This is a genomic window from Priestia megaterium (assembly GCF_046599315.1).
Taxonomy (GTDB): Bacteria; Bacillota; Bacilli; order Bacillales; family Bacillaceae_H; genus Priestia; species Priestia megaterium_F.
In genome coordinates, this window is sequence record NZ_JBKIKC010000008.1 from 56,852 (window position 1) to 172,194 (window position 115,343).

General features: G+C 38.9%; 108 protein-coding genes, 9 pseudogenes and 2 other annotated features (1 of these 119 cut by a window edge). Of the genes and pseudogenes, 20 read left to right on the forward strand and 97 right to left on the reverse strand.

Going from position 1 to position 115,343, the window contains the following annotated elements; genetic code table 11:
* The 4 genes from ACLHDF_RS20810 to ACLHDF_RS20825 all read right to left on the reverse strand — a co-directional run.
* On the reverse strand, window positions 1-459 hold the 5' portion of the coding sequence (locus tag ACLHDF_RS20810) for an efflux RND transporter periplasmic adaptor subunit (RefSeq protein ID WP_413920541.1). Its footprint begins 174 nt before the window's first position; 459 of the gene's 633 nt are visible here — the first part of the coding sequence; its start codon is at window positions 457-459; the stop codon falls past the left edge of the window.
* Between the two features lie 29 nt (window positions 460-488).
* A complete protein-coding gene (locus ACLHDF_RS20815; RefSeq protein WP_413920542.1) occupies window positions 489-2,144 on the reverse strand; it encodes an MFS transporter in 1,656 nt (551 codons plus the stop codon).
* Between the two features lie 193 nt (window positions 2,145-2,337).
* A complete protein-coding gene (locus tag ACLHDF_RS20820; protein ID WP_413920543.1) occupies window positions 2,338-2,775 on the reverse strand; it encodes a MarR family winged helix-turn-helix transcriptional regulator in 438 nt (145 codons plus the stop codon).
* A 116-nt stretch (window positions 2,776-2,891) separates the two neighbouring features.
* Window positions 2,892-3,653, reverse strand: a complete 762-nt coding sequence (locus tag ACLHDF_RS20825) for an exodeoxyribonuclease III (protein ID WP_413920544.1) — start codon at window positions 3,651-3,653, stop codon at window positions 2,892-2,894.
* Between the two features lie 171 nt (window positions 3,654-3,824).
* On the opposite strand from ACLHDF_RS20825, the gene ACLHDF_RS20830 reads away from it, so the two are divergent.
* A complete protein-coding gene (locus ACLHDF_RS20830) occupies window positions 3,825-3,983 on the forward strand; it encodes a hypothetical protein (protein ID WP_413920545.1) in 159 nt (52 codons plus the stop codon).
* 86 nt (window positions 3,984-4,069) lie between these two features.
* Window positions 4,070-5,329 (forward strand): erythromycin esterase family protein, encoded by a 1,260-nt coding sequence (locus tag ACLHDF_RS20835; protein ID WP_413920546.1) that lies wholly within the window; start codon window positions 4,070-4,072, stop codon window positions 5,327-5,329.
* Window positions 5,330-5,365: 36 nt separating this feature from the next.
* Here ACLHDF_RS20835 and ACLHDF_RS20840 read toward each other — a convergent pair whose 3' ends face one another.
* The 15 genes and pseudogenes from ACLHDF_RS20840 to ACLHDF_RS20910 all read right to left on the reverse strand — a co-directional run bounded on the left by ACLHDF_RS20840 (window position 5,366) and on the right by ACLHDF_RS20910 (window position 21,756).
* Window positions 5,366-5,839 (reverse strand): heme-degrading domain-containing protein, encoded by a 474-nt coding sequence (locus tag ACLHDF_RS20840; RefSeq protein ID WP_413920547.1) that lies wholly within the window; start codon window positions 5,837-5,839, stop codon window positions 5,366-5,368.
* Window positions 5,840-5,852: 13 nt separating this feature from the next.
* Window positions 5,853-6,887, reverse strand: a complete 1,035-nt coding sequence (locus tag ACLHDF_RS20845) for an oxidoreductase (protein ID WP_413920548.1) — start codon at window positions 6,885-6,887, stop codon at window positions 5,853-5,855.
* Complete coding sequence (locus ACLHDF_RS20850; RefSeq protein WP_413920549.1) at window positions 6,875-7,654, reverse strand: DeoR/GlpR family DNA-binding transcription regulator; 780 nt, start codon at window positions 7,652-7,654, stop codon at window positions 6,875-6,877. The genes ACLHDF_RS20845 and ACLHDF_RS20850 overlap by 13 nt, the downstream gene beginning before the upstream one ends.
* Window positions 7,655-7,965: 311 nt before the next feature.
* On the reverse strand, window positions 7,966-9,057 hold the full coding sequence (locus ACLHDF_RS20855; RefSeq protein WP_413920550.1) for a toxic anion resistance protein: 1,092 nt from the start codon (window positions 9,055-9,057) through the stop codon (window positions 7,966-7,968).
* 18 nt (window positions 9,058-9,075) lie between these two features.
* Window positions 9,076-10,692: a YceG family protein gene (locus ACLHDF_RS20860; protein ID WP_413920551.1), complete on the reverse strand. Its 1,617-nt coding sequence runs from the start codon at window positions 10,690-10,692 to the stop codon at window positions 9,076-9,078.
* A 94-nt stretch (window positions 10,693-10,786) separates the two neighbouring features.
* Window positions 10,787-11,364, reverse strand: a pseudogene (locus ACLHDF_RS20865) (TerD family protein).
* A 37-nt stretch (window positions 11,365-11,401) separates the two neighbouring features.
* On the reverse strand, window positions 11,402-11,980 hold the full coding sequence (locus tag ACLHDF_RS20870; protein WP_413920552.1) for a TerD family protein: 579 nt from the start codon (window positions 11,978-11,980) through the stop codon (window positions 11,402-11,404).
* Between the two features lie 23 nt (window positions 11,981-12,003).
* The gene (locus tag ACLHDF_RS20875) at window positions 12,004-12,600 is read right to left on the reverse strand and encodes a TerD family protein (protein ID WP_413920553.1); all 597 of its coding nucleotides are present in this window, start codon (window positions 12,598-12,600) and stop codon (window positions 12,004-12,006) included.
* A 287-nt stretch (window positions 12,601-12,887) separates the two neighbouring features.
* Window positions 12,888-16,523 carry a multifunctional 2',3'-cyclic-nucleotide 2'-phosphodiesterase/3'-nucleotidase/5'-nucleotidase gene (locus tag ACLHDF_RS20880; protein ID WP_413920554.1) on the reverse strand — a complete coding sequence of 1,212 codons (3,636 nt, stop codon included), beginning with the start codon at window positions 16,521-16,523 and terminating at the stop codon, window positions 12,888-12,890.
* 477 nt (window positions 16,524-17,000) lie between these two features.
* The gene (locus ACLHDF_RS20885; RefSeq protein WP_413920555.1) at window positions 17,001-17,180 is read right to left on the reverse strand and encodes a hypothetical protein; all 180 of its coding nucleotides are present in this window, start codon (window positions 17,178-17,180) and stop codon (window positions 17,001-17,003) included.
* Between the two features lie 142 nt (window positions 17,181-17,322).
* Window positions 17,323-17,769, reverse strand: coding sequence for a DUF6376 family protein (locus ACLHDF_RS20890; protein WP_413920556.1), 447 nt, complete (start codon window positions 17,767-17,769; stop codon window positions 17,323-17,325).
* Window positions 17,770-18,161: 392 nt separating this feature from the next.
* A complete protein-coding gene (locus tag ACLHDF_RS20895; RefSeq protein WP_413920557.1) occupies window positions 18,162-19,142 on the reverse strand; it encodes an ABC transporter permease subunit in 981 nt (326 codons plus the stop codon).
* Complete coding sequence (locus ACLHDF_RS20900; protein WP_413920558.1) at window positions 19,135-20,046, reverse strand: ABC transporter ATP-binding protein; 912 nt, start codon at window positions 20,044-20,046, stop codon at window positions 19,135-19,137. Before ACLHDF_RS20900 ends, ACLHDF_RS20895 begins: the two co-directional genes overlap by 8 nt.
* Before the next feature lie 13 nt (window positions 20,047-20,059).
* A complete protein-coding gene (locus ACLHDF_RS20905; RefSeq protein WP_413920559.1) occupies window positions 20,060-20,854 on the reverse strand; it encodes a GDSL-type esterase/lipase family protein in 795 nt (264 codons plus the stop codon).
* Window positions 20,855-20,877: 23 nt separating this feature from the next.
* Entirely contained in the window at window positions 20,878-21,756 is an 879-nt protein-coding gene (locus tag ACLHDF_RS20910; protein ID WP_413920560.1) for an NAD(P)-dependent oxidoreductase, read from the reverse strand.
* A 344-nt stretch (window positions 21,757-22,100) separates the two neighbouring features.
* On the opposite strand from ACLHDF_RS20910, the gene ACLHDF_RS20915 reads away from it, so the two are divergent.
* Entirely contained in the window at window positions 22,101-22,301 is a 201-nt protein-coding gene (locus tag ACLHDF_RS20915) for a cold-shock protein (protein ID WP_013057405.1), read from the forward strand.
* A 204-nt stretch (window positions 22,302-22,505) separates the two neighbouring features.
* Here the strand turns inward: ACLHDF_RS20915 and ACLHDF_RS20920 are convergent, their stop codons facing one another.
* Together ACLHDF_RS20920 and ACLHDF_RS20925 are read right to left on the reverse strand one after the other, a co-directional pair.
* Complete coding sequence (locus ACLHDF_RS20920) at window positions 22,506-23,939, reverse strand: PLP-dependent aminotransferase family protein (RefSeq protein WP_413920561.1); 1,434 nt, start codon at window positions 23,937-23,939, stop codon at window positions 22,506-22,508.
* Window positions 23,940-24,450: 511 nt separating this feature from the next.
* Window positions 24,451-26,151 (reverse strand): pyruvate oxidase, encoded by a 1,701-nt coding sequence (locus ACLHDF_RS20925; protein ID WP_413920562.1) that lies wholly within the window; start codon window positions 26,149-26,151, stop codon window positions 24,451-24,453.
* 282 nt (window positions 26,152-26,433) lie between these two features.
* Between ACLHDF_RS20925 and ACLHDF_RS20930 the strand changes: the two genes are divergently transcribed.
* Entirely contained in the window at window positions 26,434-26,634 is a 201-nt protein-coding gene (locus tag ACLHDF_RS20930; protein WP_413920563.1) for a cold-shock protein, read from the forward strand.
* A gap of 188 nt (window positions 26,635-26,822) precedes the next feature.
* On the opposite strand, the gene ACLHDF_RS20935 is transcribed toward ACLHDF_RS20930, so the two are convergent.
* Window positions 26,823-26,960: a YjcZ family sporulation protein gene (locus tag ACLHDF_RS20935; RefSeq protein ID WP_098113090.1), complete on the reverse strand. Its 138-nt coding sequence runs from the start codon at window positions 26,958-26,960 to the stop codon at window positions 26,823-26,825.
* A 266-nt stretch (window positions 26,961-27,226) separates the two neighbouring features.
* Between ACLHDF_RS20935 and ACLHDF_RS20940 the strand changes: the two genes are divergently transcribed.
* A complete protein-coding gene (locus ACLHDF_RS20940) occupies window positions 27,227-27,463 on the forward strand; it encodes a hypothetical protein (protein WP_413920564.1) in 237 nt (78 codons plus the stop codon).
* Window positions 27,464-27,492: 29 nt separating this feature from the next.
* On the opposite strand, the gene ACLHDF_RS20945 is transcribed toward ACLHDF_RS20940, so the two are convergent.
* Window positions 27,493-27,765 (reverse strand): hypothetical protein, encoded by a 273-nt coding sequence (locus ACLHDF_RS20945; protein ID WP_413920565.1) that lies wholly within the window; start codon window positions 27,763-27,765, stop codon window positions 27,493-27,495.
* A 142-nt stretch (window positions 27,766-27,907) separates the two neighbouring features.
* On the reverse strand, window positions 27,908-28,105 hold the full coding sequence (locus ACLHDF_RS20950; RefSeq protein WP_014459743.1) for a hypothetical protein: 198 nt from the start codon (window positions 28,103-28,105) through the stop codon (window positions 27,908-27,910).
* 309 nt (window positions 28,106-28,414) lie between these two features.
* On the opposite strand from ACLHDF_RS20950, the gene ACLHDF_RS20955 reads away from it, so the two are divergent.
* Complete coding sequence (locus ACLHDF_RS20955) at window positions 28,415-29,197, forward strand: SDR family oxidoreductase (RefSeq protein WP_413920566.1); 783 nt, start codon at window positions 28,415-28,417, stop codon at window positions 29,195-29,197.
* Between the two features lie 23 nt (window positions 29,198-29,220).
* On the opposite strand, the pseudogene ACLHDF_RS20960 reads toward ACLHDF_RS20955, so the two are convergent.
* The 4 genes and pseudogenes from ACLHDF_RS20960 to ACLHDF_RS20975 form a co-directional block, all read right to left on the reverse strand.
* Window positions 29,221-29,991: pseudogene (locus tag ACLHDF_RS20960) on the reverse strand (SDR family oxidoreductase).
* A 103-nt stretch (window positions 29,992-30,094) separates the two neighbouring features.
* Window positions 30,095-31,057 (reverse strand): quinone oxidoreductase family protein, encoded by a 963-nt coding sequence (locus ACLHDF_RS20965; protein ID WP_413920567.1) that lies wholly within the window; start codon window positions 31,055-31,057, stop codon window positions 30,095-30,097.
* A gap of 120 nt (window positions 31,058-31,177) precedes the next feature.
* Window positions 31,178-32,692, reverse strand: coding sequence for an acetyl-CoA hydrolase/transferase family protein (locus ACLHDF_RS20970; RefSeq protein ID WP_413920568.1), 1,515 nt, complete (start codon window positions 32,690-32,692; stop codon window positions 31,178-31,180).
* Between the two features lie 131 nt (window positions 32,693-32,823).
* A complete protein-coding gene (locus ACLHDF_RS20975) occupies window positions 32,824-33,468 on the reverse strand; it encodes a LytTR family DNA-binding domain-containing protein (RefSeq protein WP_413920569.1) in 645 nt (214 codons plus the stop codon).
* Between the two features lie 158 nt (window positions 33,469-33,626).
* Here ACLHDF_RS20975 and ACLHDF_RS20980 point away from each other — a divergent pair, with 158 nt between their 5' ends.
* Window positions 33,627-34,325: a YetF domain-containing protein gene (locus tag ACLHDF_RS20980; RefSeq protein WP_413920570.1), complete on the forward strand. Its 699-nt coding sequence runs from the start codon at window positions 33,627-33,629 to the stop codon at window positions 34,323-34,325.
* Between the two features lie 15 nt (window positions 34,326-34,340).
* Here the strand turns inward: ACLHDF_RS20980 and ACLHDF_RS20985 are convergent, their stop codons facing one another.
* The 4 genes from ACLHDF_RS20985 to ACLHDF_RS21000 all read right to left on the reverse strand — a co-directional run bounded on the left by ACLHDF_RS20985 (window position 34,341) and on the right by ACLHDF_RS21000 (window position 39,147).
* Complete coding sequence (locus tag ACLHDF_RS20985; protein WP_413920571.1) at window positions 34,341-35,828, reverse strand: DHA2 family efflux MFS transporter permease subunit; 1,488 nt, start codon at window positions 35,826-35,828, stop codon at window positions 34,341-34,343.
* 280 nt (window positions 35,829-36,108) lie between these two features.
* On the reverse strand, window positions 36,109-36,666 hold the full coding sequence (locus ACLHDF_RS20990; RefSeq protein WP_413920572.1) for a 3D domain-containing protein: 558 nt from the start codon (window positions 36,664-36,666) through the stop codon (window positions 36,109-36,111).
* A 626-nt stretch (window positions 36,667-37,292) separates the two neighbouring features.
* Window positions 37,293-38,177 (reverse strand): superoxide dismutase, encoded by an 885-nt coding sequence (locus ACLHDF_RS20995; protein ID WP_413920573.1) that lies wholly within the window; start codon window positions 38,175-38,177, stop codon window positions 37,293-37,295.
* A 139-nt stretch (window positions 38,178-38,316) separates the two neighbouring features.
* On the reverse strand, window positions 38,317-39,147 hold the full coding sequence (locus ACLHDF_RS21000; protein ID WP_413920574.1) for a glycosyl transferase family 2: 831 nt from the start codon (window positions 39,145-39,147) through the stop codon (window positions 38,317-38,319).
* Window positions 39,148-39,391: 244 nt separating this feature from the next.
* Here ACLHDF_RS21000 and ACLHDF_RS21005 point away from each other — a divergent pair, with 244 nt between their 5' ends.
* The gene (locus ACLHDF_RS21005; protein ID WP_413920675.1) at window positions 39,392-40,042 is read left to right on the forward strand and encodes a cupin domain-containing protein; all 651 of its coding nucleotides are present in this window, start codon (window positions 39,392-39,394) and stop codon (window positions 40,040-40,042) included.
* Window positions 40,043-40,095: 53 nt separating this feature from the next.
* Here ACLHDF_RS21005 and ACLHDF_RS21010 read toward each other — a convergent pair whose 3' ends face one another.
* The 3 genes and pseudogenes from ACLHDF_RS21010 to ACLHDF_RS21020 all read right to left on the reverse strand — a co-directional run bounded on the left by ACLHDF_RS21010 (window position 40,096) and on the right by ACLHDF_RS21020 (window position 41,770).
* The gene (locus tag ACLHDF_RS21010; RefSeq protein ID WP_413920575.1) at window positions 40,096-40,338 is read right to left on the reverse strand and encodes a hypothetical protein; all 243 of its coding nucleotides are present in this window, start codon (window positions 40,336-40,338) and stop codon (window positions 40,096-40,098) included.
* 55 nt (window positions 40,339-40,393) lie between these two features.
* The gene (locus ACLHDF_RS21015) at window positions 40,394-40,978 is read right to left on the reverse strand and encodes a hypothetical protein (protein ID WP_413920576.1); all 585 of its coding nucleotides are present in this window, start codon (window positions 40,976-40,978) and stop codon (window positions 40,394-40,396) included.
* Between the two features lie 84 nt (window positions 40,979-41,062).
* Window positions 41,063-41,770, reverse strand: a pseudogene (locus ACLHDF_RS21020) (Type 1 glutamine amidotransferase-like domain-containing protein).
* Between the two features lie 108 nt (window positions 41,771-41,878).
* On the opposite strand from ACLHDF_RS21020, the gene ACLHDF_RS21025 reads away from it, so the two are divergent.
* A complete protein-coding gene (locus tag ACLHDF_RS21025) occupies window positions 41,879-42,382 on the forward strand; it encodes an immunoglobulin-like domain-containing protein (protein WP_413920577.1) in 504 nt (167 codons plus the stop codon).
* Window positions 42,383-42,724: 342 nt separating this feature from the next.
* Here the strand turns inward: ACLHDF_RS21025 and ileS are convergent, their stop codons facing one another.
* Both ileS and ACLHDF_RS21035 read right to left on the reverse strand, forming a co-directional pair.
* On the reverse strand, window positions 42,725-45,823 hold the full coding sequence (gene ileS, locus ACLHDF_RS21030; protein ID WP_413920578.1) for an isoleucine--tRNA ligase: 3,099 nt from the start codon (window positions 45,821-45,823) through the stop codon (window positions 42,725-42,727).
* A gap of 52 nt (window positions 45,824-45,875) precedes the next feature.
* Window positions 45,876-46,118: a binding site (T-box leader), on the reverse strand.
* Window positions 46,119-46,383: 265 nt separating this feature from the next.
* Window positions 46,384-47,733, reverse strand: coding sequence for an FAD-binding oxidoreductase (locus ACLHDF_RS21035; RefSeq protein ID WP_413920579.1), 1,350 nt, complete (start codon window positions 47,731-47,733; stop codon window positions 46,384-46,386).
* Window positions 47,734-48,272: 539 nt separating this feature from the next.
* On the opposite strand from ACLHDF_RS21035, the gene ACLHDF_RS21040 reads away from it, so the two are divergent.
* Window positions 48,273-49,229, forward strand: coding sequence for a patatin-like phospholipase family protein (locus tag ACLHDF_RS21040; protein WP_413920580.1), 957 nt, complete (start codon window positions 48,273-48,275; stop codon window positions 49,227-49,229).
* Between the two features lie 174 nt (window positions 49,230-49,403).
* Here the strand turns inward: ACLHDF_RS21040 and ACLHDF_RS21045 are convergent, their stop codons facing one another.
* The 7 genes from ACLHDF_RS21045 to ACLHDF_RS21075 form a co-directional block, all read right to left on the reverse strand.
* Complete coding sequence (locus tag ACLHDF_RS21045; RefSeq protein WP_413920581.1) at window positions 49,404-51,119, reverse strand: TcaA NTF2-like domain-containing protein; 1,716 nt, start codon at window positions 51,117-51,119, stop codon at window positions 49,404-49,406.
* A gap of 76 nt (window positions 51,120-51,195) precedes the next feature.
* Entirely contained in the window at window positions 51,196-52,104 is a 909-nt protein-coding gene (locus tag ACLHDF_RS21050) for a phosphotransferase (protein ID WP_413920582.1), read from the reverse strand.
* A 99-nt stretch (window positions 52,105-52,203) separates the two neighbouring features.
* Window positions 52,204-53,532 (reverse strand): 6-phospho-beta-glucosidase, encoded by a 1,329-nt coding sequence (locus tag ACLHDF_RS21055; protein ID WP_413920583.1) that lies wholly within the window; start codon window positions 53,530-53,532, stop codon window positions 52,204-52,206.
* A gap of 39 nt (window positions 53,533-53,571) precedes the next feature.
* Entirely contained in the window at window positions 53,572-54,918 is a 1,347-nt protein-coding gene (gene celB, locus ACLHDF_RS21060) for a PTS cellobiose transporter subunit IIC (RefSeq protein WP_413920584.1), read from the reverse strand.
* Window positions 54,919-54,929: 11 nt separating this feature from the next.
* Window positions 54,930-55,235, reverse strand: a complete 306-nt coding sequence (locus ACLHDF_RS21065; RefSeq protein WP_116071691.1) for a PTS sugar transporter subunit IIB — start codon at window positions 55,233-55,235, stop codon at window positions 54,930-54,932.
* Between the two features lie 262 nt (window positions 55,236-55,497).
* On the reverse strand, window positions 55,498-55,980 hold the full coding sequence (locus tag ACLHDF_RS21070) for a hypothetical protein (protein ID WP_413920585.1): 483 nt from the start codon (window positions 55,978-55,980) through the stop codon (window positions 55,498-55,500).
* A 57-nt stretch (window positions 55,981-56,037) separates the two neighbouring features.
* Window positions 56,038-56,970 (reverse strand): ADP-ribosylglycohydrolase family protein, encoded by a 933-nt coding sequence (locus ACLHDF_RS21075; RefSeq protein WP_413920586.1) that lies wholly within the window; start codon window positions 56,968-56,970, stop codon window positions 56,038-56,040.
* Between the two features lie 150 nt (window positions 56,971-57,120).
* Between ACLHDF_RS21075 and ACLHDF_RS21080 the strand changes: the two genes are divergently transcribed.
* On the forward strand, window positions 57,121-57,609 hold the full coding sequence (locus ACLHDF_RS21080) for a DinB family protein (RefSeq protein ID WP_413920587.1): 489 nt from the start codon (window positions 57,121-57,123) through the stop codon (window positions 57,607-57,609).
* Between the two features lie 55 nt (window positions 57,610-57,664).
* Window positions 57,665-58,230: pseudogene (locus ACLHDF_RS21085) on the forward strand (DUF6434 domain-containing protein).
* A 124-nt stretch (window positions 58,231-58,354) separates the two neighbouring features.
* Here ACLHDF_RS21085 and mqo read toward each other — a convergent pair.
* The 7 genes and pseudogenes from mqo to ACLHDF_RS21120 form a co-directional block, all read right to left on the reverse strand.
* Window positions 58,355-59,854, reverse strand: a complete 1,500-nt coding sequence (gene mqo / locus ACLHDF_RS21090) for a malate dehydrogenase (quinone) (RefSeq protein ID WP_413920588.1) — start codon at window positions 59,852-59,854, stop codon at window positions 58,355-58,357.
* Between the two features lie 1,038 nt (window positions 59,855-60,892).
* Window positions 60,893-61,195 (reverse strand): contact-dependent growth inhibition system immunity protein, encoded by a 303-nt coding sequence (locus ACLHDF_RS21095; RefSeq protein WP_413920589.1) that lies wholly within the window; start codon window positions 61,193-61,195, stop codon window positions 60,893-60,895.
* Window positions 61,196-61,214: 19 nt separating this feature from the next.
* Window positions 61,215-61,340 (reverse strand): annotated as a pseudogene (locus ACLHDF_RS21100) (RNase A-like domain-containing protein); the annotation flags it as partial.
* Between the two features lie 69 nt (window positions 61,341-61,409).
* On the reverse strand, window positions 61,410-61,871 hold the full coding sequence (locus tag ACLHDF_RS21105) for a YrhA family protein (RefSeq protein WP_413920590.1): 462 nt from the start codon (window positions 61,869-61,871) through the stop codon (window positions 61,410-61,412).
* A gap of 129 nt (window positions 61,872-62,000) precedes the next feature.
* The gene (locus ACLHDF_RS21110; protein WP_413920591.1) at window positions 62,001-62,468 is read right to left on the reverse strand and encodes an HNH endonuclease; all 468 of its coding nucleotides are present in this window, start codon (window positions 62,466-62,468) and stop codon (window positions 62,001-62,003) included.
* 780 nt (window positions 62,469-63,248) lie between these two features.
* Complete coding sequence (imm48, locus tag ACLHDF_RS21115; RefSeq protein ID WP_413920592.1) at window positions 63,249-63,617, reverse strand: Imm48 family immunity protein; 369 nt, start codon at window positions 63,615-63,617, stop codon at window positions 63,249-63,251.
* Between the two features lie 48 nt (window positions 63,618-63,665).
* Window positions 63,666-63,959 (reverse strand): YwqH-like family protein, encoded by a 294-nt coding sequence (locus ACLHDF_RS21120; RefSeq protein ID WP_413920593.1) that lies wholly within the window; start codon window positions 63,957-63,959, stop codon window positions 63,666-63,668.
* A 353-nt stretch (window positions 63,960-64,312) separates the two neighbouring features.
* Here ACLHDF_RS21120 and ACLHDF_RS21125 point away from each other — a divergent pair, with 353 nt between their 5' ends.
* Window positions 64,313-66,445 carry a GDYXXLXY domain-containing protein gene (locus tag ACLHDF_RS21125; RefSeq protein ID WP_413920594.1) on the forward strand — a complete coding sequence of 711 codons (2,133 nt, stop codon included), beginning with the start codon at window positions 64,313-64,315 and terminating at the stop codon, window positions 66,443-66,445.
* 221 nt (window positions 66,446-66,666) lie between these two features.
* On the opposite strand, the gene abc-f is transcribed toward ACLHDF_RS21125, so the two are convergent.
* The 7 genes from abc-f to ACLHDF_RS21160 form a co-directional block, all read right to left on the reverse strand.
* Window positions 66,667-68,295 (reverse strand): ribosomal protection-like ABC-F family protein, encoded by a 1,629-nt coding sequence (abc-f, locus tag ACLHDF_RS21130; RefSeq protein WP_413920595.1) that lies wholly within the window; start codon window positions 68,293-68,295, stop codon window positions 66,667-66,669.
* Between the two features lie 372 nt (window positions 68,296-68,667).
* Window positions 68,668-69,990, reverse strand: a complete 1,323-nt coding sequence (locus tag ACLHDF_RS21135) for an alpha-glucosidase/alpha-galactosidase (RefSeq protein ID WP_413920596.1) — start codon at window positions 69,988-69,990, stop codon at window positions 68,668-68,670.
* A gap of 34 nt (window positions 69,991-70,024) precedes the next feature.
* Window positions 70,025-70,855 carry a carbohydrate ABC transporter permease gene (locus ACLHDF_RS21140; RefSeq protein ID WP_413920676.1) on the reverse strand — a complete coding sequence of 277 codons (831 nt, stop codon included), beginning with the start codon at window positions 70,853-70,855 and terminating at the stop codon, window positions 70,025-70,027.
* Window positions 70,855-71,787 (reverse strand): carbohydrate ABC transporter permease, encoded by a 933-nt coding sequence (locus ACLHDF_RS21145; RefSeq protein ID WP_413920597.1) that lies wholly within the window; start codon window positions 71,785-71,787, stop codon window positions 70,855-70,857. Before ACLHDF_RS21145 ends, ACLHDF_RS21140 begins: the two co-directional genes overlap by 1 nt.
* A gap of 89 nt (window positions 71,788-71,876) precedes the next feature.
* On the reverse strand, window positions 71,877-73,136 hold the full coding sequence (locus ACLHDF_RS21150) for an ABC transporter substrate-binding protein (protein ID WP_413920598.1): 1,260 nt from the start codon (window positions 73,134-73,136) through the stop codon (window positions 71,877-71,879).
* Window positions 73,137-73,470: 334 nt separating this feature from the next.
* On the reverse strand, window positions 73,471-74,505 hold the full coding sequence (locus tag ACLHDF_RS21155; protein WP_413920599.1) for a LacI family DNA-binding transcriptional regulator: 1,035 nt from the start codon (window positions 74,503-74,505) through the stop codon (window positions 73,471-73,473).
* Window positions 74,493-74,648, reverse strand: coding sequence for a hypothetical protein (locus ACLHDF_RS21160; RefSeq protein WP_413920600.1), 156 nt, complete (start codon window positions 74,646-74,648; stop codon window positions 74,493-74,495). The genes ACLHDF_RS21155 and ACLHDF_RS21160 overlap by 13 nt, the downstream gene beginning before the upstream one ends.
* Before the next feature lie 196 nt (window positions 74,649-74,844).
* On the opposite strand from ACLHDF_RS21160, the gene ACLHDF_RS21165 reads away from it, so the two are divergent.
* Window positions 74,845-75,603 carry a uracil-DNA glycosylase family protein gene (locus tag ACLHDF_RS21165; RefSeq protein WP_413920601.1) on the forward strand — a complete coding sequence of 253 codons (759 nt, stop codon included), beginning with the start codon at window positions 74,845-74,847 and terminating at the stop codon, window positions 75,601-75,603.
* Window positions 75,604-75,612: 9 nt separating this feature from the next.
* On the opposite strand, the gene ACLHDF_RS21170 is transcribed toward ACLHDF_RS21165, so the two are convergent.
* The 6 genes from ACLHDF_RS21170 to ACLHDF_RS21195 form a co-directional block, all read right to left on the reverse strand.
* Window positions 75,613-75,828 (reverse strand): DUF3951 domain-containing protein, encoded by a 216-nt coding sequence (locus tag ACLHDF_RS21170; RefSeq protein ID WP_413920602.1) that lies wholly within the window; start codon window positions 75,826-75,828, stop codon window positions 75,613-75,615.
* A gap of 99 nt (window positions 75,829-75,927) precedes the next feature.
* Window positions 75,928-76,080 carry a hypothetical protein gene (locus tag ACLHDF_RS21175; RefSeq protein WP_413920603.1) on the reverse strand — a complete coding sequence of 51 codons (153 nt, stop codon included), beginning with the start codon at window positions 76,078-76,080 and terminating at the stop codon, window positions 75,928-75,930.
* A 246-nt stretch (window positions 76,081-76,326) separates the two neighbouring features.
* The gene (locus ACLHDF_RS21180) at window positions 76,327-76,890 is read right to left on the reverse strand and encodes an alpha/beta fold hydrolase (RefSeq protein ID WP_413920604.1); all 564 of its coding nucleotides are present in this window, start codon (window positions 76,888-76,890) and stop codon (window positions 76,327-76,329) included.
* A gap of 233 nt (window positions 76,891-77,123) precedes the next feature.
* On the reverse strand, window positions 77,124-78,260 hold the full coding sequence (locus tag ACLHDF_RS21185; RefSeq protein ID WP_413920605.1) for a glycerate kinase: 1,137 nt from the start codon (window positions 78,258-78,260) through the stop codon (window positions 77,124-77,126).
* A gap of 22 nt (window positions 78,261-78,282) precedes the next feature.
* The gene (locus tag ACLHDF_RS21190; protein WP_413920606.1) at window positions 78,283-79,551 is read right to left on the reverse strand and encodes a GntP family permease; all 1,269 of its coding nucleotides are present in this window, start codon (window positions 79,549-79,551) and stop codon (window positions 78,283-78,285) included.
* 126 nt (window positions 79,552-79,677) lie between these two features.
* The gene (locus ACLHDF_RS21195) at window positions 79,678-80,778 is read right to left on the reverse strand and encodes a sugar diacid recognition domain-containing protein (protein ID WP_413920607.1); all 1,101 of its coding nucleotides are present in this window, start codon (window positions 80,776-80,778) and stop codon (window positions 79,678-79,680) included.
* 158 nt (window positions 80,779-80,936) lie between these two features.
* Between ACLHDF_RS21195 and ACLHDF_RS21200 the strand changes: the two genes are divergently transcribed.
* A complete protein-coding gene (locus ACLHDF_RS21200) occupies window positions 80,937-82,121 on the forward strand; it encodes an iron-containing alcohol dehydrogenase (protein ID WP_413920608.1) in 1,185 nt (394 codons plus the stop codon).
* Between the two features lie 242 nt (window positions 82,122-82,363).
* Here ACLHDF_RS21200 and ACLHDF_RS21205 read toward each other — a convergent pair.
* The 5 genes and pseudogenes from ACLHDF_RS21205 to ACLHDF_RS21225 form a co-directional block, all read right to left on the reverse strand.
* Window positions 82,364-83,347, reverse strand: a pseudogene (locus ACLHDF_RS21205) (DUF3231 family protein).
* A 255-nt stretch (window positions 83,348-83,602) separates the two neighbouring features.
* A complete protein-coding gene (locus ACLHDF_RS21210) occupies window positions 83,603-83,881 on the reverse strand; it encodes a hypothetical protein (protein WP_413920609.1) in 279 nt (92 codons plus the stop codon).
* 92 nt (window positions 83,882-83,973) lie between these two features.
* A complete protein-coding gene (locus tag ACLHDF_RS21215; RefSeq protein ID WP_413920610.1) occupies window positions 83,974-84,903 on the reverse strand; it encodes an NAD(P)/FAD-dependent oxidoreductase in 930 nt (309 codons plus the stop codon).
* 186 nt (window positions 84,904-85,089) lie between these two features.
* Entirely contained in the window at window positions 85,090-85,899 is an 810-nt protein-coding gene (locus ACLHDF_RS21220) for an HNH endonuclease (RefSeq protein WP_413920611.1), read from the reverse strand.
* Between the two features lie 151 nt (window positions 85,900-86,050).
* Window positions 86,051-86,863: a transporter substrate-binding domain-containing protein gene (locus tag ACLHDF_RS21225; protein WP_413920612.1), complete on the reverse strand. Its 813-nt coding sequence runs from the start codon at window positions 86,861-86,863 to the stop codon at window positions 86,051-86,053.
* Between the two features lie 318 nt (window positions 86,864-87,181).
* On the opposite strand from ACLHDF_RS21225, the gene ACLHDF_RS21230 reads away from it, so the two are divergent.
* Window positions 87,182-88,240 (forward strand): LLM class flavin-dependent oxidoreductase, encoded by a 1,059-nt coding sequence (locus ACLHDF_RS21230; RefSeq protein WP_413920613.1) that lies wholly within the window; start codon window positions 87,182-87,184, stop codon window positions 88,238-88,240.
* Between the two features lie 75 nt (window positions 88,241-88,315).
* Here the strand turns inward: ACLHDF_RS21230 and ACLHDF_RS21235 are convergent, their stop codons facing one another.
* The 16 genes and pseudogenes from ACLHDF_RS21235 to ACLHDF_RS21310 all read right to left on the reverse strand — a co-directional run bounded on the left by ACLHDF_RS21235 (window position 88,316) and on the right by ACLHDF_RS21310 (window position 100,288).
* Complete coding sequence (locus ACLHDF_RS21235) at window positions 88,316-88,468, reverse strand: DUF805 domain-containing protein (RefSeq protein ID WP_413920614.1); 153 nt, start codon at window positions 88,466-88,468, stop codon at window positions 88,316-88,318.
* A 50-nt stretch (window positions 88,469-88,518) separates the two neighbouring features.
* A pseudogene (locus ACLHDF_RS21240) lies at window positions 88,519-88,864 on the reverse strand (DUF805 domain-containing protein).
* A 274-nt stretch (window positions 88,865-89,138) separates the two neighbouring features.
* Window positions 89,139-89,555 carry a DUF4275 family protein gene (locus ACLHDF_RS21245; protein ID WP_413920677.1) on the reverse strand — a complete coding sequence of 139 codons (417 nt, stop codon included), beginning with the start codon at window positions 89,553-89,555 and terminating at the stop codon, window positions 89,139-89,141.
* 84 nt (window positions 89,556-89,639) lie between these two features.
* The gene (locus tag ACLHDF_RS21250) at window positions 89,640-90,869 is read right to left on the reverse strand and encodes an MFS transporter (RefSeq protein ID WP_413920615.1); all 1,230 of its coding nucleotides are present in this window, start codon (window positions 90,867-90,869) and stop codon (window positions 89,640-89,642) included.
* A 67-nt stretch (window positions 90,870-90,936) separates the two neighbouring features.
* Window positions 90,937-91,181: a binding site (T-box leader), on the reverse strand.
* 42 nt (window positions 91,182-91,223) lie between these two features.
* Entirely contained in the window at window positions 91,224-91,838 is a 615-nt protein-coding gene (locus tag ACLHDF_RS21255; RefSeq protein ID WP_413920616.1) for an AmiS/UreI family transporter, read from the reverse strand.
* A 147-nt stretch (window positions 91,839-91,985) separates the two neighbouring features.
* Entirely contained in the window at window positions 91,986-93,167 is a 1,182-nt protein-coding gene (locus tag ACLHDF_RS21260; protein WP_413920617.1) for a NupC/NupG family nucleoside CNT transporter, read from the reverse strand.
* Between the two features lie 19 nt (window positions 93,168-93,186).
* Window positions 93,187-93,585 carry a cytidine deaminase gene (locus ACLHDF_RS21265; RefSeq protein ID WP_413920618.1) on the reverse strand — a complete coding sequence of 133 codons (399 nt, stop codon included), beginning with the start codon at window positions 93,583-93,585 and terminating at the stop codon, window positions 93,187-93,189.
* A gap of 59 nt (window positions 93,586-93,644) precedes the next feature.
* A complete protein-coding gene (gene deoC / locus ACLHDF_RS21270) occupies window positions 93,645-94,319 on the reverse strand; it encodes a deoxyribose-phosphate aldolase (RefSeq protein WP_413920619.1) in 675 nt (224 codons plus the stop codon).
* Between the two features lie 21 nt (window positions 94,320-94,340).
* Window positions 94,341-95,642 (reverse strand): pyrimidine-nucleoside phosphorylase, encoded by a 1,302-nt coding sequence (locus ACLHDF_RS21275; protein ID WP_221813205.1) that lies wholly within the window; start codon window positions 95,640-95,642, stop codon window positions 94,341-94,343.
* Window positions 95,643-96,133: 491 nt separating this feature from the next.
* Complete coding sequence (locus ACLHDF_RS21280) at window positions 96,134-97,078, reverse strand: sugar-binding transcriptional regulator (RefSeq protein WP_413920678.1); 945 nt, start codon at window positions 97,076-97,078, stop codon at window positions 96,134-96,136.
* 138 nt (window positions 97,079-97,216) lie between these two features.
* The gene (locus ACLHDF_RS21285) at window positions 97,217-97,501 is read right to left on the reverse strand and encodes an HNH endonuclease domain-containing protein (protein WP_413920679.1); all 285 of its coding nucleotides are present in this window, start codon (window positions 97,499-97,501) and stop codon (window positions 97,217-97,219) included.
* The gene (locus ACLHDF_RS21290) at window positions 97,502-97,888 is read right to left on the reverse strand and encodes a hypothetical protein (protein WP_413920620.1); all 387 of its coding nucleotides are present in this window, start codon (window positions 97,886-97,888) and stop codon (window positions 97,502-97,504) included.
* A 342-nt stretch (window positions 97,889-98,230) separates the two neighbouring features.
* Window positions 98,231-98,557, reverse strand: a complete 327-nt coding sequence (locus ACLHDF_RS21295; RefSeq protein ID WP_413920680.1) for a phosphoribosyl-ATP pyrophosphohydrolase — start codon at window positions 98,555-98,557, stop codon at window positions 98,231-98,233.
* A gap of 34 nt (window positions 98,558-98,591) precedes the next feature.
* Window positions 98,592-99,259: pseudogene (locus ACLHDF_RS21300) on the reverse strand (GH25 family lysozyme).
* Window positions 99,260-99,460: 201 nt separating this feature from the next.
* On the reverse strand, window positions 99,461-99,772 hold the full coding sequence (locus ACLHDF_RS21305) for a hypothetical protein (protein ID WP_413920621.1): 312 nt from the start codon (window positions 99,770-99,772) through the stop codon (window positions 99,461-99,463).
* Window positions 99,773-100,099: 327 nt separating this feature from the next.
* Entirely contained in the window at window positions 100,100-100,288 is a 189-nt protein-coding gene (locus ACLHDF_RS21310) for a hypothetical protein (protein WP_413920622.1), read from the reverse strand.
* Window positions 100,289-100,948: 660 nt separating this feature from the next.
* Here ACLHDF_RS21310 and plsY point away from each other — a divergent pair.
* Both plsY and htpX read left to right on the forward strand, forming a co-directional pair.
* A complete protein-coding gene (gene plsY / locus ACLHDF_RS21315) occupies window positions 100,949-101,536 on the forward strand; it encodes a glycerol-3-phosphate 1-O-acyltransferase PlsY (RefSeq protein ID WP_413920623.1) in 588 nt (195 codons plus the stop codon).
* A gap of 321 nt (window positions 101,537-101,857) precedes the next feature.
* Window positions 101,858-102,730: a protease HtpX gene (gene htpX, locus ACLHDF_RS21320; RefSeq protein WP_413920624.1), complete on the forward strand. Its 873-nt coding sequence runs from the start codon at window positions 101,858-101,860 to the stop codon at window positions 102,728-102,730.
* A gap of 41 nt (window positions 102,731-102,771) precedes the next feature.
* Here htpX and ACLHDF_RS21325 read toward each other — a convergent pair whose 3' ends face one another.
* A complete protein-coding gene (locus ACLHDF_RS21325) occupies window positions 102,772-103,758 on the reverse strand; it encodes an MBL fold metallo-hydrolase (protein ID WP_413920625.1) in 987 nt (328 codons plus the stop codon).
* A gap of 311 nt (window positions 103,759-104,069) precedes the next feature.
* On the opposite strand from ACLHDF_RS21325, the gene ACLHDF_RS21330 reads away from it, so the two are divergent.
* On the forward strand, window positions 104,070-104,393 hold the full coding sequence (locus ACLHDF_RS21330; RefSeq protein ID WP_116071612.1) for a YnfA family protein: 324 nt from the start codon (window positions 104,070-104,072) through the stop codon (window positions 104,391-104,393).
* A gap of 122 nt (window positions 104,394-104,515) precedes the next feature.
* Here the strand turns inward: ACLHDF_RS21330 and ACLHDF_RS21335 are convergent, their stop codons facing one another.
* The 3 genes from ACLHDF_RS21335 to ACLHDF_RS21345 all read right to left on the reverse strand — a co-directional run bounded on the left by ACLHDF_RS21335 (window position 104,516) and on the right by ACLHDF_RS21345 (window position 107,659).
* Window positions 104,516-105,799 (reverse strand): ABC transporter substrate-binding protein, encoded by a 1,284-nt coding sequence (locus ACLHDF_RS21335; protein WP_413920626.1) that lies wholly within the window; start codon window positions 105,797-105,799, stop codon window positions 104,516-104,518.
* Window positions 105,800-105,869: 70 nt separating this feature from the next.
* Window positions 105,870-106,697, reverse strand: coding sequence for a carbohydrate ABC transporter permease (locus ACLHDF_RS21340; RefSeq protein ID WP_013057493.1), 828 nt, complete (start codon window positions 106,695-106,697; stop codon window positions 105,870-105,872).
* On the reverse strand, window positions 106,697-107,659 hold the full coding sequence (locus ACLHDF_RS21345) for a carbohydrate ABC transporter permease (protein WP_413920627.1): 963 nt from the start codon (window positions 107,657-107,659) through the stop codon (window positions 106,697-106,699). The genes ACLHDF_RS21340 and ACLHDF_RS21345 overlap by 1 nt, the downstream gene beginning before the upstream one ends.
* Before the next feature lie 229 nt (window positions 107,660-107,888).
* Between ACLHDF_RS21345 and ACLHDF_RS21350 the strand changes: the two are divergent.
* Window positions 107,889-108,728: pseudogene (locus ACLHDF_RS21350) on the forward strand (SDR family oxidoreductase).
* Window positions 108,729-108,811: 83 nt separating this feature from the next.
* Here ACLHDF_RS21350 and ACLHDF_RS21355 read toward each other — a convergent pair.
* From ACLHDF_RS21355 to ACLHDF_RS21390, 8 genes are all read right to left on the reverse strand, one after another.
* Window positions 108,812-110,143 (reverse strand): TIGR00366 family protein, encoded by a 1,332-nt coding sequence (locus ACLHDF_RS21355; protein ID WP_413920628.1) that lies wholly within the window; start codon window positions 110,141-110,143, stop codon window positions 108,812-108,814.
* 124 nt (window positions 110,144-110,267) lie between these two features.
* Window positions 110,268-110,753 carry a GNAT family N-acetyltransferase gene (locus ACLHDF_RS21360; RefSeq protein ID WP_413920629.1) on the reverse strand — a complete coding sequence of 162 codons (486 nt, stop codon included), beginning with the start codon at window positions 110,751-110,753 and terminating at the stop codon, window positions 110,268-110,270.
* 119 nt (window positions 110,754-110,872) lie between these two features.
* A complete protein-coding gene (locus ACLHDF_RS21365; RefSeq protein ID WP_413920630.1) occupies window positions 110,873-111,091 on the reverse strand; it encodes a hypothetical protein in 219 nt (72 codons plus the stop codon).
* 100 nt (window positions 111,092-111,191) lie between these two features.
* Window positions 111,192-111,377 carry a DUF4083 family protein gene (locus ACLHDF_RS21370; protein ID WP_413920631.1) on the reverse strand — a complete coding sequence of 62 codons (186 nt, stop codon included), beginning with the start codon at window positions 111,375-111,377 and terminating at the stop codon, window positions 111,192-111,194.
* 90 nt (window positions 111,378-111,467) lie between these two features.
* On the reverse strand, window positions 111,468-112,574 hold the full coding sequence (locus tag ACLHDF_RS21375) for a CapA family protein (protein ID WP_413920632.1): 1,107 nt from the start codon (window positions 112,572-112,574) through the stop codon (window positions 111,468-111,470).
* 312 nt (window positions 112,575-112,886) lie between these two features.
* Window positions 112,887-114,131 carry a YeeE/YedE family protein gene (locus ACLHDF_RS21380; protein ID WP_413920633.1) on the reverse strand — a complete coding sequence of 415 codons (1,245 nt, stop codon included), beginning with the start codon at window positions 114,129-114,131 and terminating at the stop codon, window positions 112,887-112,889.
* Between the two features lie 167 nt (window positions 114,132-114,298).
* Window positions 114,299-114,691, reverse strand: a complete 393-nt coding sequence (locus ACLHDF_RS21385) for an EAL domain-containing protein (RefSeq protein WP_413920634.1) — start codon at window positions 114,689-114,691, stop codon at window positions 114,299-114,301.
* Window positions 114,684-115,202, reverse strand: a complete 519-nt coding sequence (locus ACLHDF_RS21390; protein WP_413920635.1) for an EAL domain-containing protein — start codon at window positions 115,200-115,202, stop codon at window positions 114,684-114,686. The genes ACLHDF_RS21385 and ACLHDF_RS21390 overlap by 8 nt, the downstream gene beginning before the upstream one ends.
* Between the last annotated feature and the right edge of the window lie 141 nt (window positions 115,203-115,343).

Here is a 115,343-nt window from a genome sequence, read left to right on the forward strand (position 1 = left end):
TTTAAAGACTTTGCCTGAATCTCCGTCCACTGTAATATCGACGCTGTCTCCTTCTTCTAAGTCACCTAAGTCTGTTTCTTTAATATTTGCCGTGATATAGATTTTAGATAAATCAGCTGTTTGTGCTAATACATCGCCAGCTTTTACTAATTGATTTTGAGAAGCATTGTTTTTAATGATTGTTCCGTCAATCATAGACGTCACGTCTGTTGATTTTTCGCCTTCTTTTAAGCTTCCAACAGAATCACCTTGAGAAACGCTATCTCCTTCTTTTACATTCCATTCGCTTAACTGACCGTTAGCTGAAACAATGACTTGTGAAAGCGGTGCTTCTACCTGCGCTTCATCAGTTTTAACATAATTTGCTTTTTCGTAGAAATAATATCCACCAAAACCTACTAGTAATAAAATCACAATGATTCCAACAATGTTAGTAACCAATAAACGACTTTTACTCATCGGAATTCCTTCTTTCTATAGTTAATATATTATACAGATGTTTCTTCTGTTTGAGGTGCCGGCAGCATTTTTCTTTCTTCTTGCGGCTCAGCTTTTTGTTGAACCTCTTCTTTTTGAACAAGAATTCTATTTTTACCGCTCCACGCTTTACTTAGTGAAGCAATGAGCATAATTACGCCTAAAATACCAAGCATGAAAAATAAGTTGTGATACGCATGTAAAATCGACGCTTTTTTAGCGCTTGCTACAACAGCTGTCACGGCCGATGATTTTGCGTCTGCTTGACTCATTCCCATACCCATATAGCGTTTAATCATTTCAGACAGCTGCAGCTTCACTTGAGGATCTGCTGAGCTAATTTGACCTCGAAGGTCTTCGTAATAAATCGCGTTTTGTCGAACAACGAACCATCCTATTACAGGTGCTATAATTGCTCCTAGTAAATTTCGAATAGAGTGCAGAGAAATTGAACGCATAGAAGCTTGATGTAAATCTCCGGCTAGTGCCGCTCCTAGCGCGCCGGATACAAGTGCCATACTAACACCCATACCAAAGAACATGATATGAAGATACAAGCTCACTAGTGATGTATCGGCTGATACGTTTACCCAGCTAAATCCTACAATAACAATTAGAAGTGATCCAATCGCTCCAAGGTAGCCTGGGCCAAATTTGTCATACAAGAAGGTCGTAGCAAATGCTGAAATCAGTACCCCAATAAAAAAGTACAAATAAAAATAAGAAAGCGTGGTGTACGATGCATTTTGCACATTTTGCATGACGCCATTAATGCCTGCGATTGCTAGAATATATGCCATATGACCGCCAATTGCCATAATTGTACCTGCAACTGGTTTTACGGCTAGCAGTGACTTTAATGGTACTAACGGATTTTCAGCCGCTAAATCAACTAAGACAAAAATGACAGCTAATCCTGCTGCAGCTAATAAGAACGGCCACACTTGAATAGAAGCGAATCCTTCATATCTTAGTTCATAAAGTGGATACACTAATAAAATCATAATAAGACTAAGGATAATGATACTTTTCTTATCTACTGGACGCTCTTCTTGCTGACTTGGATCATGCGCTGGCAATACCTTATATCCGATAAATAGACATACAAGAGAAGCAAGTATTCCTAAAACAAAAACCCAGCGCCAATTATCCATGCTAAGAGATACAGCTCCTAAAAAGGCTCCAATCGCCGTTGAACCGAACAGTCCGCCGATCGCTAACACTAAAAAGAAGTTTCGGATTTTATTCGGAAACGAGATTAGCGCAGCTGGAATAATGGTTAAAAACAGCATTCCTGAGCTTAAGCCTTGAATCAGACGACCAATGGATAAAAACGCAACGTTTTCAGAAAAAACGTTAATAATCGAACCTACTAAAAAGACTAAGACGAACGTTAAGTATGCTTTACGCACGCCATATTTTTTCGTCAGCATTGGACCAATAGGTACTCCAAGTCCAAATGCCAAGTTAGAAATAATAGATGGCAATAGTAAACTTTGTGTACTCGTATCAAATCGATTTTGAATTAATACTTGATTGACCGTGTAAGATAAATTCAAAAAATACTGAGGGCCAATCGAAAATAGCGTTAAAATCGCCATAATTAAGTATTTAGGTACGCTTAAACCTTGTTTGTCGGAGGCTACTGCTGGATTATTCTGACTCATATTTATTCCTCCTTTTATTAAATTCTTTTTATAAGACTAACAATTCCTTGCATATTTTATCATACAAGTTGTATGACACAAGTTATAGCAGCACTACATATTATACATCTTTTAAAGAAGAAATCAACTTCTTTGTTTCAACTTAAAAAGACTATTTTTCAATAGCCTTTTTGTTTATCTATATGTATTCGCTTTAACATCCATTACTGCGCCATTTTTTAAAATCGTGATTCAAGCGGGATAAACTTTTTTCCAGTGCTAAAATCTCTTCTTCCGACCAATCTTCTAATACTTCGGCATAGGCTTGTTTACGCTTGCTTTGTACATGCTGCAAAATATCTTTTCCTGAATCCGTCATTTCAATTAAACTAATCCGCCCGTTTTCCGGACTCGGAAAGCGGCGAACAAACTGTTTAGTCTCAAGCGCAGATACTTGCCGGCTAGCTGTAGATAAGCTCAGTTTTAAATTTTCAGCTAATGCATTAATCCCGAGCGGACTGCGCTGATCTAGCTCGCTTAAAAGTAAATATTCAGAACGGTCCAAGCTTCCAAGCTTCGGACTGTGTGTTGTTGTTAGACGAACAAGCAGCGCAATTTCGTGCTCAATGGTTTGCAGCGATTCTCGCTTCACCTCTGTCTCCCCCTTTATCTCATAGAACATTCTGTAATTTTTGATATGTTTACTATACCGCAACCGTTCGCGTGAACCAACTTTTTTCCGTTTTTCTTCTATTATATAGATAGAAATCATAGATGGGGTACATTTAATTCCAGCATCACAGGACAGTGGTCGCTTCCCATTACATGCGGATGAATAGTCGCTTCCTGAATAATGTCCTTTATCGTCTCTGATACGATAAAATAATCAATGCGCCATCCAATATTTCGTTCTCGCACTTTGTTCATATACGACCACCATGTATATGCTCCTTCTTGATGCGGGTATAAATAGCGGAATGTATCAAGAAATCCGCTAGTAAGAAGCGTCGTCATCTTTCCTCGCTCTTCTACTGTAAAACCGGAATTTCCTCGGTTTGGCTTTGGATTGCGCAAGTCAATTTCTGCGTGTGCTACGTTTAAGTCTCCGCATAAAATCACTGCTTTATGACTATTTAATTTTTTTAAGTACACGAGCAAATCGTCTTCCCATTGAAGCCTTTCTTCAAGCCTCGCTAAATCTCTTTTAGAATTTGGTGTATACACATTTACTACATAGCATTGGTCAAACTCAAGCTTAATGATACGCCCTTCATCTTCTGATTCTTTATCAACACCGTATGACACGGATAAAGGCTTCTGCTTTGTAAAAACAGCTGTTCCGGAATAGCCTTTTTTCACGGCGTAATTCCAGTACTGATAGTACCCTTCTAACTGCAAATCAATCTGGCCTTCCTGCAGCTTCGTCTCTTGAATACAAAATACATCCGCATCCATTTCTTGAAAATAATCTAAAAATCCTTTTCGCACACACGCGCGAATGCCATTTACATTCCACGAAATCAACTTCATAAACTGTACACGTTCTCCTCACTTGATTTATGTATCAGTATTTAGTGTAGACAATTTTTTGCATGAGTTCAAATAATTTAAAACGTACACTTTTCTTTTTAAGGTATTCCTTATATTTCTTCTTATTTTATTTTCCGTACCTCAAACACTAGATATAAGAGGTGAAAAGCAATGTCAACAAACAACTCATATGAAAATACTGAAGAAGTTTCTGCTGTTTCTAAAAAGGAAGAACATCCTACTAAACAATGCGAAAGACAAGATCAAACGGCGCTCACTAAAGAAGATTTTTCTTTAAATGATTCTGCCATCAAACATTTCAGCAGGTAATCCATAGAAATAAAAAACCGTTAACTGGTAGCAAGACTTGTTGTACCAAGCTCTTGCTATCCATTTCTTAAAAACAAGGTGATCATATGCTAAAAACCAATCAAATGATAGAAGCCATCAAAGAATATTCTATGCCTTTTGCTAATGTCGATGACTTACTGCCGCTTATTAACAAAGCAAGCCAGGCTCAATACGTTCTTCTCGGCGAAGCATCTCACGGCACATCTGAATTTTATAACATTCGAGCAGGTATTACGAAAGAATTAATTCAGCATCATGGCTTTTCCTTCATAGCAGTGGAAGGAGACTGGCCTTCATGTTTTGAAGTCAACAGGTATATTAAAGGATATACAAACCAATACGCGAATGCCGAAGATGTTTTGAAATCTTTTAACCGCTGGCCTTCATGGATGTGGGCCAATCAAGAAATAAAAGAATTAATTGAATGGCTTCGTGTTTATAACAACAACTTGCCGGCACATCAGCCAAAAATAGGTTTTTACGGCTTAGATGTATACAGTCTGTGGGAATCGATGGAAGCTATTATTGAGTACTTAGAAAACAACCATTCTTCTGATGCACAAAAAGCAAAAAAAGCCTTTGAATGCTTTGAACCTTTTCACCGTGAAGCACAGATGTACGGAATTTCTTCTGCGTTTTACGGAAAAAACTGCATGGTAGAAATCCTGGAGCTTTTGCAAACCATTCAGCAAAAGAAAGACACCTATACTCATGAGCCTGAAGCTGCGCTTAGTATGCAAGTAAATGCGCTGGTAGCGAGCAATGCTGAAGCTTATTATCATACGATGATTACCAATGACAATGAATCGTGGAATATTCGCGATCGTCATATGGTAGAAGCTTTAAAATATATTCAATCTTACTACAAGAATAGTGCTAAAGGAATTGTATGGGAGCATAACACTCACATCGGAGATGCAAGAGCAACGGATATGAAAAGCAGCGGCATGGTGAATGTAGGTCAGCTTACCCGTGAAGAATACGGACAGGAGCATGTTTACGCCGTCGGATTTGGAACTCATCACGGCACAGTCATTGCTTCTGATAGCTGGGGTAATCCGCAGCAGGAATTAACCGTTCCTCCAGCTATGGAAGGAAGCTGGGAAGATACCCTTCACCGAGCAGGTGCTTTTGATCAATACCTCATGTTCACGGAAGAAAATCAACCATTTTTTCATTCAACGATAGGCCATCGTGCCATTGGTGTTGTATATGACCCAGAGATTGAACAATACGGAAATTATGTTCCTTCTCGCTTGTCAAAACGATATGATGCTTTTATTTATGTAGAAGAAACACATGCTTTATCGCCACTCACCTTTTAATCAAACAAGCGGACTTCTAAAGAAGTCCGCTTGTTTTTATTGTAAAAAGTTCCGAATCGTATCCGTCACGAGTGCGTGGTCTTCTTCTTGCGACATGCCTGATACGGTGATGCTTCCAACTATGCCAACGTTTTTAACCGAAATCGGAAAGGAGCCGCCCACCGCTTCAAATTCCTGTGGATTAGCTGCATAAAACTGAGCGTAGGAACGATTTTTTAACTCGCAGTACAATTTCATATAATACGAGCTGTGATGATGACGAAGAACGGTGTTTGATTTTCGTTTGATCCATTCTTCATGATCGGGAATGGCCCCTTCCATCGCATGATGAAATAAAATTTGACCATTTCGTTTAATATTTACTGTAACTGCTTTCCCCTTACTTTTTGCTTCATTAATAATCGCTGTCCCTATCCCCAAGGCTTGGTCATTTGTAAATTGACGGAATATCAGTTCTTTTTCTTGCTGAACTACTTTTTCAAGCAGCGTCTCTACCGAATGATTACTCACTGTTCCTCGCTCCTTAGTTAAAATAGACCGCTCGTTTTTCTTTACTGCTTTCAAATGCCGCTTCGATGACTTTAACCACGTCACGGGCTTCTTCTGCTGAAACCGGAAGATTTTCTCCTCTAAGCAAGCTGTCGGCTATTTTTTTATAATATGTCACATAAGAGCCGTGCAGAGTTTTAATTTCTTCTGTTTCTCCTTCGCCTGTTGTCAGCTTTCCGTAGTGTTCAGGATTGTCGGCTCCCCACGTATCACCCACTGGCTTCTTGCCGGCCCTTAGCATATCTTCTTGGCCGTCAATGCCATATTTAATAAAGCTTGCTTTTGTTCCGTGAACTTGAAAGCGAGGTCCGTTGCTTGGCACAATGGCGCTTGAATGCAAAATGACGCGAAGAGAACCGTATCCAAGTACCACATGGAAGTAATCATCTGTACGTGCATAGTCTCGCTGACCGAACACATCTGCTTGAACAAAGTCAGGCATTCCAAAAAGGTGTAAGGCTTGGTCAATTAAATGAGATCCTAAATCATAAAGCGCTCCTGACCCAGGTCCTTCATTTTCTCTCCAGCGGTCCCGAACAGCCGGACGATAGCGATCAAAATGGGCTTCATACATTTTAACGTCGCCTAATTTCCCTTCTTCAATCAGCTGTTTAACCGTCAAATAATCATTATCCCATCTGCGGTTATGATAGACGCTTAGTTGAACATTTTGTTCTTTTGCTAATTGAATTAATTCATTTGCTTCTTTTTCCGATACGACCATTGGCTTTTCAACAATCACATGCTTGCCTGCGCGCAGTGCGTCTTTCACCATTTCATAGTGCATGCCGCTAGGCGTTGTAATAATAACTAAGTCAATGCCGTCATCTTCTAAAAGTTCAGATAGAGTGCTTACTACTTCAACGTCTTCTAAGTCACTCTTCACTTTTTCAGGATTTGAACTCATTACTTTTGAAATATGAAATTCGTCCAACACGCTTAAAAGCGGCGTGTGAAAGACCGTTGCTGAAAATCCGTACCCTACTAATCCTACTTTTATTTTCTGCATTGTGTTTTCTCTCCTTTATCAAAATCTGTGACGATAAGCCGCACTTGATTTTGTTCTATTTTTTCTTTTACATCTGCTTCTGGCTCTTTATTTGTAATCAGGATATCAATATCGCTAATATCACATACTCGGTGTAAAAATTCACGTTCAAACTTCGTATGATCCGCAAGCATGATAACTTGTCTTGCACATTGAATCATCTGTCTTTTTAAAAACGCTTCTTCTTCACTTGGAGATGTAATACCATCCGCACCAACGCCGCATGTACCTAAGAACAGCTGATCTACTTTATATTCTTGCAAAGTGGAAATGGTTCGTGGCCCGGTGACGTTACGATTTTTCCCGTTAAACTTGCCCGGCAGTAAAAACGTATCACACGGCGTATATTGATCGAGTAAATCCACATTATCAATAGAGTTTGTAATAACGGTGACGTGCTTTACATCCATATACTTAGCCATCAGCGCAATGGTAGAAGACGTATCCAAAAGTACGTCATACCCTTCTGAAATTAACGAAGCGGCTGTTTTAGCAATTTGTTCTTTGGCTTTGGTAGGCGTTCGTTCACTATAATCAACGATATGACTTGACGATAGCGTCGCCCCGCCTTTGACTCTCATAACCTCACCGTGTTCTTCAAGCTTCACTAAATCACGTCTTGCCGTATCTTTTGAAACGGTGAACATATCGCAAATTTCTTCTAACGTAATCGTACGGTGTGTATGAAGGTATTCAACAATCGCACTCATGCGCTGCTCTTGATACATTGAAATACCCTCCTTTTTTACTTTGATATGAGCTAATTGTAACGCAAAAAAACATGAAAAACCAGAAAAAAACTTAAAATAATTAAGTTTTTTAAGTTTTTAAATTAAATTATAAAAAATTATTGGAACAAACCAAGAAAAAATCATAAAAGTGCACAAACGCTTACTGGTAATAACTAGAGTATTTTGGATAATACTTCTTTTATACCTGATACCCTTTCTTGCTTTTTACTAACCGCCTCTAAGCGATTCAGGCTTTTAGCAAACGTATATGCAAAAAAGCGGGAATCGTAAAGATTCCCGCTTTTTCGTTACATCTTATGTTCAAGCGCCTTAAAGTTTTCTCGAAATTGCTCTAGGCGAACAAGTCCTTCTTCACGCAGACGTTTGTTTTCTTCTTCGATCGCTTTTGTTTCCTGCATCCCTTTCATAATAATATTCCATGTTTGTTCCATCGTTTCTACTTTTACGCTAGGCGCACCCGACATTTTGGCGATTTTAACGCTTTGCTGTGAAATATTTTCTGCATTTCGAATGAGCAGCTCATTCGTGCGTTTGTCCAATTCGTTCATTGACTCGGCTACTAAATTTTGACGTTTCGCTGCAATTGCATTAATAAGCCCATTTTTAAAAATAGGAATTGTTGTAATAAACGCCGAGTTGATTTTGCCGATCAGCTTTGTATTTCCTCGCTGCAGCATACGGATTTGAGGAGCAGATTGATAAGATACTTGTTTTGCCATTTCTAAATCATATAATCGCTGCTCCATTAGCTCTACCGCATTTTTTAAGGTTTGAAGCTCCATTGCCGCCAGCTGATTTCCACTCGACGCTCGTTCTTCAAGTACCTTTAGCTCTCGTTTTAACTCTTCTACTTTCACTTCGCCCGCTACAATGTATTTTTCAAGCTCCATATAATATTGATAGTTTTGCTCGTAAAGCTGTTCAAGTGTTTTGGTTGAGTGCTTCATTTCGGTTTCATATTTTGTAATTTCAACATATACTTTATCAATTTCAGAGCCCATCGTCTCATATTTTTGAAACAGCTTATCCACTATTTTTTGACCGCGTTTAAAAAGTTTAGAGAAGAACCCTTTATCTTCAACAAAATCCTTTGCGTCAAATTTATCCATAATCTTTCCAAGCTGCTTTAATAATTGACTTGACTCTTCCATGCTGGACGATTTAATTGTACTAAGCACTTTTCCGGAAAACGAGGAAATTTCATTGGCTGTTTCTTTCCCATACTCAAGTAAAGCTAGCTGATTTTTATAATCAATTGATTCTGCTAAGCGCCGCACTTCCGGCTCTTCTCGCAGTTTTGCTTTTACTTCATTAGGCTTTGTTTCTAAAACTTCTTCCGCTTCGTTTATATCTAAAGGCTGTAATTCATTTGTTGCCATTTAAAAACCCTTCTTTCTTTAAAAGATTCGTTTTAACCATTTTTGAATGAGCGACGGCTCCTTGAATTCTTCATTAAAGCTAATATCTTCTAGCCAGTGCATATCGAAATATTTTTCCTCAACGAACGCTTCTATATCTATTTGACCGGTCGGATTAAAAAGGACAATATCAACGCCAAATTCATTTAATAGAAGCAGTAAAGCAGCATCTTCACGCGTAAACGCTTCATGTTCATTTCCATGATAAATAAGTAGCCGAGGGACGTGCTGCGTATAATCAAATTTTTGAAGCATGCGAAGCACGTTGTTTGGAAGCTTCAAAGACTGATTGAACAAGTACATTTGATGCTGATACGCATCTTCATGATCCAACCGAAGGAGCTTTGAATGTGCACAGTATCTGGAAATAGCTGCAGCGAGCCCTTTCTGAAGTCCGGTAGGCAGCTCTTTATAGCGCCACCAGTTGCTTTCAATCATTTTATCAGGACTGAGCGTGCCATCACTCCCGAGAGCTCCTTGGTAATGAAAATGATTATTTCCTTCTATCTTTTCAGCAAAAGGAACAGAATCAATCGTCAGAGCTAACTCATTTTCCGTATGCATGAGCTCATGCACTTTACTCCAGTACTCTTTTCGATTTTTAGAAATGCCAAGTACTTTTGAAAACAAGACCGGCACGTGTACATATGGCTTTGACACTTCAAAATTAGGGCGTATAAACGCTCGTTCTCTCATTAATAAAAAGATTTCATCATACGTTGTTTTAAGAGTAACTGAAGTTGGAAAATAAGAGCGAAACTGCCACGGTTTATACAGCATGGACTGCTCCGAATGAAGCACTCGCTCAATTTCTTGAGAAGCTCTAAATGCTACCGTTCCTTTTCGAACCGTTTTACCCGTTGGAAAAGGTACAAGCGCGCTAGTAGAAGGAAACGTATAAACAGTTGTTACATGTTGATTTTTATCTACTTCTTTTAAAATGTCTTTTCCTTCTGGATGAAAGGCAAGGACGTCAAAACCTATTAAAATCAAATAATAAAGAAAATACTGCTCGCTTTTATTTGCATCTCCGTACCACATGATGCGCGGCGCGTGTTCAGGAAATGCTTTATCCAGCAGCCAAGGTTTTACATGATTCCACTGCCACTTTATTAAATCGATTAATAATCGTTGAAAATGCCCGTCCATAAAGCCCTCTGCGTGCTGTTCTTTAAAACATGTTAACGTTTCAATAAATTTTTCACGTACTCTTCTATGTATCACGGGATTTTCTGATTTCACTATAAGCTTTTTTCCTTCTAAAAAAGCAAACAGTCGATTGACAGAAAGGCCGCGTTCTTCTTGATTAATTTTAAGGATCGTTTGAACTTCTTTTAATTTATCATTTGGAATGGACTTATCAAGCTCATCGTGCAAGACAATAATTGATGGTGAAGAATGTGCAAGTTCATAAAGAAAAGCTGCGTACTCGTCACTATCTAGATGAGTGCCTAAATATCTGCCTGCTACTTGTTTATAGGAAGTTTGCTGTTCATTTTGGATAAAGTCGCCTCGCAAAGAAACATCTTTAGAAAAAAGAGCAGTTCCATCCTCCTCGTTAACATTAATCATATGAGGGTTAATTGATTTATTCACATCTTACAGCTCCTTTCTTTTCAGACGTATACATGCTAAAAAGAAAGGGTACTCGTTAAAGCACCCTTTCTTTTTCATTAACCCCATGCCTTTTTTATACGGATAGACCGTAGTTGCGGCAAAGGTCTGCCAATCCACCTGAAAATCCGCTGCCAATGGTGTTAAATTTCCAGTCGTTTCCGTGCTTGTATAGCCCACATACAACGACAGCTGTTTCAATCGAAAAATCTTCGCCTAAATCATAACGAAGTACTTCTTCATTTGTTTCAGCGTCAATCAGACGCACAAACGCATTGGATACTTGTCCGAAGTTTTGCCCACGAGCATCTGCGTCGTGAATCGTGACGCTAATTCCGATTTTTTCAACGCGTTTAGGAAGAAGAGAAAAGTCAACGGCTATTTGCTCATCGTCTTCATCTCCTGCACCCGTACGGTTGTCACCAGTATGCTCCACAGCTCCATTTGGACTTTTTAAATTGTTGTAAAAAACAAACTCCTCATCATTTACAACTTGGCTTGATTTATTAGCTAAAAATGCACATGCATCTAAATCGAAATCATGAGATCCAGCGTACTTATTTGTATCCCATCCAAGACCTACTATTACTTTTTTAATTCTGGATTTGTTTTTGTTAGATCAATACGCTGACCTTTTGATAAAGAAATTGACATAAAAATATCCTCCGTACGTTTTCTTACTAGTTAATGATTAGGCATTTAATCCAAAGTCGTTTACAAGCGCCGCTAAACCGCCTTGATAGCCGCTGCCAATGGCATTAAACTTCCATTCTCCATTGTGTCGGTACAGCTCGCCTACCACAACGGCTGTTTCAATAGAGAAATCTTCACCTAAATCATAACGAATTAACTCTTCGTCATTTGTTGCATTTAAAATACGAACGTAGGCGTTGCTTACTTGGCCAAAGTTTTGACCGCGTGCTTCCGCTTCGTGAATCGTAATGGTAAACGCAATACGTTCAACAGATTGAGGCACATTTTTTAACTCTACTTGAACCTGCTCATCGTCTCCTTCGCCAACGCCTGTACGGTTATCTCCCGTATGTTCAACTGCTCCGTTTGCACCAGTCGTATTATTGTAAAAAATAAAATCAGATTCTGAAGCACATTTTCCTGCTCCGTTTAATAAAAAAACAGATGAATCTAAATCAAAATCGTTTCCACCGTCATACTTATTAACATCCCATCCAAGACCTACCACTACGTTTGTTAATCCGGGATTCGTTTTTGTTAAATCTACTTTTTGTCCTTTTGAAAGATTAATAGCCATTTTATTCCCTCTTTTCAAATTGTTTATTTTGTATATTTATTTGCAATTTCACCTAATCCGGTATCTCTTGTTGTATCTCCAGTTGCCGAAAACTTCCATTCTTTTCCGTCTCGGTAAATTTCACCTGCAAACAAAGCGGTTGCTCCTGAATGGTCTTCGGATAGATTAAAGTAGACAAGCTCTTCGTTTTTAACACTGTCTACAACGCGAATAAACGCGTTTTTAATCATGCCAAAATCTTGATTTCTCTCAACACACTGATAGATGTTGACCACGAATACAAGTTTATATACGTTTCCAGGAACCTTTTTTAAATCAACAAAAATTTGTTCATCGTCCCCTTCACCTGCTCCGGTAAGGTTATCGCCTGAATGTCTCACGCTTCCGCAGCTGCTCTGACGATTTCCGAAATACACAACGGCTGTGTTACTCGCAAGTTTATCGTTTGAATCCAGCATAAGGACAGACGCATCACAGTCAATATTCGCTCCGTTTCCTCCGAAACCAAAAAAGCTGCGTTTTTTTACAGGATCCCATCCTAACCCAACTGTAATAGAAGATAGGCCTTCTCTTCCTTTTGTTAAATCAATTTTTTGACCTTTTTGTAGATTAATAGCCACTTTTATTTACTCCTTTACTGTAACGAACACATTCTTTTTCAGGTTCTATATAGCTCCATATAATAGCCCAGATAAATGAAAAAATAGTGAAATCCCTTATACTATTTTTGACGTTTACGTAAACCTTCTTCCCATGGAAAGAATACCACAATTTGGTGGTTGTTTCAAAAATTAAGCTGCTTTTTATAACGTAAATTAATTGATTAAGAGTTTGAAAGTGAAATTAACCTATAAAAAAAGACTGACTCTAAACCCGAAACCCCAGTTGTGAGACAGTCTTTTTTGGCTTATTGAGCTATTTTTAAAGTAGGTTCTTGCTGTTCAGCTGTTTTAGCAGCTGCTACGTTTTGAATACGACCTTCAGCTTTGTATTCAAACGGGCTGTTAAGTGTTTTAATATAGTTTACCGTTGCTTGTAAATCTTCTGGTCCCACTTCCATATCTGAAGAAAGTGCACCAATACCGTATTTTTCATTTCCGTACATATAGTTATTGACTACCACCGTGTATTCTTTTTCTTTGTCAATTTTACTTCCATCTGGCAGCGTGATATCGACTACTTTATTCGTACTTCCATCCCACGTATATTTAAAGCCTGCAATATGAAAGTCTAGTCCCGATGATGTGATTTGATTGTTTAACACCGTTTCTAAATCCGCTCCGCTTAGCTTTACTTTATTTAAGACGTTGCCAAACGGCTGAATCGCAAACAAATCACCGTATGTGACGTCACCGGCATCAAGCTGTGAACGAACACCTCCGCCATTCATTAAAGCAAAGTCTGCGTTCATTTCTGCTTTCATACCGTCAGCAATTAAGTTTCCAAGCGCGATATCGCCTATTGCTCCGCTAGATGGATAGCCTTTTGCTAGAGCTGTAGATGAATTCCCAACAACTTCTGCTTTAATAGGTGCTGCTAAGTCTTCATATTTTTGCATAATCTTTGAAACTTCAGGATCTGGCGTATAGTCTTTTTGGTAAACGGTCACGATTTTTGCATCTTTTTTCACAATGTCACCCGTATTATCAATTTCAACGTCTACGTCAGAAAATGCTGAACCGTATGAATAAGCTTGAACAATTAGTTTGTTATCTACTACTTTGTTGTTGTATACGTGATTGTGAGCTGAAAAGATAACGTCAACTTCATCATCAATTTTTTTAGCTATATCTGCTGCATCAAATTCAGTAGGTGTTCCATTTTGGTTAGATGGATTATGGGCAAGTACAACAATCGCTTTGATACCTTGTTTTTTCAACTCTGCAGTATATTTATCAATCGCTTCTGCTTCGTCTGTAATTTTTAAGTTTTCATTTCCTTTACGAACGATCATGCTTGGCGTTTCTTGTGTCACAACTCCGATAAAGCCAATTTTCTTGCCGCCTACTTCTTTTATCGCATAAGGCTCTGTAATTAATTTATTAGTTGAAGTATCATAAGCATTTGCCGCTACTACTGGGAAATTCATGCCGTCGTACCCTGCTGTTCCTTTCGGATGGTCTCCGCCTTCAATCATACGGTGAAGCTCAGCAATCCCTTCATCAAACTCATGATTTCCAAGCGTGCCTACATCAAACCCAAGTGATTCCATCACTTCAACCGTTGGCTCGTCTTGAAACAGCGCTGAAATTAATGGGCTTCCGCCAATCATATCTCCTGCATGAACTAAAAGCGTATTCGGATTTTCAGCTTCTTGTTTACGAATAGCTGCTGCTGTATATTTCATATTTCCAGCTAAAAGCGTTTGACCATTTGACGTGATTTTCGTATCTGTATCGAGCTGACCGTGCAGGTCGTTCATACCTAACAGCTGAATTTTTGTATTATCTTTTGACTCGCCGTTTAAATTGATTTTGTAAATGCCAAATCCTTTGTCATCCGTTTTATTTGTATACGTAATGTTGCTTCCTTCGCTTAAATAGCTTTCTCCGCGCGGTGAGCTTGTGAACGTCACGTTAGCCGTTCCCTTAATTGGTGCAATTGACCAGTTGTTATCAGTTGTTGGCGTGATTTCTTTTTGTTCTGTGATGTAGTCCATTAGAATTTGACGGTTTTCATCCGCTGAATCAACTACAAGCTCGCTTCCTTTGAGACCAGGGAAGTTGCCGCCTCCGCCAGCTCGGTAGTTATTTGTCACAACGATAAACTCTTGATTTGGATCAACCGGTTTACCATTATACGTTAAGTTAACAACGCGGCTTGAATCCCCATGAATCACGTTTCCATTCACATCATATTTTGCTGGTTTTGTTACGTCGATTTGGTATTGAACACCATCAATTACGTCAAAATTATAAACAGGGAAGCTTGGATTTAATAATTCCTGCTCTTCCGTTTTGTTTGGTGTAATTTGATTAAACTTACCTGCAGACATGTCGATCCAGTCTTTTACAACAGAACCTTTTACTTTGACCGCTTTTAACGTGTTGTCATATAGATACAAGTCACCTGCGCTTCGAATCGTTAAATCACCTTTTTTAATTTCGGTATATTCATCTACGCCGTTTCTTCCTGCTTTAAAAGGTGCTCCGACTGATAAAATGGGAAGGTCTTTGTATTCTGGTTTGTTTTGAGAAACGTATTTTTCTACGTAGTCTTTTTGTGCATTTGTCACAACTTGAATGGATGGATCATCTTGTACAAGAGAAAAATAGCTGTGAATATCATCCGTTGTCTTACCAATTGGTGTATTCACATATTTTACTGTTGCATCATGATCTTTTTGAACCGCTTTAACAATGCCTTTATCCGATTCTACCGTACTTTGCGTAACCGTTTTCCCTGACGCGTCTTTTACGTCTTTATACGTTTCACGCGTGAACGATTGAGAGCTTACTACTTTCCATTTTCCTTTTTCTTCTTTTAACGTTAAGTCAATTAAACCAAGTGACCCTCCGCCATAACCTGCCTGGACAGCCGGAACGCCGTTGATTGTCCCTTTTGCATTATCAACGCCAGGAAGAGGCTTTTTATCTGCTCCGAGGAACAAACCGTCTAGCGAAGCTTCCGTTTTAGCTGGAAAAACTTTATGCGTGTGTGAAAACGTAATAGCATCAATGCCTTTTACTTCACTTAATGAGTAAATTACATCTTCCGTATTTTGTTTGTTGCCGCTAAATCCAGAGTGAGCCATCGCGACAACTACGTCCGCACCTTTTTTCTTCATTTCTGGAATGTATTTATTGGCTGTTTCAACAATGCCTTTTGTAATGACTTTTCCATCAAGATTTGCTTTATCCCAGTCATTGATTTGAGGAGGCACAAAGCCAATGAAACCAACTTTAATCGTTCGTTTCTTACCATTTTCATCAAAGACTTTTTTATTCATAATTTTATAAGGCGTAAATTTGTTTTTGTCGTTTTTCGAGTTGTTATCATGATCGTCAACGTAGACATTGGCATTTATGTAAGGGAAGTTCGCATCATTATACGCTTCTTTTAAGAAGTCTAATCCATAGTTGAACTCATGATTTCCAAGCGTTGCAATATCATAATCTAGCTGATTCATCGCTTTAAATACAGGATGAACTTCACCTTTTTTCAGCGGATCAATCTTGGCTTTATACGTGCCTAGAGGCGTTCCTTGAATGAGGTCTCCGTTATCTACTAATAAGCTGTTTTTTACTTCTTTTCGAGCATTTTTAATTAAGGTAGCAGTTTTAGCTAAACCCACTTTTTCATAAGAAGCGTCTTTGAAATAATCATAGTTTAATAGATTTGTATGAACATCAGTTGTTTCCATTAAGCGTAAGTTTACAAGCGCGTCTTTTTTATTGTGGCCTTGCTTGCTGCTTTGCTGTGAGCTTTCAAGTTGACGCTCTTCCGCTCCTGCCTGTGTAGTTAAAAGAGGCATAGATAATAGAGAAAGTGCCAGTGATGTGGATAGGATTTTCTTCGTTTTACTGCGTGTATTCTTTTTCATCTACCATTCACCTTTCAAGTAAGTTATCATCGCTATAAATCTAGCAACTGTTCAAAAATAGTATAGCAGAAAAGATTTACGAAGGATGTAAATTTTTTGATTTTTTAGTAAACCATTTGTATGCGCTTTATTAACTTTTTGTAAACCAAAAAAATTTTTTCAGTTTCCTTCTTTAAAATAAAGGACTATAGTTTTTATTAATTGGATTAATATCCCTTTTAAATAAGTCTTATTACCTAATTTATCAAGATTTCCACACCCTCTTTTAATTCAAAAAAATTTATTTCAAGCGGTGTGTATATAGGTACTATACATAGGATATGAAAAGCAGGCATTAAGTTTGTCACAGCTTCTAACAAAATTTCGTAGACGTAAAAAAGAAAGAGGAAGTATTTACTTTTTAATAAATAGATATATTTATATAATTTTACATTTATAACAAAAAACGAGGTTGAGACCTAACTACATCAATCGAATCTAAAGATAAACAAATTGTATAAATGATCTTATAGGAATCACTTGTGACACCGCTATTGATTTCCGTGCAAGGCTTCGCTTTCCGCGGGCGGCCGGTGAGCCTCCTCGTCGCTTATGCTCCTGCGGGGTCTCACCTATTCCGCTTTTCCCGCAGGAGTCTTCGCCTTGCTCTCCAACCAATAGCTAGAAACACCTACACACATGAAACCTACGTTCACCCTACAAATGAAAAAATCCGAACGAAGTTGATTCTCCATCAAGAATCTCGATTCATCGTTCGGATTTTCTTTAACTACCATACTTTTTTCCCAGCCTCGTTTTCTTACTGAGCTAACTCTTTAATTTGGTTCATAATACTTGATACATCTTGAATGGATTGAAATAATTCACTGTTTTTTAGCGCTTCTGGATTTAAGCTGCCATTTTCTATATTTGCTTCATACGCTTTAATTCCACTAATAATTTTTTCATTTTGTTGAACAAGCTGATCGTGCACATCAGAAGCGATGTCAGGAGCTTTTGTTTTATTAAATTCTTCAGCTTTCCCTTTCATTTCCTGCAGCTTTTGCTCTAGCTTTTTCATTGCCTCGTTGTCATTCATAGCTTTTTCCGCGAGGGGTGGTATTTCTTCAGCAAACTTTTGTGCTTCACTCACGTAATCTTTCGCATCGTTTGCATAGTTCAAGGTACTGCTTGTATCTTCAAGAAAAGAACAGCCGCCGACCATCAGAAGGACAGCAGTTGATATGACTAGCATCCACTTTTTCACTTAGCACTCAACCTTTCTTATTTTCTTTTATCTTCTTTTCGATTTTCGTTTCTTTAACTCTTTCATAATAATGGGTACAGCTTTTTTTATTCCTTTTTTTACAGCGGGGCTTTTTAACAGTCTCGATAGTTTTGACATATTTAAGCTCCTCTCTCATTTTGAAATAACAAAAAACACCTTTACCACATATGGTAAAGGTGTTTATATCCAGACCTTTACCAATGGTAACATTGGCAAAGGTCTCGCTAACAATTTGCATTGTCAATAAAGCCGGAGATAACAATCTCGAAATGACGACTTTACTGCAAGAGCTACTCCCCTTTGAGCAAAACAGCGTTTTTTGTTAACACAATCATACCGTACGTTCCTCGGCATCGTCAACTTTTATGGAATTAATACACATCTTTTTTCGTAAACACAAGAAACGAGACGAGCAGCCCAGCAAGTCCCCAAATGGTTAAAACAAGCAAGGAAAACCCTAACGTCATTCCTTCAGTGGGAGGAGCCGTACCTTGCAGGTAAGAAGTTAAATTTAAATTGACCATAAACAAGTATTTAGCTGAGTGCCACGAAGAAACCATGCTGCTTAAAATCGTACCTGCAATTAAACAAGCAAGCATCACACCCATACCCGCAGCTGTACTTTTAATTAAAACAGACAGCATAAAAGCAAGCGTTCCAACAACAAGTGACACAAACCAAGCAAGACCAAACTCCATTAAAATATATTTCCACTGCGAAATTAAATGGACGTCCGCTGTATTCAAGTCATTTCCCTGCACGCTAAACCCTGTAAGAATGGGCGCTGTCCAGCCTTTAAATCCAAATACAGTGCCGGAAATAAGATACGACAAAACGCCAAACATTAAAATTAAAAACGAGACGGACATGACGAGCGTGATATATTTGCTAAGCAGGATTTTCCACCGTTTTACAGGCCTCGTTAACAGTACTTTGATGGATCCCAAACTGTACTCCGAAGACACTAAATCAGCGGCAATAATCATAATCATCAGCGGCAGCAAAAGCTGAATAGCGTTTTCAATGAACCCTCGCACAAACGTTGGTGCTCCCGGTTCTGAAGGATTGATATTGTTATCTAAGTAATACTGCTGCTGCGCCACGCGAATTTCAAGCTGCTTACGCCAATCATCTGAAATTTGGCTTCCGCTCAGCCGATTTTGCGTATCGATAATTTCTTGTTGCAGCGTATTGCGCCAATCAGTCGTTCCTAGCTTTTCTTGAAGGCGCTGTGTTTCGCGAAGCTGAGCATAGGTAAACATTGAAATTAAGACGGCCATAATGAGCGTAACGATTAACAGGCGCTTTTTTCGAACGAGCTTAATCATTTCATTTTGAACCAAACTAATCAATCGATTCGCCTCCTGTCATTTCGATAAATAAATCTTCAAGAGTTGGAAGCTTTCGATTCATTTCTTTTACCGTTACTCCTGCTTGAATGAGCTGTTTGTTCCATTCTCCGACTTCAGCTTCTTCATAAAACGTCGTGACGTATGCTCCCTGCACTTGCACAAAGTCCGTCACCTGTTTTAAGACGTCTATTCCCGCAGACTGTGGATCTAATTTCCACAGTAAGCGCTCTTGCTGAGTTAACAGTGTCTTCACCGATTCTGTGTGAATAACTTCTCCTTTTGCAATAATTGCTACTCGGTCACACATTAGCTGAATCTCACTCAGCAAATGACTCGATACTAAGACGCTTAGACCTTCACTTTCTGCTAAAAAGCGAATGAATTTACGCATATCCCGAATACCAGATGGGTCGAGTCCGTTCGTTGGCTCATCTAAAATGAGCACTTTTGGTTTTCCGAGAAGCGCTTGCGCGATTCCTAAACGCTGCCTCATCCCTAACGAATACGTGCGAACTAAGTCGTGGATACGCTCTTGTAAGCCGACTAATTCCACAACTTCATGAATACGTTCTTCCGTCATAGAAGGAATCATACGTGAAAAATGCTGCAGATTTTCCCAGCCGCTTAAGTATGGATACAGCTCAGGATTTTCAACAATACAGCCGATATGCTCCATCGCTTTTGTAAACTGCTTCGATACACTGTATCCACAGATAGAAATCGAACCAGACGTCGGACGAATCAAGCCGACAAGCATTCGAATGGTTGTGGTTTTACCGGCTCCATTTGGTCCTAAAAAGCCGAATACTTCGCCTCTTTTTAGCTCAAAATCAATATTTTTGATAATTTCACGTTTTCCTATTACTTTTCTCAGTCCTTTTACTGAAAGTGTTACTTCACTCATATCATTCCCTCCCTTACCACGTAATAAGCGATGCTACACGTTCTGCAATAAGCTTATAGCCTTTTGCATTCGGATGAAATTTATCGGTATATAAGTAGTCGTCTACCTTTAGCTGAAACAAATCAAAAGTCGGAACAAAAACAGTTTGCTTATAATTAGCACTTAATTCACTGCTTTTATAATTCCATTCTCGTACAATAGCCGTTGTAGTTTTCGCATCTTGCAGGTTACTAAACGGATTGTATAAACCAATTAAAAAAATCGTCGCGTCTTTATTTGCCGACCGGATGTTTTTTAAAATGCTGTCTACGTTTTTTAAATAGTCATTTTCTAACTTTTGAATATTGTCTTTATTTAAGTTTTGCAGCGTTTGGCCGCCTTGAAATAAGTCATTTCCTCCAATGGTAATCAACACGGTATCTGCAGACTTAATCTGCCGCTGAATTTGCTGCTGCCTTACTTGACTTGCCAGCTGTGAAGACGTTTGACCTTTTATTCCAAAGTTACTTAAGAGGATTTTCTTCTTCGTTTTTTCTTCAAGATTATCCTTTAAATACCCCACGTATCCTTTTCCCGCTGCATCTCCTGTTCCTCTTGTCAGTGAATCTCCTAAAGCGACAATCGTATAATCTTTTGTGCTTTTGTTACTGCTGCTTGTTTCCTGCTTCGGCTTTGGTGTGGCCTTTACACTGGCTTTTGAGGCGCTAACATAATCATAAATAGACATTCCAAGCCCTGCTGCAAACAGCAGACACGAAATAATTGAAATAAAGGATACAATCCATACCCATTTTCCTTTCGCTTTCACTGGCTGCACTCCTTTTCGCCTTTTTAGTTATCTTTTTTTAGAGCTTCAACTGTTTTCACTAAAGCGGACCAGTCCAAATGACCCCAGCCATTTTCGATTCCTTGTTCATAATGACCTTTCACAAGCTCTCCTAACGGAAGCGGAGCGGAGACTTTTTTTGCTGCATCAATAGCCAGGTTTACATCTTTTAGCCCAAGCTCCAGCTTAAATCCGGCTGGATCAAAGTCTCTTTTGGCAATTAGATTGCCGTAGTTTTTATACACAGGAGATGCAAATAAGCTATTAACCACTTCAAGAAACTGCTCGGCTTGCATGCCATACTGCTCTACCATTACCACTGCTTCAGAAACAGCTTCTAGCATTGATACTAATAAAAAGTTATTGCCAAGCTTAGCTACATTTGATAAGTAAGGCTCGTCTCCTACAGTAAAAATAGTTTGACCAATCGCTTCAAATATTGGCCAAACGTGCTCTCTTGCCTCTTTATTACCTGCCACTATTACTTTGAGAGCAGCAGCTGCTGCTGCGTCCGGGCGACCTAAAACAGTTGCTGCGACAAAATGCTGTCCTGATGCAGCATGTGCGCTTGTTAATTTTTCTGAAAGATCTACGCTAATGGTACTCACAGAGACGTGAATACCTCCTTCTTGGAGGCCTGCAAGTATACCATCTTGTGATAGCGTTACTTCTTCTAAAGCCTCATCATTTGAAAGAATTGTAAAGACAAGATTCGATTCTTGTGCTGTTTGAGCAGGTGTCTCTACAACCTTTGCTCCTTTTTTCACAAGACTCTCCGCCTTCGAAGCAGTCCGATTATAAATGACAAGTTCATGACCCGCTTTTATCATATTTTCCGCCATTGGCAATCCCATATTCCCTAAACCAATTAAACCTACTTTCATCTTTACCACTCCATTTCAGCACTCAGTATGTATGTTTATACTTGTTCTCCATCTTTAGAAAAAGCATATTTTCATTATTATATAACTACAGTAAAAGCGAATACAAAGAATAGCCTTTCTAAAATGTTCAAAATATGACATTTTTTAGACACATCTTGTGAAAGATCTGTAAAAAAATGCGAATAGTTTTTAAATAAAGCGCTTGCAAACATAGGAAATTTCTGCTAAGATGTAAGAGAATTATTTTTGTTCGGTGGGGATGTATGAGTATTGTCACTTTTCGTCTTTAGATTTGAGCAAGAATAGTACCACAATGTGCGAGTCCGCACAAGGAGGCAACAATTATGGAACAAGGTAAAGTAAAATGGTTTAACGCAGAAAAAGGTTTTGGATTCATCGAGCGCGAAGGCGGAGACGACGTATTCGTACACTTCTCAGCAATCCAAAGCGAAGGCTTCAAGTCTTTAGACGAAGGTCAAGCTGTAACATTTGACGTAGAACAAGGTCAACGCGGACCTCAAGCTGCTAACGTTCAAAAAGCATAAGAAACATCACATATCAAAAACAGATCCTTTGAAGGATCTGTTTTTTTGTGTACAAACATAAAAAAGCCCTGTTTTTTAACAGGGCCAGTCAGTACAAATACAGAAGTAAAGTTAATGGTACTCTTAGTATAGCACAAGATCTCAACAATCTATACGAAATAATAAAATAAAACCTTCACCCGGCACATTTATCTATGCTTAGAGCTATTCAAGGCTCTCTAGGGCGCTCGCGAAACGTTTAATTCCTTCTCGAATGACCTCTTGTTCGCATCTACCAAACGTAAAGCGAATAGCTCCGCTTTGAGAACTCAGCACACTTCCTGGAACAAAAGCCACTCCTTTTTTTAGTGATTCTTCCAATAGACGATAATCATCAACCCGCTGATTCACTTTGCACCATAAGTGAATCCCACCTTGAGGCGAATCAAAAGATACTTTTGACCCGAGCAGTTCGTTCAAATTCGACGACAGGGCATACTCCTGTTTTTTAAGCTCTTGTCTGAGCTTTTCGATATGAGAAGAAAATGTAGAGGAGTTTAAGAATTGATAAGCAATCCACTGCGGAAAGATGCTGTGACCAAAGTCAATTTGCTGCTTAGCATCTGCTAGGCGCTGAATCACTTGCTCCGGTCCCACAATCCATCCGATTCGAAGGCCAGATGCAACAATTTTAGAAAGCGAGCTGATATAGAGAACATTCCCGTTTTCGTCCATCGATTTCAGCGTTTGATGCACATTGCCGTCAAATGCCGTGAGTGAATAAGGATCATCTTCAATAAGCGGAATGCCGTATTCTGAAGAAAGCTCTAAAAAACGCTTTCGGCGCGCTTCTGATAATACAATACCGGTCGGATTTTGATAGTACGGGTTTAAAAAAATCATTCGAATGCGATGCTTTTTATGTAATTCTACTAAGTCGTCCGGGTTGGCTCCATTTTTATCTACAGGTAGTAAAAAGGTTCGTAAACCCGCTGATTGAAACAGCGGCAGCGAATAGCTATAGGATGGGTCTTCAATCGCTACTGCATCCCCTGGCTTTAACAGACACTGCACAATCAAATGAAGCGCTTGCTGTGCACCTGATGTAATTAAAATGGAATTAGAATCCGTGGAGATTTTCCGGTACTCATGAACGTGAGCAGCAATAGCATCGCGCAAACGTTCATTGCCGTGAGGGTGATCATAGCCTAAATGCTCATTAAACGGCGTGCCCGCTAATATTTGCTGAAAATCTTCGCTTGGAAATAGACTAGGAGCTAACTCTCCGCTGGCTAAGTTTACAAAATCTCTTCGCAAGGCTTCGCTTCTGATTCGCTGTACGAGCGGTAAATTAGGCAAAAATGAACCGTCTTCTACATATCTTCCCCAGTTTGGAATACGTTTACGGGAAATTCCCCAAATGCTCGAACTAACTCGCGTGCCGCTTCCTTTTTTACGTTCGACGATTCCAAGTGCCTGCAGCTCTTCATAAGCAGCTACCACCGTGCTTCTGTTCACGTTTAGCTCAGCGGCAAGCGTTCGTTCTGATGGCAGCATAGAATCCGGTGGAAAAGCTCCCGATGAAATACAGCTTTCAATATATTCTGCAATTTGTTTATAAATCGCTTTTTTGCTAGCGCGATCTGGTCTCCAGTTCATGCGGCGTCAGTCCTTACATTTAAACTTTCTTATTATTAGTTTATCCTTTATCTCTTTTATCTTAAAGCAGTTTTATGAAAAAAGACCATCCAATCCGGTGTTTTTTTGCTCATCCACTTCACAAAAAAATTATGATATCAACTATTTTTCATTTGTAAATATTTAAGTTTACATAATAATTTTATAGTTAATCAAGCTGAATAAACTATAATCCATAAAAAGAGATTGAGACATATCTACAGCAATCTAATCGAAAGACGAACAAATGGGATACGTGAGCTCGTATGAGTTGCTTGGTACACCATTGTTGATTTCCGTGCAAGAAGTGGCTTTCCACGGGCAGCCGCTGAGCCCGCAGGAGTCTTCGCCTTACCCTCCAATCAACAGCTAGAAGTAACTACATTCACCATACCAATAAAAAAATCCGAACGAAAGTTGATTCTCCATTAAGAATCTCGATTCATCGTTCGGATCTTTCTTCAACTAAAATACTTTTGTCGCAGCCTCTTTTTTATAGAGGCGGTAAATCTAACTTGCCTTCTTGAAATAATTCTTTCACCATGTGCTTGGCATACCCTGTTGCTTGCCCTAGCGTAATTTTTGCTGGCATAGGCGCTTCATTTGCGTCAACAATTATATCAATAATACACGGCTTGTTCTGTCTAACAGCACTTTCAAAAGCCGGCAGCAGCTCTTCTTCCTTTTCCACTCGGTAGCCAACGCCTCCGCAAATATCTGCATACCTAGCAAAATTCGGATTTGTTAAATCTGTTCCAAATTCAGCATTTCCCATTACTTCTTGTTCAAATTTAATCATGCCGATTTTATGGTTGTTAAATAGCACCACAACTAGCGGAAGATTGTATTTAACAGCTGTAATAAAGTCTGCCATTGTCATCGCAAAGCCACCGTCTCCACATACCGCAAACACCTGCTTTTGGGGATAAGCAATTTTTCCAGCAATTGCGCCCGGCAGCCCGCATCCGAGAGTCGCTAGCCAGCTTGAAATTACGAACTGCTGATTTGTCATACGAAAATGACGGGCCATCCACACGGTAACGTTTCCTACATCTACAGACAACACCGCGTTATCAGCAGCTACGTGCTGAAGCGCTCGAATCACTCGCTGAGGTTTGATAGGTACACTTTCTTTTGCTTCTTGTGTATCAAGCTGATTCCACCACTTTTTCATACGTTCTTGACTTTGTTCTAAAAACTGGCGATGCTCTGAGCGGCCAACGTTTTCTAAGAACCACTGAATCGTTGTTTTCGCATCTCCGGCAAGTCCTGCATCTACAGGATATCGTTTACCAATTTGTGCAGGGTCAATATCAATATGAATGGTTTTTGCATGGTCTGGCAAAAAGCCTGTAAACGGATAGGACGTTCCAATCATAATGAGCGTATCCGCTTCTTGCATCGCTTCATACGCTGGCTTTGTTCCGATCAATCCAAGTCCTCCAAGACAATATGGATGTTCATCCGGTATTGCGCCTTTCCCAGGAAGCGTAAGGACAATCGGTGCTGCGATTTTTTCTGCAAACGCAAGAAGCTCTTCTCTCATTTCATGTGTGCCTCGACCTGCTAAAATAACCGGACTTTCTGCTTTACCAATCAGCTCTTTTGCTTTTTCAAGATCTTCTCTGTGCGGAAAAATGTCTTGTTTGACGATTATGCTTGATGTTTTTCGTGCTTCTGATCCGACTTCGAAACGAGGGATATCGTCAGGAATGGTTAACACAGCCACGCCTTTTTTAGCATAAGCTGTTCGAATTGCTTGATTAACAACAGTAGGAAGCTGTTCGGCGGACATGATTCGCTGGTTATATACAGCAACGTCATCAAACATTCGCTCTAAATTAATTTCTTGAAACGCATCGCTTCCGATGAGATCGGACTCCACTTGCCCCGTAAGTGCCAAAACGGGCGCTTTGTCTAATTTAGCATCATACAAACCGTTCAGTAAGTGAATCGCTCCCGGCCCGGCAATAGCCGTGCATACACCGATTTTACCGGTTAGCTTTGCATACGCAGCCGCTGCGAGAGCTCCTGCTTCCTCATGCCTCACTTGAATAAATTTAATTTTGTCTTGAACTTTACGAAGCGGCTCAATAATCGAATTAATAGAATCACCCGGCATACCGTAAATATGATCAACGCCCCATTCAATTAGCAGTTCAATCAGCTTTTCCCCTGCTTTTTGTTTAAACATATGACTACCCCTTTCTTCTTATATATAGAGATAGTGTGACCTGATACGCTCTTTCTTACTTATTTTCACTCATATAATTTTTGTTTTCTTTCGTTAAATGAAAGAACCATCTTCCTTAAATTTTCTTCATTCCTTGCAATTATCATTTTCTTTTGCTATTCTATAAGAAGAATTATTTTTGTTCGGCAACAATCGATAGGTGAATACTTTCGTCTTAAAGATTTTGATCATGAGCAAGGATAGTAATACAATGTGTGCATAGCACACGAGGAGGCAACATTCATGGAAAAAGGTACAGTAAAATGGTTTAACGCAGAAAAAGGTTTCGGATTTATCGAGCGCGAAAACGGCGACGATGTATTCGTACATTTCTCAGCAATCCAAAGCGAAGGATTCAAATCTTTAGACGAAGGTCAAGCTGTAACATTCGACGTTGAAGAAGGTCAACGCGGACCTCAAGCTGCTAACGTTGTAAAAGCATAAGTAAAGTAGAAAAAGACTCTGATTTCAGAGTCTTTTTTTATGTAGAACTACTCTTTTTAGCACGCAGTTTGTATACGCTATTATAAATAATAAACTAAAAAAGTCTCTTCATCCCGAAGAGACCTTTTGTAGAAGAACTAGTAGAAGAAATAAAGTGTGGATGCTGCATTGTCATCATTTTTTAATAATTAGCACCAGCCGCCGCCGAAGCAAGAAGCGCCGATGATGATTAATAAGATGAAAAGTACAATGATTAAAGCGAAACCGCCGCCGCAGCCACCGCCGCTATAACCACAACCGTAACCGTAACCTCCGTAGTATCCCATGTGTTTCACCTCCATTTGCTATACTTTAAGATATGTGAATTTAGTCAAATTGCTCCTAATAATTCCATAGAACTTTTGAAAATGTTGGTCATACACTAAAATACTGAGTCTTTTTATACGAGTCTCCCAAAGATAAAACAACTGATTTTATGGGCATTTACTCCTCTTTTATATATCTTTTAAAAATGTAATCGCTCCCTTTTTCATGAATGTACATCTCAATGAATACCTTTAGTTATGTACACTCACACAGGGAGGGATTCAATATGTTAACACTCGAAATTTCAAAACAAATCGTAAAAAACGTCTACCCTATCGTCTTATCAAATCGCAGCAAAATCTTTCAAGAAGAAGTGAGCGTGGCCGCTTTGCAAGACTACTTTGGGCTTGATCATGCCTTTAGCGTGTATGCAGCCGCTACCATTATTTATCAATTAGAAGCGGATGGGTATGTATCTAAGCCTCTGAAACGCAATGAATACAAGCGAATTCTAATTAAATAAAAACAAGCATCCCCGCAAGGATGCTTGTCTTATTTATAGCTATACCTGTCGAATAACTGCTCGACTCTTTTGTGATAGTCCGCAAGGTAATCAGAGAGCTCCGTTTTACTCAAATTATTGGCCTGCTCTTCAAATAGTGACAGCAGCGAAATTTTTATCATTTCCATTTCCGTTTCCGAACGATTTTCATTTCGCAAATCTTTTCTTAAATTCCACAGACTTTGCTCCATTTCATGCTTTAGTTGTTCCAGTGATTGTGGTTCTTCAGATGCGGTACGAATGTCTTTTTTAAATCCACTCATCTTATCACTCCTCGCATTTGCACCTGCCATATAGTATTTAATGTATACTATATCATAAATAACTATACAAGGTTTAAGCGAGCCTTTTAAGCAAGCTGTCACAAAATAAAAAACATCTCTTTGGATGTCTTTACGTTACCTTTTATCTTACTTCGTCTTCTTCACCTTTTACATATTTAAAAAACGAATCAATCATTTCATTTAAAAAATCATTACGATCTTCAAAGTTCATAATTTCTAAAAACTCTACAATATCCTTATCCAAGCTAATAGAAGCGGGAACATAAGCAGCCGCTTCCCTTCTTTGCGGGAATGGAATCACATTATCTTTCTTCTTCATAAAACACCGTCCTTTTTCTGTGCTTTATTAGTGTAAGCTTTCAAGGAACGATTTGCAAGTCCCTCTGCTGTAAAATTTTATATAAACATTCTTCTGAAAAGACTGAGTACATCTTTAGCTCCCTAAGTAAGCTCATTTGACACCGGCCCTTGTTCTTGTCCTGACATTATATTAATAATTCGCCGCTGTTTTCTCTTTTCCTTTTGTCATCTTTTAGCAAATTCAAATACAAATATTTTAAAAAAGGTTTTTATTTCCTTCGTATAGGTTAAAGAAAGGAAACAACATTTTTATATGGAGGGGTTACAAATGATTGCATTAACTGGAAAAGTTGCACTTGTGACAGGAGCAGCCTCTGGAATTGGACGTGCTTCAGCCATTACATTAGCTGAGCAAGGAGCGCGCGTTGCTCTTTTAGATTTAGAGGAAGAAAAATTACAAGAAGTAAAAGAGAAAATTATGGCAAACGGCGGAGAGTGTATAGCCATTAAAACAGATGTATCTGACTCTGAAAATATAAAAGAAAGTATTGAAACGATTGGCAGCTTATGGAGTCAATTACATATTGTTTCTATTAATGCGGGCATCAACGGTACGTTCTCTTCTATTGAAGAATTATCACCAGAAGATTGGACGAAAACGATTGATACAAATTTAACGAGTACTTTTTTAACCGTAAAGCATTCTATTCCTTATTTGAAAGCCCAAGGAGGAAGCATTATTATTACGAGCTCGATTAACGGCAACCGTACATTTTCAAATATTGGTATGAGTGCATACAGTTCCTCAAAAGCTGGCCAAATGGCTTTCGGCAAAATGGCAGCCCTCGAACTTTCAACATACGGGATACGGGTAAACGTCATTTGTCCAGGAGCAGTTGATACAAATATTGAAAGCAATACGTTCCGCCAAGAAGACAAATTAAAAGAAGTCGCGATTCCAATTGAATATCCAAACGGCAATCAGCCGCTTGCTAAACGCTCGGCTAAGCCGGAGGAAGTAGCAGATTTAATCTTCTTTTTAGCTTCTGACGCGTCCAAACATATTACCGGAAGTGAAATGTTTATTGACGGCGGAGAATCGCTACTGTAACGTACAAGCCCCTGCATTACCTGTCAGGGGCTTGTTTTTTTGCTTTTATGAACAACATCTACTCTACCTGAAGCAGATATAATACTGCCTGTAATCATATCTGAGTTTTCATCACAAAGAAACTCAATAATACGCGCAATGTCTTCTTCTGTCCCTTATCGCCCGACAGGAGTTGCTTTGTCTTCTAGTAATCTTGCTTTTATGATATCACTTTCTTTCATGTCTCCTACAATATCTCCAGGACAGATCATATTGGCTTTAATCCCGTACTGGACTGCTTTTAGAGCAAGCGATTTGGTCAAAGAAGCTAGCCCGGACTTAGCGGCACTAAAAGCCGCGCGGTACATCCAACCGGAGGTATACTCTACATCTTGAAAACTGTATGTAATAATTCTTCCAAACTGCTGATTTTTCATAATAGGAACAACAGCTTTTATAAAATGAAAAACAGAGCTCAAATTCCCTTCCACTATTTCATACCATTCACTGTCTGTATACTCTATTAATTTCTTTCGTTCGAATACATAAGGACCTGCATTATTAATTAAAACATCAATACGTCCAAACCGCTCCATGGCCTGCGCAACGACATGTTCAATATCTGGTTTATTTGTTATATCTCCTTCTACAAACTGTACGTTATCTTTATACTGATGCCATTCTTCCTGTAGTTCTCGCACTTTATTTTTATCACTGCGAAAATGGACGGTAACGGAATACTGCTTTTAAAAAAACTGTTCTGTTACCTTCTTGCCAATCCCTTTATGACCTGCTTTAATCAATGCATGCTTCATCTATCTTCACCTCTTTCACTCTGCTCGTCTACTATATATATTAGACAGCTTCTTGATTTTCCTTTACTAACGTAAAAAAGCCCTTGACTAAAGGGCCTTTCTTTTACGGTCTTAACAAGATCTTCCCTGTGCTTTTTCGGCTTTCAAGCAGCTCATGTGCTTTCGCTCCGTCTTTTAAGTCAAACACTACGGGATTGATTAGCACAAGCTGACCTTTGCTGATCCACTCAAACAGCTGCTGTGAGCGTACCTTACGTTCTTCATAAGATACAAGCACGTTCCACAAATCTCCGCCTGTGAGCGTTTTAGAGGTATCCATCAGCATACGCGGGTCCACTGGGGCCGGATCGCCTCCTGCCATCCCGTAAAACACCACTGTTCCGCCTGTTTTTACAGCTTCAAAGCTTTTTTCTAGTGTAACACCTACAGATTCGTACGCCACATCTGCGCCTTGCCTCGTTACTTCTTTTACTTGTTCTACCCAATTATCTTCATATAAAAAGACATAGTCAGCTCCTGCTTGAGCCGCTGCTTTTGCTTTTTCAGACGATGACGTTAAACCAATGACTTGTCCCCCTAAAAGCTTGGCAATTTGAACTAAAAGCTGTCCTACACCTCCGGCTGCTGCGTGAACAAGTACATAATCGCCGGGCTGAATGCTGTAGCTGTCTTGTGTTAAATAGTGAGCGGTTAACCCTTGCAAAAGTACAGAAGCCGCTGCATCAAACGAAATATTGTCGGGTACAGCAATTATTTTATCCTGCGGCACGGCAACAAGCTCTGCATTTGCAAAAGGGACGTCAGCAAATGCAATACGGTCTCCTACGTTAACGTGGCTTACTTCTGCTCCTACTTCTTCTACTACACCTGCTCCTTCATATCCTAAAATATACGGAGGTGTACCTGTTAAGTGATAGTTCCCTTTTCTTCGATATACATCAGCAAAATTAAGTCCAATTGCTTTTGTTCTTACTAATACGTCTGTTGGTCCAATAGAGGGATTGGGTATATCTTGATAATGAAGAACGTCAGGTCCTCCAAACCTTTCAAATACTAATGCTTTCATATGTAAATTACCTCGTTTTCTTTATGTATTCCCTTTGATCGTAATTCAATGAGATGGCAAACACAAGTTTCTTACTCAGCAAAAAAACGCCTTGTCTCTTATATGAGACAAAGCGTTTTTTTAATTTGGTTGCGCTACGATTTCTCGCATCGTTCCATTTTTTTGATAAGACGTATGAAAAGAAAAGGCTTTTTCAAGAACGTGCGGTGTTTGTCCGCCTCGCGTAAGCGCTTCTTCATAATACGCCATAAGCTGATCGCGGTACATTGGATGGCTACAATTTTCAATGATGCGTTTTGCTCGTTCTCTTGGAGCTAGTCCCCTTAAGTCCGCATATCCTTGCTCTGTTACAATCACATCCACATCATGTTCCGTATGATCAACATGTGAAACAAAAGGCACCACGCTTGAAATATCACCGTTTTTAGCAATGGATTTTGTTACAAAAATACCGAGACGCGCGTTTCGGGCAAAATCCCCTGATCCTCCGATTCCGTTCATCATTTTTGTTCCCATTACATGCGTTGAATTAACGTTTCCGTAAATGTCTAGTTCTAGCGCGGTATTAATGGAAATCAGCCCTAAGCGACGAATAATCTCGGGATGGTTTGAAATTTCCTGCGGACGAAGAATGAGTTTATCTCGATATGTTTTAAAATTCGAAAAAACTTGTTCCATTTTATCCGCTGAAAGCGTAATCGAGCAGCAAGAGGCAAACGTGACTTTTCCTGCGTCAAATAAATCAAACACAGCGTCTTGCAATACTTCTGAATATACTTCTAAATCATGAAACTCTGAATCTAACAAACCGTGGAAAACGGCATTCGCCACAGACCCAATTCCAGATTGTAAAGGAGCAAGCGATTCAGTTAATCGCCCTTCTTTAATTTCTTCACGTAAAAATGAAATCAAATTTTGAGCCATCACAACCGTTTCTTCGTCAGGTGCTACAATCGTAGACGGTGAATCTAGCTGATTTGTAAATACAATACCCTTTACTTTATCTAAATCAATTGGTATGCCTAACGAACCAATCCGGTCATCAGATTTTTTCAAAGGAATTGCATCTCGCTGTCCTTGAACGCCCGGATCATACAGGTCGTGAATACCTTCTAACAGCTCTGGCTGCGCTGTGTTAATTTCAATAATAATAGATTTTGCATGCTCGGCAAACACCATCGAATTGCCAATTGACGTTGTTGGAATCATCATTCCGTCATCCGTGATAGAAACCGCTTCCAAAATAGCGAAATCTATTGAATCTAGCACCCCTGAACGCACCCATTCAGAAGTATGCGATAAATGCTGGTCAATAAACTGAAATTCACCTTCATTAATTTTTTTACGCATGGTCGGATCAGCTTGAAACGGCAGGCGTTTGTTTAACATGCCTTTTTCCGCAAATAGCTTATCCACATCTGATCCAAGTGAGGCGCCAGTATATACACTGACTTTTATTGATTCAGTTTCCGCTCGTTTGGCTAGCGCAAACGGTACAGCCTTGACATCCCCTGCACGCGTAAAGCCGCTTAGACCAAGCGTCATTCCATCTTGAATCCAAGATGCTGCTTCTTCCGCAGAGACAACACGATTTTGTAATGCTTTATGCTTAATTCGATTGCAAGCGTTTTTCATCCTGTTCACTCCTTGTTTTTTCTCTTTTTACCATTTTACTGTAAAGCAAGCGTCCACAAGAGTTTTTGGAATGAAATGGACAAAAATAGCGATAAAACAGCATATTTGATGATAATTAAGCAAAAAGACGATTAAAAGCCAAGCAGCTTTCGAAAATAGCTGGCGTACGACTGACTGACCGGAATTTTTTCTCCATTGTTCATTACCAATAAGAAAGTTGAATGTGTATCAGGATAAATTTCTTGGATTTGCGTCACATTGACGATAAAAGAACGATGACAGCGCACAAACTCTTCTTTTGGAAGTACATAATCAAATTCATTTAACGTGTATTTATGAGTGCCAGTATACTTCTGTGCGTACACATATGTTTTTCGGTCATGCGCTTCCACGTAAATGATTTTCGAGAAAGAAACCGGTACCCACCCCTCGTTTACCTTTAACGTCACAACTGACTTTCCGCTCGTTAGCGCAGGAAAAATTGCCGTCACGCAGCCTTGAACCTCTCCTTCATCTAAGAAAGGAACGGCCATACCGTAGTAAGGCGTGCCAAATACGTCTCGATGAATAAATTCCGATACTTTTTGCTTTCGTTCTAATGCTTTATATGTAATGGTTCCTTTTTTAATTTGATCTCCAGGGCTAATTTTTAAATTAATTCGTTTACTTGCCTTGTAATACACGTACATTTCTAGATCTGAAACGGCAATCGACGCTTCATCGGAGAACAATTCACTGATGACGTCTAATAACGCTGATGCTTTAAATGGTTTCATGCTTTCACCTTCTTTTCTCTAGTCGAACACGTTGCTTCTTTATTGTAGCGTAAAAGCATACGCTATTGGGAAAGAAGCATGGAATTTACCCTTTCAACTGCATAAAATTTCTATTTTTTCACAAGATAAAACAAGGAAATGAAGGAAGGGTGAAATGTATGGGCTATGCTGAATCGACGTTTCGAATCGCCTGTTCATTTTTTGTGCTGCTTCTTTTAACGCGGCTCATGGGAAAAACAGAAATCAGCCAGTTAAATGTGTTTACATTTATTACGGCAATTACGATTGGTAATATTGCTTCTTCCCTTTCCACTGATAAGCGAGTGGAGATTGATAAAGGGATTTATTCACTGCTAGGATGGACATTTTTAACAATCGCTATGGGCTATATTGGAATGAAATCCAAAAAAGCACGGCATCTTATTACCGGTGAGCCTAAAATTGTGATTAAGCAAGGAAAAGTGATGGAGAAGGCGTTAAAACAAGTACGGCTAGACATTGAATCTCTTTTGGGCATGCTGAGGCAGCAAAACGTATTTTCCATAAAAGATGTAGAATACGCCATATTAGAAATCAACGGAAACCTTTCCGTCATGCAAAAACAAGATAAAAAGCCAAACTCATGGTCAAAAACGCTTTTATTTCCCACTTCAACCGGCGTTATTTACGATGGGAAAGCGAATGAAGATGCTTTGAAGGACCTGCACGTAGATCATAACTGGCTGCATAAACAGTTAGAAAAAGCAGGAGTCAAATCAATTGATGAAGTCTTTTACGCTGAAGTTCAGTCGGACGGATCGCTTTATATTGACTATAAAAAGGACAAATTTAAGCCGCAAAAAAAATCCGTACCATAAGGCACGGATTTTTTATTAGCTTGCTTTTTTCACACGGTTTGTAATGGTATCTTCTTTTGGTGATGTTTTGCGAATAAAGAAGGCTAAAACAAACGCGATCACACTTAAAATGGTTGCAATCATAAACGCATCGTTAATGCCCATTGCTGTACCTTGATTCACGGCTTCAGCCATACTGCCTTTATCTGTCGGCAAAATTTGCTGATTTTTTACGATGTATTTCACGTGTTTTTCACCTTGATTCATCATAATGGAAACAAAGAACGCCATTCCTACAGCTCCGGCAACCATTCGAAGCGTATTAACCATCGCCGTACCGTATTTATTTAAGCTAAGTGCAAGCTCATTTAATCCTGCTGTAAAGATCGGCATCATGAGCAGTGACATACCAAACATACGAACAGTATAGACAATCATTACGTACATAAATGTCGTCGTGGTTTCAAGTTTTGTTAATTCATATGTTGTTACAACGGTAATAGCTAAACCAATAACAGCAAGCCATCTTGCGCCAAACTTATCAAACAGCCGTCCTGTTATCGGAGACATAATCCCCATTACAATTCCCCCTGGCAATAACAGCAAGCCTGAAAGAAACGGAGAGAATCCGCGTACGTTTTGCATATAAATTGGCATTAAAATCATACCTGAAAACATTGCCATCGTCACAATAACGTTAATGATTGTTGTTAAAGTGAACATGCGGTAACGGAAAATACGGAATTCAAGAAGCGGCTGGTCAATTTTTAACTGACGGAAAATAAAGAACACAATTGAAATACCGCCTACAATGAACATGGCTAATACTTCAGTGCTGGTCCAGCCCTTTGTACCGCCCGTAGCGAACGCATACAATAAGCCGCCAAACCCAATTGTTGATAAAATAACGCCAAGCACGTCCAACTTCGGTCGGCTTGTTTCTGTAACGTTTTTCACTAAGATAATCGCCGCAATCACGTTGATAAGTGCAATCGGAAACATCATAAAAAATAAAACGCGCCATGAGTAGTGCTCAACTATTAAGCCAGAAAGCGTCGGACCTACTGCCGGTGCGAAGTTCATTGCTACACCGAAAATCCCCATCGCAAAACCCCGACGGTCAGGCGGGAACAATGTAAAAATAACGTTTGTAATTAAAGGAAATAAAATTCCTGCTCCTGCTGCTTGCACGACGCGCCCCACTAAAATAACGGAAAATGTTGGTGCGATACCGCAAAGCAGTGTTCCTACTGTAAATAGACCCATTGCTGTAATATACAGCTGCCTTGTAGTAAATCGATTCATTAAGAATGCTGTAATTGGAATAACAATTCCGTTTACTAACATAAAGATGGTTGTTAACCAGTTGCCCGTAGCGGCCGTCACATGAAAGTGATCCATCATTTGCGGAAGCGCAATGTTAATCAGCGTTTGATTTAAAAAAGCAACGAGTGCTCCCATTATCATTACGCTAAAAATAGACCGAATTCGGACTTGATCGGACTGCTGTGTTTGTGTATTCATTTTAACAAGACCTTTCCCTTTTTAAATTATCTGTATGTAAATCTTCAGATGTCAAACAGGTTGAGAATATATTTTATGCGTTCATTCTATTAATTTATGTCACGAATATTTAATGAACTTAATTATATACCGGATAAATATATCTGTTTCCGAAATATTTGTCAACAAATATGATCATATTCGTAAAACTTTTCCATCAGTATATATACAGTAGTATGTCCTTTAATGAAGAAAAAAATGAGAGCCTTTCAACGAAGGCTCTCATTTCCTTAAAGAATACTTATTTTAAGATTTGAACTTTTACTGTTTTTCTTCCCCATTTTAACGCTTCTTTTTGAGAAGGAAGAAGAACGTCAATTTTATTTCCTTTAATTGCGCCGCCTGTATCAGCTGCGATTGCCGTGCCGTAACCTTCTACGTACACTTTTGAGCCAAGCTTAATTACTTTTGGATCTACAGAAATAACTTTTTGATTTGGATTCTTTTTCAAGTCGATTCCAATCGCTGTTTTTCCGCTGCATCCTTTGCAGTTCGCTGTGTAAGCCGTTGCTGTTACTTTAAATTCTTTCACAACGTTTGAAGACTTCGCAGGTGCTGCTTTAGCAGGCGTGCTTGATTTTACTTGAGATACTTGTAATACTTGTTTCGGATGAATACTATCTGATTTTAAGTTATTCCACTGTTTCAGCTGACTAACCGATACTTTATATGTCTTTGCAATTTTGTATAGCGAATCTCCGCTTTTTACTGTATATGTATTTGTTGCAGCTGATGCACCACTTGCCACTCCGAACAGTGACATTAGAACTAAACTGAACGTAATCATTGTTTTTTTCATGTGATTGATTTCCCCTTTATCTACCAATACATAAAAAATAACACATGAATATTACAGTTATATTTCAGTAACATGTCAATAGTTTGATAGTTTAGTTACAGTAAAAATAAATATTCTTCCTTTTAAACTAGTAAATTAATCACCTTCACACTTCAAGAACATACATATTTAGGTATATAATAGGGCTTTTACACACATTTTTACTAGATCATTTCATTTGTAACATTCCGCTGGTTCTAGAGCTTATATTTTTTCTTATTATTGATTATTTAGAACATGTTTTATTTAAATAATAAATTCTCCGTTAAAAATAAAGATATTGAGACATAACTACATCAATCCCATCTAAGGATGAACAAATTGGATAAAGGGCCTAGTATAGATCACTTGTTACACCGCGGTTGATTTCCATGCAAGATTTCGCTTTCCGTGGGAGTCTTTGTCTTGTCCTCCAATCAACCTCTAGAAGCACCTACATCTAGGAAATCTGCGTTCATCATACAAATAAAAAAATCCGAACGAAGTTGATTCTCAATCAAGAATCCAGCTCGTTCGAATCTTCCTTCAACTAAAATACTGTTGTCCCAGCCTCTTTTATCTTTAAATTATGATGGTTACACCACTTGTCAATATGGCTGCCATTGAAGCATTCTAGCTGCCTCGAATCTTTTTTCTACATTCGGCCAGTAAACTATTCTCCACCAATTATCAACATACGGATCACGTTCATTTTTATACTGTAAATAATACGCGTGCTCCCATACGTCTAATACAAGCAGCGGAATCGTATCCCACTGTGTGAGAAGCTGATGGCGCTCAGCTTGCAGAACTTCAAGCTTGCGCGAACGCGGCGACCATACTAAGATAGCCCAGCCAACACCTTCTACTTTTTTTGCCGCTTGCGAAAAGTGCATCATGAACTTTTCATAGCTGCCAAAGTCTTTTTGAAGCTGCTGCAACAGCTGACGCCTCGGCTTTCCTCCTCCTTCCGGACTCATAATTTCCCAAAAGATTGTATGAAGATAATGACCGGAGCCATGAAAAGCAGCTTCCCGTTCCCAATGTTTTATGAGGTCAAAATTATTTGTATTACGGGCTTGCTGCAGCATGAGCTCTGCTTTGTTTAATCCATCTACATAGCTTTGATGATGCTTGCTGTGATGAAGACGCATAATTTCCCGGTTAATATACGGCTCAAGAGCTGAGTAGCTATAGCCAAGCGGTGGCAGCTCGTGCTGACCCGGCGCTATCGATTCCCGCTCCCTGCCGTCATCTCCAAGCCGTTCTTTTAAAACCTTATCAATATGCCGCACCGCATTATTGATTTCTTCTAACGTATATTCGTTAACATCTTCTTCACTTAAATATTCAAGAACATCTTCTTGCGTCCGCGTTATATATGACGTTATATCTACTTCTGTAATGGCTTCTTCAAATACAGGGTCACATACTTGTTCTAGCCAGGTCTGAACTTCCATCAAGTATCTTTTTCTCTCATCTTGATCGGCCATACTTCCCCTCCTTACACCTCATCTTCACTATCATATTCAAAAGGAAAAGCAACATAACTTCATACTTGTATCTATTGAGTTAGAAAATTCGACAGAAAAAGGCAAGAGCTTCTCACAGCGTGAACTCTTGCCTTTTTTCTTATATATTCTTTGCCATATTCACATAATCAATCGTTTCTTGCTTACTAACAGCCGCGTGTTTCAGCTTTGGATTATAATAGAGCTCCACTTTTACATTATTTATTTCACAGTCGTCAGGCATATCCTGCAAATCTTTTAAAAACGGAAGCAAGTGATTGTTCATATCATACTCGAACGCCCCGTTTTGCAAATAATACACCTTTGGTACATAGTTAATATGGCGAAAAAACTTCACTACGTTGATTCGCTCACCGTATGAGGCTATAACTTCATCTTCTGTCAGATTGGGATAAGATAAATTAAACACTTGCCGAACCGGCGTTTTCAGCCACTTGGTCAAGCAAGTCTGCGGATTGTTTACAAGCGCTTTTGCTCCTTTTACGTATCCTGCCAAAAACAGCGACATAAAACCGCCTCCTGAAGATCCGTAAAACAACACATTAGACGAATTCACCTGCAATTTTTTCATGAATTTTTCAATTAAAACGGCAATGTCTTTTAAATAAAAACGACCGCTTGTCCCTTGTCCCCACGCAAGCGATACTTTTCCTAAGTAAAGCGTAGGATCGTTATAGTAAATAATCGAATCTTCAAATTCATTCATCCACGAATGCCGCTGAAAATACGGAGGTCCTGCCGGCATTTCTTGACTCGCTCCTCCTCCTGAACCAAACACAAGCAAATGAGACGACTCTTTTTTCAGCCTCACTAAAAACTCAAACAGCACTCCATTCCACTCGACCGCGAGTAAAACAGGCTTATTAAACGGCAGCTGAAGTTCGTTCAGCTTTTCGTACGTGCTATTTATTTTTTCATATTGATCAAGCAACAGCTCTTCAACTCACTTTCCTTAAAATGATCTGTCATATTGCCTGACATTGATCATGGTTCTGTAAAAAAAGAACCTGTTACAGTGTATGAAAACCAGTGGGCAAATGATTGTACACTTCATCCAAAAGAGGCGGTTACCTACATCTTCCTGGGCTTCTGTCACGAAATAAAACTCTGCACATACGATACAGCATCATAAAAAATTCAAAAATAGGAGCTGAAGAGCCTTGTCAACGTCCTATATGGATTATAATAATCCAAATGTACAGTACTTTTCTGATGTGAATAAAAACAGACTTAATACGCGAAACGATCAAAATTACATTAACCGATTAGGCCGGGATGTGCTGAACACACTAGGAAATGTTTCGTTACTTGATATTTACTTAAGCAAAAGCCGCGTGGTCGAACCGCACTATCACCAAAATGCCGCTGAGCTTGTCTACTGTATTTCAGGGTCAGCTGTCGTTTCATTAATCAACCCGTTTAACAATGAAGTGACAAATATTCCAATTGCCCCGGGTCAAGTAGCCAATATCCCTCAAGGCTGGTGGCATTGGGAAATTGCGTCTGAAGACAATACGCATTTACTTGCCATTTTTGACGCTCCTTATCCGGAATACATTTTTGGATCAGATATTTTAAATAAGACGCCTATTGAAGTACTTGCTCATACGTACTGCTTAGATCCGGAGCAACTAAAGAAAACGCTGGCTCCGTTAAAGAATCAAACTATCGTGATTGGACCAACGGACGAATGCGTGGAAAAAGGACCTTACAAAAAGAAAAAACAAGCAGGCCCCGTTAACCACCAGACACCTCATTATACGTATCCTCCGCCTCAGGATTCTTATTACTACCCTCAAAATCCCTATCACTATCGATATTGGTAGAGACAAAAAACCCCGCTGTCAATGCAACGGGGTTTCTTAACGAATACATAACGTTATTGTTCTTCTATATACGTGCTATGAAAGGCCGCTTCAATATATGCAACTTGGAAATGATAATGTCCAATTAAATATTTCACAATGTCCACCTGGTCGATTTTGCCGGGCTTATCGACCATCGCTTCTTTTACCATTTCTTCAAATGTATCTTGATCAAACTGTTCTTCATGGACAACAATTGTCTCAGAGTATGTTTCGTCTTGTCCTTCTGAAATGCGGTAGTAATACAATTTTTTCACCTCGATTTGTCTTAAGTGTATGTATACCCTTAACTAATAATTTTAAAACATTTTTTCAGCGTTCTTTTTCCGCTGTACGATATGCTGCGGCTTTTGCTTTGACAAGCAGCCTTGTAACCCAGTACGCCACTAGCGTTATTCCTATATCAATAAGAAAAATATAAAACAAACTCATTCCTTTTCTTGAATCAATAAATTTAAAATGATGTTCAAAAGGCGCCAGTCCAAACGAAAAAACAGCGCTCAAAAGAATTGTATACAGATAAAAACTTTTTTGATGATTTGTACAATATTGATAAAGCAGCAGAAATCCTACCGGCAAAATAGAAGCCGTAATATTTGTTGCGTTCGGAAGCAGAGGCGTTAAGAAAAACGTATGCGTTAAATAACCGCTTCGTCCAAGTGCAATATCAATATATGCCCAAAGCATATGCACTGTGTAACCGAAGAAAAACGCCTCAAAAATCCGCGTCCGGTCTACGGTAAAATACAACAACACAAGAGGAAGAACGAGCGAAGCAAGCACCACCCAAAACTGCCAGTTTCCAAAATCTGAATACTGATGCCAATACGCCGATAATAACTCCTGCAGCTTATCGCTTTGTTCATGTATGTTTCCCCAGTATTGTTTATAGCTCACTGAAGTACCCTCCTATATAGAATCTCTGCTTATGTATGTACTAATAAGCTCCATTTTATACAGAGAAACATGGAAAATGGCCATTCATTGCTTGCGATTACCTAAATAGGTTACCGGGAGTTCACGTTCAATGACTTTACTTGCTTTTCGATCAACAGCATACGCTTTTGCTGTTGGTCTTGAGCTAACTGATGAGGACAGCTCTTCATCTTTAAAATGCAGTGCGATTCCGTCATCTACAGCATAACCTGCTTTTATCTCTCCGCTTTTAATCAATTCATTGTACGAAGGTCTTCGATTGCTTTCTCCGTCGTAGTGAGGACAGTTACTCCCCGTTAAAAAGCCTAAACCGTCTATTTTAGACAGTTTATTATTCATTGAATCGGTGACTCCTTCTTCGAACTAGCAAATGAAACCTGCGCTTATTCCTGCCAAGATCATTCCTTTTTCATAAGCTGCTTTTAAAATCGTATCAAGTTCCCACTCTTTCCATAAAAGAAGCATATTCTTCTTATTACCGCCGACTACATACAAAATATCGTGCTGCAGCACATATGCTTTTAAATCCATAAAGTTTGGTGAAAACAGCGACAAATGGGAAGGTTCACATGTTAATTTATTAAACGCTTCATAAAACTTTTCTATATAATTATCCGCATCTTCGCTTACTGTAGAGATAAAACAGATTTTCGGAACATCTGTATGGGCTTGTGAAAGTATGTATTGATCCAGCAGCAAGTTATCCGGTTCCATCAAAAAGCCTCCGCCGCCCATGGCTATAATTCGTCTCATCCTAATCCGTCCTTTCAAAAAAGTAATAGATAAAATGTAAATTCATACTATTTCCGATAGATATTTTTCCGTATAATGGAAGAATGATAAAAAGGTGGTTTAAAGCTTTTGAAAATAGCACGAACCCTTATGCTAATACTAGGCATTTTTATTATCTTATTTTGTATCTTCGGCTATATCGATTATAACGGTCAAAAAATGAAGCTAGGAGCCAAACAAGAAAAAAACATTCCTTCTTTCCTTAACGCGGACGGAGGAACCATTACACTATCTGCTGTAAGTGAAAAATACGATAAAACGCAGTTTGGCTTTTTTGTTATTCAAAATAATTCGACGCATACCTTAACAATTCCTTACGAAAATACGGCGGACCATTTAAAAGACGGAAAGTGGTACAAAGTTGTGCTAAACGGACTAGAGTTTCCTGATAAAACTGTCACGGTAAAGCCAGGGAAATCATTCAAACAAGATATCGCAACTCCTAACTACAAGGTAGGAAAATACCGTTTTGTTCAGCACTTTAAAGACGAAAACGGCAAAAAGTATGTATTAGCGGCTCCATTTGAAATTGTCTGGCCGAGTCTTAAAAATGTTCTCGGTCAGTTTGATTAAAGGTAAAAAAAGAGAGTAAGAAATAACGAAAGCGATCTCACCTAAAGACGAACAAATCGGATGAATGATTAGTATGAATTGCTTGTTACCCGCTGTTGATTTCCGTGCAAGACTTCGCTTTCCGCGGGCGGCCGGTGAGCCTCCTCGTCGCTTACGCTCCTGTGGGGCCTCACCCATTCCGCTTTTCCCGCAAGAGTCTTCGTCTTGCCCTCCAATCAACAGCTAGAGGCAACTACATGAAACTACGTTCACTCACCATAACAACAGAAAAAACGAACGATTAATGGATAAACCGTTCGTATATTACTTCAACTAAAACACTTTTGTCCTAGCCTCTCTTTATCAGTTCTGATTTAAAATGCGAAGCGTAACTTGCTTTGTTCCGACTTTCACCGTTTCTCCGCTTTCGATATCGTCTGTCACACGAAGACTGTGCAACAAAAGATTTTCTTGAAGCAGCGTTTCAAACTTCGCGACGGCTTCCTTCACTTCTTCGTCTCCGCTAAGCTCTAAATCAATACGTAAATTCACGGGTAAATCAAGCTTTTTACGATAATCTTGAACCGCTCGAATTACTTCACGAGCTATTCCTTCCTGCACAAGTTCTTCGGTTAATGCCGTATCCAAGACGGCGGTATACGTGCCGCTCGATGCAACCGCAAAACCTTCTTTTGGCACTTTTTCAACGAGCACGTCAGCTGTTTCAAGTGTTAGGTTTTCTCCTGAAGCAAGCGTAACATTTACCTTGCCTTGCTCAACAAACTCTTTTCCTTTATCTTCTGAAAGGTTTTTTAACGCTTGATTTACCTCATTTACTTGTTTTCCAAACTTTGGTCCAGCCTGTTTAAAATCAAGTTTTAATACATAGGAAACAAGTTTGTCATCATCTTGCTCCACGTTAAAGTTCTTTACATTAAGCTCATCTTTGATTACATCACGGTACGCATCCCACTCCATATCTTCATCTGTCACAACAAGTGAAAGACTTTGCAGAGGCTGCTTTACTTTTAACGAATGCGTATTTCGAATGCTTCGGCTTAGTTCCACTACTTGAAGCACCGCTGCCATTTCTTTTTCCAGCTTTTCGTTCACTTTGCTGGAATCATACAAAGGATAGTCTGCTAAATGAACGCTTTTCCCTGTCAGATTTTCATGAACATCATCCGCAATAAAAGGCGTAAACGGTGCTAACAGCCCACTGAGCGTGACTAATACTTCGTGAAGCGTATCATAAGCCGCTGCTTTTTTTCCGTCCATTCCTTCTGACCAAAAACGGTCGCGGGAACGGCGTACATACCAGTTGCTTAGCTCTTCAATGAATAACGCGATTTCACGCGCCGCACTTGTAAATCCGTAATCTTCAAGATGTACTGTTACTCGCTTGACCGTGCTGTGCAAACGTGAAAGAATCCATTGGTCCAATTTTGTTTTTTTCAATTTATACGTTTGCTTCGGGTCGTAGCCATCAAGCTTAGCGTATAACACGTAAAAACCGTAGACATTCACGAGCGTATCAATGACTTTTGACTTCGCTTCTTGCACGACGCGCTCTGAAAATTTCTTCGGGTTCCAAGGTGCACTGTCTGCTAAAAGCGCCCACCTAAGCGCATCGGCACCAAATGTATGAATAAGATCCACAGGGTCCAGCGCATTCCCTTTACTTTTAGACATCTTTTGACCGTTTTCATCTAACACGTGGCCAAGAGAGAGTACGCGCTTATAAGGTGCTTTTCCCGTAAACAGCGTTGAAACAGCCATCAAGCTGTAAAACCAACCTCGCGTTTGATCAATTCCTTCTGCGATTACGTCTGCTGGAAACTGCTTTTGAAACAGTTCGTTGTTTTCAAACGGATAGTGATACTGCGCAAATGGCATCGAACCGCTGTCAAACCAAACGTCAATTACTTCCGGCGTGCGCTTCATCTCTCCGCTGCAGACCGGACACATCAGCTGCACGTCATCTACATAAGGCTTATGCAGTTCAATGCTGTCATCAACGGAATGAGCCGCATACTTTTGCAGCTCTTTGATGCTTTTTGGCGCTACTTGATGCTGACATTCTCCGCATTCCCATACGTTCAGCGGCGTTCCCCAGTAGCGTTTTCTGCTGATGTTCCAGTCCACCATATTTTCTAAAAAGTTGCCAAAGCGGCCGTGCTTGATATGATCCGGGTACCACGTCACGCTTTCATTGTTTTTCAAAAACTGTTCCTTTAAAGTCGTCGTTTGGATAAACCAGCTTTCATTTGCGTAATAAAGAAGCGGCGAGTCGCATCTCCAGCAAAACGGATAGCTGTGCTCATGCTTTTCTTTATGATACAGCACGTCTTGATTCGCTAAGTAGCGCACGATATCAACATCGCAGTCTTTTACAAAACGTCCATGAAACGGCGGCACTTCAGACGTGTACTGTCCTTTTTCATCCACCACGTTCACAAATGAAAAGCCGTTTTCTTTTACAACTCTGTAATCATCTTCGCCGTAAGCAGGTGCTAAATGAACGACACCCGTTCCGCTTTGGTCCGTTACATAATCAGCCGTTACCACTTCATGCCCTTTTTCAACTTTCACAAAATCAAACGGCGGCTCATACGACATCCCTTTTAACTCATTTCCTTTATGTTGAGATAAAACAGTATACTCTCCTTTTAACACTTTGTCTGCGAGCGCTTCTGCGACAATATATACGCTGTCTCCTTGCTCGGCGCGGACATAATCCATCTCTTTATGCACCGCAAGCGCCACGTTTGACGGCAGCGTCCAAGGTGTTGTCGTCCAGCCTAAAAAGTACTCATTATCGCGGTTTTTCACTTTAAATTTCACCGTTACCGTTAAATCTTTTACATCTTTATACCCTTGCGCCACTTCATGCGAACTTAATGACGTTTGACAGCTCGGGCAGTAAGGTGATACGCGGTGGCCTTTATAAAGAAGTCCTTTATCATGAATCGTACCAAGCACGTTCCATACGCTTTCAATGTATGAATTCTCCAGGGTGATGTAAGGGTCTTCCATATCAACCCAATAGCCAAGCTGCTCTGTAAACGCACGCCACTGCTTTTCATACACAAATACACTTTCTTTACACTTGTTGATAAAAGCTTCTACGCCGTATTTTTCAATATCATGCTTCCCTGAAATTCCAAGCTGCTTCTCGACACCGAGTTCAACCGGCAGTCCGTGCGTATCCCAACCTGCTTTTCGAATCACTTGATGCCCCGTCATCGTCTTATAACGAGCGACAACGTCTTTAATAGTCCGGCCCAACGCGTGCCCGACGTGAGGAAGACCGTTTGCTGTCGGAGGCCCTTCATAAAATACAAACGAAGGCTGCCCTTCTCGGTTTTGAACCGACTGCTGAAACACATTTCCCTTTTGCCACTGCTGTTGGATACGCTGTTCGCGCTCCTGCGAAGACTCCCTTACATTCACTTCTTTCATGTGATACCACTCCTTTTAAAGTTAAAAGCACACAAAGAAACCCGTCCCTATAACTAGGGACGGGTTTCAACCGCGGTACCACCCTGGCTTCTATTGATCCGTTCATCAATAGCACTCAGCAACGTACAATCATACGCGTTCTTTTTAACGGTAGACTACCGTTCAAACTTACTTATAGGTTCAGTTTGACTTCTCAGAGAGGATATTCCCCTGCAGCTTGAACACCGGCTTTCAGCTATCACCGGCTCTCTGGGGAACAAACTTGCAGCGTACTGGTTCTCTTCAACGAATTTGTGTGCTTTTATTAGTAGCTATTGTATGCGTTTTGGAAGGGAATGTCAATGTTTATGATATTTATGTATGTTTCTCCGTATAATGTAGTCGTCTATTGCCTATGAACAATGAGAGCATCGTTTTATCGATAAAATAACTGCTTACTACTATTTACTACAATATTTGCTGCCTTTTTCACGCTCTCAGGAGAGAGAAAGGCAACATACACGAAAACCCACCTCATTTAAGGTGGGTTTTATTTGCCTCTCCGACTTGAAGGATGATCTTTAAAACCAGTTAATAAACAGCGGGATGCTTTGAGGGAAATTAAATAGATTGAATGGATCATATGCTCGTTTCACTTCTCGAAGCTTTTTAAAATTCTCTCCATAGTACGCCGTTGGCCAATCTCTGATGAGTCGATCCGGCCAGTTCACATAATCTCCAGTTGTATATCTCGATAAAGCATTCCTTAATTTTTCGATCCATCGAATGTTTGGTCGCTCTTCTGAAGAATGGCTCCATGTGGCAAGGTATTCCTGTGCGATAATAGCATCTCTATAATAGAAGGCCGTTTCATTAGAGGCAACTTCCTCTACTGCTCCCCCAAGAGACTGGTGCCAAATACTAGATTTTTCATTTGGAGCATTTTCTAAAAAATGCTTCATGGTTAAAATTGCCTCTTTTGGAAAAGTTTTATTAAGAAAAGAACCTGACCTTTTTCGAGGGGCGGGTTGGTTTCCTCTCGGATCGTCAAAAAATCGCACAGCTTCAATATATGAAACTTCTTTTATTAATACTTTTTTAGGGCAACCAACATCTATTAAAGGCTGAAGAAGTTCCTTCAACTTGAATGATGAACCAACAAATTCACCTTGAGCGATAATCTGATTTGCTTCTTTCGATTTTAACTCAATCTCCGAAGTTAGGCGCTTATCGGTATTCGTGGCCCAGTGCTGCCATGCATCAAAGACAGCTTCAAAATCTTCCCATCCCCATGTAATCGAAAAGATTGACACCTTCGAGATAGGCTGCACCTTGAATGTAAGGGACGTAACAATACCAAAGTTTCCTCCCCCACCGCCACAACAAGCCCAAAAGAGATCACTGTTGTGACTTTTATTTGCCCTAATGAGTTCAACCTCTCTCTGTTCGTTTACTATTGCCATTTCAACTTCAAGCAAATTATCACAAGTAAGCCCAAACAGCCTTGATAACATCCCAATTCCTCCGCCAAGCGCAAGGCCTACAAGACCAACACTGCTTTCGGTTCCTGCAGGGATAGTCGTTCCTTTTTTCCATAATTCATTATATACTTTTCCTAGATTAGCTCCTGCTTCTATTTTTGCTGTCATACCTTTACAGTCGATCTTGATTCTATCCATTTCACTGACATCAATAACTAATCCACCGTTTACTAGTGAAAAATTTTCATAGCTATGCCTGCCGCTCCTTATTCGAAAGGGCACATGATTTTCCTTTACCCACTTCAATGCATTTAATACATCGTTTGTATTCTGACAAAATACAATTATTCTCGGGAATTTAGGCACACTTAAATTATTATTTGTTCTAGCCTGATCATATTCCGCATCATCAGGTGTAACGATTCGTCCAGTAAGCTTTGTTTTCTCCAAGATATAACCCCTTTCTTAAATAATACAGATAAGATGCTATATCCTATGAATTTTCTTCAAAAAAGACACACACTTTAAAGGGAAGAAAAAGAGAATAGAAAACTTACTGGAGGGGTTCTGGATAAGCATGCTAATTTATTTTTAATGTAGCAACTTTCGCTTTGTAGATGAGCCTGCTTCTTTGCAGTACCATAATAAGCATATCAACTATTAAATTATTACTTTTTAACCCTATATTATCTTTGATTAAGATTAACACATTTTGCTTCGAGCTTTTTTGAAGTTTTTACTTTCTGACTTTCTCATTACCCATTATAAACAGAGTATGTGCATAATAAATGCCCATACTGCCAATCAAACGTATCCTCCTCCTATCCTCGTTGTATTTTTATATACTTGATAGAGTCTTTCATCGTATGCTTACCTACATAATCCGACTCCTGAAGCATCGGTAAAAGAGATATTCATACCTCTGCAAGACCTGAAATAAACATATACAGAACGATACCTCTGATAGGATTCGAAAGGAGAAATCACCTTTGATAAAATATCGGATTATGACCTTTGATGGAGGCGGTACTTTAGGTGCTTTAAGTTTGCAACTTTTGAATAGATTGGCTCATCAAAATCCAAAGTTAATTAGTGAAACCAATGTTTTTTCAGGAAATTCGATTGGTTCATTCACTGCTCTTGCGTTAGCAAGCGGAAGATCACCAGAGGAGACGTTTCAGTTTTTCAAAGATCAAATCTTACCGGCGTTCAGCGTTTCCCGACCGGGCGGACCTGTCTTTAACCAGCAACTACCCTATTCTGGTTTTATTAAAGCCATACGAATGTTTTTCCCTCGAGACCTCCGCCTTAGAGACTTAAAAAAACGAATTGTTGTGCCTGCATTCCATTTATTTTCACCAGAGCTGAATCGTTGGAATCCTGTATTATTTCATAACTTTCCTGGTTCCCCCTATCTTAATGAAAAAGCGAGTGACGTAATCCTGCGGAGCAGCGGTGCTCCCGCGACGCAAAGAGCTTATCAAAACTACGTGGATGGGTATACAGTAGCAACTAACACCAGCACAGCTAGTATCGCATTTGCAGTAGGAAAAGCAAAACAGCCGCTGGATCAAATTGCCGTATTATCCATTGGAACAGGTGAGCAGCCAACTCAATTAAGGAGAGATACGAAGGGATGGGGAATGGTTAGTGCTGATAACGTACGCCCTGAAGATATGGAGGACCTGCCGCCAAATTGGGGAGTGCTTTTAGACCGATCGCCCAATGAGCCCTTGCTGCCGTTTCTTCAGATTATCTCAGGTGGATCGGGCTACTATGAATCAATGGTCAGCTCTGAGCTTCTAGGAAATCAGTTTTTTCGGTTAAATCCGCGGATTCCTAATTTCTCTAAAACGGATCCTTCGGTGGTGCCCGCTCTCATTTCGATTGCTAATAAAACAAATTTACGGCCTGCGTTTCATTTTATTGAGAAAAACTGGAATTAATATGACCGTACTTTAGATTAAGTTCTTGTTTCTATTAGAAGTATTTAAAATTTTATATAACAAGATCTCCACGCTGGCAGCGTAGAGGTCACCCTAACTTCAATCCCCCCTAAACGTAATAGCCGCTAGCTCCAAAAAGGAACTAGCGGTTTTTGATTATTTCTCACAGGTCATTTACTCTTCCACCGGCGTCTGTTCATCTGTTAACGTATCAATTTTAGTAATTTGAAGTTGGTCTTTGCCAGCAGCTTTCACATGATAAATTCGTTCTTTTTTAAACTGCGTGCTCGCATCGTATGAATCAGTGAACGTATATACTTCGTTTGTGTAGATATCGTAGGTTCCGTCGTCATGTGATTCTGTTTTTGTCACTAGAAACTGATCGTTGGCGAACGATACGTTTTTGCCAGCAAGTGAGGTGATATAGCTTTTCAGCTGTTTATAGACAGGCTGATTCGAGTCAATATAAGGCGCCATTGCACTAAAGTCGCCGCTGTTTAAGCTTGAAAAGTAAGCAGCTTTATAGGAGATAAAAAAGTTTTCAAGCTCTGTTTTGCTTACTTCAGCTGGTTTGGTCTCTTCATTTTTTAACGACTTGATGCTGGTCGTTTCTTTTATATCTGAGCTTGTTTCTGCTGTTTGATTGGCACGATTCATGTATACAATCGTCAGTAATAAGACAAGAACGATAGCGGCTCCTATTAAAATAGGAAAAGCACGCCGTGATGCTTGCTGCTTTTTAAGCACAGGAAAATCGGCGTATGATGGCAGTGTAACAGGTTTTATATCTAGCTTTAACTGACCTAATGGTTTTGAAACCTCCGTGCTTTTTACACTGTTAAGCGGCTGAAGTGCTAAAAATTCTTCGTATGTAACAACAAATTCGTTTACCGCTATTCCTTTATACATGCCATAAATTCGATTCCATAGTTCTCGACACGGACTCTCCTTTATATCTTCACTCAGTTCGTTAAAAAATGGTCGCGACTCTTTAATAAAAGCCGCTAACCATGTTTGATGAACGTCAACTTCATGGACTGCATTTAGATTGTTAAGCGATTGCTTTAACTTGGCGTGTTTACTTGCATCGTGTTGGCTAATCACTTCCATACTACGTTCCATTTCTTTCAGCACAGCATAAAGGCTGTCGCTCATTTTTTCTTGCAGCGCATCAAACTGACTGCGGATATCAGGCCAGTGAAGTTCGAATAATTGTTTTTGCGCAGTGGTGGCTTTTCGAATACTTTCATTTAGCTCATGCTGCTTTGTACGAAATGCGGTAGCTTTTTGTTTGGTAACAAACTTGTTTTTACTTAACTGATGCCACTCTTCCTTCAAGTTCTTGTCTTTTTCAAGTACTGTCGTTACAGCTTGTTTCACATTTTCATGTTTTTTTTGAAAGTCAACGAACGCCGGCAAATATGTATTCCAGATTTCTTTGATTTCTTTTAACGATGACGTGTTAGCGTATTTTTCTGTTAGTTGAAAAAAGTCATTTCTAAATGACCCCATATCCGCTTCAGAAAAGAGTTCTTTTCCGAAAAGCTCTGTAACACTTCTATGTATGCTTGTTAAGTGTTGGAGCTGTTTTGTATGGTCTCGACGCTTTTTTATGTACTCCGGATAATCATTTGAAAGAAACGTTAACATCGTATATTCAACGTTATTTATATTAGACTCTGTACGTTCTTTTTCTAGTTCTTCATACACTTTCTGCAGATGACGCTCTACTATTGAGAGAAATTCTTCTTGATCCATCTCGCCTACTTCTGCTTTTAGCATGTTTAAAGATTCCGTTTCTCCAATAAGCGATTTCTTTTCTTTATATAGCTGTATCCATGTTTCTAGCAGCTGTGCTGCTGATTCATTCCACTGGCTTGTATTCATCATTTGCTTCACCTGTTGTTTTTATTTTTATCCTTTTTTAACTATACAGGAATTTGACAGAAATTCTATTACAGTTTTATTACTCTTGAAAAATAAGGTTCAAGCTTTCTAGAGCCGCTTCTAACGTTTGTTTGTCTCCTTGGTCGTAGCTGTGTACCACAAGCGCTACGGTTGTAAATACAGCTTTCCATTTTGCAAGTCTGTGCGTTGCTTCATCTACTTCCCCGTATTCTTTGAAAAAACGTGCTCTTCCTTTAGGCGGTAAAAAGCTATAGGCAATTGCTAGGTCAACTGCCGGATGACCAATATGAACATCTCCCCAGTCAATGATTCCTGAAACAATATTGTTTTGATCGACAATCATGTTTCGAATATGAAGATCTCCGTGAACCAGTATGTTTTTTTCTTGATAGTGAATTTCTTGTATGCTATTTACGTAGGTTTCAACAATCTCTTGTTTAGAATAAAGATTACGCTCTTTCATTTGCTTGACATACTTTTCTAGCGCCGGCTTTCGTTTCATCCTATCAAGCCGATTTAGCTCATCAAACGGCACACCGAGCTCTTGCGCTTTTGAATAAGGATAGTGATGTAACGCGCGAAGAAATCTTGCTAGTACAGAAGCGGATTGTATGCGTTCTTCTTCTGTTAATCCCGCAGGCGGATTTCCTTGAACGTAGTGATAGCCGGTAAAAGACCAAGGATATGTTGCATTCGGTTTACCGAAAAAAATGGGCTTTGCAATGGATAGAGGTAGCTGAGAAGCAAGAGTTGGTAAAAGCTGATTTTCCGTTTTTAATAGTCCAACTGCGAGTTCTCTTCTAGGAAACCGAAAAACAAAGCGGTCGTTTACTTGATAAACCGTATTGTCAAAGCCGTACCCAAGCAGTGAAATCGCAGCGGGCGTGAGTTCTGGAAACTGCGTCTCGATTAGCGTTTTGGCAAGCGGTGCTGATACGACTTGTTCTGCATCCCATGCGTTTGGCATTGTGATCACCTTTCTTTAACGTGTAGTTTGTATGTAAAGTATACTATAAAAGCGAAAAACCTTTGACTCGTTGTCAAAGGTTTTTTCACTTTATATATATTAGACATTCACGGAGTTAAAAAACTGCGGTAAATGAGATTTATGTGCGTCTAGCATTTCATCTAGCAGCTGCTTGGCAATGGTATCAGACGGGACTAATGGATTGATTGTCATCGCCACAAGCGCTGTGTTGTAATCGCCGGTAACGGCTGCTTCGGCTGCGACGCGTTCAAAAGATTTGATTTGCTGCACAAGCCCTCGGACGGCTACAGGTAAATCGCCGACTGCAATTGGTTTTGGCCCTTCTTTTGTAATCACGCAGCTCACTTCAATAGCAGAATCATTTGGAATACTTGCAATAGCACCATTGTTAATAGTATTTACAGGCTGGATGTCTCCTTTATCGTTATAAATAGATGAAATTAAGCTGCAGGCTGCATCGCTGTAGTACGCACCTCCTCGTTTTTGAAGCTGAGGCGGTTTAATTGCAAGATTAGGATCTTTATAGAGCTCAAATAAGTCTTTTTCTAACGCCCGCACTACTTCTGCTCGCGTACCTTCGAGCTCAGCCGCATTTTGTTCTTCTTGCAGCATCTCATTTGTTTTATAGTAATAGCGGTGATAGCCGCACGGAATAATGCCTAGGCCTTTAATAAAGTCAGGATCCCACGAAATCCCTTTAATATTTCGCATAGACATTGCATTTGTTGGATCTGCCATGGCTTCAATCACTTGGTCTTTTACGCTCACTCCGTCTAAAAAGACATCTAAACCAAAAACCATATGATTTAATCCGGCAAAGCTCACCTGTACACGGCTTTCGTCTACTTCTAGCGCTTTAGCGATACCCATACGAATACCTATTGGCACATTGCATAAGCCCACTACTTTTTTATGATTGCTATAGCGTAAAATGGCTTCTGTCACCATACCAGCGGGATTCGTAAAGTTCACGAGCCACGCGTTTGGACATAGTTCTTCTATATCTTTTACAATACTTAAAATAACGGGAATTGTGCGCAGCCCTTTGAATAAGCCGCCCGGTCCATTCGTTTCTTGCCCAATTACCCCGTATTTTAACGGAATTCGTTCATCTTTCATTCTTGCGTCTAACAATCCTACACGAAATTGTGTTGTGACAAAGTCAGCATCTTTTAACGCTTTTCTTCGATCTAACGTAAGATGAATGTCAATTGGCACGCCTGCTTTTTCAACCATTCGTTTTGCCAGATTTCCGACAATCTCAAGCTTTTCCTTTCCTTCTTCCACGTCTACTAGCCAAAGCTCTCGTACAGGCAACTCTTCATAGCGCTTAATAAACCCTTCGACAAGCTCCGGCGTGTAGCTTGAGCCTCCGCCAATGGTTACAATTTTAATTCCTTTTGTCATTCCAATCCCTCCGCTATAATGAATAATTTTAAAAATACGTTATACAATACTTTGCCGCTCTTCTTTTACCGGTGAACGATTTAAAGAAGCTCCGTTTTCTTCTATAAGCTTTTGTTTGTCCCACATTTTAAAGAACGGAAAATAGACGCCAAACGATACCGCTATTAACACAATCTGCAGAACAGCTCCTGACACACTTCCTGTAATTAAGTAGCCGCTAATCACCGGCGGCATTGTAAAAGGTGTTACAATTCCTATTGGCTTTGCAACGAGGCCGATATCCATCGATACATATGTAATGATGACCGATAGAAGTGGTGCTAAAATAAACGGAATAATCATAATTGGATTTAATACGATAGGCATTCCAAAAATAACAGGTTCGTTAATGTTAAAGAAGCCTGGTCCGATGCTTAATCTACCTAACTGCTTCATTTGCTGACTTTTCGCAAACAGCACCATAGCCAGCACAAGAGAAAGCGTAGTGCCAGAGCCTCCCACAAACACAATATCGTTAAATTCATTCGTTACAATATGCTTCACTGGTTCACCAGAGGCAAGAGCGGTTGCGTTTTCCGTGGTTAGCGTAAGCCATACAGGCGTCATGACAGAACCAACAATCGTCGCACCGTGTAACCCCGTACTCCACATAAGAGTAATTAAGATAAAAATAAGAATCGTACCAACTAAGCTTGTACCAATATAAGTTAAAGGCTGCTGCAGCAAAACTGTCACGACATTATGCAAATTCCCAAAGTCTCCGACGTTCTCTACAAGCAAACGTAACATCCATATAACCATCACAGCACCAAACCCTGGTATTAACGCTGAAAAAGAACGAGCGACAGCTGGCGGAACGGTTTCGGGAAGCTTAATCACAATATTTTTTTGAATAATCATACGGTAAATTTCTGTGGCGATAACTGCTATGACCATCCCCACAAAAAGACCTTTACTTGTAAACATCGCCGTTTGGTAGGCTGTTTCGACCATAGCCGTTCCGTCTGGGTTTTCTCCAATTGTATACGAAACAAAAGGTGTTCCGACAAAGAAAGCAGCTAGAGATACCGCACCTGAAGCAAGTGCATCCACTTTATATGATTCTGCTAAGCGATAGGCAATCCCAAACGTAGCTACTAAAGCCATAATTTCAAACGTTCCTCTGTATGGATATAAAATGCTTGCTTTTAGCTTAGGATGTTCTGTTAAAAAATCGGTGTAGGCTTGAATAGGTAAATTGGCTAAAATTAAGAAAAGTGAACCGATAATAATAAGCGGCATCGTCAGGACCATACCGTCTCGTAATGCTTGAAGATGACGCTGCTGAGCAGCTTTGCCAGCAAGCGGCATAATATATGTTTCAAGTACACGATTCATTTTGCTCAATTGATTCCCTCCTATTTCGAAACTAACTGCTCAGCAGATTTTAACACTTCTTCTCCGTTACACATTCCGTAGTGAACCGGATTAATAACCTCTACTGGAATTCCTTTTTCCTCTCCTAGCTTTTTCATTTGAGGAAGCAAGTAGCGCACTTGCGGACCTAAAAGCAAAATGTCTGCATCATCAATATGATTTCTAACCGCGTCTCCTGGTACTGCCCAAATTTTGCACGCCGTTTCTTTTTCTTTTGCGCTTTTTTCCATTTTAGTTACTAACAAACTTGTAGACATCCCTGCTGCGCAGCATAGTAAAATATTCATTTACAATTCCCCCTTGATAAGTGATTGATTAACATTCATAAGTGAGGTAAGTATCTTGCTAAGATGTTTTCTTGATACCTTCACTATATATTGAAAACGCTTTCAATTAAACGTAATATTTTTCCGTTACCAAAGGAAAAATATTGTTTGAATATTCTTTAAATTTTAGAGAAAAGAGATTGTAAATCAAAACGAATTGTGGTAGATTCTTAAAAAATGATAAGCAGCTCACCCATCTAGGTAAGCTGCTTATCGTCCTTTATTATAACCCAGTAGAAATTGTCTGCTGATGTGAGATTCCTAGGTGGCGATATGAGATGGTTACTTCTTGTATACTTATGTTGTCTGCAAGAGAAAGCGCATATATCTGATCACTTTCTTTTCCTTTATGCAATCTTTCTGGATGTTCGTCAGGGCCTGTATGCGGCTGCAGCTTCACGCTTTGCAAGTTCTTAAACGTATAGCCTTTTGTTTCTTCGCTAGTAAAGTCTCCAAGAAGGAACCCTTTTTTATCATTGCTTACTTGTATTTTTACGTATTCCGGTGTTTTGTTTCCGTTTATACAGACTTGTTCTATTTGAATACCTCCTAAAGAGCTCTCATTACCTATAGAAATCAGCTGAAATTTTTTGTTCTTAGCAAAACCAGCGGCTTTAGCCTCCAACGACGCACTCATTTTTACAAATGTATAAACTCCAGCAAATATGATAATCAAGATACTAGCTATAAGAAAAATCTTTTTCAAAAAAAACACTCCTTACCTAACCTTTTCGCGAGGTACATTTTGTACGTATCGTCTTTGTTATACACAAACATCTGCAAATCTCTTACAAGTTCCTATCAACTCTTCTTTTTTAGCAAGCTGATAAACCCACTCTTCAGGAATACCATCCAGTTGATAATACATTCCTGCTAGAGTACCTGTAATAAAGCCAATGGTGTCTGTGTCTTCTCCTAAATTTACAGCAGTAAGTACAGCTTCTTCGTAATCGTCACTTTGAAGAAAAGACCAAAGCGATGCTTCTAGCGAGCTGATGACGTATCCAGTTGATTGGATTTCATTTCTCGCGGCGTGCGGCAAGCTTAGGTTTAACACTCGTTCATACGCAGAAAACTCTGCTTCATACTCCGTACCTGTTAAATGCTTTTGACAGAGATTTACCGCGTTTTCATATACTTCAAAAGGCTGGTTGCCGTCAAGAAGACGAATAAGCAGCTCCACGTATATAATGCAGCCAAGAGTAGAGCGCACATGGCGATGCGTGACGTGCGCAATTCTTTCTATTTCTTCTTTTCTTTTTTTAAAGCTAGATTCATGACGTAATGGAAACGCAAGCGGGGCAATACGCATAAGCGCTCCATTTCCGTTGTCGTACTCAGCGCCTCCTCCCCACTCTTCTTTAGGAAGCCCGCTTTTATAGCGGCGAATTGCTTCGCTTGTTGCGATGCCAATATCAAACATTTCTCCGTACGGCGTCCAGTAGCCATCCGACCAATAATTCGCAAACTTTTGCATCAAATCATATTCATCTTGTTTGTCTATTAAATTATCAATCAAGCACATCGTTAAAGACGTATCATCTGACCATGTCCCTTCAGGCTGGTTATATGTACCATAGCCTGTCATAGCCGTAATTCGAAATGAATCGCGCTTTTTAAACTCGACCGGAACGCCTAAAGCGTCTCCGACAGCTCCTCCTAGAATCGTAGAAAGGACTTTGTTATATAGCGTCATGTAATCAGCTCCTTTTTTCTTATTGTAATTGTTTGATTTTGGAATTTGCAAGAGACCTCTTGCCTAGGTGCTTTTTCTTCTTTATAAAAAGGAATTTACCAGCATTCATCTAATTTAATAAGAGGTAAAAAAACATGTGAGGTGTGGTAGATGATTCATTTTTTTGAATATAATTGGCAAGTGAGAGATGAATGGTTTAGCTGGTGTTATCAACTTTCAAGAGAAGAACTGTTGAAGGAGCGTACTGGAGGAGTGGGCAGCATTTTACAAACTCTTTTCCATATTGTTGATGTGGAATACAGCTGGATACGCGCCATCCAAGGTAAACAAGATATCGTGCTTTCTTTTGAAGAACACAATACGCTTGAAAAGCTTCAAGCGCTCTCTTCTGCACATAGACCTGAAATTGCCGACTTTCTAAGTCATTTGAATTTTTCTAACAAAAGATACGTAACAGTACCTTGGGATTTTACTTCTTACACAGAAGCCGACATCTTGCATCACATCATCATTCATGAAATCCATCACATCGGCCAGCTTTCTATTTGGGCAAGAGACGTGAATAAACAGCCTATTTCTTCTCACTATGCAGGAAGAAACATAAAAGACATTTCTTCGTACTTCTCTAAAAACAATTGACCAGCAAGAACAAACGTTCCATAGTTGTTTTTGTAAATATATGGAGGTGAAGGCGATGAGACCTGAACTTACGAAGAGCTTATCTATCAATAACTTTAAGAATTTTTACTGGCTAAAAACCGATCTGCAGCAATTTTGCCGAGAAAACCACATGAGCCCGTCCGGATCTAAAATGGAACTTTCAAAAAGAATTGAAGTTTTTTTAACAACCGGTGACATTCAACAATCAAAAGCACCGCCTAAAAGACGCTCGTCCTCTAAAACGCAAGCTCCGCTAACGTTAGATACCGTCATTAATGAAAATCATCGATGCAGTCAAGAAGTACGCACATTTTTTAAAGAAGCCATTCATTCTACGTTTCATTTCTCAACATATATTCAAAACTATTTTAAAGAAAATACAGGAAAACCTATCGAGACGTGGTAAAGGCTTGGTATGAGGAAGAAGAGCGAAAAAAGCAGCCTTCCTATCAAAAAGAAATTGCGCCTCAGTTTGAGTACAACCGCTTTATCCGTGACTTTTTTAACGATCCGAAAAACAAAGGAAAAAGCCGTGATGATACGATTACAGCGTGGAAACACTTAAAACTTCAGCCTAGAAGCAATCAATACCGCTCTTAAACTAAACCTACATATAAACGCCATTAACACACCACCTTAAGAAAAGGTGGTGTGTTTGCACGCCTGTAGATTTCTTCACATACACATATTTGCTGTTTGTTACGGCAACATGTATTTAAAATCTTTAACTATAAACAGACTCTTTTTTAATTAAACCAAGCGTCTGTGATGTAGAAGCATGAATTTCGTTAAAAAAGTCTGGATGATCAACTAGTGACATGCCATAAGAAGGAATCATTTCTTTTATTTTTGGCTCCCACTTGTTCATGTTTTGCGGGAAGCATTTTTCCAATACTTCAAGCATGACGTGAACGGCCGTTGACGCACCCGGAGAAGCTCCAAGAAGTGCGGCAACAGAACCATCAGCGGCACTTACAACTTCTGTACCAAACTGAAGCGTTCCTTTTCCGCCAGCTTCCGTGTCTTTGATTACTTGCACACGTTGACCTGCTACGACGATATCCCAGTCTTCGCTTTTAGCGTTCGGAATAAACTCACGCAGTTCTTCTACACGTTTTTCATTTGATAACAGCACTTGCTGAATCAAGTATTTCGTTAACGCCATTTCTTTGACGCCTGCTGCTAGCATTGTTAAAATATTATTCGGCTTTACAGAACTGATTAAATCCAAGTTGGAACCTGTTTTTAAGAACTTAGGCGAAAAGCCGGCAAACGGACCAAACAACAGTGTCTTTTTGTTATCAATATAGCGTGTATCAAGATGTGGAACCGACATTGGCGGAGCTCCGACTTTGGCTTTTCCATATACTTTCCCGTGATGCTGCGCAATCACTTCAGGGTTATTGCATACCATAAATAATCCGCTTACCGGGAATCCTCCAATATGCTTGGATTCCGGAATACCTGTTTTTTGAAGTAAAGGCAAGCTTCCGCCTCCGCCTCCTATAAAGATGAACTTTGCCGTGTGGTATTCAACTTTGCCGCTGTCTACATCGGCGACTTTTACTTCCCACATACCGTCCTTGCGTTTGATATCTTTTACACTTCGTTTGTAATGAACTTGAACCCCTTTATTCTTCAGATGGTCAAACAACATGCGTGTTAAAGCGCCGAAGTTTACGTCTGTTCCCGAATCAATTTTAGTTGCAGCAATCGGTTCTTTTGAAGTACGCCCCTTCATAATTAACGGAATCCATTCTTTTAGTTTTTCAGGACTATCGGAATACTCCATTCCTTGAAACAACGGATTGTTTGACAGCGCTTCAAAACGCTTTTTCAGAAACGATACATTTTTTTCCCCTTGTACCAAACTCATATGCGGAATTGGCATGATAAAATCTTGCGGATTGCGAATCAACTTACTGCTTACAAGATAAGACCAAAACTGTCTTGACAGCTGAAACTGCTCGTTAATTCGGATCGCTTTCGTTATATCTATAGATCCATCAGCTTTTTCTGATGTATAGTTTAGTTCGCACAGCGCAGAATGGCCCGTCCCTGCATTATTCCATTCATTTGAGCTTTCTTCCCCTGCGTCTGCGAGTTTTTCAAATACTTTAATGTCCCATTCAGGTGCTAACTCTTTGAGTAATGATCCCAAAGTTGCGCTCATGACTCCGGCACCAATTAAGATAACGTCTGTTTTTTTCTGTACGTTGCTCATTATAACCTTCCTCATCCCCTATATTTGTAAAAAGATGTAGGCGCTCCTGCTTACGTAGTAAAAAAATTCAGGTGCGACCTAAGAACACACCTTTTTCTGTCTCACTTATAACTATATCACAGTATAATTGTCTGATGATTATAAACTATTCAAAAATGATAAAAAAGTGAGGAAATCGCCCACAAATTCTAAAAAACTTATTAAATTCCGTCTGTATTTTCTTTTATCAGTAAACTGTTATACCTACTTTTAAGTGTCAAAACAAGAATCGGCAAAATGACAAACTATTCCAAAAATTCAGCTTAAAAACCAAAATAACTTGCTTGAAAATTTCACCTACTATAACTATACTCACTTGAAAGAACAAACAGCACTATAACTAGAAATACCTTCATTCTTTTTGACTAGTTATACTTAAATGTGTTCATATATGTATAGAGCACCAGCTAGTCCAGGTGCATATTTGGAAAAATATAAGTCTATATTACAACGGCTGATTTTCAGCCCATATTGCAGGTTACAATATCTATGTCATATAACATACCATGAAATAAGTGAATAAGTAAATCATTATTCAGAAATTTATGTTATAAAACCTAACATATATATTGACTTTTACATAGGTATATTTATTGATAATGAGCAGCACTTCACATGTTTCTTTCATTTTACTTCAAAGTTATTGAATTGAATTGAATCGTTTAGTTTATGCACCTTGAATGTTGCCGTGTTCAAACAAAACAAGCCACGCTTAGCAAGTGACTTGTTTTATTTCTTATTGAGCCGGTTGAATATCATCTTGTGTAAACGTCCAAAGAATAGTAATAAAAAAATCTTTACAAGATTAAAATTGCATAAGCTCCAGATAAATTCATTTCAGCTATAAAAATATTCTCAGGCAGTATAAACATCGTGAGCTCTCGATTCTCAAACTAATTATTTTCAAATTATCTCACACAAATATCAGCTGATTTAATATAAATTCAACTAAAAACCTTGAGAGGTATTTAGCCTATCAAGATTTTCATCACAATAATTCTATTTTGTTTTAACAGCTTCTTTTATTTGTTCAATTACTTCATAGAGCCACTGCAATGGTTCCAAACCAAGCGCGGGAAAATACAAACCATCTGCAAAAGATTGAATATATTCGTTCTTTTCGATATCTGAGTACTCACTTTGAATAAAATCCGTTAAAAAGGCAATAGCAGCTTCCAAATAATCTTTACTTTCCTCTCTTAATAATTCTTCTAATGCCTCTTCTGGGGACTCAAAATCCTGATGAAAAGTCCCAGCTAAGAACTGAAAAACAAGTTCTTCTAGTTTGTTAGAAGACAACATAAAATCTCACCTTTCAGTATTAATTTGGATAACCCGTTAGAATGCACTTCCCTTCTCTATCCTTTTTCAAGACAATTCTAGCATTTGTCATATTCTCAACGGTCGTAGAACCTCTTTTTACACCACGTCCAATGACTTCGGTTCCTCTACGATTTGAGTCCAGTAGGCTCAATCAATAATACGAAACTATAAAAAAATCATACTAAGGATTTCATCACAAAATAACTGTTTCAAATGCATCACCTAACAGGGAATCAAAATTTTCAAATGACTGAATTAAAGTTCCTGAGGGTTTATCGAGTTCCACGTATAAACTCTCTTTTAAATCATAAAAGTACCATGCTGTATCAGAATCCCCCAAAAATATATATTGCTTTTGCCAACCATTTTCATACCAAAGCTCGTTTGCTTCAATAAAACCATAAATGTCTTCATCTACTTCTTTATCAAGTAAAGCTTTATCAACACCATATATTACCAAACCATTAAAGTCTAATCCATTTACTTTTTTCAAAAATTCAATATATGGCTCGGGTAATGCCATACTCCCTAATTTCTCCTGAATATTATGATTCAATTCCATAATCTCTCTATCTGATGCTGGACTTCTAAGTGAACTTCCGTATTTTTCTTCAACCTTTTCTATTTCCCTCAACAAATCTTTCCACTCGGGCATATCTACTCTTCCCCTCTTTTAGAAGGTTTTAGGGGATAAACATCATCCTCAAACATTGGCCAATCTATAGTTTTACTTTGTTTTGGTGCCAATCCTCTTGTTAAAGAGTTTTGTTCATTAGTAACCGCTTTATGATAAATTCTTTATTAATACTAAGTTAGTAAAAGCATCTGTACCACCATCATCTAAAGGTAAATTGTGATGCACTTGCCATCCTTTAGGATTAAATCCATCTTTCATTTTAGCAATATCATCTTCACCCAGACTAGCTTCTCTATGATATTTAACTCTTACAGAGTCGTTAGCAAATTCTTTAAGGAAATTCTTCCTAATAAAACTATTAAATTTCTTTCTAAGCTTAGCTGTTTCTTCGGGAAGTCTTTTAGTATAAATGATTTCTTCTACCTTTACACCATTTAAATGAATTTTCTCTCCTTTTAACGTTCCTATAAAGTAATCATCTTTTTCACCATTTCCTCTACCCTTAACCACTGCCCTTTGATCATTAATCTCCTCAACATCCCTCTTGCTCTTACCACCAGGCTCTTCCACTTTCCTCAATGCTTTCGACTGAACTTTTGAAACATTCTCCATCATATACAAAGTTAACCCCTTTAACGCTTCACCGAAGGTCTGTCGAGGTAACGCCTCTCCTACTCCTGACAGTTGAGGTTGAGGGCATAAAGTCGGTATCTCGGCATCTAGTAAAGGTTGAAGCTTCTTTTGAATAGGTTTATACACCTTTTCCGACCAATTGCTTGTGTGCTTACGATATTTCGCATATCATTTAATGTTTTGTTTTACTTGCATATACACGTGGAACTTCTGTTATTTTTGGAACAGCATTTACGGAACCTGGGGGGTTCGCTCCCCTAACTAGCAAACAAAATATAATTCTATAACTGAACTGCACCCCGATTGCATTCTTTCTAAATTTTTCATTCCTTTAACTTCATCAACTAGATTAATGTCAATATCGCTTCTCTGATACACCCTTCTACTTATATCTCTGACTCTACCATTAACTTTTGCCATTCCTTTATAATCAACAGGTGTATATATTTTATCTCCATTAACTCCTTGATTTACACTATTAAATGTAATCTTAGGTATACTATCTCCCTTAAATGTACCTCTTCCATTTTAACAATAGAAAAGAACCAATAGCGATAATGCTATTGACTCCCTTTAGTAAGACATGTTTCCAAATAAGCTCTCGAGAAACTTTCAATATAATAGTTGGCTTTCAATTACCTCGACCGCTTTCTAGTTTAACATGCCCATCATTTACTTTAGCCATTTCACTTTATTCTTTAAAAATCTTTTTCCTTTGCTCATAGAATCTAGCAAAATAGCGCATACTATCTTAATTCAAATTTAGGTTGCTTCTTTAACCACTTCCATAATATCATGAAAATCTCGTGATAATTTTTCATTTTCATCATCTTTATACATGAAATATCCTTCCAACCCTCTATGAATAATAGCAAACATAGTAGGGTGGAAATCTTTATCTGTGGAATTAATAAGAAACTGGCTAAATTGAACAGCAGACTCTAAAGAATAACTTAGGTTTTCGTTTGCAACCTGAATCATAGCACTTTGTATGTCAACAGGTTTACTATTTTTTTCATGTCCTAAGCCATTAAACATTCCAAAAAGGTATGCGCCCAAGATTTGCTTTTCTTGTTCATCATTGCTGTCTATTTTAAAAACCTTATCTATAGTAGTATTTGTAATATTCATACATTATTTAAATAAATTGTTGTTTTCTTCCAAAAACTTCACTCCCTATCATATAACTTTTATATTTGATTGAAGCGCCGTGATTTTTGCTTCAATTGTGGCAATGGCATCAGTCAGCTGACGGGTCAGCAAATCATCGTATTCTTCTAACATAGTTGTACGGATGTCTTCAAATCCAACAGCAAGACTGCCTGACCAAGTGGCGGAAGTGAGCTCTGGTTCTTTAACTTTTTCCTTTGCACGTTCAAGCTCTCCCTTGACTTCAGTTAACGTATTTTTACTAGCCGTAAGCTGCTGGATCTCTTCATGTGCCTGCTTCAACTTGAGTATACAGATGAGCATCAAACATCTCATTCATATGATGACACTTCCTTTATATCCATCTCTTGGTTCTTCTAACTATAATTCCCTTTTATAACATATCAAATAAAGAAAGAAGGCGCATCGGCACGTTTAATTGTATTTTTTTGGTAATAATGTAGGTTTTTAGTTCAACACCTACTCTTCATGATAAAATAACCAAAACTGTCTTACCATTGACAATTCATCAAGGTTTTTGGACTGCTCGACTTGTTATTCTCACGTTAATAAAAGGCCTTTTTACACAATTTTTTTGTTAAAACGCCTTCATTCTTTCTATTTCCAAATATTTAAACATGCGCTAGTATATACATAATATAAAGGGGAGGTTGAGTATGAGAGAAAAGCTCGTAAGACTCGGTTATTTACTTGGGTTGGCTCTTGTTTTGTCCGGTATTCTGTATTTCTTTGCATCGAACTGGCAAGGCTTTGACCGCTATACTAAAATTGCGCTGAGCGTGGGACTGATGCTGCTGTTTTACGGAAGTGCGTTTGCGGTGCGAAAGCTGATTCCTCAGCAGGCGTTTCTCAGTCACTGGACGCTTTTGGCTGGCGCTCTTTCATTTGGATTAAGCATCGCGCTTCTTTCTCAAATTTACAACACGCACGCTGAATCGTACTGGCTGTTTTTAATTTGGCTTGTGCCGGTTATTCTGTTTAGCCTCTTTACAAAATATCAGCCGTTTTACGTGTTATCGTTTATTTTATTTCAATTAACCATGGCATTTTTTGTTTCACCAACAAGCGCAGTTTCACAGCGAGGTGAACATGAGACGCTTTTACTTTACGGAGGAATGGCGTTTGTGAACTTGATCATTTTTTGGATTATAAAAAAGAAACACCTCTCGTCTCCTGTGGTGATGTATGCAGCGTTTGGTTTGTTTCACTACATTTTTTTAACTCTGTCCCTGCCGGATTTTACAGGCAGCTCTAGCTTACGGATTGGCCTTATTATTTTTTATTTGCTGTTTTTACTGAGCTCCTTCTTTTATTTTTCAAAAGTGGAGTCGCAAAAGTCGTTTCTAGGCATTTCCATCGTGGCATTTGCTTTATTTGTACTTGAACAGTTTTTCTCTTTTATTTTTAAACACTACGCTGAATGGTCGCTGTTTTTAGCTTTAGGGTTCGTGATTTTGTTTATTGGTGCAAGCGTTTTGTTTGTTAAATGGCTCACCGCCCACACTTCAGCACAAAAAACTTCGCTGCGCGTGATCAAACGAATAGCGGTAATTGGTATTACTGCCATTGCATCGGTGATCGGCAGCAGCTCTTTAGGAGGACTTGTTACTCTTATTACAGGAACGTACCCAACAAACGGAATGCTTGTGATTGGTGTTTTGTTGATTGTGGCATGTTATTTGATTAAAGCAGATATTCCGACGGTAAAATATACGCTTTTAATGATGGGCGTATTGATTAGCAGCGCTGCTTCTTTTTTTGTGCACGACATCCTATTTTTTATCTACGTTATCGCACTTGTGGCGCTTTTAGTGTTCACCAAGCATACGCCCATTCGACTGCTGTTTTTTGTGCTAGTGCAAGGGCTTCTGTTAATAAAGGTTCCAGTTACTTACTATGACACTATCAAAATAGATTATGTGCTGCTCGCTTTGTTTCTATTAAATGCCGTTGTGTACGCGATAAACGTACACCACGTGTTTAAAAAAGCAGCGCTGCTTCTTGCTTTTATCTTTTTACTGTCGCTGACTGAATTAAGCGAACCGTCTTTCTTAAATATTATTTACTGCATGGTGTTTTTTGTGATTTCAACTTTCTTTTTGTTTTTGACGGTACGAAAAGAGCCAAAATATGATTTTATTGTCAGCATGATTTTCTGGTTTGTTTTTTTAGCTATGAAATATTACGACTTTGTGTGGGATTTATTTAATAAATCGCTTGTGCTCATTATTTTAGGTCTTATCTTTCTTTTCCTAAGCAAGCAATGGGACGCGTCAACGCCTAATCAGCCGCAGCCATCGTTTCTTGACCGCAGTCGAACCGCTGTATGGGTCATCATTCTTGTTCAGCTCATTATTCTTGGCGGAATTTTCACTAAAAACGAAGTGCTTCTTCAAAATGGAAAAGAAATTAAGCTCGCTTTACAGCCGATTGATCCGCGCTCACTGCTGCAAGGCGATTATGTTGAGCTGAATTACGACATTGCGCACGTTAAATTACCTCATGTAAAAGACGGCGAAAAAGTGAAACTCGTTCTCCGCCCGAACAAACAAGGCGTGTATGAATACGCAAAAATCTATCAAGCAGATGATGACTGGAATAAGCCGTACACTTCTAAAGAGAAAGACGTTGTCATTACGGGCAGCTATCATGACTGGGGAATTCATTACGGAATTGAGCACTACTTCATTCCAGAAGGAACCGGCAGCAAAGTGGAAAGCGAAGCTCATTTTGCCACTGTACGAGTTAGAAAAAACGGAGATGCGATTGTTACAAAAGTAGGTAAATAAAAAAGCAGCCGCTTCAACATTGAAGCGGCTGCTTTTTATTTTAATTGATAAATACGCCGATTATCATCGTTATGATGAAGATAACAAAGAAAATAATCATTACGTAGCCAATCCATTTTATTCTTTTTGGTGTTACTTTTACATGAATATCCGTTATTTTTCCTTCAATACGCTTTTGATGTTCAGTAACATCATTGTATTCCTTGTTAGGCGAAGTGATATTATCCTTCCTTTCTATTCAGTCGTTTTCTCTCTTCTAACAGCTCTTCATATCTTTTTTCAAGCACCTGCTTTTCTTTTCCTTCTGGCGTGATAGAAAGCTCGCTAATAACTTTTGTTAATTCTAATTGAAGCGCAAGTTTCTCTGCTTCATTTTGCTGCTGTGACGCTTTTTTGCTTTTTCCCGTATCTTCAATCGCCGCTAGCTCTGCTTTAGACTCTTTTAACGTCATCACATGCGTAGCCAGCTTTTTAACAAAGTAACGGTCATGCGTCACAAATAAAATCGTCCCTGGATAAGCTTTTAACACTTCTTGCAGCGCTTCTTTCGTATGAAGATCAAGATAGTTGGTCGGTTCATCTAAAAGAAGAACGTTATAGTTTCCTAAAAAGATTTTTGCTAATGCCGTTTTTACTCGTTCTCCTCCGCTTAGCATCTCTACTTTTTTATACACGTCTTCACGTTTGAACAGTAGACGTGATAGTACCGTACGAATAAACTGCTCGGTGTATGGACTGTCTTCTTTGATGTTTTCTAAAATGCTTTTAGCGGGATCTAGATTTTCAAGACGCTGATGAAAAAAGCCGAGTTTTACAGGCTTCGCAACCGTGATGCCTTCTGCCTGCTGCTCAATCATATTCAGCAGCGTAGATTTTCCGGCACCGTTTTGACCGACAATCGCTACTTTCGCGCCTGGCTTCACACCGCCTTTTAGACCTTGAAACAAGATATGGTCACCAGCTGATGCCGAGACTTTGTCAAAAGTCAGTACTTGCTTGCTGTGCACTTGATGAAGCTGCGATAGGTCAAAATGAATCTCTTCCATTTCTTTTGGCCTTTCTTTTTTCTCGAGCTTTTCAATTCTTGTTTCAATGGCTTTTGCGCTTCTGTCTAGCTTGGCTTTTTGTTTCCCAACCGCTCGCTTGTGAAGTCTCGCTTCAGAGTTTCCCATGCGGCTCGGCGCTTTTTTAAGCGACTTTGATTTCTGGCTTTTTTCTTCAGACGCCAGTTCAAGCCGCTGTTTTTCTTTTACATACTGCTCATACTCAAACTGCTGTCTTTCAACTGCATGTTTTTTTTGCGTCACATACTCTTGGTAATTGCCTTCATAGCAGTGAATTTTGCCGTCTTCTACTTCCCAAATAGACGTACAGAGGCGGTTTAACAATTCTCGATCATGTGAAATCAGCAGCAGACTGCCTGTAAAAGCTTTCATTTCTTCTTCAAATTTTTCTACGCCTTTTACATCTAAATGGCTGGTCGGCTCATCCGCTGCAAGCAATTCTGCGCCGGATGAAAGAGCAGCTGCAATTTTCTTTCTTGTTTCTTCTCCTCCGCTAAGAAAGTCCGCTTCATTTGGCACGTTCCACTGACTTTTCATCTCAGGGGACACTGCTGCCGTAGTTTGAACGTCGAGCTGCGGAATCAGGGAGGAACGGCCATATGTTTGAACAATTCCTTGATCCGGACTCATTTTTTTCATTAAAATATGAAGCAAGGTCGATTTGCCTTCTCCGTTTTTCCCAACAATTCCAATTCGCTCTCCGCGATGTACTTGAAGCTTTTCTGCTTGAAACAGCAGGCGGTCTCCATAGCTTTTTTCGATATTTATAGCTTCTAACAATAACATAAAAAAACCTCCCTAGGCTTTCTAGAGAGGATTAGAGGTCATAATTAGGCATACGCAAATATGCACCCTTTTTATAGAGTGAAAAAAGGGAGAAATCAATTCATATAAGACATATAGAAATGGCACCTAAAAATGTACAGACTAATCCTATCTAGACAAATGTTCATTTTAAAATAAAGTTTTAAAAGAATGTCTAAAAAAATAGGATTACTTATCCATTGTCTACGGTACCTTTCCTTTCTTAGTATGAAATGACTTGCTTCTTACAGTGTATGATGAAGATTTTCAAATGTCAATATCGATTTGGATGATATTCCCTTCTTTTTCTAAGAACAAAAAAACCTCAGCTGATCACAGCCGAGGATTCTTTTGTTACACGTATTGATTCACTTTACCTGTAAAATCAGGCAGCCACTCACCGTGAGCTTCAATTAAATCATCGCACATACGAATGATGTCATCCATGGATAATTCCGCATTTGTATGAGGATCTAGCATCGCTGCTTGGTAGATATGCTCTCTTTTTCTAGTGACCGCTGCTTCAATTGTTAGCAATTGAGTATTAATATTCGTGCGATTTAACGCCGCAAGCTGCTCAGGTAAGTCTCCTACATAAGTCGGCATAATACCGCTTCGGTCTACGACACAAGGAACTTCTACGCACGCTTTTGTCGGCAGGTTACTAATTAATCCTCCGGTATTTAATACGTTACCGGCAAATTTAAACGGCACGTTTGTCTCCATTGCTTCAATGATTCTAGAGCCGTACTCATGTGAACGTGTATGAGTTAACTGACTGTTGTTGACCATTTCCTCTCTCATTGATTCCCAATTGCTAATTTGCTCTTCGCATCGGCGCGGATATTCATCAAGAGGGATGTTAAACTGATCAACAAGATTTGGATATTTATGTTTAATAAAGTATGGGTGATATTCCGCGTTATGCTCAGACGATTCGGTAATATAATAACCGAACTTATCCATTAGCTCAAAACGCACCATATCGTGATGCTTTGTCTTTTGCTTTTCTTTTGCTAAACGCTTGATTTCTGGATATAAATCTTGTCCATCTCTTTTTACTTCTAGCAGCCATGCCATATGGTTAATACCTGCAATTTTCTCTTCTATTCCTTCATGATCCATTCCGAGAGAATCAAATAAATCTTTTGTACATACTTGAACACTGTGACAAAGGCCTACCGTCTTTACATTGGTATAGCGCAGCATTGCACCCGTTAGTGTTGCCATTGGATTGGTGTAATTTAAAAACAACGCATCTGGACATACTTCTTCAATGTCCTTTGCAAAATCAAATAGCACTGGAATCGTGCGCAATGATCTGAAGATTCCTCCAATTCCTACTGTATCTCCAATCGTCTGACGCAAGCCGTATTTTTTAGGAATTTCAAAATCAATGACGGTGCTTGGTTTGTATCCACCTACTTGAATCGCATTGATCAAATACTTTGCCCCCGTTAAAGCTTCTCTGCGGTTTAAATAGGCTTTAACAGTAATATTCACTTTATAGTTTTCTTTTAAATTATTTAGCATATTTTCCGAATCTCTTAAACGCTCAGCATCTATATCGTAAAGAGCAAATTCAAAGCCAGCTAAGGCAGGGACAAACATGCAGTCTCCTAAAATATTTTTTGCAAAAACTGTACTTCCCGCTCCAATAAATGTGATTTTAGACATCCTCATCTTCCTTCCTCGTATTGGTTAATTGGTTTTATCCTTTAACAGATCCTGATGAAAGCCCTGCAATAAAGTATTTTTGTAGCACTAAAAATAAAATAGTCATTGGAAGCATCGCAATAGTTGCAGCTGCTCCTACTAGGCTAAGATTATTTTGATTTTCGGCAAAAAAGCTTGCTAATGTAACGGTTAATGTATGCATTTCCTTATCTTGAAGGAAGAAAATTGCAAACTGATAGTCGTTCCAAATATAGACGCTGGCAATAATTAAAATGGATGCAGTAACAGGCTTTAACAGTGGAAATACGATTTTAAAGAAAATCGTTAATGTACCCGCACCGTCAATTCTTGCTGCTTCCTCAAGCTCTTTTGAAATAGTGGAGCGAATGAAGCCTGCATACAAAAAGATCGTTAGCGGCAAAAATGCTGCAACATTATTTAAAATAGCAATTTGGTACGTGTTCATCATTCCCATATTGACCACCATTTTGTACAGCGGAACCAACGCTGTTAAAGGCGGTATCACCATCACGGCAATAAAGATAAAATAGACGTACTTATTTAATTTCGTTTGGCGGCGCGCTAAAGGATACGCAGCCATTGATCCTAAAAAAATAAGCAGAATCGCCGAAACTAACGTAATGATAAACGTATTCATAAAAGAGTTTCCTAAATTAGCTTGCTCCCAAGCCGCTGTGAAATTTTCAAGATGTATGCTTTTTGGAAATACCCATTTTGAACTAAAATCCCCGGTTTCCTTTAAAGAAGTCGTAACTAGAATATAAAAAGGGACAATATGAACAAGCGTTATATAAAGAGCTAGAAAGGTAAAAAATCGTTTTTTTCGTTTATTTGTATAGTCCATCACGCTTCTGTCTCCTTTCGCTTAAAGTACAAAAGTGCTGATAAGCTGATTACTAAGATAATAAGCGCCATGCACACACCTTGAGTTGCTGCATAGCCGGCGTCTTGTCTTCTAAAATATAAATCATACATAAAAGTAGACATCGACTGCGATGCATCTCCAGGTCCTCCTCCCGTCAGCGCCACAATTACGTCAAACAGTTTTAAACCTCCGATAATATTTAAAACGACGTTAATTGTAATAGAAGGCATAAGCAATGGAAGAGTGATGTTTTTAAACTGCTGAAGAGCAGATGCTCCGTCAAGCTGTGCTGCCTCGTAGTAATCTTTTGAAATACTTTGCAGTCCTGCTAAATAAATTATCATCGCAATTCCAACGAATTGATACGTATTGACGAACACGATAATCCAAGAGTTGAGCTCCGGAGTTCCCAAAGCATTAATCTTCTCAAAGCCTAAAAATACAAGAAGGTCATTTAAAGCGCCTCCTTGGTAGGCAAAAAAGAAATACCAGATATACCCCATAATGATTGGGCTGATAATAACCGGAAGGTAGACAATTGTTCTCGTTAAAGCCTTCATTTTAATGCTTTGATTGAGAAGTAAAGCATATAACAAGCCAATAATATTTTGAAAAATGGTGCTGCCTATTCCGTAGAGCAGCGTATTTTTTATCACAAGCCAAGTCGTTGGATCTGCAAGCAAACGTTTATACTGCTGGAGTCCAACCCAATCGTATGTTTGTGAAAAACCATTCCAATTAGTAAAGGAAAGCCTAATTCCGTTAATAAAAGGATAGATAATAAAAACGGTGATAATTACTAAGCCGGGAAGATACATCCACCATAAAGAGGATTGTGTTTTAAATTTTTTCTTTCGTTTTTCCGTATCTCTTACTACGGAAACCCGCTCTTTCCTGACTAATTCATTCATCGTGTTCACTCCTATTTCAGCTTGTGATGAAAAGAAGCAGACGCCTCTCTCCCTGCTTCTTGGCGAACAAGGAACTTTTGCACATTATTTTATTGTTTACTCAGACGCTTGTACTCTTTTTCCATTTCCTTTGATAATTGCTTCGGCGTTAAACTTCCAGCTAGCAATTCTTGACCTGTAGAAGACATCACTGCCCACATGCCGCTCGGTAAATACTTTCGATCGAAGTATGGCTCTACTTTAATATCTTTATACTTATCGTAGTATTCAGAGTAGTAGTTTTGTGTTTTATTGTTTGTTAGAGCCGATGCTGAAGACGTTCCTTCTGCAATCTTTTTGGCAACTTCCGGCTGTGACACAAATTCAATAAATTTTTTGGCTTCTTTAAGGTGCTTAGAATCTTTCCATACAGCAAGGGTAAAGCGCTCTCCGCCAATCCAGCTTTGCGTACCACCTTTATGAATAGCCGGCACCGGTACCGTTCCTACTTTTACTTCAGGATTTAATTCTGTTGCATCCGGTCCAAGAGATCCTCCAACAAATGTGAAAGCAATTTTATTTTGAGCCATCAATTCCGCTACTTGAGATACTTTTGCGGTTAATACATCTTTATTCAGCAACCCTTTTTTCTTCATTTCTGCCATCGTTTCGGCTAGCGGCGTGTAGTTTGACCAATTAAACGTTCCTTTTTCCAACTGCTTAGCGTAGTTATTATTTTTTGCTGTAATAAGCTGAGGTGTAGCCAGCTGATCAAAAACTTGAGCAATATTGCCGTTTTCTCCTCCAGGAATCCATAGAGGTGCTACTTCCCCTTTGCTTTTCTTTTTTACTGTTTCTAACGCTGTTATAAATTCATCCATTGTGTTAGGAGGCTTTATTCCATATTTATCTAATAGCGTTGCATTATAGCTGATTCCATCTTTCGCTTGATTTAAAGGATACGCATACACTTTGCCGCTTTTATCTTTCAAAATTTGATTTAGCGCCGGATCTAAATGCTGAACCCAATCCATATCTTTTAAATCCGCTACGTACTCCCCGTAGCGAAGCTGCGACCAGCCGTGCGTATCAAATAAATCTGGCATATCATTTGCGCCCATTTTCACACGGAGCATATCTTCATAGCCGTTACCCGGAAAATTTGCATCAATTTTAATATCTGGATTTTGTTTTTCAAACTCTGCAATCGCGTCTTGAAGTGCTTTTCTCTCACCTTTATTACTCATCGTAGAAAAAAGCGTTAACGTCGTTTTACCATTTCCGCCTGTTGACGCTTCTTTCTTTCCGCAGCCCGCTGTCACAACAGAAAAGACTAGTAATAGAATGAAAAGATACATAAGCTTTTTCATTTATCTTCTTTCCTCCTTATACTCTATTAAATTGAAAATAACTGAATATTCAGCATTTTACTCACAGACAAATCCATTGCACAAAGAAATAAAGTCACTTATAATTTAATCCTATACTTTTACAAAGGTTCAAAGAGTCCTAGAGATGAGAAGGCTTCTTTTCATTTACATACTTATCTGCCAATAAGTATGTAACATTGTTTCTAGGGCTTTTTAACCTGCTTTTTCTATGGTTTTTTCTATTTTTCTATTTTTCTTCCCCCTTATCACTCTTTATGTATGAATTCTTCTTTTCTACCACCCCCTTTCAATCCTCGTTTTTAAAAATTTCGCGCTACTGTTTCTTGAGTGAAGCTCCACAGCTTTCACGATAAACTAGTTTAGTCGGCACCATGACTTTTAAAGGAACCGATCTGCCGCTTAACCGATCCACTAGCATTTTAACCGCCTGCCTTCCCATTTCTTCGGTATATACCTTAACCGTTGTGAGCGGCGTGCTCGCAAATGCTGCGATATCCACATCATCAAAGCTTACAATCGCTACTTCTTCAGGAACCTTTATATTTGATTGCTGCAAGGCACGCATCGCTCCTATCGCCATTGCATCACTTGCGATAAAAAATGCCTGTGGAAGATTTCCTTGCTTAATCGCTTTTCCCATCAGCTCATATCCCTCAGTCATTGAATATTCGCCGATATAAACTTTCTCAGAATCAAGCAGTTCTTTTTCATGCATAACGCGTTCAAAAACCGTTTGACGCTGGTCTTCAATAATAGAGCTTCCATTGATATAATGTTCTCTTTCTGTTCCTCCGATATAGCCAATTCTTTTATAACCAAGGTCAAATAAATGATTTAATGCATGTTTAGTAGCTTTCTCAAAATCAATCATGACCGAATCGTACAAATCCTCATCCGCTTTGTGATTAATAAAAACAATATTATCTAAATGATCGCTCACTTCTTGAACCGTTTCTGGACTAACTCTTCCTACTACAATCACTCCATCAAGATCCTGCAGCAGCTCTTCTTGCTTCATGCCTTTTAGCCTAAATGACTTTACTGTAAAAATTTCTTTTTCTGAGCATTCACTTTCTATTCCATGGCGAATAGAGGAGAAAAAAGGGTCTACTAACTCTTCTTCAAGAGACTGAGCAAAAATAATACCTATTCTTGGAGCCTCTATGTCTTTGCCGTTTGCCGTTCCTTTTCGTATCTTCACTGGCGTGTATTGCAGCTCCTTAGCTGCATGCAGAATGCGTTCACGAGTAACCTCAGATACAGAAAGCGTATGATCATTATTTAGTACTCTTGACACAGTTGAACTCGAAACATTAGCGTACGCCGCTATATCTTTTAAAGTTGCCATCTTTTTACCTCTCTATTATAATCTTCTATTTTTACTAAATATTTATCTGTTATATTGGAAGAATAGCACATTAATAAAACGCTTTCAATAAATATTTTTAAAATTTCAGTAAATTCATTAAAATATTCTCCAAAATTCTTCATTTCTTTTGTTAATACTCCCTATAAAATGACAAAAACACTACTATCATTACTTCAATTTTACCTCATCAAACTAAAATTGTAGTAAACTTTTAGTAAATATTATTTTTCATAAGAATTTGTTTGTTTTTGATATAAAACTGTTTATTGGGGAAAATAAAAGAAGAAATACTGATACTGATAAAGAAAGAGAGCGCATATGATTAGCCAACATTCCTATTTTCAACAATGTCTGCCTGCCATTCAGCAATTGCATATCCATACAAATTTCACTAAAGAACAGCTGTTGCAAAAAGACTTTTTAATCCGGCAAGAAAATGAACTAAGCATGTACTACTCGCCTCATAACGATTACATAAATCCAGACGCTCATATCGTCATTGCCGGCATCACACCAGGCTGGTTTCAAATGAAAACCGCTTTTAAACAATGCACTTCCAGTCTGTCTCAGCATCATTCACTTGAAGAAGTGCTGTATGAAACAAAAAAAGCCGCTAGCTTTAGCGGAACAATGAGAGTAAATTTAATAGAAATGTTAGATCAATGCGGCATTTCAAAAGCCATGGGCATTAATAGTGCCGCTGAGTTATTTGCTTCACAGCGAGATTTGCTGCATACAACGTCCGTCTTAAAATATCCTGTATTTTATAAAGGAAAAAACTATACCGGGCATCAGCCGCCAATTGAACGCTCATCGCTTCTTTCTCGCTATGCCTTTGAAGTGTTTCCACAAGAATTGAAAGAAGTGACGAATCCATGTTTAATTGTTCCCTTAGGAAAAGCGGTGGAACAGGTCCTAAGAAAACTTTCACGTGAACCTTCGCTTTCTCGGCATACGTATCTATTTGGCTTTCCTCATCCATCCGGAGCAAACGGACATCGAAAACGAATATTTGAAGAACACCTGAATAAATTTACGGAAACTGTAGAGAAGTGGGTTGCAAAAAGAAAGAGCTAAAAACGACCTTCAACTCTTTCTTTTTATAACATCTCCTTCTCTTTCTTCTATTTCTCGTTCAGTTTGTTCTTCATGAAACTCTTCTTCTGTTTGGGCAGCGAGATAGTCAAACGGCGTGTAATAATTACGGGGAAGCTTTCGATGCCAAACCGTTTTAACAATAATGACCATCAGCGGAATACTAACCATTAAAATAGCGACTAAAACTAGCAGCGAAAAAACCATGAATTATCTCCTCCTACTTTAACATGCTGCTTACTTTTGGTTATTGCACCTTTTCTCCTAAAACCATAAAGCGGATTTCCTACATTCTTTTACTTAAATTCAATCTATATTTAACATCATCAATATACGGGATTCATGGATGCTAAAGCCTCTCTTTTCAAAGAAACATGCTGGCTTGCGTTGGCCTCTTTCGGTAGACACATACGCTTCTTTTAATTCTTCATCGGTCAGTAAACGAATTTGAGTTTTCATCGTGTTTCTCCTTTTCCCCTCAACTTTCTTGAAACTCATTTATATATAAATCATTATATCGACGGTTTTATTTATATTGTTGTTCAGTTCTTTTGCTTCATCAATTACGTTTTTATTGTAGCCTTTCCAGCTAGATATTGCTTTTGTCATTTTTAAATTTTTTGTTGTATACGTTCCTTTTTCGGCTAGCGATAAATACTGATTAGGATTAGTAAGCAGTGCTAAACGGACAAGTCCACTTGGCGCTCAAGCACTCATCAAACTTGGTATATTTGGCGTGTCTTTTTTAAAATACTTCAACGCTTTTGGTAATGTGGGATCTATTCCAATGATTGCTTTTACTTCATCTCGATATTTGTTAGCGTAATACATGCTGTAAAGGCCAGAAACCGAGTGCGGCATTAATATATAGGGACCCTTTATACCCGACTTTTGGAAAGCTTCTCTCATTTCACTTATAATATTTTCTACGGTGCGCCTTTTATTCGTAACGCCACTCCATCCGTATCCAAATGGCTCTACTACCACAACTTTATTGTTCTTCGACAGTTCATTTACTAAAGGTTCAAAATCCAATGCAGGAGCAGCCGTTCCCAAGCCGCTCATTAGTACAATTGTATTTTGTCCTTTACCTTTTGTATATACATGAATATCTCTGCCATCAACCTCCACTAATTGACCAATGGGCGGGTACTTTTTCTTTTCCACCGCTGTCATAATTTGATTTGTCACAACCCAAATAATGCATATGCCTAACATAGCTACTATTATGTTTCTTAATATTCTCAAGAACTTAAACTTTTTTTGCACTTTTACCTCTCCTCTCCGTAAGCAGCAGCTAACAAGCAGATGCAAACGCTAATGAACCTTTAGCACTTCTTACTTACTATGACGCTTCAAAAAATGTTTAGTTCTATTTCTTCTATAAAATTTTAAAAGAATGATAGCAGCTTACTTCAGCACTCAACGAAAAAAAGGTCTCTTCTGATGAAAGAGACCTTTTAACATTTACTAAAAAGAGAATAATAAAAACTGTAACCCCTTTATTTTATGGCTAAACGTATAACTGAGGCTACGTTTTTAGCCGTTCTTTCAATATTTTCATCAGCTTTTTCCAGCGCTTCTGACAGAGTCACTACCCCTGGCACGACGCTAAATAAAGCATAAATACCGTGTTCATACACAGCTTCGCTTCCCGCTCCAATGCTCCCTGCTATTGCTATCACGGGAACGCCATACTTTTTCGCTGTTTTAGCTACGCCGATGGGTGTTTTTCCGTAAATGGTTTGACCATCTATTCTTCCTTCACCGGTAATGACAAGATCGGCATCCTTAACATAGCTTTCTAGCTGAGTTGCTTCAATAACAATGTCTACACCGGGTTTTAATTCAGCGGATAAAAATGCCAGCAAGCCGCCGCCAAGTCCTCCGGCTGCTCCAGCACCAGGAACGTTCTGGATATGAATATGCATTTCTTTTTGAATAACCGCTGCGTAATGAGCTAGATTACGGTCAAGCTGTTTAACCATATCAGAAGTTGCTCCTTTTTGAGGCCCAAATACTGCAGATGCTCCGGTTTCACCCGTTAACGGATTGTCTACGTCGCACGCCACTTCTACTTTGACTTCAGCAAGCCGAGAATCCAGGTTTGTAAGATCAATAGAAGCTAACTGATCTAAGCTGCCGCCTCCTTCTTTAATTTCTGCTCCTTTAGCATCAAGAAGTTTTGCGCCTAAAGCTTTTGCCATACCGGCTCCTCCATCATTTGTAGCGCTTCCTCCAATGCCAATAATTATATGCTCTACTTTGTGATCCAACGCTTTAAGAATCAGCTCGCCGGTTCCTCGCGTTGTTGTTATAAGCGGATTGCGCTTATCGATAGGGACATGATGAAGGCCTGAAGCAGCTGCCATTTCAATAACAGCCGTTTTGCCCCCGCCAAGAATTCCGTAAAAAGCTCCCACCATTTCTCCTAACGGCCCAATTACCCTCGTTTGTATTATTTCGCCACCCGTCGCGTCTACAAGCGACTGAACGGTTCCTTCCCCTCCGTCTGCCATAGGCACTTTACTAGTTTCCGCGTTAGGAAAATGAGTTTTTATTCCTTTTTCCACGGCTTCACAAACGTACAGAGCCGTTAGGCTTTCTTTAAATGAATCCGGTGCAATAACAATTTTCATGCGCAAACACTCCTTTTTATTTTTAGCCGTATAGCTTAAATACACCAAATATAAGCGTGGATATAATCGCCATAATGAGGCCGATAAGCGATTCGTAAGGTATTAATTTCAAACGTTCTTTCATTTTCATGTTTACACTTCCGCCCGTTGCGTGGAAAAAGCTTCCGTGCGGAAGGTGATCAAGTACGGTCGCTCCGGCATGAACCATAGCAGCTCCGGCTAAAGCAGAAACGCCTAGTTCTAAAATCGTCGATCCAAAAACTTGGCTTGCTACTGCTGTTCCTGCAGTTGTCGAAGCGGTTGCGGCCGACATAAAAACACCTGAAACCGGGGCTAAAATATAAGCTGGCAATCCAATGGCCGACAAGCCGTGAATAATAACATCTTTTAACTGAGAGTTAGCAATGATTCCCGCTAATGTCCCCGTTCCGAGAAGCATAATGGCTACACCTGACATTTTCCCTAACCCTGAAATAGCGTATGTATTAAGCTGTTTTCCTTTTTTCATCACAATGGCACCAACAATTCCTCCTGCAGGAAGCGCAACCATCGGATCGATATTAAGATCAAAAAGCGGTCGCAGCGCCAGCAGCACAATAGTAACAATTGGTGCTATGATGGCCGTTAAAAATAGCGGCAAGTTGCTTGAATCCACTGTATCTATTTCCTCAAGTTGAACCATTGTTCCTTTTTTCACTAATCGTTTGGCTACTATATAAGTGGCCGTTACGCCAAATATAGCGGGAATAATTCCCGCAGCCATTACAGATGTAAGCGGAATATTAAATGCATCCGAAGCAGCAATAGCGTTAGGATTAGGAGACATTAAATTTCCGGCCTTTCCTCCTCCGATCATCGCTAATAAAATAGCTGGCTTTGACATACCCGTACGCTTAGCAATGGCTAAAGCAATAGGTGCCACTGTGATAACAGCAACATCAACAAACACGCCTACTGTCGTAAGAATAAGTGTGGCTAGCGCTAGAGCTAAAAGCGCTTTTGTTTCCCCTAGTTTTTTTACAATGGTTTCTGCTATAACCGCTGCAGCACCTGATTCTATTAATACCCCAGCCAATACCCCAGCTGCAAGAATTCGCAGCACTGCTGGAATGATGTCTTGTGCTCCTTCAATCATTAAATTAACCGTATCAGCAATATTAACTCCGCCAATCAGTCCTCCAATTAAAGCCCCTGCTATCATTCCGTATGCGGGAGCCACTTTCTTTAAGATTAATATAATGGCAATCACTAATGCACAAATAGCACCTAATGCGCTTACTTGAACGTCCATAAAGCATCTCCTTCCTTATTTATCCTATTCTTAGCATTAATTGTAAGCGCTGTCTCTGATTCTTTCATTAGTCATTTCAACAGAAAAAGACCTTACTATCGCAAGATCTTTTATGCACGTGCACAATTATGAAATGGTTGATAGAAGCATCGCTACATACAGTTCGAGAAGGTCTTTTACTTTTCTTGGATCTTTTCCCGTGATATCTTGAATTTTATCTAGACGGTAGCTTAGCGTATTTCGATGTATAAAAAGCTTTTTAGCTGCCGTGCTTCCTTCGCCATTTTCCTCTATGTATATCTTTAACGTTTCGATAAGTTCTTTTTTCTTGTCGTATTCCTTAAGCTTCTCATAATGATGCAAAAGATCATGATTTTCTTGAAAACCGGCACGTTGACGTAACAGTACAGGAATTTGATAATCAGAATAGCAGTAGAAAGTAGCTTCTGGATGAAGCTTTGAACCGACGGCAAGCGTATCTTTTGCCTGCTGATACGATACATGAAGACCTTTAAAGTCCGCTTGAACAGATCCTGCAGATAGCTTATAGGAGAAATCGAACGCACGAAGCTGTTTTTGCAGCTGTTCAACATAGCGGCTAGCGCTGCCGGCTTCTATAGATTTTAATAGGACCACTCCGTCTGGAAGCATAGCATATAAGTCATTATTAGCTATGTATTTCTTTATGAGCTTCATAACTTTATGGCGGTTTTCCGCTGTAACAATGAGTGCTATTCTTGGAAGGTATAAATTAATATCAAAACGATTCGCTCGGTCAAAAAATAAGGAGTCAAGCGGCTCTTCTTGTTGAAGAAGCTGATGAACCAGCTCCTCTTTTAATCGTTCATCCCATTGGATTTCTTCTATTAAAATCATTTCTTGAAAAATCATTTCAGACGCCATACGCACGAGCTCTCCATAATTACGGATCTGTTCTGGCAGTCCTGTTAATCCCACAACGCCAACAATGTCTTCGTTGAAGAAAATAGGCAAATTCACGCCCGGTTTGGCTCCGCGCAGTGAGTCAGCCTGCTGCTGGGTAATTTCATACGGGCTGCCGTTTTTTAATACCATTAACGCTCCTTCATGAATATGATTGATTCGCTTTTTGTCACCCGAACCAATAATGACTCCTTTTTCGTTCATCACGTTAATGTTGCAATCGATAATCTCCATTGTTCTACACACAATTTTTTGAGCTAATTCTTTTGTTACATATCTCAACATTTCCCCACCCTTTGTCTCTATGAAGTAAAATCCCAACTTTTTGTGAGAGATGATTTGCATTTAATGAAAAATTTGCGATACTTCATTATAATATACGTATAAGCAAAACCACATATTTGAAACCGCTACCAAAACAGTACATATAGGAGGATGAAAGAATGACCATCTCAAAACTAGTTTTTACCCCTCTTAGCTATACAGGATGGGGATCACTTCAGCAACTGCTTCCGGAAGTAAAAAAATATCACCCTGCTCATATTCTAATCGTCACAGATCCTGTTTTAAAAGACATTGGACTTGTAGATAAAGTGATTTCTCCTCTTATCAAAAATGGATACGAAATAGATGTATATGCAGATACGGCACCAGAGCCCCCTTTAGTCCTTGGTGAAAAACTCGTATCCTATGCAAAAAGCCGAAAATTTGATTTAGTCATTGGAGTGGGCGGCGGCAGCGCATTAGATTTAGCAAAACTTACGGCAGTTTTAGCCGTTCATGACGGAGCTGTAGAAGAATACTTGAACTTAACTGGCACGAAACAAATTACGAAAAAAGGTCTTCCAAAAATTTTAATTCCTACTACTTCCGGCACGGGCTCAGAAGTAACGAATATTTCTGTGCTGTCTCTTGAAAGCACCAAAGACGTTGTGACCCACGACTATTTGCTTGCGGACGCTGCGATTGTAGATCCTGAGCTTACGCTGAGCGTGCCTCCTAAAGTAACGGCGGCTACAGGGGTTGATGCATTAACTCATGCCGTTGAAGCTTATGTATCGGTGAATGCAAATCCAGTGACAGACGCCTTAGCGCTGCAGGCCGTAAGCATGATCAGCTCTTCTTTAAGAGCAGCTGTAGAAAATGGTGAAGATAAAGAAGCGCGAACTCAGATGAGCTACGGAAGCTACTTAGCAGGACTTGCTTTTTTTAATGCAGGTGTTGCCGGTGTCCATGCGCTTGCCTATCCGTTAGGTGGGCAGTTTCATATTTCTCACGGTGAATCAAACGCCGTATTGCTTCCATATGTTATGGGCTATATCCGCAGCAGCTGCGTGGCAAAAATGCGGGATATTTTTGAAGCACTAGGCGGAAACGCTAACTTCTTATCGAAAGAAGAAGCTTCTTATCAGTGTATACAACAGCTGCAATCCTTTGTCAAAGACGTCGGTATTCCTCAGACGCTCCGCGGATTTGACATTCCAGAAAGTGCACTGCAAAAGCTGATCGAAGATGGCATCCAGCAAAAACGAATTCTCGCTCGCAGTCCTTTGCCTCTTCATGAAAAAGACATACGAGCCATTTATCAATCGGCTTATGATGGCGCTATCATAGAACCTCTGCACTAAAAAACTCCCCCTTACACAAGGGGGAGTTCTATTCATGCGGCTTTGGCCGTTGTAACAAAACGATTCTCTTTAGGGTCACTAGGCTGGCAGAATAAAACAATTAGCCAAATTGCAAATTTATAGTTTATATATCCTTTTTATTCAAAAAACAAACCGTGAAAAGGAATAAATAACGACGTTTTTTACACAAAAGAAAAACTCCTTTTAAGAAAGAAGTTTTTCTTCACACATCATGCTTTTTTCTATTTAATCAAATCATTTCGGTCTTCCATACTTGGCGGTTCCTCAACCCATCCGTTTTTGGCCATGATTTTTCCTCCGTCTTGCCCGTATGTTAAAATGTCTTTGGCCGTACTGACAAGCGTAAAAGGAAGATCTCCTCGCAAGCTAAACACAGTGCCTAGAGCATTGCTTCCTAGCCCAAAGCTGCAGAACAAACTTATGCAGTACATCATTAGTTTACTGAAAAAAGTGCTACTTTTGACTCCGTCGCTTTGGCTCCCCAAGTAGCAGGCGTCTGAATGTCGCTTTGCAAAAGAATTTTGCTATAATCACTTACAATTTTCTTAGCTAACTCTTTACCTTTCACAAAATACTTCTTTGCTTCAGGTTCACTTGCTACTTGAGCAAACCCTGTGATCATTTGTATGCCAAGAACGTTGGTTTCTATAGCGTAATAAATATGTGCTACTTCTACAGTATTTAATGCACGTTTACTTGAAAACAAATGAATCCCATTCATGTAATCTGTACCTTCAGCAAACTTAGCTGTTTTAGATACTGAGGCAGCAGGAGGTCTTGGAAGCACGTCTTTTTCTTGAAGATAATCTACACATTTGTCATATATGCCTTGCTTGAAAGCGGTAAGCTCTTTATATAAAAGGATCATGTCTTTTCTATAGGACATGGTTAAATACAGCGTATGCAGCTCCATACTAATTTCTTTTAAAAGACGAAGAAACATAATATCAAACATCTTATCATAGAGTTTACGTCTTTTTCTGTATATCCAACCGGTATGGCAGCCCCTTCATTTTGTAAAATTGTTTTGATGTCCTCAATATAGTTCACCATTTGCATGTGCGTATCTTGCATAATTTCTTTCGCCCTGTCATCTTCTGCCTGTGTAATAAAATATTCCAACATCCTTCGAATCATTGTTTTTGCTGATAAGTCATCCAAAGAGTGGCGATTTCACTTGAACTTAACGGTATTTCTTGACTCATACACTAAACCTCCTGCTAGAGCTATATACGTAGAGTGCTATTTATTCAAGAGTGGTATTTGTAATGAAGACTTTATTCTAGACCTTACCATTTCTCTACGTAGTTAAATACAAAACTCTGTCGCTTCCTTCATTTAATTCTGCTCCATTTATTATGCACAAACTGGAAGAATTCTATGTATTTGCCCCCACTTTTAAATGAAAGAAACAAAAAAAGCCCCTTTTCATTAAAGGCGCTTTTTTGAAGAAAACGTTTTTATTCCATCGTATCAGAAATTCTTCTGTAGCTTCCGCATTTTTTTAGATATTGAATAATATCTTGATCTTTTACACGCTGAATAGCTGATCCAAATAGCTCTGCCGCTACCTGCATGCGTTCATGTTTATGTTCAATGGTCATAATATATCGAAGCGCATCCACAACCGGTGCATTGTGACGTGTACGACGAGTTATGTACTCGTGAATAGCTTCATTTAACTCTTCCGATTCCGCTTGTTGAAACTCAGGCTTTCTTACCGCTTGACTATATACCACTTTTTTGCCACTCCTTCTCTTCATAAATTTCAATAAATATGTTTATCTATTTCTTCCATTTCCCCAATAAAAGTAAATGAAACATGCTATTTCTATTTTTTATCAAAAAATTTTTTTCCATCTAGCTCCAACAGTCGTTTATGTATCCAAATAGCGGCTTGTAACCCTTCTCCCATCGCTAATGTAACTTGTTCAGAGTGCGCCACAATGTCTCCTGCTGCCCATACGTTTGAAACATTCGTTTCTTTTGTACGGGGATTTACGGCAATATGCTGATTTTCCAAAAGTTCTACTCCGAGATCATGTCCTAATTCTGTTCGCACTTTATTTCCTCCAAATGCTAAAAACCCTCTTTCTGCATAGACGGCTTCATCATTTTGAAGAACTACTCCTTTTAACATTCCAGCCTCGGCTATGACTTTTTTTATTGCTTCTTCTTTATAGGTAATTTCTTTTTGCATCAAGGTGTTTGCTAAAGATCCAATCTCTTTTTTGTCATGATTAATATACGTAATATCATTTGTCCAATATGTTAATACAAGAGATAAGTTGGCTCCTGCTTTTCCCGACCCTATCACTAATACTCTTCTATTATTTACTTCGTACCCGTCGCAGTCGGGACATACATATACCGTTTTTCCCATACAGGGATATAACTCTTGCTGAAGTTCAAGCGGAACCCGGTCCACAACTCCGGTCGCAAGCAGTAATGTAGTTGCTTCGTAGGTATAAGAGTTTGTAATAACGTGAAATCCGGCTAATTCTTTTTGACATTGAATAACACGATCTTCTACAAATTGAATGCCATAACTTTTGGCTTGCTTTCTTCCCGTTTCTCTTAAAGTTTGCCCGCTTATTCCCGCAGGCCACCCCAATATATTTTGATAATTTTTGCAGAGATTGGAACGTCCATCGTTTGAATCAATAACCAATACATTGCGCTTATATCTTCCAAGCTGAATAGCGGCTTGAAGTCCTGCAATTCCTCCACCTATAATGACGCAATCATACTTGTCTGTCACAGCCCATCACCTCAGCTCTTATTATTTTTTAAACGAAAGCTTCAGTTTTTCATTATCTGTTTTTCTATTATTTTTATACGCTTAATTGTCTTTATTTTTTTTTGAAGTCATTCTAAACACGAAAAAAGCCGCCTCAGCAGCTGCACTGCCTAGAGACGACTTTTTATAACACAAGAAAAAATGATGCTACTCATTTTTCTCTCCTGTTTCTTTTTTGTTAATTTTAGTAATAAGCTCTTCTTCATATACTTCACTATATTTTCCATAACGTAGACGACTATGACAGTTTGGACAGAGAGCTGCAGCGTCTTTTGTCCTAGCCAGTCCGCCTTCTGAAAGCTTTGATATATAGTACATTTGCAAAAATGTGCTTCCATCTCTTGCGATAAACGGCGCGCTTTCTCCGCAAGCTTCACAGATACCTCCCGCGCGTTTGTGAACATATTGTTTAAGAGCTGCCGTTTGTTCATAAACACTTGTTTTTTTTTCTTTCTCTAACGCTATATGACGAAGTTGTTCAGTTGAATAAGCTGAAACATCCAGCTTTGCTGCTTTTTCCTCGATTACAGGATTTCGTTCAAGTTCAAAAATAATCGCTTCACGCAGCTCTCCATCTGAGTCCCACATAATTTCTAATTGATGATTGATATACGTCACTTCATCAATAAACTCGACCACTCCAGGCTCCACGTAGTGAAACAAATAAACGGCTTTTCCCGACTGAAAATGTTCACGAAGCGCTTTATTGCCTTTAATGAGCTGCATGGATCCTCTTTGACCTTCTCCAGTATAAAAAAAAGAGGTTTTATCTTTATTCCATCCGTGTCCTGTTCCGTATTCACTTCCGCTTTCTCTTGTGAAAATAAAAATATATGGATACGCTTTTGGCGTTGATATTTCGCTTTGTTCTTGTCCTTTATAAAGCTTATGAATTTGTTTTCTGCGATAACGTTGTCCTTTTTGGAAGAAATCTCCGCGCTGTAAATCCGTAATCAATGAATTGCCTCCTACTGCGGTCCTGCTTTTATAGTACTTATAGCTCTACTATACACTAATTTTTGTTTTCTTTGCAGATCGTTTCCTCTATCTATTGAATTTATATCATGCAAAAAAAGCAGCTGTATGAGCAGCTGCTTTTTAACCATAGTCAATTTTGCACCGTGTAGTCTTCTCCCAGCCATTTTGTACTGAGTTTTTTTAGCGTACCGGCTTTTTTCAGCTTTTTAATCGCTTGGTCGACTTCCAACTTTAGCTTTTCGTCTTTTTTGTTAAACATAAAATAAACTTTTGAATTAATCACAATATCTCCAACCGTTTTTTGCTGAAATTTCAGCGCTTGATTGCTAAAGTCGATGGAAAATGGTGTTGCAAGCGTAGCATCTGCTCGGCCTGTTTTTAATTGAGTTGTGGCATCATCAGCACCTTGACCGGCGTATACTACATCGATTTTATTGCCATGTTTTTTATTGTATTTGTCTAGATAGACAGCCGCGTTGCTTGTAGCTCCTACAATCATTTTTTTACCTTCTAAACCTTTTAATGAATGAATATCATTTCGATTTTTAGGAACCGTTACATAAAGCGGAGAATAATTATACGTTTCATCATTAAATAAAAACTTTTTCTTTCGCTCAGCGTTCTGAGCCATGTTATGAGCGATCATATCAATTTTATTGCTTTCTAAGCTGAGAAGCAGATTTGAAAATTCCATTGTTTTAAATTCAAATTTATAATTTTTTAACTCTTTGTCAATCGCTCTTACTACTTCTACATCATATCCAGTCAGTTTACCTTTATCATCAATGAAGCAAATGTTAGGAAACTGAGTGCCGGTCCCAACGACAATCGTTTGAACGTCTTTTTCTTTCTTTTCTCCTGCACTTGAAGATGCGGTTGTTCCGCAGCCTGCCACGCTCACAGCTACTACAATCGAAAGTAAAAACAGCCAATATTTTTTCATACGTTCCTCCCCTGAATCTATATGTTTGTAATAAAAAGAGGCTCTTGATAAAGTATCTGCTTCATCAAGAGCCTCTGGTTAACCAGTGGGCTTACTTCGTGTAAGATTATTCACATCATAATACTAGTTAACCGATAAATCAAGTGGGTTTTGAGAAAAGATTATCTTGACAGCTCAGTGTCTACCGCTTAAGATACAACTAATAAAACAATGGAACTACATATCTACCAGTCAACTGGAGGCAAATGGACACGATAATAAGTGTACGTTTGCTTTTTTTATTGTCGTCCACCATTTTATCTTTTGGAGGTAAAACGTATGAAATTTGCTTTATTTAGCCTTATTCAAAACATCCCGAACCCGGTTACTGGAGAAACATTGACTGCTCAAGAAAAGTTTCATCATGTGTTAAATCAAGCAGTGCTGGCAGAAAAATTAGGTTTTGACGCTTACGGAGTCGGCGAAAGACACGGAGCTCCTTTTTTGTCTTCTTCTCCTCCCGTAGTTTTAAGTGCAATTGCTGCTAAAACGTCTCGTATTCGTCTTCTTACTACCGTTACCGTTTTAAGTATTTTAGATCCTGTACGAGTAGCTGAAGATTATGCAACGCTTGATCATCTATCGGGTGGACGCCTTGAACTGATTATCGGAAAAGGCAATGACCCGCGTCATTATCCGCTTTTTGGCATTACGGAAGAAGAGCAATGGGAGTCTCTTGCTGAAAGATATGCTCTTTTGAAACAGCTTTGGATAGAGGAAAATGTCACGTGGAGCGGCCGTTATCGTCCGCCTTTAACAAACGTCACGACTCAGCCGCGCCCGTTTCAGCCTTCTATTCCCGTTTGGCATGGAAGCGCGTCAAGCCCGCTGTCTACAGAGCTTGCGGCTAAATACGGAGAACCGCTATTTTCATCCAATTCTTTTCACCCTCAGGCTAAATATAAAGCGCTGATTGACCATTACCGTGAACGTTTTGCTTATTATGGCCATGATCCAAGCAAGGCCATTGTCGGTTCAGGGGCCAGCAGCCTATATATTTCTGATACAACGGAAGAAGCAATTCGCCGCTATCGCCCCTACTATAACGCGTTTAGCAATACAGAGGCAGCCAAACATAATCAATCGCCGTTCACGTCACTCGAAGATATCGTTCAACATGGCCCTGCTTTAGTAGGAAGCCCTGAGCAAATCATTGAAAAAATAATAGACTATCACAGCGCTTATGGAAACGAAGTGCTGAGCATCAGCGTAGATGGTCTAAGCGAAGCAGAACAGCGCGAACAGCTAGAGCGTTTTGCAAGTGATGTTGTACCAGTTCTTCAGAAAGAAATTCCCAGCAGCGTATGGGAAAATGCAAAAAAGAAAACTCCTTTTTAACAGGAGTTTTCTTTTTAATTAAAAACAATCCGCACGTTTAGTTTACTAACTTTTCAAACTAAAAAAATACTATATTTAAGACGCTTTGGTGTCTGTATCGTAAATATTGGCTGTTACCTTGCTTCTTTGACAAAGTAAAATAAAAAGCCAAATGTTTCCGATAAATGGAATCATACCGATGAAATACCACCAGCCGCTTCTTCCCATATTATGCAAGTCGTCGGACAATGAGAAACCCTCTCTTTGTCTACTAAATTAAAATACTAATGGTTAAAAGCCTACGCAACTTTATTCGGTACATTAAAACGATTTAACTGCGACTCACTTCTTAGACAAAGAAGAATTAACAGACAAATACTTCCGGCAATCGGAATAATACTAATGAGCTGCCACCAACCGCTTCTTCCTATGTCATGCAGTCGGCGCGCTGTCACAGCAAGTGATGGAATGAAGACTGCAACAAGGTATTATACGCAAAAACGGAGGCATCTCTGTCATAATTTCAATAGCTGAAAGCACACACCACATAATAAAATTAAATAAGACAAACATCCAATACTCTGTACGCGTTGCTCTTCCTTGAAACGTTGCATAGTTTTTTAGTACATGTAAATACCATTTCATACAAAAACCTCCTTTTTCAAAACGAATTTTGTAAGACAAGCTTACTAGCAGTAATTACCTTAGCATACTAAAAATTATTTTCATATCCTATTTTTTGAAAAAATCCCAAATGGTAATGTAGATATAGGATAGAGATGGATAATAGTTAGTAATAAATACCTGAAAATTTCAGATAAAAAACCATTTTATTGCTATAATTACTTTTAATTAATAAAATGTTCTTTTATACCAAAAAATCTGCCATATTAATAAACACGGCAGGCTCTATCTTTACTTATGTTCGGTAAAAGTAAGGTCCACATGAACTTTCATGGGTGATCACATACGTCCACGTGAAATCTTTATCAACAACATATAAATCGTCTAAATACATGTTTGTATTTTCACTTAAATCAGCGGTTGTTAGATGCTTACATTTAGACAGCTGCAGCACTCGTTCATCATGCTCAAACAATAAATAACAGTCGTGCTTTATTTGCTGCTCGAACGCTTGAATCGTTTGTTCTCCTTGTAAACAAACTAGCTTCTCATAGCTAAATGCATGCCATAGGAATTTATCCATGTAAATTTCCTTTTTTTGCGATCCGCTTAAAGAACTCGCAAATTCATTTTCCCATCGTTTACGAAAAAGTTCACCTTGCTTCGGCAATTTCTTAACAAACGGTCCTTTTTTCTTTAACACATCTTTCATTTTCACTGTGCTTTCTCATCCTTTATCCTGTATTCATTTCTTTTTATCGGCTTCTCCGTTTATTTGTCCACTCGTATCTGTGCGCTAGATTCCCTGCTTTTTGACCAAATTCATTTTATAAAACACAGGCTTTAATGTGCACAAAAACAACACAACCGTACTTAAAAGCATCAACAAGCTTCCACCAATTACAGCTCCTTGAATCGAAAAAATGTGCGCAGCCATTCCGCATAGAAAGGTCATAATAATGATCAGCAGTGACTCAAGCAGTCCATATATACTTCCTACTCGCCCCATCATGTTAACAGGGATGCTGTTTTGATAAAAGGTTTGAAAACCTGCACTGGCAAAAGCTAATGCAAAGGATAAGCTAAAAAACCCTGCGCTAATGGTTTGAAAAGAAGACGAACACGCATACAGCAAATAGCCAAGCGACACTCCTACACTGCCGGCACCTATCAGAAAGTTCGTCGACAGCTTATTAGCAAACAGTGTATTCACAACTGCTCCAATCATAATGCCAGCGCCTGCTATGCTCACTAAAAACCCGTACTCTCTTTCTGACAGCTTGATTACGTTTGTTGCAAACGAAACTTCAAGTGAATCAATTGCCGTAGCCATGACTATTAAAAAGCTGAACAACACATAAATTGTCATAATATATTTGTTCGTTTTACTAAAACGAAACACCGCTTTCCAGTCTTCTTGAATGGTGTTTACAGACAGCTTATTTTCTTTAACTTCTGTTTTTATATCTAAGTTTGGCATAAACAAAGTAACCACTCCTGACAACACCAGAGCTGCAGCATTGGCATAAATAGCAAATGCAGGTGTCCCAATCATAAATAGCGCGCCTGCTGCGGCTGGTCCAAGAAGGAAACCGCCTGAGTCAATCAAACTGCGCAATGAATTAAATCTCTTTCGCTTCTCGTTTGGAATAAGCTTTGTGATATAGACCATCGATGTAGGACGAAACATCGAACTTGCCATACTGATGATAAACACAAGCGTATAAATGACAAGAATAGATGAGAAAAACGGAAGGCAAACAATAATCCCGGCGCGCATCCAATCTAGAAACATCATAAGCTTCCGTTTGTTCATGCGGTCAATTAAGCTTCCAGACCATATATTTGTCCATAGTGCAGCAAGCGGCTTTATCATGTATAGCCCTGAAACCGCAAGCGGCGAATTCGTCATATCAAGCATCATTAAATTTAAGGCGATTAAATAAATCCAGTCGCCGATATTGCTAGTGCCAATTCCAAACAGCAATAAAAACGGGTATTTCCAAGACAGCAGCTTATTTTTCATAAAAGAAAGGCCTCCGCTCCATTATTGATTTTAGTCAATAAAAAAATCCCACCCCCAAGACATGTGTCTTAGGGGCGAGATTACTAGTCGCGGTGCCACCCTAGTTTGTTCATATGTCACCATATAAACCTTATCGAGTACGGCTTTCGCTTATACTCTAGCTTTGTAACGGAAGCAACCGTCGCACTATCACGTTAGATCCAATGCGCTGCTCAGAGGCTTGCTTCAACGGCGTTCTTCCTGCTCCTTTTCAGCTTCCGGAGCTCTCTGCTAAGAATACACGCTGTCTACTTTTCTCTTCACGGCATTTAATTTCTAACATCTTACCATTATTATCTATTTATTGTAAATACTTTATTTTAAAATCATTTTTTGCTGCTGAGAAAAGAATAGTCGGTATCCTAGATATACAAAATAAATGATGGAAGCGACCAGCACGATTCCCCACATATTGTACATATCCTTGTTTTCCCATACGCCTGTTAGTGAAAACAGAGCTGGAATCGTCAACGTCACCCATGACTGCACAATCGCCACTTTCCCTACATATACGGATACATCTCTTTTGCTCATATTGAGCACATAGAATAAAAACCATAAAAATGACCAAAGAATCCATGTAATGGCGTTAACTACGTCATGATAGTGAATAAGAGATACCGTCACATATACTAAAGCGATAATAGATACCCAAAGCGAGTAATAGCCAAGCCCTGTTCCTTGCATTCCTTTTAATACCGTCACGCCTAAATATAAATACGTAAGGCCAAATAAAAAAATCGCCGTTCTTTCATATAAAACCCAGTTGCTTTGATCTGACGTAATGATTAAATAAAATGGAGCAATAACTTGAAAAGCTCCAACAAATAAGTTGAATACGCCTACGTTTTTTTCATCTGCTTTTCCAAGCAGCATCAGTCCGTTTAAAAATAAAGCTGCGCCTGACAGCAATAGTCCAATTTGATCCATTTTTCAGTAAGAAAAGCCCCCAGCTTTTCTAGTCCTCCTCTGTATCGATGTTTTTCTTTAGGATGTGCGGAGTTTCAGTTTACATGTAAAAAGAAAAAGCAATTCCTTTTGAAAAGGAAACTGCTTTTCTTTCTGTTTCTATTACACTTATAAAATAAAGCTGACAACAATCGCTGACAGTACGCTTACAAGCGTAGCTCCGTACAGTAAACGAAGACCAAAGCGCGCTACTGTATTTCCTTGCTTTTCGCTTAAGCCTTTAACAGCTCCTGACACGATGCCAATTGATGAGAAGTTAGCAAATGATACTAAGAATACGGATACAATTCCAAGTGTTTTAGCACTGAATGTTGAGGCCATATCCGACAGACTCATCATTGCCACAAATTCATTTGTTACAAGTTTTGTTGCCATAATTCCACCCGCTGCTACCACTTCTGAAGCAGGAACACCCATGATGAATGCAAACGGTGCAAACACATAGCCAAGCAGATGCTGAAATGACAGACCAAATAACATTTCAAACACGTTATCAATCGCAGCCATCAGCGCAACGAAGCCGATTAGCATCGCACCCACGATAATCGCTACTTTAAATCCATCCATAATATATTCTCCAAGCATTTCGAAGAACGTTTGCTTATGACCTGTTTGTACTTCTAAAATATCTTCTTGATCCGTTACTGTATAAGGATTAATGATAGAAGAGATAATAAATCCACCAAATAAGTTAATCACAATCGCTGTTACTACATATTTTGGTTCAATCATTGTCATATAAGCACCGACAATGGACATTGAAACAGTCGACATAGCTGATGCACAAAGCGTATATAAACGGTTTGGCGGCAGTTTGTCTAATTGCTTTTTAACGGTAATAAATACTTCTGACTGACCTACAATCGCAGAAGCTACTGCATTATAAGACTCTAATTTTCCCATTCCGTTAATCTTGCTGAGAACTAAACCAATCCATTTCATAATGAAAGGAAGAATTTTAAAGTGCTGCAAAATTCCAATCAAGACAGAGATAAAAACGATTGGAAGCAGTACGTTTAAGAAAAACGGCATTGATCCTTTATTCGCTATGCCCCCAAATACGAACTCTACTCCTTGGTTTGCGTATGAAAGCAGCTTTCCAAAGACGCTGGCAATGGCATTAATAATAATCAAGCCAAACTTTGTATTTAGAAGTAAAGCTGATAAAAGAACTTGAATAACAACCATAATGATAATTGGTTTATATTTGATTTCTTTACGGTTATTACTTGCAAGATACGCTAATCCAAAGACAACGAGTAACCCTAAGATGCCAATTAAATATTTCATAGTATCCTCCACTGCTTACTTATTTTTGTAAGTCTTTTGATGAAAAATAGCCTGGTAAGATTTCATTGATATTTGTAATCACAAAATCTCCTTTTACGTTTGCTAAGATAATTTGTGTGTTATCATCACAGAACTCAGCTAATACTTGTCTGCATGCGCCGCAAGGAGAGATTGGTCCGTCCGTATCACCTACAACTGCGATAGCTGAAAACTGCTTGTCCCCTTCTGAAACAGCCTTAAAAATCGCTGTTCGCTCAGCGCAATTTGTCAATCCATAGGAAGCGTTTTCAATATTACATCCACGATAAATCTTTCCATCGGTTGTCAAAAGAGATGCACCAACATGGAAATGAGAGTATGGTACATGTGCTTGTTTGCTTGCTGCGATTGCTTCGTTTATTAATTGTTTTGGCTCCACCGTCATCACCCTTTGCTTAGTTTACAGCAGGTTAGCTAGTACTAACCTGCTGTCATTTATTAATAATCAGAGTTGCTTAATTCACCTTTTGCAATTGATACGCCAGAGCTTGCACCAATACGTGTTGCACCTGCTTCAATCATTGCTTTTGCATCTTCTAAGCCTCGAACGCCGCCAGAAGCTTTTACACCTACATCTGGTCCAACCGTTTTTCTCATAAGCGCTACGTCTTCTACCGTTGCGCCTCCTGTTGAGAAGCCCGTTGACGTTTTAACAAAATCAGCACCCGCTTTTACAGCTAGCTCAGAAGCTTTTGCTTTTTCTTCGTCTGTTAAAAGAGCTGTTTCAATGATTACTTTTACTAGTGCTTTGCCTTTTGCAGCATCTACCACCGCTTGAATATCGCTTTGCACTAGGTCATAGTTTTTATCTTTTAACGCGCCGATGTTGATCACCATATCTACTTCATCTGCACCGTTTTCAATTGCATTTGTTGTTTCGAATGCTTTAACTGCTGAAGTAGTAGCTCCAAGAGGGAAGCCAATTACCGTACACACTTTTACTTCTGGAGCATCTTTTAATAACTCAGCTGCTTTTTTTACCCACGTTGGATTTACACAAACCGAAGCGAATGAATATTCTTTTGCTTCTTGTGCTAAAACCGTAATTTGCTCTTCTGTTGCGTCTGCTTTTAATAATGTATGATCAATAATACCCGTAATGTTTTGACTCATTTTGTTCTTCCTCTCTACTTCTTAATGAATTTCTTTATAAATTAACGTCGGAGCTTCCACTTTTTCAGCAACCGTGCTGTAAGAATCATAGACAATATCCATTACTTCCTGTACATCTTCGCTGTTGCTGTGGATTGTAACAAGAGAGTCGCCTTTTTTCACTTGATCTCCAACTTTTTTATTGAGCATAATACCCACTGCTAAGTCAATTTCAGATTCTTTTGTTGCACGTCCTGCGCCTAGCTTCATTGCTGCTACGCCGATTTTTTCGGCCACGATTTCTGAAATGTATCCGTCTTCTTTTGCTGGCACCTCAATTTTGTGCGCTGCATCCGGTAATTTAGATGGATCGTCTGCAACAGAAGCGTCTCCGCCTTGTGCACTTAAGAACGTTTTGAACGATTCTAATGCTTTTCCGTTTTTAATTACTTCTTGAAGCATTGCACGCGCTTCATCTAAGCTGTTTGCTTTTTCAGCAAGTACAACCATGTGACTTCCTAATGTTAAGCAAAGCTCTGTTAAATCTTCAGGTCCTTCGCCTTTTAACGTGTCGATAGCTTCTTTCACTTCAAGCGCATTACCAACCGCAAAACCTAGAGGCTGGCTCATATCTGAAATGATTGCTTTTGTGTTTCGGCCTACGCCTTTTCCGATTTCAACCATAGCTTTTGCTAATTCCTCAGCGTCTTCAAGCTTTTTCATAAATGCGCCGTTTCCAGTTTTTACATCCAAGCAAATTGCATCTGCTCCAGCCGCAATTTTCTTACTCATAATTGAGCTTGCAATTAATGGAATCGAATCAACCGTTGCTGTTACATCACGAAGTGCATAAAGTTTTTTATCCGCTGGCGTTAAGTCTCCACTTTGACCGATAACAGCAATTTTATTTGTGTTAACTAAACGAATGAATTCTTCGTTTGTAATTTCAACGTGGAAGCCAGGTACTGCTTCAAGTTTATCAATCGTACCGCCTGTATGTCCTAAGCCGCGGCCAGACATTTTGGCAACCGGTACATCAACCGCAGCTACTAAAGGTCCTAATACAAGTGTTGTTGTATCACCTACGCCGCCTGTGCTGTGTTTATCCACTTTAATACCTTCAATTTTTGATAAGTCGATTTGATCGCCTGATTCAACCATTGCTTGCGTTAAATTTACACGTTCTTCTTGCGTCATTCCTTGAAAGTAAATTGCCATCGCAAATGCCGATAGCTGATAATCAGGTAAATCCCCTTTTGTATAACCTTCGATAATAAAATCAATTTCAGCTTTATTTAACTCATGTCCATTACGTTTTTTTTCAATTAAGTCAACCATTCTCATGACGTTTTCCCCCTAAAAGTATCTGCATATTGTGCATCCACTAAAACGTTTTCAATAACTTACACCCTTACTATATAATAGCTTTGAACAATTGTAAACAGATATATTTACATTTGTTCAAAAATATTTCTGACCTCTGTTTTAGTGAATAAAAAAAGACTTCCGCACTCGGAAGTCTTCCCTTATTTTGCAGCTTTTATCACAAATGACAAAACGATTCGGTACTTATTCTTTACCTTTTTGTAAGGAATTAATACGCATGGCTGATCAGAAGGTGTAAATCGTTCAATTCTTTTTTGAGTAGCATAAGGAGAAAAATACATTCTTCCCCAACGTTTAATGATATAGCCTGTGGTCCCCTTAAGCGTCTGTTTGAAAAGGATAACGGTTTCGCTGTGCCTGCAGAGATGATGCGGAATACGATATAACGTCTTCTATTATTTCAATCCGATGAAGCTTTTGCTCTTAAAAAAACAGCGTCTTCATCTCCCTTACTCTTGTTTACCTAACAAAAAGCGCGCCGTGAACTGATCAGTAACCAGCACATTCGCAAATTTTCCTTGCAGCGCTCCGTAAATGCTGTCAATTTTCTGATCCCCACCGGCTACTAAAATGGCGTACTCTTTCTTCTTCAGTTCTTCCAAATCAAGTCCAAGCGTCCGTTCATCCAGACTTTCATTGCAAATTTGTCCGTCTTTGTCAAAAAAACGTGAACAAATGTCTCCCACTGCTCGCGAGGAAATCATCTCTACATCTTGTTCAGAAAAGTAGCCAAGCTGAAAAAGCAGCGAATCCGTTTTAATGGGTCCCGTAGTAAACACAGCAATATTGGCTTGTTTGCCTAAATCTAAAATGCGCTTAATATGACGATCTGTTTCCATTGCTTTTTTGACTACTACATGATCGACAATTACAGGCAAAGGAAGATGCATAGGAGGCGTATTGTATGCCTTTCCAAATAAGTACATAATCTCAGAAGCATATGTGCTTGTTTCCGAATGACTTACTCCGCCTTTTAACTGCACAACCTGCACGTCATTCACATACTTTTGTTTTAAATCGATGGCCACTTGATAAAGAGTTGTTCCCCACGTCACTCCAATAATATCTCCATCTTTTACGATATCATAGAGATAGTCAGCTGCTGCCACGCCTAGATGACTTTTAATAATGTGATTTTCATATTGAGGCACCGGTGTTACGATTGCTTTTTTTAAATTGAATTTTTGTTCAAGTTGGGAAGCCAATTTTTCACTATTGATAGATGAATCCACAATTTTAATTTGAACAATGCCTTCTTCTTTTGCTGTCTGCAGCAATCGAGAAACCGTAGGCCTTGATACACCAAGCTTTTTTGCAATTTCACTTTGATTATAATCAAGAATATAATACATCCTTGCCGCTTCAATCACTTTATTAAATTTCTCTTGATCCATCTCCATCGACTTGTTCTCCCTTACCTCATGAATTTCTTATCCCTATTTTACCAAACTTATGTCTTTAGTCTACTTGGTGAGTGAACAAAATTTCAAGAGGGGATTTTATAACTGTGATGAAAAGAGAAATACTAAGGATTAAGGAGACCAGTTTTCTACGTACCCATTCATTCCAGCATACTCATAAAGAGCTTTTAACCTACGCTCCGAATAATAGTTAAAATCATTGTGAACTGCTGTTAATTTAAGATTATTATTACGAATAAACATTTTCTCAAGATATACATCTTTGGCTAGTTTATTGCTCTTTTTTGTGTTGCAACTTTGACAACTTAACACCAAATTCCAAATATTATCTGATTGGATATAACTCCATGGAATAAAATGATCTACATGAGTAGCGATGAGTTTATCAGAAAAAATTTAGCCACAATAAAAACATTCTTTTGTTTCGTATTTCCAAAGTATGTTATAGAATGCATGCAGCGATTCACGTTTTAAAATATTTTCTACTTTTAACACAATATCTTCTAGCCTATCTTTGTCATTATGTTTTTCTAAAAATTTAGCTAAGTGATAATTCGTTAAATGGGTAACAATTTGTCTGTATTTTTGTAAAAAAATATACATACTGCTATTAAACTTTATGTATCCTGTTCTTTTATCAAACTCATAAATAGAACTCTCCATATCTCCGTATAACGCCCCTACTACATACCTTGCCCCCACTTTTTTAGTTCTCTCTACTAATTGCAATTGAAGAGCACTTGGTAAACGATCAAATACTACTTGAGTGGGAACACGATGCATTAACTGAAATTCCTTTAATTCCTTTTGAATTCCTGCTTGTCTATTGGGTATATTTAATTGATTTAAATCATGATGAATAACCAAATTCCACTATATTTTAGCAAACGAAAAATAAATTTGATCAAACGTGAGTACTAACTGATTATCAACGTTATATATGTTCTTAATTAAAGCTTTCAGTAATCCATATTTATATGTTGTAGTAAAGTGACCATTAGCGAAAAATTGATTAATGATCTTCCAGATTTCTTGTTCTGTTAAATAAGCTTTTTTTATTTCTCCTACTTTTAAATTAAAACTCACCTGCCAACGCTCACTCCCTCCACTATTCGCACCACCGAGCTATGCGTCTTCCGTTTCCATTAAATAAACCCGGTCATCAAACTTCCCGCGCTTCTTCGCTTTCTCCTCACGCACTTTCTCCAGCTGTTCCGGAGTTGCTCCATGCACAGCTGCTAGCGCGTGCATGACTTCCAGTAAATCCGCGAGCTCTTCAATAGCCTCTTGATGCGTTTTGGCTTCTATGTATTCTTGAAGCTCTTCTTTTGCTTTTTTCATCAGCTCATTTTGATATTCTTCTCGCTGCAGCACGCGTGATTTGAAGGTTTTTCCACTTTGCTCAATAATTGTGGGGATTTTATCTCGCACTAGCTTGTTATACGTAGCCATTATTTTCTCCTCCATTCCTTAACTTCCTATTAAACTAGTATTTTTCAAATGCTGCTTGATTTCCGTTAAACACATTTAAATCAATAAACGTTTCTTCACCTTTATAGCCATTTAACCGCCCTTTGTCCGTATACTGCCAAAACGTCCATTCTTTCTGTTCTTCAAGAGTAGGTTTTTTTACAACATTGCGAATCCAAATATCACACTCAGGATATCTGTTTTTAATATACAGTCATACGCTTTAGGCGTCGTATAAAGAATGACGCGCTTGTCATAATGAGATTCAAGACGTTTAATCATACTAGAAAGCTCCTTGTATACATGTTTCTGAGACGGAAGGCTTTGTTTTTTATCTCCGTAAAATTCTACATCAATCACTGGAGGCAAATCATTATTTTTAAAAGAGACCGTTTTGATAAAATTATCCGCTTGTGTTGCACCTTTACTATCATAACTAAAAAAGTGATAAGCTCCGATTCGCATGTTTTTGCGGTTTGCTTGTTTCCAGTTTTGTTTAAATAAAGGGTCTTGAAATGAACTTCCTTCCGTTGCTTTTATAAAAGCAAACTGAATATCTTGTTTACTCAACGTATTCCAATCAATCTCCCCCTGATAAGAAGATACGTCTACGCCTTTTACGTTATAGCGGCTGGCACTTATCGCATTTGGAATTATCCACCCTTTACTCCATAGTAAAAACATCAGGCCTATAAAAGCCGCTACTATGATTACTGCTGTAAAAAGTCTTTTGTTTTTTTGATTTACTTTGTCTATTATGTTTACCCCCTTTTTTAGAAAATACTTCTAATATTTTAACATAAAAAGGATTTTCCAAAACAAGAGAGCCTGCAAGTCTTTGGTAGGAAAGACAAAAAACCACCTAAAAATCAGGCGGCTTTTCTTTTATGCTGCGTCTTCAGATGGTTCGTTATCTTTGGCTGCTTCTATAAGCAAGAAAATAGCCGTTAAAATATGCATGATCATGCCGACAAACGGAATCCATGCAATAGCTGAACAGACAATTCCTATGATATGCCCTGTCCGAACTTTGTTTGCTTTAATTACAAATACTAAACCTACGATATGCAGTGCGAGCATAAGAATAAGCGGCGTGTATGCTAGGCTTATAACCAATGTTCCACCTAAGAGCGGAACCCCCCAAAGAGCCTCTAAACCTCCGCTGACCCATTTCAATATACGACTTGCTTTTCCCATTGTATCCTCCCCCTTTGTCTTCAATGTATGCACAGAGATTTTGTTTCTGAACGTTTGTACATGAAAAAAGTGGCAGAAATGTATGTACTAAAAATAAAACGATAGTCCTACATAAAAATATTTTTCATGTAGGACTAGTTTAATGATGGAAAGTTAATAAGAGAGAAAGGCACCGTTTTAAATGCGATAACCACAAATAATTATTACCTGTGAGGGGAGCTCTTCGTAAGGAGAAATAATTAGCCATAAACAAAAAAACCGAACTCAAAATGTAAGCCCGGCTTTTTCTTATATGATAAATAGAAGTATTGTAAAATGTTTTTCGTATTAGTGTTCTCGACTCTTCTCAAATTTTTCAACAGCCTCAAAATCAAGCTCGGCTGATATCCAATCACCTTTTTCCGGGAATTCTAGATTTCGAACGACTATTTTATTCGGCGCCTTTTTTTCCAAAATTTTCGCCTGGCAGTTTTTGTACATAACTACTTCTCGTTCTTTAATATCTGTCCACAACAAGTGCAGGACTCCTTTCAATTTTAAGAAGTTAATATTTCGAAACACTGTTTTACATTTTATTATATTTCTTTTAATTTGTTAATTCTTTTATCTTGATTTTCACAAAAAAATATTGAGAACACATTCTTTCTAATACAATATACCCAAAATATCTTTTAATCTTTAAATATTTATGTTATATTTTAAAAATTGTATTATAAGTTTTCATATTCTGTGGAAAGAAAGCAGAGCGGCTTATGCGTAAAAAACTTCGCTGGTGTTGTAGCAAGTTTTTTATTTTTGCCTTTTCCCTTCTCCTCTTTTCTCTTTTATACATATTTATAATAGACATATCAATCTATACTAATACGTATCAAGGCTTGAAAGTTCAGAAACATCTTAACATACTAAAAGTTATTGGGTTATCCCACTAAAAATCCAAGTAAATTTACAGACACTCCACCGTAACAGCCAGAACCCTCTATCCATATGAAAGGCTACTTGTACCGCATTTATATTTTATAGAGATATACGAGCTACCTTTCACTATTTAAAAAGCAACACTTTACTCACTGGGAAGCAATACATATAAATAGAAATGATTAGAAACAAAATAAATTTCACTCTTGATATCTCGCTATAAAACAAATGATAATAACAACAAAATTTGAGGTGCCAACAATGAACGTACTAACAAATATTATAATTATCTTATTAGCTTATTTAATTGGATCAATTCCTTTTGCTTTAGTAATTGGAAAAGGATTTTACAAAACCGATATTCGTAAACACGGAAGCGGTAACTTAGGAGCCACTAATACCTTTCGCACTTTAGGAAAGAAAGCAGGTATTATAGTATTGATCGGCGATATAGCAAAAGGCTCATTAGCTGTCTGTTTACCGCTTATTATGAATAGCCACTTACACATGCTTGTCCCTGGATTTATCGCTATTCTTGGACATAGTTATCCAATTTTTGCAAAATTTAAAGGAGGAAAATCTGTAGCAACTGCCGCTGGTGTATTCCTTGCATTTTCACCATTAGCTTTCATTGTAGGGATTCTTGCTTTTTTAATTGCTCTAAAAATTTCTAAATACGTATCCTTATCTTCACCTATTGGCGCATTGGTTGCCTTTTTAACATCAATCTATGTAGGTGATGTCATATTAATGGTGTTTGCAGCCATTATTTTTGCTTTCATTACGTGGAAGCATATAAAAAACTTCAAACGCATTAAATTAGGTACAGAACCTAAGGTTAATTTTTAAAAGTAATGAAGTTATTTACTAGTAACCTTTAAATATGTTTAACAAAAAGGTGTTCATAATTTGAACACCTTTTTTTAATTATTTTAGTATTTCTCGTCCGAAGATAGACGTAAATTATAAAACTTTTTAGAAGAAACGCTCTTGGTTATAGAATAAATAATACATTGCGCTACTTCTTGTATCTTATTTTATAATTTGATATTTACTATTTATTAACTTAACATAGTAATCTTTTTAGTAACTTTGAATAAATAAATGAAACCTTTTCCCTCCCCTAACCGTATAGCTACCATGCACGTATTAGTTAAAGGAGGAAGACTTGTGCTAAAACGAATTTCACTGTTTATTTTTGTTAATATTTTAGTATTAATTACAATCACAACGATTACATCTTTATTAGGTGTTCAAGGCTATATGGGAAGCAGCGGCTACGGCGGCCTGCTGGCATTTAGTGTAATTGCCGGCTTTAGCGGCGCGATTATTTCTCTGATGATGTCACGCGTCATGGCAAAGTGGATGATGGGTGTTCAAGTTATTGATGAACGTTCCCCTCAAGGTGAATACGAACGATTTGTTCTCGAAGAAACGCACCGACTTGCATCTGTTGCAGGATTAAGAAAAATGCCTCAGGTCGGAATTTATCACTCAGCGGAAGTTAACGCTTTTGCAACGGGGCCAAGTAAAAGACGCTCGCTTGTTGCAGTTTCAAGCGGAATGCTTGAACGCATGGATCGCGATGCCATTAGCGGCGTTATCGCCCACGAGATAGCGCACATTAAAAGCGGTGATATGGTAACAACTACGCTGCTGCAAGGAGTATTAAATACATTCGTTATTTTCTTCTCTCGTTTAGTAGCCAAAGCGGTATCCAACTTTGTGCGAGAAGAATTCGCGATGGTTGTCTATTTCCTTACATCCATTATATTTGAAATTCTCTTTAGTATTTTAAGCAGCCCGATTATTTTCTGGCATTCAAGAAGACGTGAATTCAAGGCCGATGAGCTTGCAGCTAAACTCGGCGGTAAAGAAAAAATGATTTATGCGTTAGAATCACTTCGTCATACTACTTCATTAGTAGATGACCGTCAAAAATCAATTGCTGCTTTTAAAATTAGCGGTAAAGAAAAGTTTTCGCGCTTATTCTCTACTCACCCGCCGCTTGAAAAACGCATTGAACGCTTGCATTCACTATAAGCAGAAGAAACCAGCTTCTTTATAGAAGCTGGTTTTTTATGTTATGACTGAGGAGCAAGCACACGTGCAGCTTCCCACAGTAAGACGCCGTCTTCATTTTTTGTTAATTCAACGTATCCTTCTTTTTCTAAATACGTAAGCTGGCCGTACACTTCTGAGAAAATAAAGTCCGGTGCTTTTTCATACATATCAGGGAAAAAAGCAGCGCTTACTTCAAGTGTTGTTTTCTTTCCTTCACCCATTGCTTGTAATACGCGCAGCGCCCATTTATGCTGCTTTTGAATACGTTTCATAATTAAAGAATGAATATTGCTAAGCGGTTCACCATGTCCGCTGTAAATCAATTCAATGTCGTAGTTTAACGTTTTTTCAAGAGACGCTAAGTAGTCCAATAGCGGTGTTGGCTTAGGATTTTGGATTGTCGGCTCCAAATATGGATTTGACGGTACTTTTGGCAAAATGTGATCTCCGCCAAACGCGACTTTTTCTTTGCGATTGTAAAACATCAGCTGACTCAAAGAATGTCCCGGTGTTTCAATCACTTCCCAATCATTCGCATACGGAAGTCTATCTCCTTCTTTTAAATACCCTGCTAGCTTCTGTTCTTTAGGTGAATATACTTGAATCGCAGCGGTTGCTTTACGAAGCCATTCGTCCATTACATCATCACTGACTCCGAACTCTCTAAGAAAATTACGATATAACTCGCTATGCTGCTGCACAAACTCTTCGTCCTGATAAATCCAAGGCTCCACCAGCTTGTGGCCGTAAACCGGTATATCACTTGGCAGCCATTCTAAAAATCCAGTGTGATCCGGGTGCTGATGAGTCAGAATAACTTGTTCAATGTCTGTTACTTCATATCCTTCTTTACGTAATGCCTCTTCAAAAACATTCCACGCTTCTTTTGTTTTCATACCTGCATCAATTAACGTTACCTTTTCTGCTTTTAATAAAAACACGTTTACTGGTCCAATTGGAAATGGTGTAGGCAGTTCAATTCGTATCACTTTATTATCTAAACTCATTTTACCAAACCCCTATATCTGCATTCTTTTTACTGCTTTGTACTATTAAACGTTTCATTCTTTTATATAGTCCACTTACTACTAACCTCTACCTTTTGTAAAAGAGCGCTAAGCATCAACAAACAAAGAGCTCTCTACACTCTTACAAACGTTTTATATGAATTCATACTATTAATAGTTTAGCAGGTTTGAAGACAAATTGATAAAGGAATGCTTTCCAGTACACTTATTTAAAGAGAACTAATGGTTCATCAAACTAAAAAAGTAAGATAGAATAAAGAGACGAAATGATGCAATAAGGAGTATATTTTATGATTAAAGCGATTTTTCTTTTTATCCTGGCGGGTCTTGCTGAAATTGGCGGCGGCTATCTGATTTGGCAGTGGCTGCGCGAAGGAGCATCAAGCTGGTTAGGGCTGCTGGGCGGTATTGCTTTGGTGCTGTACGGCATCATTGCCACGTGGCAGTCATTCCCGGACTTTGGGCGTGTATATGCAGCTTACGGCGGTATTTTTATTGTTTTAAGCTTATTTTGGGCGTGGTGGGTTGATAAAAAAATGCCTGATACATACGATTGGATTGGCGGACTTGTGTGTCTGATTGGCGTAGCGGTTATGCTTTGGCCGAGAAGTTAAGTGATAATACAGAAAGCGGCAGAACACATAGATTCTGCCACCTTTTATTTTTTTAGATAAATACAGTTATGTTGCCGGTTTATGTACTCACAAAAAAGACAACCTTAAGGTTGTCTTTTCTATTACTTCAGCTCAGCCCATCTTTTATCTAATGATTTTAATAGTTCATCTGCAGACGTTTGGCCGCCGATGTATTCTTGTACATCCGCTCCAAATTTTTGTGTTACGCCTTCAGGGAATTTTGTCCATTCCCAAGGAAGCGTTTTTTGATCCTTTGAATATTTAAGAAGTTCTTCACCTAAAGGTCCAATATCTTTTGCTTCAATTGATTTAAAGGCTGGAATGTACTTGAAGTCTTCTACTAGCGCTTTTTGACCTTCTTTAGATGTGACCATCCAATTTAAGAAGTCTTTTGCTGCTTTTTTGTCTGCCGCCGGTGCTTGTTTGTGAATAACCCAGTTGCTTGGAACATCGATTGCAAGCTTGTCAGATACAGCCGCATCGTCGCTTAACGGCATAGGTAGAATACCTACATTCATATTCGGTGTAATTTTATCAAGCATTGGCTGAATCCAGTTTCCTTGCTGAATCATGGCTGCCTCGCCGTTCGCAAACTTCGTTACTTGCGTGTTGTAGTCCGTCGTTAATGGATTTTTGTTTCCATATTTCACCGTTAAATCAAGCAGCTTTACATATTGCTTGAACTGCTCGTTTCCTGCGATTTTAGTACTGTCGTCATTTAATCCTTTAATAAATGCATCCGGATCTTTTTGACTGGCAAACGGAATATTTAAGCCGTGATTTCCAAGCACCCACCACTCGCCGTAGCCGATAGAAAATGGTGTAATCCCGGCAGCTTTCAGCTTTTTAGCCGCTGCTTCTAATTCTGAATACGTTTTTGGCAGTTCTTTAATGCCTGCTTTTTTGAACAGCTTTTTGTTATATGTAAATCCGTAGCCTTCAAGACTGATTGGCTGTCCATATACTTTACCGTCCATCGTCATTGGTGTAAGTGTATTTTCGTACGCATCATCAATCCAAGGCTGATCCGATAAATCTTCTAATTTATTTTTCCATGTTTTTGCCTCTTGATATCCGCCGTTTGTGAAAAGGTCAGGTGCATTACCGGAAGCAAACTGCGCTTTTAAAGCAGCTGCGCCGTCAGCTCCTCCACCGACTGTTTGGATATTGAATTTTACATTTGGATGTTCTTTTGTATATTGGTCAGTTAGAGCTTTTAACTGATCTGCAATTTCTACTTTTCCTTGAAATACATCTACTACAACTTGATCTCCGCCGCTTTTTTTATTACCTGATGCGCTTTCGTTTGAACATGCAGTTGAAAATAAAAGCGTGGCCGATAAAACCCCTGCCGCTAAAGGCCATTTTTTCATTTTAAATGCCATTTTCCGTTCCTCCCTATTTGTTGCTGGTTTTGATACCACCGCCTCAAAACCAGCATTGTTACCGCTTCTATTATTTAATTGAACCGCTTGTAATTCCTTTAACAATGTGCTTTTGCATTGCAAAGAAGAAGATTAATAGCGGGATAATACTGATTACAAGTGCTGCTAGTGCTAAATCCCACTGCTTTGTATACTGACCAAAGAAGAAGAATGTCGCAAGCGGAATCGTTCTTAATTCAGGATCTTGCAGAACAAGAGATGGAAGTAAGAAGTCATTCCAAATCCATAGGCTGTTTAAGATGACAACGGTTACTGTAATTGGCTTTAATAATGGAAATACAATTCTCCAGAATACGCCCAGACGTGAGCATCCGTCGATGATTGCCGCTTCTTCTAGCTCGACTGGAATTCCTTTAATAAATCCGTGGTATAAGAAAATCGTCATGCCAGAACCGAAGCCTAAATACATGATGACAATACCCCAGATGCTGTTTAACAGATTTAAGTTTCCCGCTACTTTTACAAGCGGAATCATGATGGATTGAAACGGAATAACCATTGCCGCTACGAATGCCATAAAGATAATGCTGCTGATTTTTTTCTTTGTTCGAACCAGCATGTAAGCTGCCATTGAACAGAAAATTACTAAAACTGCGTTACTGATAACTGTAATGATTAGCGAGTTGCTAAGCACTTTTAAGTAATTCATTTGGTTAAATGCATTGACAAAGTTTTGAAACTGAATCGTCGTCGGCAGTGCCGATGTGTTTGATAAAATTTCAGCAAATGACTTTAACGAGTTTGAAAGCACGTAATAAAATGGAACTAAGAACACCAATCCAAGCAGGACCGCTAAAATTTCAACAATAAAGGTTTTGCTCGTATATTTGTTTCCCATCACGATTCAACCTCCTTCTTCTTGGTGTATGTTACTTGAATAATTGTAATTGCTGCTACGACGATAAAGAAAATTAACGCTTTTGCTTCACCTAGACCGTATCTGTTATTAACAAATGCTTCTGTATAAATGTTAAGCGCTAACATTTCTGTTGATTTAAATGGTCCCCCGTTTGTTAATGATAAGTTGACATCAAATACTTTGAATGACCATGAGATCGTTAAGAATAAACAAACTGTTACTGCCGGTGCTACCATTGGAATTGTAATGTGACGAAGAATTTGCCATCTGCTTGCTCCGTCAATTTTTGCTGCTTCAATCAGCTCTTGCGGTACGTTTTGCAGTGCTGCTGTGTAAATAAGCATGATATAGCCTGCTCCTTGCCATACACTTACAATCACAATGCCCCAAAATGCTGTTTTTGCGTCTCCCAACCAAGGAAGTTCAAAAAGCGAAATTCCTGTAATTTGTCCGATAGATGCAAATCCTTTTACGAAAATGAACTGCCATACAAATCCTAGTAAAAGTCCGCCAATTAAATTCGGCATAAAGAAGACCGTACGTAAAATGTTTCGTGTTTTTAACATTTGAGTAACCAGAATCGCTAACACGAACCCGACCACGTTCGTTAAGATAATCGCAACGATTGTGTATTTGGTTGTAATCCAAAACGATTGCTGAAACTGCTTATCTTCGGTGAACAAGTACTTAAAGTTATCAAGCCCCACCCAGTTAATCGTGCCGTTTACTCCGTTCCAGTCTGTAAATGAATAATAAATCCCTGTAAAAAATGGTATGAGTACAATCACACAAAACGCTAATAGTGCGGGTCCTACAAATAGAGCAAATAAACCTACATTTTTTAAATTTTTACGTTTTTTTGTATTAACTGATGGTTTTCTTTTAAGTTCTTGCTCTAAAGGAACATATTCTGTCTCCTGTAATTTACTTTGGCTATTCATCTTACTAGCACCTCCCTATGTCTTATTTTAGCGAAATCCGTTATTTATGAAACCGCTTTAATTGACGAGTAGGGTGTAAAATATTGACCTTTGTGCAACATTCTCTCCCCTGTGCACATTTTGCATATTTTTCAAAGCACGAAAGAAATAAAAGAAAAAGCTAGAAGTAAACGACGGATCTTCTTATCTTATACACTAGAAAAAAGATGTAGTGGGGAGGAACATACTCATGACAGCAAAACGAGCGTTAATTACGGGTGCCAATTCAGGAATGGGACTGGCTACAACGATTGAATTAGCCAAAAAAGGGTTCAAAGTCATTATGGTATGCCAAAATGAAGAAAGAGGGAACGCTGCGTTAGAAGAAGCGAAGCACCAAAGCGAATCGGATTCCATATCTCTTATGACCTGTGACTTGGCTTCTCTCGAAAGTATCCGGGCTTTCACTGAAGACTTTACGTCTCGCTATGATATGCTTGATGTGCTTATCAATAATGCAGGCGTTGTGACAATTAAGCGCGAAACAACACAGGACGGATTTGAAATGATGCTTGGTGTTAATCATTTGAGTCATTTTGTGTTAACTAATTTACTTTTAAATCCGCTAAAAAAATCTCAGCAAGGACGCATTATAAATGTTGGCTCCGGTGCTCATAAAGCTGGAAGAATAGACTTCAACAACCCTCACTTAACAACAGGATTCGGAATATGGTGAGGATACTCTCAGTCTAAATTAGCGAATAACTTATTTACGATCCATTTAAGTAAAAAGCTAAAAGATACTCCAATAACCGTAATTTGCCTCCACCCGGGAGCAGTCTCTACCGCTATCGGCGTTAACCGTCAAACGGGCTTTGGAAAAAGTGTTCACGCCGTGCTTCGCCCGTTCTTTTTAACGCCTTTTGAAGGTGCCGAAACAGCTATTTATTTAGCATATAGTCCTGAAGTGACGCATATTAGCGGCGCTTATTTTTATAAAAAACGCGTAACCCCACCTTCTTCAAGAGCAAAAAATGAGCAGCTGGCAAAAGAATTCTGGGACTGGAGTGCACGCGAAGTTGGCTTATAACGTAGAATGCGCAGGAAAGAAGCGAATAACGGAACACATTTCTCCTAATAAAAAAGGTCAGCTTTTCAGCTGACCTTTTCTTATTAGAAAAACGTTAGTCCTATGGCAAAAATAAAGCCTGATACAATTAACGTTGTCACGCAGTAACCCATTATATCTCTTGCTCCGAGTCCTGCGATGGCTAGTGCAGGCAGTGCCCAAAACGGCTGTGCCATATTCATCCACGCTTCTCCGTAAGCAATGGCCATTGCAGCGATTCCGGGATCTACTCCGAGCTGTTCAGCGGCCGGCATAATAAAAGGTCCTTGTACAACCCAGTGTCCTCCTCCTGACGGAACAAAAAAGTTCACAACGCCGGAACTTAAAAACGCGAGAAATGGAAATGTCGTTTCATTTGAAATCGAGATAAATGCGTTCGTTAACTTCCCGCCTAAGCCTGATAGCTCCATCATGCCTTGAATACCTGCATAAAATGGAAATTGAATCACAATCCCCGCAGTTCCTTTCGCCGCATTAGAAACGGCATTCATATAGGATAAAGGTGTTCGGTGAAGTAAAATACCTGTTGTAAAAAACAATAAATTCACTGTGTTAATATCCATTTTAAAACCGTTTGTAGCAAAATAATAAATTAAATATGAATACCCAAGAAGCGCAATCGTCAGACTTAAAAACCTGCTGTTTTCCATGCGTACAGCAAATGTTGGCTTAGAAGAAGCCGTCTCAACAACTGTAGCCGGAGCCATTTCATCTTCTGCCAGAAGTCTTGGATCAATTTCCACCACTTCTTTTCCCGTCGGCATCATCAGTCTTGTCATAATAGGAAGGACAATTAATAATCCAAGGGTAATAAATAAGTTGTAGCCTGTAAAAATCGTGTCTGACAGCGGAATAAGTCCAGCCGTTTTTTCCAGTGGATTTCCAGGCGTAGCAGCGACAAGAGGAATCGAACCTGACAAGCCTCCGTGCCACGTTAAAAATCCTATGTAAGCACAGGCAATTAAAAAACGATAATCAGACCCCGGAACGCGCTTCGCTACTTCTTTCGCAAACAGCGCCCCTACAATTAATCCAAACCCCCAGTTGATCATACAGGCCATGGCTGCGCCGAGCGTTACAAGAATAACACCTTGTGCCGGAGTTTTGGCTAATAGTGCTATGTTCACAAGCCATTTTTTTACAAGTGGCGAGCTAGCAAGCGCATGTCCCGTCACAAGCACTAAGCTCATTTGCATCGCAAATGCTAGGAGGTTCCAAAAGCCGCTTCCCCAAAACTGAACCATCTCAATCGGCCCGTGAGGAGTAAAAACAATACCTGATACAAATAAAATCAGCGTCAGGATTAAAGCAAACACAAACGGATCAGGTAAAAACCGCTGCACGAGCGCCGTAAAGAAATTAGATAACGCTTTCATTTTACTCCTCCTTTACAGGAATACTCCTGTGAATAAATGTCGATAAGCACCTTTAATTATACATAATTTGTTGAAAATTGTTAATATTTAGTTTAATAAAAACCCTTCTGTTTTCAGAAGGGTTTTACACGTTAAATGTTTGAACAAGCGTTGGCTCTCCCTCAATTTCAATTTTCTTTTCTTGAAAGGAAATATGTAAGCTTTCATAAATATGTTTCCAAAATGAAATAGCCCGCTTGTTTTCTGCAAGCTCAATAATCATATACGTTCCTTTCCGATTAGAGAAAATGTCTTTTACCGTTTTAGAAGCGATGCCCTGCCCTCGGTATTTATTTAAGATAAAAAAATCATTAATGCAGTAATCTGCTTCTTGCTGAAGCGCGGGCTGTTCAAGGAGTAAGAAAAAGCCCGTTAGCTCACCATCAACTTTAATAAAGTATGGCGAGAGGCCTTCTACTTTCCAAAACAGCGGCAGCTCTTCAAAATGAAAAGCTCCATCTTCGCGAATATCTAAAGAAGGTGTATACGCAGATAAATCGTGGAGATAAAGAGAATACAAATTTTGCAAAACGCCCGCTTGGCTTTTAGGTACTTTTTCAATAGTAAGCATTCTTAGTTCATCCCCTTCTTTTATTATCATAAGGGTTTTTTGCGAAAGTTTACAGTAAAAATGTTTGGGGCAAAGTGAAGACGGGTGGTCAAAAAGCTCTTTTTCATTTTGTGAATATATTAACTGCAATAAAAAAAACGATCATCTCCGGTACTATACGCTCCGTCTGATGATCGTTTTTTATGTTTTGTGTACTGATGCTGAAGTTTTTCCTGCTTTGTTTTGGTTTTGCGCGTTTCCATGTCTGCAAATACAAACAGACTGCGATTTAATTCTGGGTTTCGTTTTCCTTCACGCATCATTTTATCACGCATTTTTTTTGCTTTTGACTTTGCCATGTAACTTCCTCCCTATATAAATGATGTATACATATCTTACTGCTTTTTTATAAATTGTCAAGTACAGAAGCACTGACATGCTGACAGTGCTTCTGTATAGTCAAGACTCTTTATTTTTCAGCATATCATCTAGCTTTTGTTCCATTCGCTGAAGCCTTTTTTCATTTACTCCCTGCTTTTGAATCAATCTTTTTATGCCTATAATAAATGCAATAATTCCCCCTGCCCCTCCTATAAGGATAAGCAGCATAACGATTTGAAAAATAACATCACTTGTATTAACCATAATTCCACCTTTTAACTTGTTTTACATTATATTATTTTTATGGATATATATCGCTTTATTTTATAAAAAATGCTCTCAATACTGAGAGCTTCATTTACTATCTTCATCATAAACCGTCCATTTTTCCTGTTTGATTTGATTGGAAACATCGATCAGTTTATTTTTCACTCGGTCTTTTTCTGCTCCTGTTAAAGGCGTAGGTCGGTAGTCGTTTCGCGCCGTTGTGGAAGAAATACGGAATGGAATAACATTGATGTCTTTATTAGTCGTTAGCTTTCCATCTTTAATCGTAAACGTCTGCTGAAATACAAATGTATCTTTATCGCTTGGATTTTTGTTTCCGCCAAACATAAAGTTTCCTAAGCTATAGACAATAAATTTATTTTTGTACTCTTCAATTCCTTGAACAACATGAGGATGATGACCTAAAATTAAATCTGCTCCATTATCAATTGTATACTTCGCCAATGCTTGCTGCGCTGTATCAGGAACATAGTGTCGTTCAGATCCCCAGTGGAAATGCACAATAATTACTTTAGCACCTTTTTCTTTTAAAGACTTAATTCCGTCTTTAATCTGGCTTCTTATTTCTTCGGTGTCATCCCAGCCCGGATATCCAAGCAACCCTACTTTGACTCCTTTTACCGTTGTAATATATGTATCTTCATAGCCAAAATAGCCTATTCCGCTTTTCTTTAAGTTCTCTCTTGTATCATCATACCCTTGCTGTAAATAATCATGTGTATGATTATTAGCTAAGTTAACGGTTTCAATACTTCCCTGCTTCAAAATATTCACAAAAGAAGGATCACCTTTAAAACGAAATGTTTTACTTGCTTTTTCGGTCGCAGTTGTCAGCGTAGTTTCTAAATTAACCGTTGTTAAATCATCTTGTTCAAAAATCGACTTTACATTTTGCGTAAAATACGGCAGGCCATTTCTTGCCGCTACGTCATTAAAAGTAGAATCATAGCTGAAGCTTTCATCATTTCCTAATGTGAAATCTCCCGCCGCGCTAATTTTAATCGTTGTATTAGTGGCTTCTTTTTTCTCTTTTTTGCTCACTTCTTCTTTAGATTTTACCGTTTCTTCCTTTTTCTGCGGTTCAGAAGATGTTTGTTCTCCTGCTCCTCCGCATGCTCCCAGTAAAAAACACAAACTTCCATAAATAACAGCTTTTTTTAAATACTTGTTCATGTAACGTTAAAACCCCTTTTTACGTTTTAATAACTGTGTTTGGACATGCTGTTTACTATACATTTCGCCAGATACATACAATTCTCCTATTATATCGGCAAAATAAGTGAAATTTTTATAAAAAAAGGAAGTTTTTATATTCTTTTTGGGGTAAAATAAGAGGTTTTGCTAAGAAAAAAGTAGTGAAAACACTACGGAGAAAACTGATGAGCCGTGATAAACGTCAAGTAATTCACAAAAAACGCAGAAATTTCCAAACATCATCTAAAATAAAAAACCCCCTTTGCCATGCAAAGAAGGTTTTATCTATACTTAACAAATCGAATCATTAGATTTAGGGTTTTTGAGTCCAAATAGCGGTCGGATGAATAGCGCTAAGCCTGTTCCAAGCATCGCCATACCCATCCATACCCATCCATGAAGACTAAATGAAGCAATGCCGCCAAAGTAAGCGCCGATGTTACAGCCAAAAGCAAGGCGGGCACCATACCCCATTAGCAGGCCGCCCACAACAGCTGCTCCTGCAACGCCGGGCTTAATTTTTCCTGGTTTGAACGTCCCTTGCGCCGTCGCTGAAATGAAGGCGCCTAGTATGATCCCAAAGTTTAATACGCTAGTAGAGTCCGCTAGCACACTTTGCGTTAGCGCCTCTCCATTCGCACCTTGGAAAAATCCCCAGCTCGATACATCTATCCCAGCTGCCATCATCGCTTTTCCGCCCCATAAAGCAAAAGCAGAAGTAATTCCCCAAGGATTTCCTCTTACAGCAAGCGTCAATGCATTTAATACAGCCAGCACAATCGCTGCGGTGAATAGAGGCCAAGAGCCGCGAATAACTTTTTGCCACCCTTTTGTAGTAGGAAGCTGCTTCATCATAGGCGGATTTTTCTTTTTGGCAATTTGAATGGTGATCCAGTAAATCGCTGCAAACGCGATGAGCTGTACAATCCAAGCACCAAAATAACCAAGACCTGTCGATTCAGCTAATGAAATAGGCGGAAGTGAAGGTTGTTTTTGCCAAAATGGCAAATGATATGCCCCGAACATAGAACCTACAATAAAGGATAAAAGCGTTAAAATCATGGAAGAAGAGCCGCCGCCTAAAGAATACAGCGTCCCTGATGCACATCCATTTCCTAACTGCATTCCAATTCCAAACATAAACGAACCAACTATCACGCTTACTCCTACAGGTGAAACATATCCTTTTGGCGTTACGCCTGTAAAGCTAAAGCCTGTACTTAAAATAATAGCAAACAGCGTTGAAGCAATAGCTAGCATAAGCATATGTGCTTGCAAGCCTTGAACATTTCCGACAGATACAAGTCGGCGAAATGCTGATGTAAAGCCAAAGCGTGCGTACAAAAGCGTCATTCCTAACGCTAGACCGATTATGAATAAAGTACCTTGTGTCCAATCAGTCGTTAGCACAATCGCAAGAAGTAAAATAACCGCTGCTATAACCCCTCCTGCAAATAGTGACTTTTGCATAGGGCTTAATTCTGTTACAACAGTGGTTGGCTTTGATTTATATGATGAGTGCAACGTTTGGGCCAAATCATCCACTCCTTTTCTCATAGAAATACTAAGAATTAATATTTATCATCTTATAGCACTTCCTTCTCTCTGTAAACTATTTAGCAAAATAAAAGTGAATTGTTTATTTTTTGAGTATTCTTTCTTTTAGTCATACAAAAAGCAGAAGTTTTTGTTTTTCTGCTTTTTTAAGCGTAAATAGAATGAATCTCTTCTACAGAGGTGGGTTGAGGCTTTGCAAAATAATACCCTTGAAACAAATCATATCCCATCTCTATAAGGAACTTTAAATCTTCTTCTGTTTCTACCCCTTCCGCAAGAGCCTGCGCCCCCATTTTATGGGTGATAGCTAACATTTCTTGGGCCACTTTTTTCTGTTTCTCATTCTTACTGACTCCATTTGTGAATTCAAATGCCAATTTCACGACATCAGGCTCAACTTCTAAAAGCCGCTTCAGCGTGTTATAGCCAACCCCTATGTCATCTAAAGCATATTTAAATCCGTAGGAGCGATAATAATTCAAAATGTTTTTTAAATGCTCAATATCTTGAACATCCTCCGTTTCAATAACTTCAAACACTATCTACTATCTGCTCTGGTTTTATATTCAATTCTTTAATTAACGCAAATGTAGATGCCAAGCAATGCTCGGGGTTATATATTGCTGTAGGAATAAAATTAATAAAAATCAGCTGTTGATCAATAACGCTGGCATTTTTTACAGCTTCTAAGCGGCAGACTCGGTCAAGGGCGAAGGTTTTATTTCTTACTTGAGCAGCTTCAAACATTTTAAAAGGCGGTATAATCGTTCCATCATCTTCTAGTCCTCTTAATAAAATTTCATGGCCAATGATGTTCACTCGTTCGTTATCCACCGATACAATTGGCTGATAATATGAGCAAATTCGCTTGTCTTCAATCAGCTCATCAATCCATAAAGCATCTTTCGTTTTTTGAAAAACAGTGATTGGCTCCATACGCTGCAGGTTTTCAAACGGGCGCCGCTGCGTAGCTTCTACAGCCCGCCCATGCTGAGGGTCTAATTGCTGATGAACATAATCCATAAAACTCCAAAAGATATCTTCTTTCATCCAGAACATATCCTCTCCAAGATTTTTCCATTGATTTCGAGAAATATCTTTAAAGTATTTTTTCACTTCTTATATATCGGTTGATTTCTTAAAAGAAACCGTATATCCCGTCTTAATTGGCAGACACGCGTCACACCCTAT

Bases quoted from the DNA above. Each gene is read 5' to 3' on its own strand.
- mqo (WP_413920588.1), bottom strand. From the start codon at position 59,854: ATGAGCAACGTACAGAAAAAAACAGACGTTATCTTAATTGGTGCCGGA.
- ACLHDF_RS21325 (WP_413920625.1), bottom strand. From the start codon at position 103,758: ATGAGTTTAGATAATAAAGTGATACGAATTGAACTGCCTACACCATTT.
- ACLHDF_RS21190 (WP_413920606.1), bottom strand. From the start codon at position 79,551: ATGGACGTTCAAGTAAGCGCATTAGGTGCTATTTGTGCATTAGTGATT.
- ACLHDF_RS21355 (WP_413920628.1), bottom strand. From the start codon at position 110,143: ATGAAAGCGTTATCTAATTTCTTTACGGCGCTCGTGCAGCGGTTTTTA.
- ACLHDF_RS21065 (WP_116071691.1), bottom strand. From the start codon at position 55,235: ATGAATATTTTACTATGCTGCGCAGCAGGGATGTCTACAAGTTTGTTA.
- ACLHDF_RS20940 (WP_413920564.1), top strand. From the start codon at position 27,227: ATGTTAACACTCGAAATTTCAAAACAAATCGTAAAAAACGTCTACCCT.
- ACLHDF_RS21140 (WP_413920676.1), bottom strand. From the start codon at position 70,855: ATGGACTATACAAATAAACGAAAAAAACGATTTTTTACCTTTCTAGCT.
- ACLHDF_RS21185 (WP_413920605.1), bottom strand. From the start codon at position 78,260: ATGAAAATTGTTATTGCACCGGATTCATTTAAAGAAAGCCTAACGGCT.
- abc-f (WP_413920595.1), bottom strand. From the start codon at position 68,295: ATGTTATTGTTAGAAGCTATAAATATCGAAAAAAGCTATGGAGACCGC.
- ACLHDF_RS20965 (WP_413920567.1), bottom strand. From the start codon at position 31,057: ATGAAAGCATTAGTATTTGAAAGGTTTGGAGGACCTGACGTTCTTCAT.
- ACLHDF_RS21165 (WP_413920601.1), top strand. From the start codon at position 74,845: ATGATTAGCCAACATTCCTATTTTCAACAATGTCTGCCTGCCATTCAG.
- ACLHDF_RS20830 (WP_413920545.1), top strand. From the start codon at position 3,825: ATGTCAACAAACAACTCATATGAAAATACTGAAGAAGTTTCTGCTGTT.
- ACLHDF_RS21150 (WP_413920598.1), bottom strand. From the start codon at position 73,136: ATGAAAAAGCTTATGTATCTTTTCATTCTATTACTAGTCTTTTCTGTT.
- ACLHDF_RS21365 (WP_413920630.1), bottom strand. From the start codon at position 111,091: ATGGCAAAGTCAAAAGCAAAAAAAATGCGTGATAAAATGATGCGTGAA.
- ACLHDF_RS21120 (WP_413920593.1), bottom strand. From the start codon at position 63,959: ATGCTCATCTGTATACTCAAGTTGAAGCAGGCACATGAAGAGATCCAG.
- ACLHDF_RS20980 (WP_413920570.1), top strand. From the start codon at position 33,627: ATGGGCTATGCTGAATCGACGTTTCGAATCGCCTGTTCATTTTTTGTG.
- ACLHDF_RS20935 (WP_098113090.1), bottom strand. From the start codon at position 26,960: ATGGGATACTACGGAGGTTACGGTTACGGTTGTGGTTATAGCGGCGGT.
- ACLHDF_RS20850 (WP_413920549.1), bottom strand. From the start codon at position 7,654: ATGTATCAAGAGCAGCGCATGAGTGCGATTGTTGAATACCTTCATACA.
- ACLHDF_RS21055 (WP_413920583.1), bottom strand. From the start codon at position 53,532: ATGACAAAAGGAATTAAAATTGTAACCATTGGCGGAGGCTCAAGCTAC.
- ACLHDF_RS21295 (WP_413920680.1), bottom strand. From the start codon at position 98,557: ATGGCTACGTATAACAAGCTAGTGCGAGATAAAATCCCCACAATTATT.
- ACLHDF_RS21045 (WP_413920581.1), bottom strand. From the start codon at position 51,119: ATGATGAATACAAGCCAGTGGAATGAATCAGCAGCACAGCTGCTAGAA.
- deoC (WP_413920619.1), bottom strand. From the start codon at position 94,319: ATGAGTCAAAACATTACGGGTATTATTGATCATACATTATTAAAAGCA.
- ACLHDF_RS21290 (WP_413920620.1), bottom strand. From the start codon at position 97,888: ATGCATCGTGTTCCCACTCAAGTAGTATTTGATCGTTTACCAAGTGCT.
- ACLHDF_RS21230 (WP_413920613.1), top strand. From the start codon at position 87,182: ATGAAATTTGCTTTATTTAGCCTTATTCAAAACATCCCGAACCCGGTT.
- ACLHDF_RS21260 (WP_413920617.1), bottom strand. From the start codon at position 93,167: ATGAAATATTTAATTGGCATCTTAGGGTTACTCGTTGTCTTTGGATTA.
- ACLHDF_RS20845 (WP_413920548.1), bottom strand. From the start codon at position 6,887: ATGCAGAAAATAAAAGTAGGATTAGTAGGGTACGGATTTTCAGCAACG.
- ACLHDF_RS20815 (WP_413920542.1), bottom strand. From the start codon at position 2,144: ATGAGTCAGAATAATCCAGCAGTAGCCTCCGACAAACAAGGTTTAAGC.
- ACLHDF_RS21155 (WP_413920599.1), bottom strand. From the start codon at position 74,505: ATGGCAACTTTAAAAGATATAGCGGCGTACGCTAATGTTTCGAGTTCA.
- ACLHDF_RS21305 (WP_413920621.1), bottom strand. From the start codon at position 99,772: ATGGGAAAAGCAAGTCGTATATTGAAATGGGTCAGCGGAGGTTTAGAG.
- ACLHDF_RS20920 (WP_413920561.1), bottom strand. From the start codon at position 23,939: ATGAACTGGAGACCAGATCGCGCTAGCAAAAAAGCGATTTATAAACAA.
- ACLHDF_RS21075 (WP_413920586.1), bottom strand. From the start codon at position 56,970: ATGACGCTATATAACAAAGTCCTTTCTACGATTCTAGGAGGAGCTGTC.
- ACLHDF_RS21275 (WP_221813205.1), bottom strand. From the start codon at position 95,642: ATGAGAATGGTTGACTTAATTGAAAAAAAACGTAATGGACATGAGTTA.
- ACLHDF_RS21360 (WP_413920629.1), bottom strand. From the start codon at position 110,753: ATGCTTACTATTGAAAAAGTACCTAAAAGCCAAGCGGGCGTTTTGCAA.
- ACLHDF_RS20990 (WP_413920572.1), bottom strand. From the start codon at position 36,666: ATGAAAAAAACAATGATTACGTTCAGTTTAGTTCTAATGTCACTGTTC.
- ACLHDF_RS20950 (WP_014459743.1), bottom strand. From the start codon at position 28,105: ATGAAGAAGAAAGATAATGTGATTCCATTCCCGCAAAGAAGGGAAGCG.
- ACLHDF_RS20955 (WP_413920566.1), top strand. From the start codon at position 28,415: ATGATTGCATTAACTGGAAAAGTTGCACTTGTGACAGGAGCAGCCTCT.
- ACLHDF_RS20995 (WP_413920573.1), bottom strand. From the start codon at position 38,177: ATGGCCGATCAAGATGAGAGAAAAAGATACTTGATGGAAGTTCAGACC.
- ACLHDF_RS20910 (WP_413920560.1), bottom strand. From the start codon at position 21,756: ATGAAAGTAGGTTTAATTGGTTTAGGGAATATGGGATTGCCAATGGCG.
- ACLHDF_RS21105 (WP_413920590.1), bottom strand. From the start codon at position 61,871: ATGCCCGAGTGGAAAGATTTGTTGAGGGAAATAGAAAAGGTTGAAGAA.
- ACLHDF_RS21250 (WP_413920615.1), bottom strand. From the start codon at position 90,869: ATGAAAAATAAGCTGCTGTCTTGGAAATACCCGTTTTTATTGCTGTTT.
- ACLHDF_RS21225 (WP_413920612.1), bottom strand. From the start codon at position 86,863: ATGAAAAAATATTGGCTGTTTTTACTTTCGATTGTAGTAGCTGTGAGC.
- ACLHDF_RS20855 (WP_413920550.1), bottom strand. From the start codon at position 9,057: ATGGCAACAAATGAATTACAGCCTTTAGATATAAACGAAGCGGAAGAA.
- ACLHDF_RS21335 (WP_413920626.1), bottom strand. From the start codon at position 105,799: ATGGCATTTAAAATGAAAAAATGGCCTTTAGCGGCAGGGGTTTTATCG.
- ACLHDF_RS20825 (WP_413920544.1), bottom strand. From the start codon at position 3,653: ATGAAGTTGATTTCGTGGAATGTAAATGGCATTCGCGCGTGTGTGCGA.
- ACLHDF_RS21170 (WP_413920602.1), bottom strand. From the start codon at position 75,828: ATGGTTTTTTCGCTGCTAGTTTTAGTCGCTATTTTAATGGTTAGTATT.
- ACLHDF_RS20880 (WP_413920554.1), bottom strand. From the start codon at position 16,523: ATGAAAAAGAATACACGCAGTAAAACGAAGAAAATCCTATCCACATCA.
- ACLHDF_RS20870 (WP_413920552.1), bottom strand. From the start codon at position 11,980: ATGGCTATTAATCTTTCAAAAGGACAAAAAGTAGATTTAACAAAAACG.
- ACLHDF_RS21095 (WP_413920589.1), bottom strand. From the start codon at position 61,195: ATGTTGTCTTCTAACAAACTAGAAGAACTTGTTTTTCAGTTCTTAGCT.
- ACLHDF_RS20915 (WP_013057405.1), top strand. From the start codon at position 22,101: ATGGAACAAGGTAAAGTAAAATGGTTTAACGCAGAAAAAGGTTTTGGA.
- ACLHDF_RS20975 (WP_413920569.1), bottom strand. From the start codon at position 33,468: ATGAAACCATTTAAAGCATCAGCGTTATTAGACGTCATCAGTGAATTG.
- ACLHDF_RS21135 (WP_413920596.1), bottom strand. From the start codon at position 69,990: ATGTCTAAAATCACATTTATTGGAGCGGGAAGTACAGTTTTTGCAAAA.
- imm48 (WP_413920592.1), bottom strand. From the start codon at position 63,617: ATGAATATTACAAATACTACTATAGATAAGGTTTTTAAAATAGACAGC.
- ACLHDF_RS21255 (WP_413920616.1), bottom strand. From the start codon at position 91,838: ATGGATCAAATTGGACTATTGCTGTCAGGCGCAGCTTTATTTTTAAAC.
- ACLHDF_RS20930 (WP_413920563.1), top strand. From the start codon at position 26,434: ATGGAAAAAGGTACAGTAAAATGGTTTAACGCAGAAAAAGGTTTCGGA.
- ACLHDF_RS21175 (WP_413920603.1), bottom strand. From the start codon at position 76,080: ATGAAAACTCAAATTCGTTTACTGACCGATGAAGAATTAAAAGAAGCG.
- ACLHDF_RS21340 (WP_013057493.1), bottom strand. From the start codon at position 106,697: ATGGGAAACAAATATACGAGCAAAACCTTTATTGTTGAAATTTTAGCG.
- ACLHDF_RS20900 (WP_413920558.1), bottom strand. From the start codon at position 20,046: ATGAGTGAAGTAACACTTTCAGTAAAAGGACTGAGAAAAGTAATAGGA.
- ACLHDF_RS20985 (WP_413920571.1), bottom strand. From the start codon at position 35,828: ATGAATACACAAACACAGCAGTCCGATCAAGTCCGAATTCGGTCTATT.
- ACLHDF_RS21080 (WP_413920587.1), top strand. From the start codon at position 57,121: ATGATTCATTTTTTTGAATATAATTGGCAAGTGAGAGATGAATGGTTT.
- ACLHDF_RS21200 (WP_413920608.1), top strand. From the start codon at position 80,937: ATGACCATCTCAAAACTAGTTTTTACCCCTCTTAGCTATACAGGATGG.
- ACLHDF_RS21345 (WP_413920627.1), bottom strand. From the start codon at position 107,659: ATGAATAGCCAAAGTAAATTACAGGAGACAGAATATGTTCCTTTAGAG.
- ACLHDF_RS20925 (WP_413920562.1), bottom strand. From the start codon at position 26,151: ATGTTTAAACAAAAAGCAGGGGAAAAGCTGATTGAACTGCTAATTGAA.
- ACLHDF_RS21110 (WP_413920591.1), bottom strand. From the start codon at position 62,468: ATGATGGAGAATGTTTCAAAAGTTCAGTCGAAAGCATTGAGGAAAGTG.
- ACLHDF_RS21195 (WP_413920607.1), bottom strand. From the start codon at position 80,778: ATGTTGAGATATGTAACAAAAGAATTAGCTCAAAAAATTGTGTGTAGA.
- ACLHDF_RS21050 (WP_413920582.1), bottom strand. From the start codon at position 52,104: ATGCCAAACGCATGGGATGCAGAACAAGTCGTATCAGCACCGCTTGCC.
- ACLHDF_RS21330 (WP_116071612.1), top strand. From the start codon at position 104,070: ATGATTAAAGCGATTTTTCTTTTTATCCTGGCGGGTCTTGCTGAAATT.
- ACLHDF_RS20970 (WP_413920568.1), bottom strand. From the start codon at position 32,692: ATGAAAAACGCTTGCAATCGAATTAAGCATAAAGCATTACAAAATCGT.
- ACLHDF_RS21280 (WP_413920678.1), bottom strand. From the start codon at position 97,078: ATGGATCAAGAGAAATTTAATAAAGTGATTGAAGCGGCAAGGATGTAT.
- ileS (WP_413920578.1), bottom strand. From the start codon at position 45,823: ATGAAAGAAGTGAATGTAAGGGAGTCTTCGCAGGAGCGCGAACAGCGT.
- ACLHDF_RS21145 (WP_413920597.1), bottom strand. From the start codon at position 71,787: ATGAATGAATTAGTCAGGAAAGAGCGGGTTTCCGTAGTAAGAGATACG.
- ACLHDF_RS21125 (WP_413920594.1), top strand. From the start codon at position 64,313: ATGAGAGAAAAGCTCGTAAGACTCGGTTATTTACTTGGGTTGGCTCTT.
- ACLHDF_RS21005 (WP_413920675.1), top strand. From the start codon at position 39,392: ATGGATTATAATAATCCAAATGTACAGTACTTTTCTGATGTGAATAAA.
- ACLHDF_RS21245 (WP_413920677.1), bottom strand. From the start codon at position 89,555: ATGAAAGATGTGTTAAAGAAAAAAGGACCGTTTGTTAAGAAATTGCCG.
- plsY (WP_413920623.1), top strand. From the start codon at position 100,949: ATGAACGTACTAACAAATATTATAATTATCTTATTAGCTTATTTAATT.
- ACLHDF_RS21160 (WP_413920600.1), bottom strand. From the start codon at position 74,648: ATGAAGAATTTTGGAGAATATTTTAATGAATTTACTGAAATTTTAAAA.
- ACLHDF_RS21370 (WP_413920631.1), bottom strand. From the start codon at position 111,377: ATGGTTAATACAAGTGATGTTATTTTTCAAATCGTTATGCTGCTTATC.
- ACLHDF_RS20945 (WP_413920565.1), bottom strand. From the start codon at position 27,765: ATGAGTGGATTTAAAAAAGACATTCGTACCGCATCTGAAGAACCACAA.
- ACLHDF_RS21375 (WP_413920632.1), bottom strand. From the start codon at position 112,574: ATGAACAAGTATTTAAAAAAAGCTGTTATTTATGGAAGTTTGTGTTTT.
- ACLHDF_RS20835 (WP_413920546.1), top strand. From the start codon at position 4,070: ATGCTAAAAACCAATCAAATGATAGAAGCCATCAAAGAATATTCTATG.
- ACLHDF_RS21390 (WP_413920635.1), bottom strand. From the start codon at position 115,202: ATGAAAGAAGATATCTTTTGGAGTTTTATGGATTATGTTCATCAGCAA.